Source organism: Micromonospora sp. NPDC049497 (assembly GCF_044465805.1).
GTDB lineage: Bacteria > Actinomycetota > Actinomycetes > Mycobacteriales > Micromonosporaceae > Micromonospora.
In genome coordinates, this window is sequence record NZ_JBITMC010000020.1 from 2,394 (window position 1) to 107,054 (window position 104,661).

A 104,661-nucleotide genomic window follows, 5' to 3' on the forward strand; every position below is an offset into this window, starting at 1 on the left:
GCGCGCTCCCCCCCCCGGCATCAGGGGCGGGCCGGGGGTTATCGCCACCCCCAAACCGGGTGGTTTAACGCCCCCCCCCCGGCCCCCGCGGGGGGGGGGGGGGCGCCCCCCCCCCGCCCCCCCCGCTTCTGCTTTCTGGGACGGCGATTGCGGGCATGGGTGAGCGCGGCCACCAACAAGGCCGAGGCATACAACGGGTTCTCCGCCTGGACCCCGCTTCGGCAACCAGGGCGATCGCCGAGAACGACCCGGCCGAGCAGGAAAGCCGGTCAAATGGAACTCGCTGCTGTGCAACCTGATCGCGTTCCACATCGCGATCGACATGATGGAGGTCATCCGGCAGCCGGTTGCCGAGGGGGTGGCAGGTGACCGCTGAGGATCTGGCCCAGCTCTCGCCCTACCTGACCTCCCACATCTTCCGGTTCGGGCCTACGCAACCGACGAACTCCACATCCCGCCGGACGTGTTCGACCCCGCGCTGGACGAGGTCGACTTTGGCGGCGAACGGCCCGCGGTCGCGTAGCAGGGCACGGTAACGCAGCAGAGGGTGGTTTAGCCCTCCCCTATGCGGGGCGACACTGGAGGGCCGAGAATCCTCCATAGCTCACGCCGCACGCGTAGCCAACGCAAATGTCCGCGGCCGGGCGCTCATCGACCGGGCCAGGCGACAGCAGGCCGCGACCCAGCTCGACGACCGCGAGCAACGGCGCCAAACCCGCGACAACGCCGACGACCTGCAGGAGCACCACGGCTGCGAAACTCCGGAGATGCGGAACCAGCAACCGTGCCGGGCGGTGTCTCGCGGTGGGGTCGATATTCGCCGGTGGTATGGACTGCTCGCTCGCCTCAGCATGGCCAGTGGCGGTCATCCCTCTGCCTCTCGTGGCCGACCTGACGAACTCGGGCGTAAGCGACCGTGCAGGAAAGCGAGAATCTCGCGGCGCGCGGGCCGGGCGGCCGGTACCAGGCGGGGGGTGCTGAGGAAGGTGTGGGTGGCGTTCGGATAGCAGGTCAGGCGGGCATCGGTGCCGTCTTCGCGGAGCCGTTCGACGTACCGGCGTCCGTGGTCCGCCACAGGGTCCAGCGCGGCGGTGACGACCAGTGCCGGTGGCAGGTCGGCGAGATTCTCGAACTTCACCGGAGACACGGTGCGCGGGTCGAGCGTCGAGGGCACGCTGAGTTTGCGGGCTGCGCGCAATCGCGACAGCGGCAGCGTGGGGTTGTCAGCGTTCTCGGCGATCGAGGGGTAGTCGACCATCGTCTCGGTCCAGTCCGTGGTCGGATAGTTGAGTACCTGGGCGCGGAGCGGCGGGCCGTCCTTGCGGGCACGCAATGCGACGAGCGCGGCGATCATGCCGCCGGCACTCTCGCCCATGACCGCGACGGCGGCAGGATCGATGCCCCAGCCGATAGGGTCGTCGACAATCCGGGCAAGCGTGTCGTAGCCGTCCTCGATCGGCTGAGGCAGCACGTACTCCGGGGCGAGGCGGTACTCCACCGCGACGACCACGGCCGGGCAGCGGGCCGCGAGGTGGCTGTTGAGCCAGTCGTTCTGCGCGGCGGTGCCCGCGATGAAGCCTCCACCGTGGAACGAGACAATCAGCGGCAGCTTCCGTTCTGCCTTCTTCGGGCGGTGTACTCGCAGCATCAGCCGACGGCCGGGAAGATCGATCATGGCGTGCTCGATGCGGGCGCGACGGTCCGGTAGACCGGTGACGATACGTCCGGCCACAGACGATGCCACGTGGTTGTCCTTCTCGCGCGCGGCGATCACCTGATCGTCGGTCATGGCCTCCCAGTCCCGGGCGTCCCTGAGAACTCGGGTGCCCAGTGGCGCTTTGCCTCTCACGTCGTCCTGGGCCCGGGCGTGTGCTCTGACATTGGCTGTCTCCTACCGTCTGTCAGGCGGTTCAGGGTTCACCGCCCGCTCGCAGGTCATGACTGTCAGCATCGCCAGCGCCTCGCTGGGTTGTCTTGGAGAAATGTTCCCGCTCTGAAGGTCAGCCCCAAGAGCGCCGCCTCACGTCACACCCTGGGCGCTTGCTCCTGAGCAGGCCACGCGATGTGGTCGACCGCGAGCCACGGCGCGATCGCCACGGCGGTGGGTGTCATCCCGGCAATGGCCATGACATCCCGACAGAGGTGGGACTGATCGACAAAGCCATTCTCTGCCGCCACACGGGCGGCGCTGTGCCCCGCGGCGAGGCGGTGCGCCACGTGGTCGAACCGGACGAGCGTCGCGGCGCGCTTAGGCGTAAGACCGACCTGGGATCGGAACCGGGACCACAGCCGCTTACGGCTCCATCCCACCTCGGCCGCCAGCCGCTCGACCCGAACCCGCCCCCGGCTCGTCACCATCTGCCCCCAGACGAAGGCGATCTCTGGATCCATCGCTGGGCCTGTCTCATGTCGTCGAGCGAGCGCGGCCTCCATGACCAAGAACCGGTCGTCCCACGACCCGGCAGCGCGCAGTTGCTCCTGGGTCCGTTCGGTGTCGCGCCGCCCCCAGAGATCCTCGAGGGTGACCACGGTCGCGCCCGGCTCAGCCGAGGCGCCCAGCACCGCGTGCGCGACCACCGGCGATAGCCGTACCTGCAGCACGTCGACATCGCGCCCGCATCCTCGAACGCTGCCCGCGGCCATGCCGACGACGGCGCTGCCTCGCTTCCGCTCTCCACTGATGTCATCGACGAGTTCCGCGTCGCCGAAATCGATGAACACCGTGAATGCCGGGTACGGGACCATCTCTAGATTGACCGGACTGTCCGTTCGACCACGGAACCCGGCCATGCTGATCCCCGCCATGCGACCCAACGCTGACGGGACTGCGACGTCCACCACAGCCCCAGCGACACGAACCAGTCCTCCAGGTCGCACGCTGTCATGTTACGAGCCACCCGAGCGGTGTCCGCGTTCCAGCCCACCGCCGCCATCCCACGGGTCTCTCGGCCAGGTTCAGACCACTGGGTCTTCCAGAAAGCGCCTGACCCCGTCCGCAGCTCGACGACGACCGTCTCGTGACACCTCGACGCCACGGTTCGCTGGAGTTGAAGTATCAGCGTGGGGGCCTCCGAGTGGATCGAGGATCTCAAGTGCCTGCTGCCAGCAGCGCTGCACCTCGTCAGGTTGGTCGGTGGCGTGGAAGGTGTCGCCGAGGGCGGCGAGGGTGAGTCCTTCGCAGCGTCGGTCATCGAATCTACGGAAGAGTTCCAGAGCCCGATGATGCTGTTGGAGGGCTTCGTCGAGTTGGCCGGTCTGCTGGTCTGCCAAGCCGAGGGGGTAGGAGCGCGTGCCGGATTGAGCTCGATGTCCACGACTCACCGGCGCGAAGGCCGGGCCGGCCTATTCGGCGACGCTGTTCGCCGATCCTTGCCCGGTCGGGCTCACGGGTGCGGTCATCGGCGGGCTGCTCCGCTGAGTAGGTCGGCGACCGCGGGTCCCAACTCTGGATGAGTGAACTGGAAGCCGGCATCGCGCAGCCGCTTCGGGATGCACCGACGGCCGGTTAATACCAATAGCGGATCGGCGCGCATGAACACCGATCCGACCCGGACCAGAGGCGCAGGGGTGGGAACACCGGCGGCACGACCCGTCGTCCGGCGGAGCGCGGCCATGAGATCGCTGTTGCGTACGGGGTTGGGGGAGGTTGCATGCACAATGCCCGACAGCGCGGGGTCGTCCACGCAGCGGCGCACGATCGCACACAGGTCGTCGATGTGCAGCCAACTGATCCACTGTCGACCGCTTCCCATCCGGCCACCGAGACCCCACCGCACGAATCCGGTCAGTCGATCGAAGGCCGGGGTGTCGCGGTCGAACACGATGCCGGTACGAAGCGTGACCTGGCGCGCCGCGGTGATTCCCGCCGCGGCGTCCTCCCACGCACGCGCGACACCGGCCATCTGCGGTGGATCGTCGGCGGGCGGGGCCGACTCGTCGAGCACCGCCTCGCCGGCGTCGCCGTAGATTGCCAGCGTGCTCATCTGTACGAGCAGTGGCAACGGCCGGTCCAGACCGGTGCAGGCGCGGGCGAGCGCCCGGGTAGGTTCCGTTCGTGAACGTGTCAGCAGCGCGATGTTGGCCGGCGTCGGCCGCCGGAACACCAGTTCACCGCAAAGGTTCACCAACGCCGCGTCGGACAGTTCAGCTGCCCAGGGGCCGACGGTTCGGCCGTCCCAGTGCACCTGCCGCCCCCACCGGACCCGCGTGGCCGAACGACTCAGTATCACCACGTCGTCGCCCCGACCGGTCAGGTCGTGGGCGATCCGTTGCCCGAGCGCTCCGGAACCGCCGGCGATGACGACCTTCATCGGCTGCAGGTGGTGACCGGGCCACCGATGGGTCGCACCGCCATCGGAGGCAGCGGATTCCACGTGGCTGGGACATTGCGCATGAGCAGCCCGCAGTCGGGTATCGCGGATCCCGGGGGGAACCGGGCCGGGTCGTCGAAGAACGTGGACCGTACCGAGGCCAGGTCCACCGGCGTGACCCGCCAGCCCTGGGTGAGCAACTCCATCCCGTCGAGGTGGCTCGGATCTGGCGTGGTCGAGAAGCCGGTGGCACCGCGCCGGAAAAACTCCGACGCCTGATCGACGTCATGGAAGAGATGGCTGCCCGAGAGGGTGGCTGCCGTGCGGACGTGGACGTCGACGCGTACCGCATCGACCGGATCGGTGAAGGCGATCCGCAGCTCGCTCGCGCTCTCTCTCACGTCGAAGCGGCTGAGGTGGTGCCGCCCGGGGAAGAGCCTGCCGCCGACCCAGGAGTTGAGCCGGGAACCGGTGTCACGGCGTGGGATGTAGACGCCGCGGGTGACGCCGTCGGGTGTGTCCCACTCAACCGCGATCCGGTGCGCGGCGTTTTCGCTACGCAGGCCGAACGGTGCGGGCACGGCTGGGAGCCGGACTCCGCTCAACCGGATCAGGCAGATGCCCGACACGGCCCATCCGTTGACGACCTGCGGTCGCAGTGGGGCGGGCAGCAGCCGTGCGGTGACCTCCGGTTCCGTGCGGTAGTTCACGAGGAGGCGGCGCTGGACGACGCTCACCAGTCGGGGGGCTCTCATATGGCCGCCTTCCCTATTCCGGCGCGCCGCTGGCATTGCCGGAGTAATACCTGCTCGGACAGAACGCGCCCCGCCAGGTTGAGCGATCGCTCAAACGGCAGCTTACGACGTTTTGAGTGAGCACTCAATCCGGCGGTCACCGTCGGCCGAGCATTGAATAAGAACTTCTGATAACGCGCCTTTGTAAACAAATTGGGCGCGCGCCTGTGTCGACAGGGAGGAACTGATGGGTTCTGCATCCTCTTCTGCCGCCAGGCGGACGCCGCCGTGGGTCACGAGGGGCCGGGCGGCGGGAGTATCGGCGCTGAGCGTTGCCATGGCCGCGAGGAGGACGTTGGTCGGCTACTGAGCGTCCCTCGTGTCACCCTTCCTGGCGTCCAAGCAGTATGCGAGCACGTCTGCAGCGTGAGGCAACAGGATCGGTGGGTCGGCCTGTCGCATGGCAAGAAGTGCCGGTATAGCTCCACGGCTCATAGCCGCATCTATCGCCTGCTGCGTGGTGGTCGGAAGCGACTCCCACGTCGTCTTGGCGGTGCAGTGTGAGCAGGGCACGCCAACTTGTCCTGGCAGATCGACCGAGCAGTGCCGACCGCAGCCTGGGCACAGGTAGTTGATCACGGCGCGATTGTCGGCCCTCACGTGTCTTCGCACCAGAATTTGACGTGGGCGGGGACTGGGTGTCTTGTACACATCTGCTCCTCCCCGAGGGCGTTCCGTGCCGCCGGGGATCCGGGGAGCGCGTTGGGAGCACCGCGGTGCGCTGAACGGCACCAAACTGCAGTGGACGGCACTCAGCCGCACTCAAGGACACCCGCGCCTACCTGCGGCTTCATGTTTTCCCAGGTCAGAGTCGATGCAGCGTCCCGCTTCACACCGGAGTGCTCCGCGGTTTTGCGCGGCAGTCGACAGCGTTCTATGTCTTCTGACAGGGGAGTATGCGCAGGTCACGGCGGTAAGGAGCTGCCGGATGGCCTGGCCTTGCAGGCGGGAGCAGATTGGGTGCAGGTTGACTAAGTAGTCACCGCGGCCGAAGTGTTCACCAACACTGGACAGGGTCGGGGCTCTGGCCCTGCAGTGATGTGGGCGAGCGGTCCAACGTGACCTCCCAGAGAACAGCGAAGTGGTCAGGGCTCGCTGCTCCCCGTCTGGCTGGTGCCGGCTGTCGACCCGCGGCATGCCGACGCCGATCACGAAGCCAGGCCGCATCGGTCTATGGCTCTGGGTGTGGTCATGGTGGCGTCGGTATGGATTCCGCGTGCTGAGACTGGAATCCCACTGGCGATCCTCTGAGCAGGGCTTCCTGAACGGTGACCTCTTCGGCGGCCCCGAAGAGGTCAAACTTCGGCAGTGGATGGGCCTCCGGTGATGGCTGCTGCGGTGTACGCCCAGCCCGGAGTGCAGGAGCAGAAGCCGACGTTCTTGCTCACCGGAAAGATCATCGACGTCTGCGCGAGAGGGCCCTGCCCCTGACGTGGTGACCCGGTCGCGCCAGCCAAACGTGGCCGGTCACCTTCGCGCCGCAAGTTCGGAGGGTGGCGTCACGCGCCGATACAGTGGTCCCGGTTATCCGCTCTGACAGCAGCTGAAGAGAGCTGTCCAGCCCGCAGGCCAGTACCAGGTCCACCCGGGCTCTCACGACGACGGCTTCCGGCTGCGCTGCCGGGCCAGCGCCCCGGTTCCGGTGATCGTGCGTATTCTCAACAGGCCGCCGGGGACGATGACCCGGCCGCCTCCGATCCCGGTGCCTCGCCCCGGGAGCTGCGACGGGGTGGTCCGGTGGCGGTGGGGCCATTCGCGCCCCTGGGAGCAGGGGAAGGCGGTCCACGTATGTTCAACACGGCGCGCCTGCAGGTCGTGCTGGAGATCGCCCGGCACGGGACCATCGTCGCCGCCGCCGAGCAGCTCCGGCTCAGCCCGTCCGCGGTCTCCCACCAGCTCGCGACCCTGGAGCAGGAAGCTGGCGTGGCGCTGGTGGACCGGGGGCCACGCAGCCTGCGGCTCACCGTGGCGGGCCAGCGCTTGGCCGACTTCGCCCAGCAGATCGCCGATCTGATGGCGGCCGCCCGCGACGAGCTCTCCGCCCACGGGGAAGGCCGGCGGGGTCTGCTGCGGATCGGCTTCTTCGCCACCGCCGGCGCGGAGCTGCTGCCGCGCGCCCTGTCGAGTTTCACCACCGAGCATCCCCAGGTCGAGTTGGCCTTGATCCTGGGGCAGCCACCCGAGCTGCTTCCCCGCCTCAACCAGGGTGAACTGGACCTCGTGGTGGTGTTCAACCATCCGTTGAGCCCCATCCGGGAGGCGTCCTTCGCGACGGTGTCCCCGCTGATGGCGGACCCGCAACTGGTGGTGCTGCCGGCACACCACCCGCTCGCAGGACGGCGGCGGCTGCGGCTCACCGACCTGGCCGACGAGCCGTGGATCACCACGCTCGGCGTGCAGGGGGAGGTGTCGGTGCTGGAACTGGCGGCGCGCGCGGAGGGGTTCCAGCCCCGGGTCCGCTGCCGCAGCGACCACTACGAGGTGGTGCTGGGCCTGGTCCGGGCCGGCGTCGGCGTCGCCTTGGTGCCGTCGTTGGGCCTGCGGAACCCCGGCGGAGTGGCGGTCCGGCCGCTCACTCACGCCAACCTGCACCGCGAGATCGGGGTGGCCCTGCGTCCCGGCAACCCGAATCCGGTCGTCGGCAGCTTCGTCGACCGGCTGACCGACGCCGCGGCGGGGCTCAGTCAGGAGTTGGCCGAGCGGTGGTCGCAGGCGCCGGTGAGCCGGTCGACCGCCGTACCCCATCGCCGAAGCTCCGCCACCGCGGCCCGCTCCGCCCCGGGACCGAACGCCGCGACCACGGCGTAGACGACGGTGTACGGGCCGACGACGATGCCGGCGTCGGCGCGTACACCGGTGTCGGTGCCGGTCTTGTTCGCCACCCGGACTCCGCCGGTCGACCACGGGTCATGCCGGATGGTGTCGGCGACGAGCGTGCGATCGGTATTGCGGTCGAGCCACCCGCGCAGCAGCTCCGACGCCCGCCGGCTCTGCCAGGTCCCGGTCGCCACGTCGGTGAGGAAGGTGCAGAGGTCGTGCGCGGTGCCGGTCGCGAAGGTCGGCGGTACCTCCGGGCCGCGTGTGGCCCGGATCCGGTCATGCACGGTGGTGGCGCGCAGGCCGCTCGTGCGGGCCAGTTGCTGAACGGCCTCCAGTGTCACCAACCGGAGCAGCGCGTTCGTGGCGGCGTTGTCGCTGACCCCCGCCACCGCGGTGGTGAGGTCGGCGACGGTCCACCGGCGCGGCGAGAGCAGGCCGAGCAGACCGGTTCCGCCGAGTGCCCGGTCGTCGTCGAGCAGGTCGACCGGCTGGTCAGGAGCGAGGGTCCCGGCGGCGATGCGGCGGGCCACCTCGCCGAGCAGCAGCATCTTGCCGACGCTGGCCAGCGGTAGGACCAGGTCCGGGTCGAGCGAGAGAGTGCGCCCGTCGTCGAGTCGCCGCACCATCGCCCCGATCCGCACGTGGGCAGCCGGGCCGCCGCCGTTCACGGCTGCCCCCACGGGGGGCGCTCACGGTCCGGTACGGCCAGCACCCGCCCTGGTCGGGCGTCGGTGACCCGGTCGCCGTCGACGACGACATGGCCGTCGACCACCACGCAGCGGATCCCGCGTGGCGGAGCCAGCGGGTCGTCGTAGGTCGCGCCGTCGGCGGCTTCTGCGGGGTCGAGGATCACCAGGTCTGCCGCGCACCCGTCGGCGAGCAGGCCCCGATCGTGCAGGCCGAAGCGCCGGGCGGGCATCCCGGTCATCTTGTGCACGGCCTCGGTCAGGCTCAGCAGGCCCACGTCGCGGACGTAGTGACCGAGCACCCGGACGAAGCTGCCCGCCCATCGGGGGTGGGGCCGGCCCGGCTTGGGCACGCCGTCGGAGCAGATCATCGCCAGTGGGCTGGCAAGCACCCGGCGGACGTCGTCCTCCCGCATCGAGTGGCTGAGGATGGTCACGTTGCCTGTCTCCGCGGCGAGCAGGTCGCAGACGTAGTCGATGGGGTCGACGCCGCGGGTGGCGGCGAGGTCGGCGATGCTGTGCCCCTCGACATCGGGGCTGGTGGGGGCGGACGCGACCCGGATCAGGTCCCAGCCGCCGTTGCCGACGGTGTTCTCCCAGCCTGGCAGGCCGGCGGACAGGTCGGCGCGGATGCGGTCACGGACGGTTGTCTCGGCGAGAGCGGCGAGCATCGCAGGCACGCCGTCGGCGATGACCCAGGGCGGGAGCATGGCGTGTAGCGCCGTGCTGCCGGCGGTGTACGGGTAGACGTCGCAGAGAACGTCCAGTCCATCGGCGCGCGCCCGTTCGAGTCGGGCCAGGGTGCGGACCGTGGCGCCCCAGGAGCGCCGGCCAGCCGTCTTGTGATGCGAGACCTGCAGCGCCGCGCCGGCCGAGGTGGCGATGTCGATCGCCTCCTCCAGCGCCGACTCCACCTGCGACATCTCGTCGCGCAGGTGCGTCACGTAAGGCTTTCTGTGCGCCGCGGCCACCCGGGCGAGCGCGATGACCTCGTCGGTGCTCGCGTTGACCCCCGGCGAGTAGATCAGGCCGGTGGACAGCCCGGCCGCGCCGGCGGCGAGCGCCTCGTCGAGCAGGTCGCACATCCGCTGGATCTCGTCGGGTCTGGCGCGCCGCTGCGCGAAGCCGACGACGGCGGCGCGGAGCGTGCCGTGGCCCACCAGGGCGGCGAGGTGGTTGCGCCGGCCCACGCCCTGCGCGGCGGCGAACTCCGCGAAGGATGGGTACGTCGCGGCGGGCGGGCCGAACGTCGCGGCGACCAGGTCTCGCACCGTCTCCGCGCGCAAGGTCGGGACCGGAAAGGGACTGATCCCGCAGTTGCCGCAGATCTCGGTGGTGACGCCCTGCCACAGCGGCGCGAGCCGCAGGATCTCCCGCTGCTCGTCGTCGCCGGCGAGCAGGTCGGAGTGGGTGTGCACGTCGATGAAGCCCGGGGTGACGACCAGGCCGCCGGCGTTTACCACCTCGGCCGCTGGGCTGCTGCTGCCGGGTGGCAGCAGCAGCAACCGGCCGTCGCGCACCCCCACGTCGACGGTACGGGCGGGCGAGCCGGTACCGTCGATGACGTTCCCGCCGGTGATCAGCAGGTCCAGCTGAGCCATCAGAGGACCTTGGACAGGAACGCGCGGGTCCGGTCGTGCCGTGGCGCGGTAAGGATCTCCCGCGGCGGGCCCTGTTCGATGATGAGGCCGTCGTCCATGAAGACGAGGTGGTCGCCGACCTCGCGGGCGAACCCCATCTCGTGGGTCACGACGACCATCGTCATGCCGCTGGCCGCGAGATCTTTCATCACCTCCAGCACCTCGCCGACCAGTTCGGGGTCGAGCGCCGAGGTCGGCTCGTCGAAGAGCATCAGCTTCGGCGACATCGCCAGGGACCGCGCGATGGCCACCCGCTGCTGTTGCCCGCCGGAGAGTTGCGCCGGGTAGTGGTGTGCCCGGTCGGCGAGCCCGACCCGGTCGAGCAGGCCACCGGCCTGCCTGCGGGCGTCGGCCGTCCCGACGCCCTTTACGGCGACCAGGCCCTCCATCACGTTCTCCACGGCGGTGCGATGCGGGAAGAGGTGGAACCGCTGGAACACCATGCCGATCGACTCGCGCTGCCGGCGCAGCCTGGCGTCCGGCAACGGTCGCAGCCGCCCGCTGCGCTCCTCGTATCCGATCAGTTCGCCGTCGACGTAGACCCGACCCGCCTGGGGCTCCTCGAGATGGTTGAGGCAGCGCAGCAGGGTGGACTTGCCGGAGCCGGAGGGGCCGACCACGCAGACCACCTGGCCGCGCTCGATGACCAGGTCGATGCCGCGCAGCACCTCGATGCGGCCGAAGCTCTTGCGCAACTGCCGGCACCGCACCATCGGGCCGGTCATCGTGGGCTCCCGGTGAACCGCAGGTTGCGCCCGATCCGTCCGCGCAGCGTGCTCGGGACGGTGGTGCCGAAGCCGCGGCTGAACCGGCGTTCCAGGTAGTACTGGCCGATGCTGGCGACGGTGGTGAGGACCAGGTACCAGATGGACGCGACGATGAGCAGGGCGATCACCTCGAAGTTGGTCAGGTAGAGCCGCTGGGCGACGGTGAGCAGGTCGGCGCCGGCGATCACCGAGACCAGCGAGGTGGTCTTGAGCATGGAGATGAACTGGTTGCCGGTGGGCGGGACGATGATCCGCATCGCCTGGGGCAGCACCACCCTCTTCATGATCTTCGGGCGGGACATGCCCAGTGCCGCCGCGGCCTCCTGCTGGCCGGGATCGACGGCCCGCAGTCCGGCCCGGACGATCTCGCTCATGTAGGCGCCCTCGTTGATGCTGAGCCCGAGCAGCGCCGCGACGAAGCCGGTGACAAGGGTGTTTGTCTCCCAGGTCACCAGCTTCGGGCCGCCCAACGGCACGCCGAGGCCGATCTCCGGGAAGATCAGCGCGATGTTGAACCAGAAGATCAGCTGCACCAGCAGTGGGGTTCCGCGGAAGAACCAGACGTAGGCCATCGCGCCGGTGCGCAGGATCCGGCTGTCGGAGACCTGCATCAGCGCCACGACCACGCCGAGCACCACGCCGATCAGCATCGACGCGACCGTGAGCTGAATGGTGACCCAGAGCCCTTCCAGGATGACTCGGTCGAACTGGTAGGCAACGACGATGTCCCAGTGCAGGTTGGGGTTGACGGCGATGGTCCAGCCCAGCCAGACCAGGACCAGGATGGTCAGGCCGGCGGCCAGCCACCGCCCGGGCCGTAGGGGGTGGCTGATCCGGTTCGGCGCTGTGTCGGGCCCGTCCGGCCCTGGGCCGCCCGCAGCGGAGGTTTCCTGCTCCTTCACCGTAGGGTCCACCGCCGCGCTCACTTCTGGTTGTTGACGGTGGCCGCCTGGATGCCGCTGCCCGTCACGCCCCACTTCTCCAGGATCTTGGTGTACTCACCGCTGTCGATGAGCTCCTGGAGTGCCCGCTGCACCGCGTCGCGCAACTGGCTGTCCTTCTTGTCGATCGCGATGCCCCACGGGCCGGCATCGTACTGCGCCTCCAGCACCTCGTACTTGCCGCTCTCCTTGGCGAGCATCTTGGCCACCGGGTAGTCGACGATGGTGGCGACGGCCCGCCCGGCGTCGATCTGCAGCAGGCCGGTCGGGGCGTCCTCGCTCTGCGAGATCGTCATCTTCTTCGCGCACTTGGCGTTCTGCCCCTCGCCGATGGCGAGGTTGGAGCTGCCCTTGGCAAGCACGACGGCCCGGCCGCACAGGTCGGCCAGGTCCTTGACGCCGGCGGGATTGCCCTTGGCCACCATGATCGCGCCCCCGGCCTGGAAGTAGTCGACGAAGTCGACGGCCTTGCGCCGCTCCTCGGTGTCGCTCATCGAGGACATCGCCAGGTCCCAGCGGTCGGCCTGCAGACCGGGAATGAGACCGGGGAAGCTGGCATTGGTCATCTCCAGCTTCAGGTCGAGCCGCCCGGCGATCGCAGCGGCCAGCTCCGGGTCGACGCCGATCAGCTCCTGTGTGCCCTCCTTGTACATCTCCATCGGCGGGTAGCCCTCGGCGGTGGCCACCCGCAGGACGCCCTTCTCCTTGAGGGCGGCGGGCACCAGGTCGGCCGCCTTGGCGTCGGCGGCGACGGAGGCCGCGCCGCCGGGCTGCGGTGTCTGCCCGCTCGTCGACCGGCCACAACCGGTTGCCGCGATCGACAGTGTGACCAGACCGATGACGACGTGGAGCGCACGCTTCCTGAGCACGGTAAACCTCCTGGGCTGGGCGACTGGCGGGACCCTATCCGGGATCAGCAAGCATGAACAGCCTGAATGCTCTGCATGGTGAGCATCGGTGAATTCGATGCTCAACGTGGGCACCCTCAGTGAAAGAAGCTTCCACGCACAAGACGCGCCGCGGACCGTTGCCGGCCGCCGAGCCACCAGCCGCTGCGCACCCTCGACAGGGACGGGCTCCTCACCGTGGGCCGGCCGACCAGGCTGCGGCGACATGCGGCTCCGCACCCGCGGCGCCATCAGCGGCCGGCATGCGTCGGCACCGGCCGGAGCTCGATCTGATCTGCCCGGCAGCCGCCGTGCGGGAACCGCTGCTGTGGCACCCCGGCGTGCCGATGGCCCTGCTTGCCGGTTCGCCGCGGTCTTCGAGGACGACGACGTGGACGCGGCGGTTGCCTGCGTGGACGCATCGCCGCTGCCCTCGGCTTGACTGCCTGCGCCACCGGCACTGGCACCGGCGCGGGCGAGAGAACGCCAACGGCTCCCAGCCCTGCGGTCAGCAGCCCCGCCGTTCAAAGCCCGCAGCCTGAGGCTCCAGCCGAGGTCGACGCCAAGGCCGTGCTCGCGAAGCTGACCGTCGCGAAGGTCGGGCTCACGCGCGGTGCCGTTCAGGACGAAGACACCGATCCGAACAACCTGCTCGGACGGCCGAACGGCTACACCTCACGGGCGTCAGCCGACCTGCCCGGCGGCGACACCACCAGCGACAAGTACGGCATTGACCGCGGCCTCGTGATCGAGGTCTTCCCCTCCGCCGCCGACGCGGATCGCCGCTCGACGTACATCCAGGGCCTGCTCAAGAACGCCCCGGTTCTCGGCACCGAGTACCACTACCGGACCGGCGACGGCACCGTGTTGGTGCGAGTCACCGGGAGGGTGAAGCCGACAGCGGCGAAGAAGATCGAGCAAGCGGTCACCCAGCTCTGATGCGGCTGGCTGGAGATCAGCCCTGCCATGCGAGTGCGGAGCCAGGGGAGTGGCTATCGCGCTTGGCGTTATCCCTGGTGGGTGGCGCCGGCGTAGCGGTACACCGGCGGCGGGTCGTTCTCCACCTGGTAGCGGACGTACCGGTGCTGGACTGGCTGCAGTGGGTGTTCCTGCGCGCCGAGGTGGAAGCCGGCTTGGTGGAGCACCGCCACCGGTGGCAGCGTTCCCGCCTTACCGACCTCGACCGGTGCGAGCCGCCCACTGACCGCCAACGGCGTCCATCAATGCTCCGGTCGGGGGATGATCACTATCCGGAAGGGGATCGTCCGGCATGGGCTCTACAGTGTCGGGCATGACAGAGATCGAAACAGATTGGCGGGTGGTCGATGGCGTTGCGACGGCATGGTTCGACGCACCTTCGCTGATCGAGGGGGCTGCGCTGGCCGGGCGCATCATGGAGCTGTCGGCCGAGATCGTGGTCGACCTGCGCGCGACAGGCATGCGCGTGCGCCTCGACTCGGACGGGCACGCCGAGGCGGTGTCGGCGGCCGCGCGGGATCTCGGGCTGGCCGCGAACCCTGCCGTGCTGCAGCACCTGAGCGTCGTGTTCGAATCCGCGAACCCGTCTGTGGTGAGGCGGTTCTGGCAGGGCGTGCTCGACTACGCGCCTGGGGATGACGGCGGTTTGGCGGATCCGCTGCGGCGCGACCCCGCGATACGCATCCGGCAGTCGACCGAGCCACGGCCGTTGCGGAACCGCATCCACCTCGACGTGGTGCGGCCGGCCGTGGCGGTCGAGCAGGCGGGTCTTGGTGAGGCATCGGGACCGTTCGGGGTCTGTCATGCCGACCCCGACGGCAACGAGGTCGACCTGGTGCCGGGCGATGCGTTCGGCGAGGGGATCGGGACAGCCGACTGGCAGGCGGTGTTCAGCGCGATGGCGTGCTACCGCACTACGTCGCCGACGCAGCAGCGTGACCTGGCCGTCGCCGCAGCGGCGCTGGCCGACGACAGGGGCTTCCCGTTGCTGGTCGACCTGCGCCCCGGGCTCGTGATCATCGACAGCGGCAAGGACCAGTGGGACGACGACGCCCACGGCCTCGAGCTCGACTTCACCGACCTCGCCAAGAACCTCCAGACAGCCGCGCGCGAGCTCGGGGCCACCGCGGATCCGGGGCTGCCGCGCTTCGCTCAGCTCTTCCTCGACGCCGCCGACGTCGCCGCGGTCCGCGCGTTCTGGGTCGCCGCACTCGGATACACCCACGACCGGCGAGCCGGGGTCAGCGACATCCACGACCCGCGGCGGCTCAACCCGGTGCTGGTGTTCCAGGAACTCGACGCTTCGGAGACGGAGCGGCGCCGGCAGCGCAACCGCATCCACGTCGAGCTCGCCGTGCCGTCGGACCTCGCGCAGACGCGCCTCGCCGCGACCGTCGCGGCCGGTGGCCGGCTCCTTGACGAGTCGGAGGATCGCTGGCGGGTCGCCGACCCCGAAGGCAACGAAATGGTGATCGTCAGTGGGGCATGAGCACGCACGCCACGATTGATCGCCAGGGACGACGCGCCGTACAACGACGGCGATGGTGCCTGCCGACGGCTCGGCCTCGGGCGCCGCTCGACGCGACCTCATGCGGCTCTGTGAAGTTAGCGGAGTCAGCCGGTTCTGCAGCTATCTGTCGCGGGCCTCGGTAACCGTCGTGGCGGACGTTGGCGTGATGGACCCGGGAGTGGCACGAGACCGTCGCTGATCAGGGCTCGCGGGCGCCGTACACGCGCAGGATGCTGTGGCGCAGCGCTGCCGCCGTCTGCGCGGTGGTCATGCGGCCGGCGGCGACCTCGCCGCCGGCCGCATGCCCGAGCGCGATGGTCGCGGAGACCAACCAGGCCGGGCTGAGGGTGCCGTCGAACTCGCCGGTGGCCTGGCCGCGCCTGATCAGCCGCTCCAGGCGCTCGATGACCGCGGCATGCTGACGGTCGGAGTCCGCCTGGTCAACGGCGGTCACCGAGGGGTGCAGGAGCAGCGGGTACCGGTCGAACAGCCGCCAGGTGACGTCCAGCCAGCGCAGCAGCGCGTCGGTGACGGTGCCGCTGTCAACATCGGCGGCGTCGAGGGCGGCGACGGCTTCGGCGGTGATGCGCTCGATGACCGCGGCCACCAGCAGCGGCCGGGACGGGTAGTGGGCGTAAACGGTTTGGCGGGTGACGCCAGCCGCGGCGGCGACCTGTTCCACCTTCGCGTCTGGATGCCGACCGAGCACCTGGACGGCGGCGTCGAGCACAGCGGCGGCGCTGCGCTCGGCGTCCGAACGCCGCCGGCGGCGCCGACCACCCGTTATCTCCGACACGTTGTCTAATCTACCGCCTGGCATTACCGTATACACGATGTCAAAGATAAGCTCAGTCAGGGAGATCACATGACGCCCCGTACCGATCTGGCCGGCTATCTGGTCCGCTATCCGCAGGAGGCAGGACTGGGCGACGAGGATCCGGCGACCGTGCTGGACCGCTACCACACGCCGGACTATGAGCTCGTCAACGACGGCGTGCTGCTGGACCGGAAGCGGCTGCTGGATCACATCCGTCCGGCCCGCAGACGGGCCGCTGGTCTCCGTGTCGAGGTGGAGCAGGCCCTGGTGGACGGCGACCAGGTCGCCGCCCGGTACCGGCTTATCGCGGAGATGCTCAAGGGCGGCACCATCACCACGGAGATCTACATGTTCGGGGAGTTGGCTGCCGACGGTCGACTGCGCCGCGCCATCCAAGCCACCCGGACGATCCCATCCGCATAGGTCCACAGGTACGCCAAGCGGCGCTTCGACGGTGATGCCCACCGTGAGGTTCGCGCCCGCCCGATTGGGGCTCTGGCTTGAAACGTCTGGTGCCTCGCTCGGCACCCGGTGGCGTGCCGGTGTGGTCCGGCACGCCACCATGCCTACCGACCGCTAGAAACGGTGGAGGGGATAGCTCGGGTAGACGTAGCCGGCTCCCCAGTACGGCGGGTATCCGTAGTAGCCGTACAGGGACTCGTAGTACTCCGACTCGTCGACGAGGTCGGGGTCGTAGCGCGGCGCGTCGGACGCCCGGTCCCGGGACTCACTCACCCATACGGTGTCGTCGGAGATGTTGGTGACGGCGTCGACCAGTATGAACGAGTGGGTGGCGCCCAAGCCGAGGATGCCGCCGTGTTCCACCCGCAGCATCCGCACCTTGTGCTGCTGGCCGTCGACGAGCAGGTCGTCGACCTTGCCAAGGTCGTTTCCGTCCCGGTCGCGGACCTTACGCCCGCGGATGTCCCGGGCCGGGTCGGCGAGGACCTGGCCGCTGTCGCTGAGTCTGGTCAGCGCGATGGGGCTCTGGCGGTTCATCGTGGTGTCCCTTCCCAATGCCGGTTGCCCGCAGGCTGTCCGGCTGCCATTACCGTGTTGGTGCGGCGGGCAAACGGCCGAGGCAGTCAGGCGAGGTCGATCGGTGCTCGTCGGGCGACGCCGGGCCAGTGGTTGACGTATCCGTCTCTGTCGAAGGAAATCGTGGCGTTGCCGGTTTCCGACTCGATGCGCACACCACCACCGGGCAGCGGTTGCCGCTGGCTGTCGACGACGACGACGGCCAGGGACGGCGGCACGACCAGGCCGACCCGGGCATTCGTCGGGGCCGTTGCGGCGCTGTGCCGCCGCGGCAGCGTGGCGAACAGCGGTGCGCGGGCGACGGCGATCTCGCCGACAGCGTCGAGGCGGTCGGTGTCGTCGATGCCGGCCAGTGGCGCTTCCGGCCGTCCGACACGGCGTAGTGCCGCATCGAGATCGCCGCTCTCGTGGGTGTCGACCCGCCACTGTGCGGCGTCGCGCTGCAGGTGTACCCGGCGGCGCCAGCCGGCGCCCTCGGCGCTCACCGACAGCGTGGTGCACCCGCCGTCGGGGTCTCGGCGCAGGCGGTAGTGCAGGCAGTACGGCAGGACGCCGCCGGTGACCGTGACGCCGTCAGCGGCATTGAGCTGCTGGTCGACGACTGCCAGGTCGGTCCCGACAACGTCGAGGCGTTGCCACAGCAGCGCACGGCCCAGGGCCGGATCGAGCAGGGCAACGTGCTCCTGCGCAGTGTCCCTGGTGAGGGTGAGGCCGAACATGTTCGTCTCCCTTCGTCGGTCGTGGCGGCTGGCTCTACCCGTCCCGGTCGCCTCCGACGCGCGGCCGTCCACGGTTTTCGTAGCGATCTGCCTTCGGACCAGCTCGGTGAAGACGGTGCGCCCTATGCCAGCTACCCAGGCGAGGAGTTTCTCGTCGCGGGCGGCACGCAACGGTCGCCCGGACCGTCGGCGACGCCGTTGCCGAGCAGCTGAGGCACCAGATGGCCGGAGGGCGTTCGTGGACCCCTCCGCCGAGTTGCGGGGGTGGACGACCGCCTCCTCGGCCTGCCGTTTTGTCGTTGCACGGCCTGATGACAAGTCCGTGACGATCTCCCAAAGACGGTTTCCGGCCGGGCGTCGAGGAGACTGCTGAGGTCGAGGCACCGGACGGCAGGCACCGTACCCAGCGCCCGAATGGCAGGGCCCGATTCGTCAGGAGCCCGTACCGGCGCCGCGACCGCCCGTGCGTGCGCGGCTCGCGGCGGCACGGTTCCGACGACTGCCGTCACCCCTCGACGACCACGGGAGCGACATGTCTTCGATCGATGCTGTCCTGGACACCAATGCCCCCGCCGACGTCGGCGTCGGCGGGACCGAGCGGCGGGAGCAGGCGACCGCCGCGGCGATCCGCCGGCTACGCGATCCGCGCTGCGCCGGGCAGGAGCGCGACCGCCTGCGGCAGTCCGTGGTGTGGTGGCACCTGCCGCTGGCCCGACGACTGGCCCGGGGCTACCAGCACCGCGGCGAGACCCTCGACGATCTGCAGCAGGTCGCGGCGCTGGCGCTGGTCAAGGCGGTGGACGGATACGACCCGGACCGGGCGAGCAGCTTCACCGGCTACGCCACCCCGACCGTCCTGGGCGAGCTGAAACGGCACTTTCGGGACCGGGTGTGGAGTGTGCACATGCCGAGGCGGCTGCAGGAGCGGTGCCTGGAGGTCACGCGCGTGCGCGACGAGATGACGCAGCGCCTGCACCGGCGGCCATCGACCGGCGAACTCGCCGCCGCCCTCGGAGCAAGTGAGGCGGAGGTGCGCGCGACCGAGGGCAGCATGTCGGCGTATCGGGCGGACTCCTTGAACCGGCCGACGGGGCTCGACGGCGGCTGCGAACAGCAGGACCTGCTCGGCGCGCGAGACGAGGCCCTGGAAGCGGTGTGCGACCGGGTGACGCTGCGCGCCGCCGTCGAGCGCCTGGCACCCCGGGCCCGCCACGTGGTGCGCCAATACTTCTTCGGCAACCGGACCCAGGCGCAGATCGCCGCCGAGCTGAACACCTCGCAGATGACGGTGTCGCGGGTACTCACCCAGGCCCTCGCCGAGTTGCGTGCGGTGCTGTCCGAACCGAAATCGGAACTGCTTCGCGTCGGGAGCGGCAGCGGGGACCTGGGCGTGCGGACGTACGACGCCGGTCGGGGTTGCGCCGTGGTGACGGTTGGCGATGTCGCGGACGCGGCCGCGGCAGCGCGCCTCCGGCAGCTGCTCATGGACGTGGCGCTCGCCCGGCGGCCCCGCATGCTCGTCGTCGACCTGCGTCACACCGGGCACCTGCCGATGGCAGCCGCCCGGGCCCTGCTCGACGCCCGCCACGCCTGCGGACACGTGCGATCCCGCATCTGCCTGGTCAACGTCACCGCCGAGGTGTACCGCACCCTCTGTCGCACAGGCCTCAACCGGTTGTTCGACGTCCGCCCCGTAACGGGGCCAACTACCGGTCGTACACCTGCTCCGCCGGCCACAGCCGGCGACCACACCGCAGATGCCCACCCGACCGGCGCGGTTCGGTACCGGGCCCTCGGCGCGTCCCGACCGCCCGCTCATGTGCCAATCGGAATCGGTCAGCGGACATCGGTCATCGCCCTCGGCGCCCTGCCGCCACCGCCTATCGCGATGGCAGGATCCTCGCCGTCCATCCCCGCCGCAGCCGCCCGTACCGCCCGGTTCACACGGCCTCCTCTGCACGCGACCAGACCCCGCCGCCTGCGACAGCAGCCAGCTCAGCACAGGACAACACCTTCCGCCGCTCGCCCCGGCAGCCAAAAGCAGACCAGTACCGAGGTGTGCCAGTCCGACCTGGCCTGTGGCGGTCCCGTTCGACGGAACACGTCGCTGCGGAACCAGCCATCGATCGCCTCGTTGCCGGCCGGAGCCGCGCGCCTGCTCGCCAGCCGGTCAGCCGCTGACCCACGGCGAGGTCGGCTGCAGGACCGCCTCCCGCAGGGCGAGCGTTCGCCACCGGGTGACCTCCTGGTACTCAGGGTCGGCCACCATCCGGCTGAAGGCCGTCCGGCTCGGGTACCGCACGAGCAGCACGGCGTCCCACGCCTGGCCCTCCTCGGCCACCAGGGCCGGGCCGCCGTCGCCGGCGTAGAGCACCTCACCCCCGTGGCGCGGCAGAAACGTCTCCCGCAGCGCGGCCGCGTACCGCTCATACGACGTCCGCCCGCCGTCGGCGAAGCGTAGGAGGTTGAGCATCACCACGGGCGCGTCGGGATCGGCGGCGAGAAACTCCTTGAGGTCACGACCGGTCGGGTCGACTGCCATCGTGGTGTCTCCTGTCGTCGAGGGTGGCGACATCAGACCACAGGTTCCCGGGATCGGGAACCACCAGGCGCCGACGGCGCACTCGCGTCCACGAAAGGCCTGACAGGGTGACAAGGAGTGCAACTTCAGGCCGTGCAGGTCCGCAGCGCCCGCTGAATCTGCCTGCGATCGCATCGGGCTTCAGGACCTGCACTCAGGCTAGGCGGGCGGCGCGCAGCGTGAGGTAGTCGCGTTCGGGACGGCTCGCGGTCATCCGCGCCGCACGCAGGTAGCTCTCCCGGGCCCCGGCCACGTCACCGGTCTGTTCGAGCAGGTGGGCGCGGACCGCCTCGATGCGATGGGTGTACGCCACGCGATGGTCGCCGTGGAGCGTGCCGAGGAGTGCCAGCCCGGCGCGAGGGCCGTGCACCATCGCCAGGGCGACGGCACGGCTCAGTGTGACCAGCGGGCCGGGCGCGACGTGGTCGAGGACGTCGTACAGGGCAAGGATCTGCGGCCAGTCAGTGTCGTGGTGGGTCGCCGCCTCGTCGTGCAGCGCGGCGATCGAGGCCTGAATCTGGTACGGCCCGATCGGCCCGGTCCCCAACGTCCGGTGCACGAGTGCGACACCCTCGGCGATCGCGGACGCGTCCCAGAGGTCGCGCCGTTGCTCGGCGAGAGGCACGATCGCGCCGGTGGCATCGGTGCGCGCGGCATCGCGGGCGTCGGTTAGCACCATCAACGCGAGGAGCCCGGCGACCTCGCCCTCGGCGGGCAGCAGCCGGTGCAGTAGCCGGGTCAGCCGGATCGCCTCGGCCGTGAGGTCGGTGCGATGCAGGACGGGTCCGGCGCGGGTGGTGTAGCCCTCGTTGAAGACCAGGTACAGCACGTGGAGGACGACATCGAGTCGCGCCCGCCGCTGGTCGGCAGCGGGCAGATCGAACCGGGCTCCGGACGCGCGGATGCGCTGCTTGGCCCGGACGATCCGCTTCGCCATCGCCGCCTCCGGCACCAGGAACGCGGCGGCGATCTCGGCGGTGGTGAGGCCGCCGACGGCCCGCAGCGTCAGGGCGAGCTGCGAGGAGGGTGACAGGTCGGGGTGGCAGCACAGGAACAGCAGGACGAGCGTGTCGTCGACGTCCGCCCCCTCCGAGACCCCGGCCGGCTCAAGCGCGGCGGCCGCTAGCTCTCGCCGCCGCCGGGCGCTGTCGCGGCGCCAGAAATCGACCAGCGTCCGGGTCGCGACGGTCAGCAGCCAGGCGTGCGGCTGCCCCGGCACGCCGTCGGCCGGCCAGCGCTGAGCCGCCGCCAGCAACGCCTCCTGCACCGCGTCCTCGCACGCGTCGAACTGCCCGTGCCGGCGCACCAGGGTGCCGAGGACCTGCGGCGCGAATTCGCGCAGCAGGTCCCCGACGCGCTGGTCACTCACCACTGGTTACGACGGGGGCGGCTGGTGGTCCATGAGGCGGCGGACCTCCATCGGAAACTCGATGTAGGCGACCGCCCGGGATGCGATCTCGAGGGCCCTTTCCTCGCTCACGTCGACGATCCAGAAGCCCGCGAGGGACTCCTTCACCTCGGCGAACGGCCCGTCCGTCGGTAGTGGCGCGCCGTTGTGGAAGCGCACCGTGGTCGCCTGTGCCGGGTCAGCGAGCGCGTCGCTCGCCACCAGCTCGCCGTTCTCCCGCAGCTCGCCGTCGATGTCCATCATGAGCTTCTGCATACCGCTGATCCACTCCGGCGAGCGCGTCGCGAGCGTCTCACCCAGTCCACCGAACATCATGATCATGTACTTCATGCCGCATCCTCTCCGTCCGGCGCCCTCACCCGGGGCGCGGCTCCTGGTCGGAGCCGACACCGGTGTTCTGGACGTCCCGGGCGGAACTATTCTCCGGCACTCTCCCCGGTCTGGTCGCGATAGCCAGGCCCACCCGAACCATGCTCACGAAATTGCCAGCTCCCCCGTGCGGCGAGCCACCGGCAGCTTGCGGTAGACGGCTTTGTCGAAGGCCGGTGGCCGCTGGCGGGCGCTGCCCTTGGTGGCCCGGCGGGCGACTTGGTCCGACCGTTCGGGGATGACGTGGCGGATTCCTCGCTGCCGCAGGGCTCGACGGATCGAGTCATGCGCATAACCCTTGTCGGCGATCAGCACGTCGGGGCGCTTGCGGGGCCAACCGGGTCCGGGCTCGTTGACCCGGATCGTGTCCAGCAGCGCCAGTAGTTGGGGTTGTCGCCGGCCTGGCCGGGGGTGAGCAGGATCGACAACGGTCGGCCCGCGTCCGTCGACGGCGAGGTGGATCTTCGTGCTCAGTCCGCCGCGTGATCGGCCGATGGCCTCGCCATCTTGCGCACCAGGCGTCGCCGGACTTGTCGGGGAGCCCCCGGTTTGCGGGCGTCAGCGGCATGCTGGTGCGCCCGCACGATCGACGAGTCGATGCTGATCGTCCACTGCACCGGCATCCCGTCGTCATGCACCTGCCCCGCGGCGAGGATCCGATCCCACGTCCCGTCGGCGCTCCGCCGGTGCAAGCGTTCGTGGCAGGTCTTCCACGGCCCGAAGCCGGCGGAACCGCACCGCCGCGTCCCACAACACCCGACGCGCACCACGGCGGCGCACGCACCTCCACGGGCTGCTCTCGCCGGCGGCGTGGGTCGCCGGTACCTCTCTGCTGCTACTCACCATCGCGCTCCCGTCTCCTGCCAGCGGCGGACGGGGCCGAAGCCCGCCGCAGTCGGGGCGCTACCCCGGATGGCCGCAGCGGACGTCGGCGGCACACTGCTGATTCCAGCCGGCACCGCCAACTCCGGTCGCCGTTCGACGTTTGCCGGCGCGGCGGGTGCGGGTAGCGGCGGCGGACACGACAACCGGAAGGAGGCCAGACATGCGGTCGGACGAGACTCCCTTGCTGGTCAGGCTCGGCGACACCGACCAGACCGTCGCCACCGACGAGCAGGACATCCGCGGTCGACACGTGACCGATGTCGAGGGCAACGAACTCGGCAAGGTCGACGACCTACTCATTGACCGGCAGGAGCACCGGGTGCGCCTGCTGCGGGTCAAGCACGGAGGCATCCTCGGCATCGGCTCCACCGCCATCTTCGTTCCCGTCGAGGCGGTCAGCGCCGTCACCGAGGACACCGTGCGCATCGACCTGTCCCGGGAGCAGGTGTCCCGGGCGCCGGTGTACGACCCCGAGATCGTCGACGGGGGCCACTACGCCGACCTGTACGGCTACTACGGGTACGCGCCGTTCTTCGCGCCCAGCGGCATCGCGCCCCCGTACCCCGTCCCACCCACCCGGCGGTGACCCACCGTCGCGCGGTCCGCTCCGGCAGCGGGGGAGCCTGCACGCTGCTGCCGGACCGGGCCCCGCCCACTTGTGAAAGGACAGCCATGGCTGAGGTGCCGTCCGTCCCGGAGGAGCCATCGTTCCGGCTCTTCCGCGAAGACCCCCGTCCCGGCTCGGCGGACACCCGTTTGCTCTGCGCCGTCGTGGCGAGGATGCAGCGGGATCCCCGCGTACGCGCCGAGCGCATCTGCATCGAGGTCCAGAACCGAGTGGTCATCCTTGCCGGCGTCGTCACCGCCCCGGACATCGTGCCCCTGGCCGGCGGCCACGCCTGGGGCACGCCAGGCGTCCATGACGTCAGCAACCAACTCCGGTGCCTCGACGAACCGTCCAGCGGACCGGCGTGAGCCACCGGCGGACGACAACCGGGGAGGGACCCATGACCGGCCACGGCGCGGCACCACCGGATGGCTCCGGGACACGACGGATTCCGGCCGTGGTGGTCGCCGCGACCCTCACCGTCGTCGTTGTGCTCACCACGGTGTGGGCATCGTGACGGTCGGCCTGACCCGGGTCGCCCTCGACGGACACCGGCCCGGAGACCTCGTCGGCGGTCCTGGCACGCCCGTGGCGAGCGCTCGTCCATCTCGCTGCGGCGTGGACGGGCACCCTCGCCGCGGTGGGGGTAGCGGGCTGGCTGGTCACCGTCGTGCTCGCCGGCTCGGGGCCAGCCAGGGCGGACCTGACCGTCGAGTGGATGGCTGCCCACCGGGCTTCGTTGCTCGACCCTGTCGCCACGGTGGGAAGCAGGCTTGGCAACAACCACTGGATTCTCGCCGGCACCCTCGCCGCCGCCACCCTTCTGCTGGCGCTGCGTGGACGCTGGTGGCCCGTGCTGTTCCTGGCCGTCGTCATGATCGGCGAGGTGACCCTGTTCATCACCTCGTCGATCCTCGTCGGTCGGCCCCGACCGGCCGTGCCTCACCTGGGCCCGGAGATTCCGCCGACGGCGAGCTTCCCGTCCGGCCACGTCGCCGCCACGATCTGCCTGTACGCCGCCGTGGCGATGCTGACCTCGCACCTGACGACACGCTGGTGGCGATGGGCCGGTGTCGCGCTCGCCGTCGTCCTGCCCAGCTGTGTCGCCGCCGCCCGTCTCTACTGGGGCGTGCACCATCCCCTCGACACCGTCGGCAGCGCTCTGCTCGCGGTCTGCTGGCTCACCGCCTGCTGGGCGGTGCTGTCCCCGCTCGACGACCCCCCACGGCAAAGCCCCACACGCGAACCGGCCTCGCTCAGTGCGTGACGCGGTAGCCGCGGAAGTCGTACTGATAAAGGCCGGCGGCGTCCGGGCCCGGACGGCCGGTGGTGGGGTCCTCCCGCAGCACGTACACCATCGCCCGTTGCGGCGCGGCGGTCCTCGTCGCGGACGAGGCGGTCATCGGTTCCTCCAGCGGTTCGACGTACACCGGTGGCAGCTCGATCTGGAGTCGACGGGTTCCGTCGAGCGGGCCGCCGTGGAACTCGGCGACGTCCTGTCGGTTCACGCGGCGCCCTCCGGTCTCGGTTGCTTCGTCCGTCGGTCGAGTCCTGCTGGTCAGGGACGTTCCCAGAAGTCGGGGCCGATGGGTTCCTGGTAGTCGGAGGAGGCGACGAAGAAGCCCTCGTCGTCGACCTCGATGGGGAGTTGGGGGAGACGCCGACTGGCGGGGCCGAAGATGGGTATGGCGTTGTCGGTGATCAGGAACTGCGACTGGTGGCAGGGACAGAGCAGGCGGTTGGTCTGCTGTTCGTAGAGGCTGGCGGGGCAGCCGGCGTGGGTGCAGATCTTGGAGTAGGCGATGTAGTTGCCCCACATCCAGTCCTGCTTGCCGACCTCCTGGTTGTTCTCACGCGCCTGCAAGGCGTCCAAGGGTCGTAGATGGATGAGCAGGGTGACGGAGTCGGCGTACTGGTTGCTGACGCCGTGTGGGATACCGGGGAAGACGGTGACCTGCGCTCCGGGGAGCAGGTCGGAGGGGCGTACCGGCCGGCCGTCCTCGCGGACCAGACGGACGCGGGTGATGGCGCCCTGCTCGTCAGCGGGAGCGAAGCCGGTACGGAACAGTTGGTTGTCCTTGTGGGGGTCGGAGATGAGGCCGCCGACCAGGGGCGCTGCGGCGACCGCCCCGACGGGAACGAGGCCCGCGAGCAGGGACACGCCCAGCAGGGGACGGCGTCTGACCCCGAGTTCGTCGGCCATGTGCAGCATGGTCTGGCCGGTGATGACCCGGTCGTCGGGGGAGACCGCCCCCTCGTGGCGGTCCTGGATGGACACCTCCTTGGGTAGCAGCTTCTTGCCCCACACGAGGATGCCGAACCCGACACCCAGCAGGGCGATGCCCATCGTCGTCCCCAGCAGGGGGGTGTAGTACTCCTCGATCTCACCGAGGAGGCGGTAGCGCCATGGCCACCAGATGAAGACGGCGAGGAAGGCCGTGCTGGCGAGGCCCGCGGTGAGGAAGAGCAACGTGACGGTGCGGACCAGCCGCCGTTCGGCCTTGGAACCGGCGGCGACCTGAGGCTCGTAGTGGACGATCTCGATGTCGTCGCGGCGGGCGCCCTCGCGGACCACCTCGAACCGGGACAGCGACCGATCGGTGACGTCGACCGGTTCGCGGCTCTGTTGCGTGCGGTGCTCGGTCATGACTTGCCCGCGATCCAGAGGCTGGCGAAGACCAGCGCGACGATGCCGACCAGGAAGATCGCCAGCCCCTCGGTGGAGGGGCCGTAGCGGCCGAGGTTGAAGCCGCCGGGATCGTGGTCGGTCTGGATGACCTGCTGGATGTAGGCGATGACGTCCGCCTTCTGCTCCGGCGTCAGGGTGTTGTCGCCGAAGATCGGCATGTTTTGCGGACCGCTGAGCATGGCGGCGTAGATGATCCGGTCACTCGCCGGGTAGAGGCTGGGAGCGTACTTGCCGGAGGACAGGGCCCCGCCCCCGCCACCGAAGGCGTGGCACTGCGAGCAGTTGACGCGGAACAACTCGCCGCCGCGGGCGAGGTTGGCGTCGTCGACCAGCGCGTCGACATTGTCCGGCACCACGGGTCCCACGCCGAGGGAGTCGATGTACGCGGCGAGTTGACGTACCTGCTCGTCGGTGTACAGCGGGGGTTTGCGTTGCGCCTGGGCCTCCTGGCGCGCCAGGGGCATCCGGCCGGTGCCGACCTGGAACTCCACCGACGCGCCACCGACGTTGATCAGACTGGGGCCGCGCCCCTCGACACCCCCGGCGCTGCGGCCGTGGCAGGTGATGCAGCCGACTTCGAACAACGCCTCGCCCTCGGCCGCGGCGGCGCTCAGCCGAGGCTCCTCCTGCGCCTGGGCGGCGGGCGTGAACAGGGTGTAGGCGCCACCGGCCAGCACCAGCGCGATGACCATCCGTACGACGCCGGCGGTCCGTCGTCGAAATTGGCTGAGGCGGGGCGGTCCCTCCGGTCGGATGGAACGGCGGCGTGAGATGCGCATGACGTCCTCTGTCTCGCAGGCGGGCGGCTCGGCGACCACTGCACGGTCTTATACCAAAATGCGGTATTCGCGCCAGTTATGCGGTCGCTTCGCCGCGCTACCCGTCTCCGGAGGCCCCTAACGCCCACCGACCCCGTTTTTTTCGGGCGGCGGCCGATGTCGCGACGGGCAATGCTCGGTCACCTGCGCCCCTGCGTGCCGGGCGGGCATCGTGGGTACGGCAGTGCGATGCTGCTGAAGAACCCGGCCGACCTGCTCCGGCTGGCGGTCGTCGCGCTGGTCGTCTATCCGGCGCTGGTAGTGATCCTGCGGCTGTCCGGTAAGCGGACCCTGTCCAAGCTCAACGCGTTCGACCTTGTGGTCACCGTCGCGTTGGGTTCCACCCTGGCCACGATCCTGCTGTCCCGCGACGTCTCCCTGGTGGAGGGGATCCTCGCGTTGACGCTGCTGGTGGCGCTGCAGTACGTCGTCGCTCTGCTCGGCGTGCGCTGGCCGCCGTCGCAGCGGCTGATCAAGGCACGACCGACCATGCTGCTGCGCGACGGGCGGATGCGGCACGCCACCATGCGCCGCCTCCGGGTCGCGGAGAGCGAGATCCGCCAGGCCGCGCGCAGCCAGGGCGTGGGCGACACCCGGAGCCTCGCGGCGGTGGTGTTGGAGACCGACGGAAGCCTGAGCATCCTCACACGGTCACGACTGGGCGATGGCAGCAGCCTGGCCGACGTCGTCGACCATGGCCGGTAGCGGCGCTCCTCGAAGAGGCCGCTGGCCGCCGTTGCGCTGGGCCTGGTCCGTCGGTCCGTTGGCTCTGGCCCTGCGCCACCTCTGCACGAACAGGCGCGCCGCGGTGCTGGCCACGGCCCTCGCGGCGGCTCTCGTCGCCGGAATCGTCCTGCTGTCACGCTGACGGTGGCAGCGCCGGGCCGTCGATCTGCGCCCAGACGGTTTTGCCATCGCCGAAGGCGAAGAAGCCCCAGTCGGTCGCCAGGGCATTGACGATGGGTAGGCCCCGGCCGCCTTCGGATAGCTGACCCGAATCCGTCACCGCGGCCGGGCGCGGAGTTCCGACCGCCCGGTCCCGGACGCTGATCCTCAGGGACCCCGACAGAGCCGTGGCCGTGATGTCGACCTCGGTTGCGGCATGCAGAACCGCGTTGCTGATCAGCTCCGAGGCGATCACCATCGCCCGGTCGGCTGTCGAGTGCATGCCCCAGGCCCGGCAGTGTGCGGCGACCAGGCGGCGAGCGGCGGCGGGCGACTGCCGGTCGGCGGGCAGGCTGAGGTGCGCCCGGCGGGGATCGACTGCTTCGTGCCGGGCGGGACCATGAACGGTGGCTGTCCTGAGCGTCGTCTGCCTGCCGAGGGTGGCGTGCAGCAGCCGGCCGGTGGGGGTCAGGGAGTTCACCGACAACACCAGTTCCGGTCCGTCCGTCCGGTTGGTCGCCCACCTGCTGAGGAACGCGGCGACGGTTGCCGCGTTCGAGGTCGGGATCGCATTCAGATCGAGGACGAGGGCCAGCGGAGCGTCGAGACCGCCCTCGAGCAGCAGATCGGCAAGCCGTGGTTCCTGGTCAGGGGTGAGGGTGCCCATGAGGGTGATCGTGGTGCTGCCGCCGTCGAGGTCGCGGAGGATCCGCCAGGTCATCGGAGTCACGAGCGCCGTCCGCGGGCCGACGAGCCGTAGATCGTGCCGGTCGTTCTAGTGGCGGGACGGCTGAGGGTGGCCGCGACGCCGGTGACGCGGAGCACCTCGGCGACGATGCCGGTGGCGTTGCGGAGGATCAGGACGCGTCCCTGCCGGGCGGCCAGCCGGTGGGCGTCGACCAGTTCCTTCACCGCGCTGGAATCGATCAGTGTGGTGTCTCGCAGATCAACGATCACCCACTGGGAGGCGGTCGCCGCCAGGGTCGACTCGACAGCGGCGCGTACGTGACCGGAGAAGGCCATGTCCATTTCTCCGGCCAGGAAGAGGGTCCTCGGCGTAGGGCCGTCGCCCGAGGTCCGGATGGTGAACACGAGGAGTGTCGTCGCCTTTCCCGATCCAGGTCGTCGCTGACGGATACCTGCACGGTTGCAGCTAATGCGGATCGGATGCAACCGTAACCTCCCTGGTCGTGAATGGGCGGGGAGGGGCCGCCCTCGCGGGCAGGGGCTCCGGCGGTGCGGCCCGGGAGCCTAGGGAATCTCGGCGGACTGCTCCCAGCGCTGCCACCACTGGTCCTCCGTGGGCTCGCCGGCCGCGATCACCAACGCGTTGATCAGCTCGGCGGCCGTCCGGTGCCCGGCGCCAACCGTCTGCACCAGGCGTCGGATCTCCTGGGTCCGGTGTCGCATGACGTCGCCCACCAGCGTCTTGCCGGCCTCGGTGAGGGTCAGCAGAGCCACCCGTCGGTCCGAGGGCCGCTGGTGCCGAGCCACCAGGTCCCGGCGTACCAGGCGGTCGCACGTCCTCGTCGCCGTGGACGGGTGCACGTGCAGCGCGGCCGCCAGGTCCACGGTGCGCAGCGGACCGCAGGAGGCGAGGACGACCAGGGTCCGGTACTGCGACAGGGTGACCTCGACGTTCAGGGTCGCCAGGGTTCGAGCGGTGATTCCCACCACGGTGCGGCTGAGGGCCGAGAGTCCGTCGACCAGTTCCTCGCCGCCGGCCGTCGACCGGACATCGCTCTCCGCGTAGAGTTCCACTGGAAGATGATTGCACGTGTACACGCAAAACGTTCGGGGTGGAGCCGTTCATGCAGACGAGCAACCACACGCTCCCGGTCGACCGCGCGACGAGGTGGGAACACCGCACGGCGCTGCCGCTGACGATCCTGTCGGTCGTCTTCCTGGTCGTCTACGCGGCACCCATCCTTCGGCCCGACCTGGACCGGCCGTGGCAGCGGACGTGCGAGGTCGCCACCGTCGTCATCTGGCTGGCGTTCTGGGCCGACTTCCTGGTGCGCCTGGCGCTGACCGACCGCCGGCGGCGGTTCCTTCGGCAGCACCTGTTCGACCTGGCCGTGCTGGTCCTGCCCGTCCTCCGGCCGCTGCGGGCACTACGGCTGATCACCGTGGTGCTGACCCTCAGCAGACGGACGGAAACGTGGGCCCGTGGTCGACTCGCCGTCTACGTCGGTGTGACCACCATGCTGCTGGTGCTGGTGTCCGCGCTCGCCGTGCTGGACGCCGAGCAGTCGTCCGCGGAGGCCAACATCGCCTCCTTCGACGACGCCCTGTGGTGGGCGACGGTCACCATCACCACCGTCGGCTACGGGGACCACTATCCGGTCACCGTCGCCGGGCGCTTCGTCGCTCTGGGGCTCATGGTCGGCGGCATCGGTCTGATCGGCTTCGTCACCGGTTCGCTGGCCACCTGGATCGTGGAGCGCGTCTCCGACAAGGGGCAGCCGCCCGCCGCCACGAGTGAGGACATCGCCGTCCTCCGCGCCGAGATCGCGTCCCTGCGTCGGCAACTCGCCCCGCCGGCGCCGCGGAGCGGCGACGACGAGCAGGAGTTGCGCACCGATGCGTCCCATCCCTCCCGCTGACCGTACCCAGGGCAGGGAGCCGGCTGCCGGTCAGCACACCGACGGTCGCGTCTCCAGTGGTTCCACCCGCTGGCGGGGGCTGCCCCTGGCCCTGGGGTTCATCGCGACGATCCTGCTGGTCGACGTCGTGGCCGGCACGCAGGCCGTACTCATCGGCTTTCTCAGCCTGGCTCCGCTGTTCGCCGCTGCCGTCGACACCCCCCGCCGCACCGCCGTGGTCTCGGCCGCCGCGACCTCGGCGGCGGTGGCCGCCGGACTGCCCAGCGGAATGCTCGGCGGCCTCGACCACCTGCTCCGGGTGGCGGTGGTGATCGCCGTCAGCCTGATGGCGGTCTACGTGGCACGGGCCCGCACCGGGCGAGAGGAACGGCTGCGCCGGATGACCGAGATCGTCCGGGCCACGCAGGCCGCGATCCTGCGCGAGCCGCCCCGGCGGGCGGCCGGAGTCCAGGTCTCCGCCCGGTACGTCTCCGCCCACGAGGAAGCCGGTGTGGGTGGCGACCTGTACGAGGTTGTCGCCGACCCGGAACAGCTGCGGATCATCGTCGGTGACGTCTGCGGCAAGGGGCTCGACGCGGTGCGGCTGGCCGCCGCGGTGACCGGGGCGTTCCGCCAGTCGGCGATCACCCGCTCGAACCTGACGCAGGTGGCGTGCGACCTGGACGACCTCGTCGGCCGGGAGCCGGTGCCGGCTCGGGGCACGACGTTCGTCACCGCGGTCCTGGTGGAGCTGCGCGGGGCCGAGATCCGCCTGGTCAACTGCGGTCATCCCGCGCCGATTCTCCGGCACCACTCGGGCGAGCTGGAGGAACTCGGTACGCGTCCGCCGGACCGTCCGCTGGGCCTCGGCGGATCCCGGTCGGCGGCGACAGTGCATCGCTGGGAGATCGGTGAGCGGCTGCTGCTGCACACCGACGGCCTGGTCGAGGCGCGTGACCGCGCCCGGACCTTCTTTCCGTTGGCCGCGCTTCGGACGTGCCTGGCGGGGCCGAGCGTGGACGCGTCCCTCGACGCGGTGTGGAACGCCCTGCGCCGGCATGTGGGCGGTGAGCCCCATGACGACATCGCCCTGCTGCTGGCCGAGCGCCTGCCCGCGAACGCGGCGACCGAGGGACCGGGGCCGTATGCCCGCAGCCTGGTCCGCGAGACCGGCGCCGGGTAACCTTGTCCCAGGGTTTCATGTATGGATGCAGGTATCCGGTGCCCCGGCCTGGACGGGAGAGCAGCGTGGAGTTGTCGACCGACACGATCCGCACCGGCTCTGCCGTACGGATCCGGCTCAGCGGCGAGATGGACGTCGCCACGAACGGCCTCGTGCACGACGCGGTCCTCGCGTCGTTGACCTCCGACTCGGTACGGCAGGTGGTCCTCGACCTCGCCGACCTGACCTTCATCGACTCCTCCGGGATGGGCACCCTCGTCGCCTGCCAGCGGGCCGTCGACGTGCGCGGCGGGACCCTCCGGCTGGCGAACCTCACACCCTTCGTCCGACGCCAGCTCTTCGCCGCCGGCCTGCTCGGCCTCCTCGGCGGAATGGAGAGCGACCCGGCCGGCGGAGCCTGACCAGCCTCGCGTCGGTGGCCGCCACCGACGCCCTGCAGGTCTTCAATGGTCGTCACCGCCCGGCGGTAGCCGGCGGCTGATCGCCGTCCGGTGTGCGGGAAGCGCGACGGTTGCCAGATCGCGGAGTACGGCGTCCAGCAGCCGCGCGACACGGGGCTGCTGACCGGAGACGAGTCGGATGTCGTCGACGATCATGGCCAGGAGAACGTCGTACGGGACCCCGTCAACCCGGACGCGGACCCGACCCTCGTCGTCGCGGACGACGTGAACCGGGTCGGGGCGCGCCGCGAGTCGGCGGAGGAGGTCGTGTGCCTCCTGCACGGCCCGTACGGCGGTGGTGACGTCGTTGACCGCCGGGGACAGCGCACGTTCGGCGATGTCGGCCAGCTGCCGGAAGCCGAAACCGACGTCCTGTCCGGGGGCGCGTTCCACGCCGATGGTCACGCCCTGGTCGACCCGTTCGGCGGGGACCGTGCGAGCCGTGCCGCCGGCAAGCTGGTGTACGCGCACCAGGGGTGAGCCCGCGACGACGAAGTCCCCCGGTGCGGGGACGACGGTGAAGGCGCAGTCGTACTCGCGTGCCAGTCGAGCGAGCAGCGCCAGATCGACAACGCTGACCATCCCGGATTCCGGAGCCGGCACGGTCTGGGTGACCGCGCCGGGCACCACCACCGCCCGCTCGTCCGGTGGGGGAAGATGCGCGATCGACCGTCGGGTCTGCGCCCCGATCGAGGCGATGATGTGCGACACCCGCATCACCGTGGTGATGTGGTGCAGGTAGTAGATGAAGGTGCCGCTGCTGGCCAGGACCAGCGACATGGCCACCGCGAGCGACAGGTCCGGGAACCGCTCCGACTCGCGATCCGGCAGCGCGGCGAGCACCACCATGGCGAACAGGAAGGTGGCGACGAACGTCCCCAGCGTCGCCTGGATGGCCCTATCCTGCAGAAAGGTCCGGAGCACCCGGGGGGAGTACTGGCTACTGGCCAACTGCAGGGCCACCACCGTGATGGAGAAGACCAGCGCGGTGAAGGAGATCATCGCCGTGATGATCGCCGACAGCAGCGACCGGGCCCCGTCGGGTCCGCTGGGCAGGATCCCCTCGACGGGAAGGTCCAGTTGAAGCTCCAGCACCGACAGGCCGACCGCCGTCGCCACCGCGCCCAGCGCGAAGACCGCCGGCACGAGCCAGAAGCTCTCCCGGACCGCGGCGAGCCCCGCGGACAGGGTACGGGGACGGCTCACCAGGTCCACTTCTTCGACGTCACCCGCTCATCGTGGCGCACTGCGTGCGAACGCGCGCCCCGTCCGTGGACGCTGCCGCCTGGCGTGGCCACCCTGATCGGCGCCTGCTCCCTGGCCTGCTCGACCCGGGTACAAACCCCCGGACGAGTGTGAAGCGGGCACGTGGGGGTAGCGGCCTCTGATGGATGCGCTGCACCTCAGCTACGCCCTGGTGGGGGTCCTCGGGGTGCTGATGGCCTTCTGGTCCAGCGCCATCCGTCGGGTGCCGCTCAGTGAGCCGCTGCTCGCGCTGATGGTGGGCGTACTGGCCGGTCCGGTTCTCGGGCTGATCGACCTGCGTCACGACGAGGCGTCCGTCCTGACGCTGGAGGCGAGCCGGCTGCTGCTGGCCATCTCGCTGATGGCGGTGGCGCTGCGGTTCCCGCTGGCGGACTACCGGTCGGTGATCCGTCCGGTGGGGGTGCTCCTCGCCGTCGCGATGGCCGGTATGGCGGTGGTCAGCGCCGGCCTGGCCTGGGCCGTCCTCGGTCTGCCGGTGGCCCTGGCGGTGTTGCTGGGTGCCTGTGTGACGCCGACGGACCCGGTCCTGGCCTCCAGCGTCGTGTCGGGTGGACCGGCCGAGCGGCAGTTGCCGGCTCGGCTGCGTCAGGTGATCAGCGGGGAGTCGGGCGCCAACGACGGGCTGGCGTTCGTCTTCGTCGTGCTCGCGCTGTCGGTCGTGACATCCGGGTCCTTCGGCGGTCACCTGCGGGAGGCGGTGTGGGGGGTGCTGGGGGCCGTGGTGGTCGGCGTGGCGGTCGGCTACGCGGCCGGCCGGGCCGTCATGGCGGCCGAGGCTCGGGAGGACGTCGACGAGGGCTCCCTGCTGATCTTCACAGTCGTACTCGCCGTCGCGGCCCTGGGAGTCGCCCGGGTGGCGCACACGGACGCGATTCTCGCGGTGTTCGTGGCCGGCCTGGCCTACAACGCGGTGATCGGGGAGGAATCGCGGGCGTCGGAGCAAAGGCTCGACGACGCGCTGACCCGCTATCTGGTGTTGCCGTTGTTCTTCCTGCTCGGTGTCGAGGTGCCGTGGCGTGACTGGCGCGACCTGGGCTGGCCGCTGGTGGCGTTCGTGGTCGCGGTGCTGGTGTTGCGCCGCCTGCCGGTGGTCGTGGCGCTGAAGCCCGTCCTGGCGTTGTCCTGGCGGAGTGTGGTGTTCCTGGGCTGGTTCGGGCCGATCGGCGTGTCGGCGCTCTTCTACCTCACCCACAGCCAGCAGGAGGGAGCCCGGGATCCCCGGCTGTGGGTCGCCGGGAGTCTGGTGGTGGTGGCGAGCACGGTGGTGCACGGCATCACGGCCACACCCGGTCGTCGGTGGTACGCCCGACGGTCGTCCTAGTCCGCCGGGGGAGAGGCGGCGACCGTCAGCGGTTGTCGGCGTGGACGGTGAGGGTTTGCGATGCCTGCGGTGGGTGGATGGTGATGTCCTGCGTGATCGACGCCACCCGTATGCCGCTCTCCGCGAAGCGGTCCAGCACCCGCCGGGTGACCTGGTCCTTGACCTGTCGGGCGGCCCGTACCGGCACCACGAACCGTGCCGACAACTCGACCCAGTTGGAGGTGGCGCGGACGAACACGCGGGGATCGACCTCCGCCTCGGCCACCGGGTAGCGGTGGCGCATCTGCTCGATGGCGCGTCGCGCCTCGACCGTCGAGGAGATGTTCTGCGCCTCCTCGCACAGGATGCGCTCCGCCAGGTGCCAGTCGGCCTCATAGGGGACGGGCAGGGTCAGTTCCTCCCACAGATGGTCCAGCACCATGCTGCTGTTGTAGACCGGTGTGTTGAACACGAGGCGGTTCGACAGGGACACCACCCGTCCCGTGTACTGACGGCCGCGAATCCAGGAATCCGGGTCGGAGGAGGAGCCGCTCTCCAGGATGCGGGTACGCAGCGGAGTGATGTCCAGGACGTCGCCGCGTACGCCGCACATCTGGATCCGGTCACCGACGCGGTACTGCCGGCCGGTGAGGATGCTGATCCACCCGGCGAACGCGCCGATGACTTCCTGCATGGCCAGTGCGAGCCCGGCGGCGAGCAGGCCGAAGACCACGCCGACCCGGCCGGCGAACGGTCGCCACAGCAGGGCCAGCGCGAACAGCAACGCCACGACGGTCAGGTAGTGCACCGCCTTGCGCAGGTAGTAGCGGTTGGTGGTGTCCTCCACCCGGCGGGTGGCCAGGCGTCCGGCCAGTACGGCGAGCACGATGGCCAGCACGATCAGCACGAGGCTGGTCACGAGGCGACCGCTCACGCTGCTCGTGTCCCAGACAGCCTCCAGGAACCGCTCCATGCTGATTGCCCATCGTCTTCGGCGGCGACCGGCGATGCGGGCCTGTCGCGTCGTTTCCACCATAGGCAGCCGCCAGCGGCGGAATCCCGGAAACGGCTTGGCGGGGAGCTAACCTCCGGAGCGACGACCGGCGCCGGTGGCGGCCAGGATGACGGTGAGGCTGGCGCAACCCGCCTGGGCGATGAAGCCGGGAAGGCCGAGACCGCGGACATCGACCCCGCTCAGCACGGCGACGACGGTGGCCAGTAGCGCTGCGGTGACGCCCAGGACCGGGGCCAACCAGCGCGGAATGGCATCGCGCGCCGGTACTGCCAGGTGACCGAGCGCGCCGGCGACCAGACCGACGACGATGGCGCCCAGCATTGCACTGACTGTCATTGCTCCTCCGGTGTAGGTGGCATCGGGTGGCTCACTCCCAGGTCCTCAGCGCCTGCGCGACGAGTGCGGGCCTGCCCTCGAAGGCCCGGTACGGGCCGGGCGGCCCGAGGGCGTAGCGGTCGGCGAGGCCACGGTGGGAGAACCGGATCACGGTGCCCTGCACGGTCACCAGCTGCGGCGGAGCCGGCGCGGACGGGCCCGCCGACAGCACGAGCAGGGTCCCGTCGGTCAGGTCCACGTCGCGTACGACGAAGGCCTTGTCGGCGATGACCCGGTCGACGGTGGCGGTCACGGTGAGCCGGTCGCCCACCTCCGCCCGGGCGATGGTCCCCAGTCGGGTGGTGGGCGCCGGCTCGGGGCTGGGCTGGGGGACCGCGGGCGGGTTCGTGCAGCCGGCGGTGAGCAGGATCACCGCCGAAAGCGCTGCCAGTGCCGGATGCATCGGGCCGGGCCACCTGTCCACCAGCGGTTCCTTCCCCTCGGTCGTGCCGCCTGTTCAAGGACTTCCCGCGCATGTGGCGACACGACCGCGAAACCATGACGGTTGCGTGACTATCTCGCCGGCGGTTCGGTCGCGGCACAGAGATGGTCCGGTGGCCGCGACATGAATCTGGCCGGTGCCCATCCCCGCGGGTAGCCTGACAGCCACACGGACTGCTGCATGCATACATGTTTCGTGGGCCGAGCACCGCGGACGGAAGACGGAGGTCCAGCAGGGTCGGGCCGGAGCCGTGGTGCTGCGCTTTCCGCCTCCCCTCCTTCCCAGCAACAGATCGGACTCCGACCGTGACTCCACACCCCGGTGCCCGTCGGTCGCCCTACCGCCTGGTGGTGCCCGTCCTGCGGCGCACCGCGACGGGTGCGTCGCGAGTCGTCCGTTCCCGGTGGTCCAAGCGGATCGTGGCCGCGGCGGCTCTGGTGACCGTCACCGTCGTCGGTGTCACCGTCGGCGTCCTGCTGGGTGCCCGGGGCGAGAGTGACGTAGGACCGTTCCGGGTGGCGTTCCACCTGACCCTCGGCACCGAGGGGGGCACCGAGGTCGCGGTGCCACCCCTGGGCTCACTCTTCGTCGACAGTCACGACGGCCCGGCCCAGCTGACCGTCCGCCTCGACTCGCTGGACCAACGACGCACCGAAGCGCTGATCAACGATCCCGCAGCCCTGGCGCAGGCCGGAGACACCGCGCCGCAGGACCTCCGCGACGCGCTGGTCCGCCTCGGGCTGCGTACGCTCGGAGCGTCGGTCCTGGTCTCGATGCTGCTGGCGGCCGTGACCCTCCGGTCCGTCCGCCGGGTCGCCTGGTCCGGCGGTCTTGCCCTGCTGATCACCGGCAGCACCCTCGGCGTGGCCGCCGGGACACTACGACCGCAGGCGTTGGCGGAGCCGCGCTACGAAGGGCTGCTGGCCAACGCCCCGGCGCTCATCGGTGACGCCCAGCGCATCGCCGACGACTACGGCCGCTACGCCGAGCAGCTGCAACGGCTGGTGGGCAACGTCGGAAAGCTGTACGCCACCGTGTCCAGCCTGCCGATCTACCAGGCATCCCCGGACACCACCCGGCTGCTGCACGTCTCGGATCTCCACCTCAACCCGGCCGCCTGGCCGGTGATCCAGACCGTCATCGAGCAGTACGACATCGACGCGGTGATCGACACCGGCGACATCACCGACTGGGGCAGCGAACCCGAGACGAACTACGTTTCCATGATCAGCCAACTCGACGTGCCCTACGTCTACATCCGCGGCAACCACGACTCGCCCCGCACCGCAGCTGCGGTGGCCAGCCAGCCGAACGCCGTCGTGCTGGACAACTCCGTCACGGTCGTCGCCGGGGTGACCATCGCCGGCATCGCGGATCCTCGCTTCACCCCCGACAAGCGGGACGCTGCCTCCGGTCCCTGGGACGAATCACCGACGACGGTCGAGGGCACCGGGGAGCTCCTGGCCACCACGATCCGCGCCCTGGACACACCCGTCGACATCGCGCTGGTGCACGACCCGGCGGCCGCGCCAGCGCTCAACGGCGCCGCGCCACTCGTGCTCGCCGGTCACACCCACCGCCGAGAGGTGACGGTACTGCCACCCACCGACGGGATGACCACGCGACTCGCGGTGCAGGGCTCCACAGGCGGGGCGGGTTTGCGCGGACTCGAAGGCGACGAGCCGACTCCGCTGGCCATGTCGGTGCTGTACCTCGGCCCGGACCAGCAGCTCCAGGCGTACGACGACATCCGGGTCGGCGGCACCGGCACGGCGCAGGTCAGCCTCGACCGGACGGTGACCGACGAGGCTCCGCCGATCAGTGCCGCCGTGCCGTCGACCGCGCCCACCCCGGTGGGTCGCCCCAGCGACCGATAGGTCCACCGGCTTAGGTCAGCGGCGCCAACCGCGCGGGGATGGGTCACCGCTGACGGCTGATGCGTGCGATCCTGCTGCGCAGCGCGCCGATGATCGCCGCGTGGACCGGGTGCATCGCCTCCTGCTCGTCCACCGACAGCAGGTTTCCGGCCGCCGCCCGGCGTAACGCCGCAGCGAGTGGCGCCCCGTCCGGCTTCGCCGCCAACTTGGCGAGGATCGGTTCGCAGGCCGTTCGCTCCCGCGGCCTGCCGGTGTAGGCGGCCGCCACCGCGGCGATCGCCGTCTCGTGGTCCGCGACCACCTGGTCCAGGCCGAACAACTCGGCTACCGGGATCCGGTATGCGGCTTGCACCGCATCGGCGACCGCCGCCGCCGCCCGGCGCGGGGTGCCGATCACCTGCGTGACAAGTTCCCTGAACCGTACGCCGGGCACCTCCTCCACCACGGCGACGATGCTGTCCAGGGTGGGAGTGGCCCGGGCGCCGTCCGGCTGGTACAGGTGCGGTGCCACGTACCGGACTGTCGCGTCGGCCGAGGCGTCCTGACCGTCCAGCCTGCAGACGACCGCCGAAGCGAGCAGATGCGACGCCTTGGCGGTCGGCGTCCTGGCCGGTCCGTCACCGATCGCGAAGTAGTAGTGCTCCAGGGCGATCAGTGGAAGGCTGACATCCTGGCTGTCCATCCCCTCGTACGCGTCGGCCAGCGCCTGCAGGCGCCACGGGGCCTCCGGCGCCAGCGATCTCGCGGCCCGGTCCAACGCCACGTCGAACCGCGCCCGAGTCTCCGCGTCCAGGTTGCCCGAGATCACCGCTCGCACCTCGTCGTACACCTCTGCGACCTCGGCGGTGCGTCGAAGAGGGATCAGCAGCGTGACCCGCTCCAGCATGTGCAGGGCGAGCTCGACGCGACTCGCGCCGCGCAGCTGCATGTCCGCCGCGAGATCGTCGTGGAAGTCGAGGGCCAACTCCCAGTCCCGCAGGGCCGCTGCGGCCAGCAGGCCGAGGGTCAGCAGCTGGTTTCGCACCGTGGACGGGTTCACCGGGTCGGTGCGGCTGGGTAGGTCCGGCTCGCCGCGCAACTCGTCCCGCAGCGGTGCCAGCTCCGCGAGGACCTCCTCCCAACGGCACAGGTCGTTGAGGAGCTGCAGCCGCCGCCCGAGGTCGAATCGCTGGCTCCACGGCCCGAATCCGGCCCGCCGGCGATGCGAGATGCCCTGATCGGCGTACGGCAGCGCCTCGGTGAATTGCCTGCGGACGCGCAGCAGGCCGCTGAGCTCCGCCGCCCGCAGACCCGCCCGTACGTGATCGTCAGCGTCCACCGCAGCGCGGTAGTCCGCCTCGGTAAGGGTCAACCGATCCTCCTCCGGGCAGCCCCGTACCTTGTCCCGCCACCGAATCGTCTCCAACACGCGGCGGATGACGGCGGCATCGGCGGGATGAAGCTCGGCGATCAGAGCGGCATCGTCCCGCTCGCCGCCGACAACCCGGCGGATCGCCGCGGCCAGCCCTCCCGCGTCGGTTCCCGGATTCATCCGCTGCAGGATCGCGGTGAGCTGGCGGTCCGCCTGCGCGTCACCCGCCGCCGCCATGGCGATCATCGACATCAGACCCTCCCAGCGCGGCAGGTTGCCGGTGAGGTCGAAGCCCTGCTCTTCGGCGGCACGCCGGACGTCAGCGAGCAGTCCACGGAACTGTTCCTCGGCCCGGCTTCGACACTGCTCCGACGCCTCGGCCCCCCGAAAGATGCGGTCCTGTTCCGCCGGATCGGCGGCGAGCAGCGCGTGGACCACCTCGCGGAAGCGTACGCCGTCGACCCGCTCGACCCGGGCCGCCAGCGTCGCGAGGTCGGCCGGCAGCCGGCTCTGCCCGTAGGTGTGCAGATCGGTGGCGACCGTGTGCAGGAACCGGGACAGCAGGGCCGACCCGGTGATCCGGGTCAACAGCGCGGCGGCCAGATGGTGGCCGAGCTGTCCGGCCGGATCGGTGCCGAGTTTCCCGAGATGGTTGCCGAGCAGTTGGTGTCCAGCGGCGAGGTCGGCGGCGAGCGGATGCCGGTAGCCCAGCCGCAGCGCGGTCTGTTCCAGGGCCACCGCCTCGGTCAGGTTGCCCTGCTTCGCGGCGAGCAGGGCCTGGGTGCCGATCACCCGGGACAGGCTCAGCTCCGCGCCGTGATCGTCGAAGACCCGCTGGCAGTACGTCAGCACCTTCCGGGCCTCGTCGAAACGACCAAGCTGGATCAGTGCGTTGGCGTCGTTGAACCAGAAGAACGCGACCTCCGCCTCGGCGGCACCCCGCCGCTGGACGCTGTCGAGGAGAAGCTGGTTGTGGTCGAGCGCGACCTGCCACAGTTCCAGGGTCAGGGCGGCACTCACCGCGAGGCTGAGGGCCGCCTGCCGAACGATCCAGGCCACTTCGCCCTGCGGCGGCCCGTCGGGCGCGGTCGGCTCCGTCGACAACGTACGCAGCTCGTCGAGGACCTTGGTCACCTCGGTCAGTGCCTGCCCGGCCTGGCCGCTCTCGTGCAGCACCTGCAGCCGCGTCACCCGGGCTCCGGCCCGTCTCCATGGACCCGCGCGCTGGACCAACTGCTCATGTCGCTCGGCCAGCTCCAACGCTTCGGCGAGCCGTCCCTGCTGGTGCAACTGGTTGGCCAAGGCGTTGGCGGCGACCGCTGCCGTCTCCTCATCAGGATCGGACAACGCCTGCCGCAGCAGCCGCTCCGCCTCGACCGGGTCCAGGGGTTGCAGCGCCTTGGCGACGACCAGGTCCCGTCCGGGTGTGGCGGGGTCCAGGGCAGCGGCGTAGGACAGGGCGATCCGCGCGGTCCGCGGACTGGTGTGGCGGACCAGCGCCGCGCCGAGGCATCCGGCCGCGCGGGCGAAGCGTGACTGCCGGAGCAGGTACGGCACCGCCGCGAGAAACGCGCCGACCACCACCGAGGTGCTTTCCCGGTCGCCGCGGTCTTCCTGCGCCTGGGCGATCTGGTGCCAGGCGTCGGCAAGAACGAGGTCCACCGCGCTGGCGACGTGCGCCGGCGTGTCGGCCCGTACCGTCGCAGCGACGGTCGGGTGCAGGTCGTACCGGATCACGTCGGTGGCACCTGTCACGTCGACACCTGCCGGCATCGAGGTGCCCACGAGTGTCCGCCGCTGGGTCAACGCCGCGGCGGCGAGCACGGACAGCATCGCGTCGGACGGTGGGGCCGCGCCCTGCCGACCCACCGTCTCCCAAACGTCCGCCCAGACAACGCGGAGGGTGCCGGGGAAACGGTGTGCCGGCTCGACCGCCGCGAGCATCTGCACCATCAGCAGCGCCGCCGGATCGAGCCGCCGCGTCGTTTCCCGGGTCCAGCCCGTCAGCGTGTCGCCGAGCCACTGCTCGCCGCCGGCCGGCTGGCCGGTCACCTGGAGCAGGCGCGCCAGCTCCGCCGGGTCGACCGCCGCGGCGTCGGCCAGCTCCAGCAGCTTCGGATGACCCTGCGCGGCGGCCAGCACGGCAGTCACCAGCGCCCTGTCCAGGCGGTGCGCCGATTCGTCCGCCGACGTGGACCCGGCCGAACCGGGTCGGCCGGCGGGATCGTCGATGTGCAGCAGCCGCCGAAGGTTGGGCAGTTGCCGGACCAGGACACGCGCCTCGCTGTCGGACAGCGGTTCGACGCTCATCTGGCGTACCCCGGCACCGGTGGGCGCGGCCGGCCGGATCCGGCTGGTAACCAGCAGCCGGGTCGGTCCCGAGCGGGCAGCGAGCACGGTGAGCAGGTCCGACCAACGTCGATCACGCCACTGCCCGCCCGCAGTCAGGAGCGACTCGGCATTGTCCAGCACGAGCAGGGTCCGGTGCCGGTCGCACCGGTCGAACAGATCGGCGGCCGCCTCCAGCCACCCCTGCTGATCGTCGGCCGCGACGAGCGGGGAGGCCACGGCGTCACCGACGTCACAACCCACGGCATCGACGAAGGCAGCCACCGTGTCCTGCTGGTCGGCGTCCCGCTCGGGAGCGGACCAGAACACCACCCTGTCGAAGTCGTCCCGATGCCGGTGCACGAGTTCCACCGCGCAGGCCGTCTTGCCCACCGCCGCCATCCCGGTCAGGACGATGACCCGGTTGCCGCTGTCCGGTCGCAGCCCGGCCCCCGCGACCGTCATCACCTGCTCCCGACCGACGAACCGGTCCGGCGCCGCGGGCATGGACCCGGTCGACGGTGAGGTGAAGCCCGCCAGCGGGTCGACGGCGACCGGCTCTGTGATTGCCGGCGCGACCAGCAGGTCCGCTCCGACCACGGTGACGTCGTCCGGACCGATCAGCACCGGCGCTGCCAGCGACAGCGCCGGCCGGGCCGCCGACACGCCCGCCGCAGCGACCTTCCGGACCGCCTGCGCCGCCGCCGTGCCGGCATCCGATCCGCCGTCGAACAAGGCGGTGTAGAAGGCGATGGCCACGTCGCCGGCGACATCGTCGGTCACCGGGTAGCGCATGGCCAACACTGTGCAATCCAGCTCCCGGGCCAGCCGCACCCCCAGACTGGCCGGCACAGCGGCGAGGTCCGTCACCTGAGTCCCGGGCTGGTCGAGATCCACCCAGCGCGGTGGCGCAGCCGCCGACTCGCACGCCGAGACGAATACCAGCCGCAGCCGGCCACCGCCCGGACGGAGCAGGTCCACCAGGGACGAGGCGTCGATCTCGTCCGGCGCACCGCCCGGACCTTCGAGCAGCAACCCGCTCTGCCGCCCGTGGCCGGACAGGTGCAGCACGTCGGGGCCACCGTCGCGTGCCATCCGGTCGGCCAGCACCTCGCGGGTCACGCCCCACTGAACGATCTCCACATCGACCGGGCGGTCCAGCTTGCGGATCAGGCTGGTCAGCTGCTGCCGCTCCGAGCGCAACCGCAACGCGGTCGTTCCGGTGGGCAGGCTGAACACCGCCAGGAGCCGTACACCGGTAGCCGATGGCATCGTCGTGGGGGCGCTGTCAGCGGTGACCGTGAACGACACCTGCACCCTTTCGCTCCGGGCCAGTGGGACGCCGTCCAGGTGGGCCAGCTCCAAGGGGAGCGCGGTCAGGAACGTCGCCTCAGCCACCCGAATCCGCAGGCGCACCGGAGTGTGTCCGCCAAGCTCCGCCATGACCCCCGGGCCGAGGACCTCCAGCGCGATGAACCCGCCGAGCCGAGCCACGACCTCGGCCGCACTCGCCACCCGCCGGTCCGGCTCCGCGCGCCAGCTCAGGTACGCGTGCAGGTCGGTGAAGGCAGCAACCTCCCAGCGCCGCCGGTCGAGTGTGACGGCGTGTTCGGCGAGCTGCCGTCCGGTGCCCGGATCGACCAGCACCCATCGCCAGTGCAGCGGATCGATCACGTCGACGGCGCAGAGGTCCAACCGTCGTACCGACGTCTGCGGGGCGGTGTCAACCATGGCGCTCTCCCATCGCTGAAAGGGCGGTTGTCGGGTGAACGGTGTGCCTCCACACTGGCACGGTGACCGAAGAGGAACCCAGCCGTGACTGGCCACCGGAACAGCCCGATCGGTGTCCCATCTGTCAGGTCCCGCCCGAGGCCAGACACCTCGACACCTGCCGGTTCACCGGTATCTGGCAGGAAAGACCCGACCGGCTTAGGTAGCGCGGCGGCACCCGGACGACCTGCCCGTACCGCCGCTGTGCAGAACAGCGGCGACCCGCCGGAGAATGCCCGGTCGGGTCAGCCAGCCGGCTGTGGTGTCGGATCACCGTCAGCGGCCCGACCGTCGCCGGGCGGATCCGCCGGCCCGGAACGCGAATGTTCGGGCCGGTCCGGATCCTGCGGAGGGACCGGGGGATCCGGCGGGGCGACCCAGCGGACCAACCGGTTGAGCCACCGCGCCGGGCGGCGGCGATCCGCGTCCGCGGCCCACCACCGTGCCCACCAACCAGGGCGACGCCAGGCGATCAGGATCGCCATGGTCTCCGCCACGCATCCCCACCCGAGTACGGCGATCGCTGCCCACCGCGTACCGGTCAAGTCCTGCGGATCAGCCGGCACCAGGAGAACTGCCGCGCCGATCAGCAGAAACAGGACCCCCAGGTTGTAGTGGCGGCGGGCACGGCCGATCCAGAACCGCCACGCGGCCTGGTGCCGTCGCAACTCCCACTGGACGACACGACGCCGCTGCAGGTCTGCGGCGTCCGGATACCAGGCGAGAGCTTCGCTCGGCGTCACCGAATAGCCACGAGCGCGGGCGTGCGACTGGACCGCCCGCAACAGCAGGATGATCGCCGCCCCGAACAGCAGCAGGGACAGGCTCGGCCACCTCAGGGCATTCTCGATCTGCAGCACCAGTCCGAGCAGCGTGACGGCTGCCGCCGCCAGCAGTGGTGCCGCTATCCCGCCCAACCCATCAGCAGACTGGTAGGCACCGTAGGGATTCGGAGGAGCCGCACCATGGCTGGCGAAATCCGTCGGTGGTCCATAGGGCTCTGTCGCCATCGGGCCATCGTGTCAACCGGCCGCCACAGGAGGGCCCTTCGAGTGGAGATGGCCTGATGATCGACCGCCCCGGCACCGAGGACGCCGCCGCGGGCAAGGCCGTGATCTTTCCTCGGGTGCGATGTCACATCTGCGGCCGAGCCGGTGTCTTTATGGCGCGACGACAGCAACCCGTCGGCGCAGTCAGCGACACAGGAGGAAACGTGGAGCACACGACCCGCATCCCTGCGGCGGAGATCACCGGCGTCAGGGGAAGGCTGATCAAGCGGATGATCGAGAAGAAGCTAGGCAAGGTGCCGACGGCGGTGGGCGTCTACTGGCACAACCCCAAGGTGCTGTTCGCCAGCTTCGGCTTGGGCGGCAAGCTGCAGAAGTGGGACGCCTGTGACGAGGGCTTGAAGTCGTTCGCCCACATGGCGGTCGCGTCGCTGGTCGGCTGCACGTGGTGCCTGGACTTCAACTATTTCGAGACCCGCAACAAGGGGCTCGACGTGGAGAAGGCGCGCGAGATCCCGCGGTGGCGGGAGGCGGACGTCTTCACTCCGTTGGAGCGTGACGTCCTGGAGTACGCCGAGGCGATGAGCCAGACACCGCCGACCGTGACCGACGAGTTGGTGGACCGGCTGCACGCCCAGCTGGGGCCTGCCGCCGTGGTCGAGCTCACCTCGGTGATCGCATTCGCGAACATGAGCACGCGTGGCAACGTGGCGCTCGGCATCGAGTCCGATGGCTTCGCCGCCGCATGCGGCTTGAAGCCGCTGGCCGAGCGACCGGCGGTACCGTCCGCGTCATGAGCGAGGACCCCTTCGTCGCCCACCGCAGCCTGCTGTTCACCGTCGCCTACGAGATGCTCGGCTCGGTCGCCGACGCCGAGGACGTGGTGCAGGAGACCTGGCTGCGGTGGGCAGCCTCGGTCGACGCCGAACGCTACGGGACCCCCGGGCGTACCTCGTGCGGACCGTGACCCGGCTCTGCCTCGACCGGCTGCGCGCGCTCGCGCAGCAAGCGCGAGGAGTACGTGGGCTAGTGGCTAGGGGCTGCCCGAGCCCTTGCTGACCAGCCCGGACATCGCCGAGGACATCGAGCTCGCGGAGAGTGCGGCCACGGACGGTGGGGCCCGCATGACCGGCGTAACGTGCGCAGGATGGCGCGGCGCGACGAGTCGCGCGGCGTTGACAGGTCAACACTGTTGAGACCTGCAGGCATGACACGGAAGGCATTGATATGCCGGCACTAATGGTCGACTACATCACCTCACTGGACGGGTACGGTGCGGCCGAGGGCTGGCCGGGCTTGTGGGGCCTGGGGGGTCCGGAGTACCTCGCGTGGCTCGGCGAGGACGCCAAGAGTGAATACACCCTGCTGATGGGGGCGAACACGTACCGCTTGTTCGCCGGCTTCGCCGAGTCCAGCCAGGAGGGGATCGAGCAGCTCGCGGCCATCCCGAAGGTCGTGTTCTCCCGCTCCTTGGCTGCCCCGCTGAGCTGGGCCAACACGAGGCTGGTGGATCAGGACGCGGTGGAGGTGGTCCGGTCGATGAAGCAGGACGGCCAGTTTCCGCTGCGCACCATCGGCAGCCCCGGCCTGTGCCGGTCACTGCTGAAAGCGGGGCTGGTTGACCGGTACCGGGTGGTGGTGTTCCCCGTCGTCAACGGGGTGACCGGCAGGGACCGGATCTACGACGGATGGCCTGACGTGGCACTGCAGATGGTCGACTCGCGCACCTTCGACGGCGCGCTCCAACTCTTGGAGTTCGTTCCCACCGTCCTGACCGATCCCCCGGAAATGTCGGCGACGGACTGACAAAAGCGCTGTCACGAATCCGCCAGGACCCACTACGCCAGCGCCTGGCCGCCGACGACACCCGCACCGAAGCCCTCCGCCGGCAGGCACCTCATTCCGGCCGGGGCCCGACATAGGAGAGATTCCGTGTCCATCAGACTCGACAACGTCGGCATCGCTGTCCGCGACCTGGAAGCCACGATCGCCTTCTTCACCGACCTCGGCCTGACGGTGCTCGGACGCGCCCGGATCAGCGGCGAGTGGGCTGACACCGCCGTGGGTCTGGACGGCAACACCGCGGACATCGCCGTGCTCCAGACACCCGACGGCAACGGTCGCATCGAGATGTTCCAGTACGTGCACCCGGACGCGATCGAAGCCGAGCCCGTCCAACCGAACACCATCGGCATGCACCGCGTCTGCTTCGCCGTGGACGACATCGACGCCGCCCTCGAGGTCGCCGCCAGGCACGGCTGTCACCCGCTCCGCGGCGTCGCCACGTACGACGATGTCTACAAGCTCACCTATCTCCGCGGGCCCAGCGGCATTCTCGTGATGTTCGCCGAGAAGCTTCAGAAGGCGGATTGAGGGGCCCTCACCCACCCGCTGTCGTCGTCAGGGTTGGTGCACACGTCATCGAGCTACGCCCAGTCGTAGAACCTCGGCCCCTTCGAGCCGGCGCCTGCGGAATGGCGCAGCTGCGCCGAACCGGGGAGGTCGGCGGCGGTGCGGTCGGCGCGAACTCCGGTCTTGGCGAGTTCTTCCGCCGCGCGCCGGCCCGCGGCCGCAGCACATCACGGACCGCAGCCGACGTGGACTGCCGCCGACGTCCGCACCTGGCCGAATTGGGTGCGGTCAGTGTGTTCGGGTCTCCCAGACCGGCTGCTGCGGCTCGTCGTTGTGCACGATGATGTCGACGTGATCGGTCGGGCGGACCGTAGCGAAGTAGAGCTGTTGGGAGGGGATGTAACGCTCGCGCCAGCGCCGTTCGACCTCGGCCCGGGATGACACCCGGCGCTCTCGGATCACGGCGCGATCCACGGTCTTCTCGAGCGCGGTCGACACGAAGATGCGCAGGTCCCACCGATCAATCAGTTCCGGGCGCATGAGGAAGACGCCGTCGAAGACCAGTACGGCGTTGGCGGGGGCAGTCCTGATCGGTGGGGACAGGGCGGCATCCGCGGTGCGGTCGTAGACCGCGTGTTGGAAGCGCCGATCTCCTGCCGGACCGAGCGGATCGAGCAGAACCCGGTTGAGCGCGTCGTAGTCGTGGGTGTCGAAGTAGCAGCCTTCGGCCGAGTACTCGCCGCGCGGATAGCGCTGTGCCCGGGGGAAGAGGAAATCGTCGATCGTCGCGCGGATGACGTTGCGGCCCTGTGTGCGCAAGACGACGGCCAGCTCGTCGGCGAGCGTGGTCTTGCCGGCGGCGGGCGGTCCGTCGATGGCAACCCGCGTCGGGTGTGCGACGGTGACGGATCCGACTGCCTCCGCCAGGCGGCCGAGCACCTCGTCGCGGGTGCCGTGGTCCATGTCCTGCCCCGTCCTGGTCTCGCGAAGGTCGCCGCGTCGAGCCGACCCTTGTGCCCGCCAGCCTTACGCACCCGTCACCTCCCAAGGGAACGAGATTGCCGCGTGCGAAAGGGGCTGTGGTCGCGGCGTAAGACGGACTGTCATGGCGGCGCTGGTCGCTCGGTATCGCGTTACCGGTCATGCCGCCGGCCGGGTGCCTGACCGGGTAGCGACAGCCGTCCCTCACGTTCTGACCTCCACGCTACGAGGAAAACCGCACGATGGCTCTCCGTTGGATGCACGGGTGAACTGTGAAATCCGCACGACTGACTGGTGACAACAGGAGGCTGGCCGTTGTGTGCCCAAGTCCGCAACCTGGATCCATGACAGAAACAGTGATCCACAAAGCCGCCTCCCCTGCTGTTGCCGTGCTGCGGAGCCCCGCGCTGTGGTTGGGCGTTGCGCTCGGGGCGATCGAGCTGACTGCCAGGGGCCCCTTCGACCCGTACAGCCCGACAACGTTCATCCCCCCTCTGCTCGCCCTCATCTACCTGATCTTCGCCACCTTCCGGCATGGTGCGGACCGGTCCGTCGCGATGCGGATCCAAGCCGTCGGGCTGGTCTGCTTCACCGCACTGTCGGTGGTTGCACTGGTCGTGGATCCGGCACTCGGCCGCCATGTGGTCGCGGCAGGCTGGCTGGCCCACGCCGCGTGGGACTTCGCCCACCGTGACGGCCGCGTCGTACCGAAATGGCTCGTACGGTTCTGCATGCCGTTCGACCTCCTAGTTGCCACCTCGCTCGTTGTTGGGACCTGGTCATGAAGCGAACGTCGGACTCGCCGGCATCCTGCGTACGTACGGGGGCGTCGCCGTGATGTATGCGACCGCGAGTAGCCTGCCTGGCGCCGTTCAAGGTTCGCTGTCCAGCTCGGTGTAGCCGTATGCGATCAGCACGGCAAGGAGTTCGTTCTGCCATGTCTTCTCATCGGCGTCGCGCCATCGGTGCCGCCGTTTGCATTGCCAGTTCGGCGGTTCCTGGGGGAGGAAACACCCGCCGAGCGCAAGCCTGCCGTCGGCGGCGGCATCTCTCGCTTCTGGTATCGGCAGGCCGGAGAGCAGAGGGGCTCCCTTCGCCTGGCACTCGGAATCACCTTGCCGCGGTGCCGAGCTTGCGATGACCCACTTGCCGGACGATCGGGCGTGGCAGTCACAAGGGTCGCTGTGGGCCGCGTGCGTCAGGTCAGTCGCCGCTGTACCCCACGAAGTAGATTGCGCGCGGCACGTCGCCGTCGTACCCGATCACGTAGCGGCCGTGCCATCGCTCAAGGCCAGTGAGGGTGCTGTTCTCGATCGCCTCGGCAACCGTGGTGGCAGCCGGTCGGCGTGTACCGAACAGCTCGTCCAGTTCCTCGGCTGGCACCGGTGCCACCATGTGCGGTGCCGATGTGGCCGAGACCCCGGTCATGTCGATGATCGAGTGGGTTCCGGAGAACGGCTGCGACGCCAACAGTGAATTCGAATCTGTCACCTCGATCTGCGCAGCGCGCCATGCCGCTCGGGACATGGTGTCGTCCGGTTCCCAACCGTCGTCGCCGAATGTCAGAACGTGGGTGACACGTCCGGCTAGATCGCCGCCGGAAGGATGGCAACGACTGCGGCCCCACGAGCCTTCGACCTCTCGCGCGTCAGCAGGCCACCTGACCTCACTGGCCCAAGGCCCCCCATTCGGGAGCGAGGACCGCCCAGAGTTGCTTGTCGTAGCGCACGCCCCCGTACGGCCATGCCTCGCGGCGTACCCCTTCCAGAGTCATCCCGAGCCGCTTGGCCACCGCGGAGCTGCGATCGTTGTCGGCCCGGCAATGCCACTCGGCCCGGTGCAGCCCTCGGGACGTGAACGCCCAGTCCAGCAACGCGCCACAGGCTTGTGTGACCAGGCCGTGGCCCTCGGCGGACGGCTCCAGCCAGCAACCGATCTCGCACGAGCCGACAGCGGCGTTGAAGTCGGTGAACATCACGCCGCCGACCAGCGCCCCGCACCGCCAGATGCCGTACAGACGGGCACCGTCGCCCGCCTGGCGTTCCGCATACCGCTGAAGTGTGGCCCGTGCCCCGCGCAGGTCATCGGTGACGAACGCAGGCCCGACCCACGGGCGAATGTGCTCACGCGCGCGGTCGAGGTGGTCGGCGAACTCTTCGGCGTGCCAGACCTCCAGCGGGCGGAGACAGGCGTCGTCGCGCAGCGGCAGCGAGAACATTGAGACTCCTCATTTGCATAACAGATGTTGTGGAAATGTACCGTGGTGGCATGCCACGTACCAAGGGAGATCACGAGGCACGCCGACGCGATGTCTCCGAAGCGGTCTGGCAGGTCATGGCCGCACGCGGCTTCACCGGCCTGACCCTGCGCGCCGTCGCCGCCGAACTCGACGCGACCACCGGCCTGCTCACGCACTACTTCCCCACCAAGCGCGCCCTGGTGGAGTACGCCCTCGACCTGCTCGAACAGCGCACGCTCTCCCGCCCTCGCCGCGACTCGGGCAGAGGTATGGCCGCCCTACGGGACGCGCTGTTGGACATGCTCCCGTTGACTTCCGAAGCCACCGACAGCAACCGGATCTGGGTGTCCTCCTGGGACGCCGCACTCTCCGACCCCGATTTGAGCGCCGACTACGGCCGCAAGTACGCCGCAAGTCGTGACAGGCTGAGCGAGCGGGTGGCCGCGGCCCAGGAGCTCGGCGAACTGCGCATCGGCGACCCTGGGGAGATCGCGGCCGGGGCTCAATCCTTCGTACTGGGTCTGGTGGTTCAGGCCCTGTTCGCCCCGGCAGCGTTCCCGCCACAGCGGCAGGTCCAGCTCCTCGACGACTACCTGGCCGCCCTGGTCGCCCCGGATCGCTCTGACGCCAGGCAGTCTGCGCAACGATGACGGCGAACCGCATGCGGTACGCACCCCGCAGATCGGTCGTGCTGCGGCGGGAACGGCCGTGATAGGGGTGCCGGCGTCGTAGGCGGTGACGGTGTGGGGCAGCCGGTCAGCCCAGCCGCGCCACGGCGGGGCGGTCCTCTCGCCCCGCCGTGGTCCTGTTCCGGGTGGTCGAGGTCAGTCGCCGGCAGGCGGCGCCGTCAGTTCGACGTGCCGCACCCTGTAATCCCCGCGAGTCACCGTGGCGAACGCAGCCGGCGCGAGGCATGTACCGACTCGGGCCGGGCCCCACTGGCCCGCCTCGTTCTGGTCGGCACTCGCCGACCAGGTGAAGCCGACCCGGTCGCGGCCGCGACCGCGGCCGCCGTCCTGCACGCTGAAACCGACCCGCTTGCCGAGGAACTCGCTGGCTTTCCCGTCGGCGCGGGTGACGATGCCCGTCAGGGTCGCATGACCGGGGCTGGTGATCATGCAGTCGACTGCCGCTTCGAACCGTACGGTGATGTCTTCTGTGGCCAGCCAGTGCGCGACCCGCACCGTGCCTGTCGCGTCCGCAGGCGATCCCTGCTCCCCGCCCGGAAGCGGGATCGGGCGGCTGTACGGCGCCGACCGGGCGTCGAAGGCGAACGAGCGCACGTCGCCGTCCTGCCCGTACGGCAGGACGAACTCCGCCGATCCGGTCACCCGCGCCGCTCCGCGGTCCGTAGCTCCGGCCGGAGCCGCGGGTGCCACCGTCATCATCATCGCCGCGGCGATGCCCCATCCGAGTGCTCTGCGCATGGTCGTCCTCCCGATCCGGCCGCGGGGCCGCGGCTCTGCGTGACCTTCACGGTCCGCGATGCGGGTAGGGGATCCATCCCTTCCGAGGGGGGAACCGCTCCCTCGCGTGCGGGAAAACGGACCCTGCCGGGATGGCTACCGGACACCGGCGCGGCGTGGGCGGGCCGGGCAGATGGCGGCCCACCGATCGGCGTTGCTCAGCCGACCGGTCCCGCTGTCGCGTGTGGTCGTACCGCCGGTTCGAGTAGTGACAACGTCCGCTGCTGCGCGTCGAGGCCGACGCGGATGCCGACCGGCATCGGCAGGTTCGGGCCGGCGTGTCCGAACTCGACGTTGCCCAGGACCGGGATGTCGCGGTCGCCGAGGACGTCGAGGACTATCTCGGCAAGGGTCGGGGACGCGTCGGGCGCCCCGAGCCCGTCGATCGCGTACGGGACTCCCACGACCATGCCGGAGATCCGATCGAGGATGCCGCAGTGCCGCAGCACCTGCAGATAGCTCCACACGTACGAAGCCTGGCCGCCCATCTCCTCCCAGAACAGCACCGCGCCGTCGAACCATTCGAGCGGCAGCGCGTAAGGCGTCGCCTGCGTCAGTACGATGCGATTGATCACCCCGCCGATCAGCGGGCCTTCGGCACGACCGGCACGCCAGCATTCCCACGACGGGCTGGCAGGCAGCGCACCGATCGCCTCCGTACCGGTCAGCAACGTCAAGTAGAGCTTCTCAAGTTCCGCTCGGCGCGCTGCGGGCGCAGCCTGCCACGCCCCGCCCAGCCCGGGCGTGGCCAGGTCGGCGTGAAAACCGACCAGACCCGTACGTGCATGGAGCACCAGATGCAGCAACGAGATGTCGCTGTAGCCGAGGATCGGCTTGGGGTCGGCAGCGATCGCCTCGACGTCGATCAGGTCGAGGTAGCCGAGCGCCGTCTGGCCGCCGTCATGCGCGATGATGGCGCGCACCTCAGGATCACGCAGAAGAGCGTTGAATTCCGTGGCGATCTCCGCCGGCGTGGCCGCGCTCCACCAATGGTGCCGTCCTGCCTGGAGCAGCGGTGCCCGACGCACCCGGAATCCCATCCGCTCGAGCACGACGACCGCCTGTTCGAGGTCGGACTCGTAAGCGGCATGGAGCGGCCCGGACAGCGAGGCGACAACGACGAGATCGCCGGACACCAAGGCACGAGGTCGAAGCGGTCGAGGCAGTGCAGCACCGGTCACCGACGCAGTGTCCCCACGTGCGCGACAACACGCCACGCACATCCCGATCGATCGCCCCAACCGAAGCCGTCAGCTACCGCTTCACCAGATTGCGCAGCGCGGCGAGCAGCGACCGGTGCCTGACCTCGGCGTAGATCTTCTTGTCCGGACCGAACAGGACGACGTACGGGCAGGCCTGGTCGTCGCCGCCCATGGCCTTGTCGAGCAGCTTCCGGCCGGTCGCCACCTCGTACACCCGAAGGCGGTAACTGGCCTTCAGCAGCGTCAACGTCTCCGGCTTCGGGTCGTCGTACGTGCACCGACGGATCGTCGCGCCGGTGCTGACCCGGTCCAGGCAGGCGACCATCTGCACGTCCTTCGGATCCTCCGACGCCCAGGTCTGTTCCACCCGCTTGGACAGGCCCTCGTCGTAGTAGTAGCCGTTGTCCTGACGGCGGTGGTCTCCCGGGCCGTCGCCGATGAGCAGTACCACCGGGTGCGGGGCCTTGCCGGTGCGCTTGGGCGACTGAGGGTAGAAGAGGATGCCGTCGCACACGTTGCTCAGATCGGAGATCTCGGCCGCGGGAAAGTCGCTGGGCCGCGGCCCCAGCGGCACCGGCTCCGCGCTCTCGGGTGCGCCAGGGCTCGGGGTCGAGCTACCGGCCGCGGCCGGCCGCCCGGTCTCGGTCGCCGGCCTGGCCACGTCGCGCTCCGTGGAGCGCAGGAGGAAGGCCCCACCGACCAGGCCCGAGCAGGCCACCAGCAGCAGTACGCTCAGCGTCACGACGGCGATGATCAGACCGCGGTGGCGGGATGGCGGCGGGTCGGCTGGCAGCGGCGTCCCGATCAGCGCGGTCGTGATGGACGGCGTGAACGGCTCACCTGCCGTGCGTGGCGCCTGCGGCGGTCGCGTGCCGTGGATGGGTGCCGGCTCGGGCGCCGCACCGGCTGGCGGCGGCATCCATGCCGCGTCCGGATGGCGCACCCCGTCCTCCGTCGATCCTGAATCAGATCCGGCCCCCGTGTCGGACATGTCCATCCCCTTGTCGATCCCGGCGAAGCGCGAAATCTATCAAGATCCCGCCCGGTGGGTGCCCGGACCGTACTAGCGGCCGGTCTCGATGCGGTGGACCGTCCGGGTGCCGACGGCGTGGAGCTTGTCGGGGTTGGCGACGTTGTGGATGCCCGCGATGCGGCCGTCCTCGTCGAGGTCGAGGGTGAGCGTGGCGATGACGCGGCCACCGCCGCTGAACACGATGCCCGCCCGGCCGTTCAGCTCGACCACCTCGACCGCCATGTCGGCGGGCGCGACGCCCTGGTAGGGGCGGGCGGCGATGCCCGCGAACCAGGCGGCGACCCGTTCCGCGCCGGTGACCGGCCGCATCGCCTGGCGGACCTTGCCGCCGCCGTCGGTCCACAGCGTCACGTCCGGTGCGAGCATCTGCATCAGCATGTTGATGTCGCCGCCGGTGGCGGCGCTGAGGAAGCGCTCGGTGACCTTCCGCTGCCGCGCCTGATCGGCCGGGAAGCGTGGCCGCCGGGCCTGCACGTGCCCGCGGGCACGGTGCGCGGCCTGGCGTACGGCGTCCTCCGAGCGGTCGACGGCCTCGGCGATCTCGGCGTAGCTGAAGCCGAAGGCCTCCCTCAGGACGAACACCGCGCGCTCCAGCGGGGTCAACGTCTCCAGCACCACGAGCAGGGCCATCGACACCGCGTCCGCCGCGGCCACGTCGTCGGCGGTGTCGGTGCTGGTCAGGATCGGCTCGGGAAGCCACGGGCCGACGTACGTCTCCCGCCGGACCTGGGCCGACCGCAGCCGGTCGAGCGCCAGGTTCGACACGATCCGCGCCAGGTATCCCTTGGGGTCGGCCACCCGCGACCGGTCGGCCGCCGACCATCGCAGCCAGGCGTCCTGGACCGCGTCCTCGGCGTCGGCCGCGGTGCCGAGGATGCGGTACGCCACGGAGAACAGCAGGTTCCGATGCTCGTCGAACACCTGCCCACGCCGGTCGAGGGTCATCGGGTGTACCGGCCGCCGCGACGCCACGCGAACAGGCCCGCGGACGGGAACCTCTTCAGCCGAACGAACGACGGCCACGGCGACGAGCTCACGGTCTCCTTGTACCAGACGGCGGGGCGGCCGGTCAGGCAGAACCTCCTGGGGCTGTCGTCGGGACGGGTGAACTGGACGACCGCGTCGTGCCGGCCCAGGCTGACCGGGGCGTGGAGGTACCCGAACCGGAACCGTCCGGGCTGTCGGCCGGTCAGCTCACGCGCGATCGACAGCGCGGCGTGCACACCGGTCGGCATGCCACCCTGGCAGGTGCCGTGCATGACCCCGTAGCCCTGCCGGATGGCGGCCGCGTCGCCGATCGCGTACACCTGGGGGTGCGACACCGACCGCAGCGTTCCGTCGGTGAGGATGCGGCCGCGCTCGTCGATCCGCAGGCCCCCCGCGGCCGCCAGCGGCGACACCCGCACCCCGCTGGTCCACAGCACCAGGTCGGCCGGGACGCTGTCGCCGCCGGCGAGATCCACCGCCTCGGGCCGCACCTTGACGATCTCGGCACCGCTCACGACGCGCACACCGAGCCGGGTGAGCGCGCTCTGCACGTACGCCTTCGCCTTGGGGCCCATCGTCGATCCCGGCTCCTGCCTGCCGATGAGCACCACGTCCAGGGCGGGGTGCCGTTCGGCGATCTCGGCCGCCGCCTCGACACCGGTCAGCCCGCTGCCACAGACGGCCAGGGTCCCGGTGCCCAGGTCGGCCAGCCGCCGCGCCAGGAGCTCGGCGTCGTGGGCGCTGTTCAGGGTGTACGCGTGGTCGTCGACACCGGGAACCGCGGCGGTGTCGGCGACCGAGCCGAGCGCGTAGACCAGCCGGTCGTACTCCAGCACCCGCTCGTCGTCGACGCAGACGGTACGCGCGGCAGCGTCCACGCCGGTGACCCAGCCGTGCACGAAGTCCACGCCGGTGCCGTCCAAGAGGTGCGGGATGCGCAGATCGGCCAACTGCTGCCCGGACGCGGTCTGGTGCAACCGGAGCCGCTCGGTGAACCGCTCGTCGGCGCTGACGACGGTGATACGTACGTCGTCGCGGCGCTTCGTGCGCGCGGCCAGGCTCACGGTCGCTGCCATGCCCGCGTACCCCGCGCCGAGGATCACGATCCTGTTCATGTGCCTGCTCCTTCTCGTGTTGAGGACAACCTCGAAACGAGAGGGCGAGGACCCGTCGTGAAGCGGAGTGACGGGGGTCACAAATGGGGGAGTCGGAATCGGGCGAGCGGCATATGTCGTTGCGCGGGCGCGGTGCCGAGACTTAGCTGAACGCCATGTCCGCACCCTCACCGATCTTCGTCGCGGGTACGGGTCGTTCGGGAACATCGCAGCTTGCGGACATCCTCGGTGAACATCCGCAGATCCACAGGATTCCGATCGAGACCCGGTTCATCGTCGATCCGGGTGGCCTGCGCGACCTGGCGGACGCACTCACGATCCGGTACGACCCGTACCTCGGGAACGACGCCCTCCGCAGGCTGAGCGACATCCTGACGGTGCGACTGGTCGGCAGGCGCGACAGGGATCGTGGCCATACCGTTCCCGTGGCCATCGGCGAGCGGCACTACTGGGACGCGGTGGGACGGCTGTGGTCGGAGCTCGTCGAGAGCACGTTCGGCGAGTCCGTGCCCGGGGCAGGGTTCCGGCATGCCACCTGGCCTGCCGGTCCGTTCGAGCCGCAGAGCTACCGGCGGGCGGTCCCGAGGTACTTCGGCGATCGGCGCGAACTGATCGAGATCCTTCGTCGCGCCGTCGACACGATGTTCGGCGGAGCAGCTGCCGACGCGGGAAAGCCGATCTGGTGCGAGAAGACACCGTTCAATCTTCTGTGCATGGACTTCCTCTGGGAGCTCGTCCCTGAGGCGACCATCGTCCACATCAAGCGCCATCCGGTCGCGGTGGTCGCCTCACACGTCGACCAGCCATGGGCGCCGCCCACGGTCGACGGCGCGCTCGCCTGGCTCAAACCGGTCTACGACCGATGGCTCGGCTGGAAGGGCACGGCCGACCTGACGAACAGGCGATACGTGGAGGTGAGGGCCGAGGACCTCGCGGCCGACTGGCCCGAGCAGCGCCGCGCCCTGTTCGAACTGCTCGGCGTCGACGACTTCGCGACCAGGTCGACGTTCCGGTCACACAGCCTGGAGAATCGCAATGACCAGTTCGACCCTGGAACCCGCGAGTTCGTCCGACGAGCACTTGACGGTGTCATCCCCGCCATGGGCTACGCGTGACCGGACTCAGTCGACACGCAGGCTCACCGACGGGCCGGTCAGCTCCTGTTCGGTGTACTGGCGGGGGTCCTGGTCGGCGACCATGACCAGGTAGGCGTCCTGCCCGGCCGGCACCCGAGGGGCGGAGAACGAGAATCGGCAGGTGCCGTCGGCGAGAGCCTGCGGATCGGTCAGCGTCCCGCCGGCGAACCCGCCCGTGGTCGTGATGAGCACCACGGCGCCGTCGACGACGTCGGCGTGGGCGCCGGTGCCGGCGCAGCCGCCGCGGTCGTCCCTGGTGAAGGATGTGCCGTCGCCGAGCACCACCGCGCCGGAGACCACGAAGGTTTCGGTGGCCGGCCGGCTCGCCGCGCTGGGGGTGTTCGGTGCGCGGGTGTTGAGGAACATGGTGAGGGCGAGCGCGAGCCCCGCGGCGGCACCGGCCCACGTCCAGACGGGGCGCCGTGAGGTCGGCTCCGGGTGCAACGGCTGCATGGGATCCCCTGGGGGTCGGCCGCCAGCGGTGCGGCGGGACGGTCAGGGGAGTGTGGTCGAAGATCTTTGATCTTCGCAACCCCGGATCGAAGGCTCACAAGGGCCGTTGCTCGCTGACCCTCGTCCTCCCACGGTTTCAGACCAGGAGACGCTCCCGCATCCTCGCGCCCAGATTGATCCCGCCTACCGTGCGAGGACTGGACGCGTCGTGTACGTCGAGGTTGTTGTTGCGGCGCATCAGCTCACGGACCGGAGGTGGCAGCCGGGGCGGGTCGTCCATCACCGCGAGGACCTGCCCGGCGCTCGAGATCAGTCGATCGGCCAAGGCGGCGGCGTCGGTGTCCAGGCGCACCCGGCCGTACTCCCAGCCGGCGGTGGTGAGGTCGAGCACCTCGAACACGCGGGTCAGGAGCGGGTTCGGGTCGGTCACCCGATGGAGCCGGGGCGCTTGGCCGCCGACCACCGCGACGGCGGCGGCCAGTTGCGCGTACGGGTGGAAACCGCATGGCAGCGCGAAGAGTGGCCACCGCAGCGCCGGGCCGGCCTCCTTCCACAACGGCCGGTAGTTCCGGCGGTGTACCAGGAGCCGCCGGCCCGTCCGTCGGTGCACGTCGTGAGCCTGTGCCTGGAGGTCCGCGTGGGCTTCGTCGGCGACCTGGCTCACGATCCGGGCCGCCACCACCAAGCCGTCATCGCCGTTGAGCAGGCCCGTGACCGCCTCCACCTGCTCGGGAAATCGGATCTGCACGCCGGCGCCGTACCGGTACTGCACGTCCCGTAGCAGCGCCTGCTGCCGCCCCGCATCGAGCCGAACCCGCCCGCTGCCCAGCAACCGCCGGAGCCATCGCATGTCGCCTCGTTTCAGCAGTCCGTCCCGAACGGCGGCCATGCTAGTGCGTCGGACGTCACTCCGATGGGGACGGGGTGGCGTCGCGTGCGGGATAGCCGAGGACCTCCACGAGATCTCCCGTCGCCGCGGTGAAGGCCTCGTAGATCTCGTCGTCGAAGTGATTACGCCAGTCGCCGGCCTTACCCTTGCGGTAGTGGGAGATCTGCCCCGGGATCCCTACGTCTTTCCGCATCTTCGAGAAACTGTAGCGGGCGAGGAGTGCCTCCAGTTCGGATGGTGGCAGCGCGATCCCGCAGTGCCGCATCATCTGGTCGACTTCATCCATCTGCCGTTCGCCGGTCAGGTCTTCGTACCGGAACAGGCGGAAGGTCTCGGAACTCGGAGCGACCGCCCACGACCGAAGCTGTTTGAAGAGGTATTTCTTGGAGAGGCGATCGATGACGTGCAGCAGCCCCTCCTTCATCGGCGTCTCCTGCAGGATTTTGCGCGCCTGCGGGATGTCACCCATCGGCGCGTGCGAGTTCCGCAGGGAGAAGTAGCTCGAAACGACGATGTCGCGCGGGTCCCGAATCACGAAGAACGCGCGGTGGTTGTCGGGTTTTGTGATTTGCTCGAAGCGCGGGTAGGAATGGAAGAGTGCCAGGGCTGCGCGGCCGGGCGGGACGACAGGCAGGGAGCGTCGCTTGTAGAAGCGCGGGTCGAAGGGCAGCAATCCGGAATAGCTGTAGACCACGGGATCACTGAACAGAGCCTTGATCCATTGGCTGCCCGTCTTGTGTACCGTGCAGTGATAGATGTTCTCGTACTCGCACCGGGCGATCACTGGAACCGTGAGCCGCATTTTGGTGTTGCGCGCTTCGAGTTGTGCTCGTCGCGCCACGATACGCATCGAATTGGGTGTGTGGTGCTTGGTGAACTTTACGGCGCGATTGATCATCTCTCTAGCCTAACCCGTGCCTGTGGAGCAGTGAGATTCGGAGTCTTGTCCAGGTAAAACGTGTCGGTGAGAACTCTCAGGCTTCGCCCGCTCCGTCCCGTACGCCGACATGCCGCTAGGAATATCGCCGACCGTCCTATTTATGTCAATCCCCTGCAGGCGGCAACTGGTTGATCACTCCCGGGCACGGCCGACGTGCCGGGACCTCGACGCACCTTCGCGAACGTTGGTAGGGGCAGCCGGCGCGATGACACGAGTTGGGCGACGGTAGCGATGATCAGCCGGGCTGCCCGGTCGAGGGTGTCCGGCTCGACGCGGTCGGGGGTCTCGGCCGGGGTCTGGTAGCCGGGCATACTGCTGCCTTCAACGGCACGTCGACCTGCCGACCGGCCGCGTCGAGCGCAGCCAGCAGCGGTCGTGCGGGACCACCGGCCTCGACATGGGCGGCGTCACCGAGTTGCGCGGCACCGTCGAGGTTGATGACGAACGTGCCCTCTTCGACGAACCGGGCGTGGTGCCCCGAGCCGTGCGCTCCGGTCTCCTCAGCGTCCAGCAGCGCCACCGCCAGACCGACCTCGGTCGGCAGGGTCAGGTGGAGAACTCGTGCGGCTTCGAGGCTCGCGGCAACTCCCGACGCGTTGTCGCACGCGGCCGGGAACCGCGCGTCCGGGTCGTCGCCGACGCCATCGAAATGGGCCGTCAGCAGGACGGCCAATGTGCCCGCCTGCGGCGGGCGGAACGTGGCGACGACGTTCGACCCGATGACGTCGACCGTGTGCAGCGGCATCGTCGCCGTCACCGTCGCACGTCCGACGGCACCACGCATCTGGTCGTGGATGTCTGACCTGACCGCAAGCACCGGAAGGTCCACGGCGGCCGGTCCGACGATCATCTTCGGCATCCAGCCTGCCGCGTCGGTGCCGCGGGGGACGAGCAGCCCGGCAGCTCCGGCTGCCGCAACGGCAGCCGCCCGCTCCGGCGACCACGCATCCTCCAGGACCCACGCGCCGGCCAGGTCGAGGTCGCCTACCGCGGCGAGCGGTCCGGTGCGCGACCGCGGTAGATCCGCCGAGGCCAGGTGCTCGCAGAACTCCCGCCGGAACACCAGCGACCGGGAATCGCCGTCGACGAACACCAGCTGCGGGGTCGCGTGCACCTCGCGGACCGCACCGGGCACCGCGAACTCGTCCAAGACGACCGTGGCCCCGGCCGCGCGCAGTTGCTCGGCGAGCCAGTGCGCCGCGGCGCGGCCTCCGGGGCTGCCGGTACGGCGCCCGGCGAAGTCGTCACCTGCCAGCCTGGTAACGATCGCCTGCATCCGCGAGACGTTCGGGCCGACGCCGGCCGGCGCCGGCCCGATGACGGGCGAGGTCACCCGCAGCACCCCGCACCCGACGCGACCGCCTGCTCCTTCGCGGCCGACCCGCAGCAGCTGCCCTCGGCCCTCGCCTCGGCGGCTGTGCCACAACACGTGCTGACCTGCGTCTGCTCGGCCGTGTCGGTCGTGGTGGCGGGGCTGCCGCAGCAGCCGCCCGCCGACGCGGGCGGGTTCAGCGCCTCGGCTGGATCGCCGAGGAAGCCGCCGGTCCGGTTGGTGTTCGTACTCATCTCGTGCTCCTTCGATTCGGGTCGTACTCCCGCGATGGATGTGGTGTCAGCGCAGCAGTCCGGTGGTGTGGAGCGCCTTGACCCGCATCCGGTCGACACGGGCCTGTGCACGGCACTCCACGGTGCAGACCTGGCCGCACCCCTCGCAGAACTCCACACCGCGCAGCTGCTCCCGGCGCTGCCGCAACCTGGTGAACATCGCTCACTCCTTGTCTAGATAGCTGTCGAATCAGCGGTCAGGAACACAGCTTGCACCTTGATTAGATATTCGTCAACCTAGAAGTACGTCGAAACAGGCCATGGGTCAGCCGTGGCCCGAGCAAGGAGCGAGCCGAGGCCGACTGTCGCGGCTGCGCCACATCCGTGTGGTCGCCGAGGCGAACCGCAGCACCCGCGGCGACATACAGCGCAGGCGGCGCGGGAGAGGATCAGGTCGGGTAGCCGGGGTCGGCGACGGACTCGGCGATGCGGGTCAGCCAGTGCAGGTCGTTGGCGCGCGATTCTGAACTGGCTTCCGAGCTGAGGATGCTGCGTAGGAATGCGGTGACGTCGTCGAGGTGTCGTTCGCTGCGGTAGTAGCTCAGCGACCAGCAGGCGCAGCTCGTGCCATATCCGGCGATCGTCGCGCCGCCCGGCAACCAGCATCGGGGCCAGGGTTTGAACGACAGCCACAGTGGCCTGTTGCACCACATCACACCGCAGGCGGCGGACCACATGGCAACCATGATCCGTTCCGGCGACGTGATGATCATGCAGCTCCGCTCCGTCGGCGCAGCGGTCAACGACGTCGCCCCTGACGCCACCGCCTACCCGCACCGGGAGCAGAACTTCTCGGTACTCGCCGCCACGGTTGCCGACCGCAGGCCCGGACTCGACAAGCTGTGGGCCGAGCTGTACCCGCACCTCGACGGCATGTACCTCAGCTTTGAGTCCGACACCGACCCGAAGCGACTGCTCGACGCCTGGCCCGAGCCCACCCTCAGCCGGCTGCGCGCCGTCAAGGCCACGTACGACCCGGACAACGTCTTCAACCGCAACTTCCCGATCCCCCCGGCGACGCCCGGTGGGGGAAGCGAAAGGAAGGCGGACGATGTGGTGTGAGATCGCCCCTGGTCATCTACACCACGCCGGACAGGTACTCCTGACGTCGCTGCGGGTCGAACTTCTCGATCGCGTACCGCAGCATGACCCGCGGCATGACCCGGGGGGCGAGAAACTCCTCCTCCGCAGCTCTGTCACGTCGACCAACCAGGGGCCGACGATGTACGGCGCGGACGAGTCCACCAGGTCCCAGTTGTCGATGTGGCCGGTGTGGGCGAGGACGAGGCTGAAGATCCGGCCCCGTTCCTCCTCGTCTGCCTTGGCGAACTTCCGCACCAGGATGAAGATCGACGTCAGCCGCTCCTCGTGCACGCTGCCGGTCAGCAGCTCGGCGGTCGTGGCCATGACTGTGCAACCTACCGGCGACGTGGCGTGATCGACCCCGACTCGTACGGCAGAATCTTGGGAGGTCAGATGGTGACGACCACCTTCGCCCGCGCGTGTTCACCCTCGAGGTACCGGATGGCTTCGGGCACCTCGTGGAGCGGATAGGTCCGGTCGATGACCGGGGTGAGGCGGCCGGCCTCGGCGTGGGTGCGGAGCGTGTCGAGGTGTTGCCGGCCGGGTGCCGCGGTGAGTGTGACGATGCGGTGGCGAACGAAGGGTGCCACCAGCCGCCCACGTGCGATGAGCCGGATCGGCCCGACGAGACTGCCGCCGCGGTACACGCCGCCGCCGGAGAGCACCAGCGTTCCGGTCGGGGTCAACGCCCGCCGGAGCGCGGTGAGCGAGCGGTTGCCGACCAGGTCGAACACGAGGTCGTGGCGGCGGGTGTCCCGGGTGAAGTCGTCGCGGGTGTAGTCGACGACGTGGTCGGCGCCGAGGGAGCGGACCAGGTCGACGTTGCGGGTGCTGCACACCCCGGTCACGGTCGCGCCGAGCACCTTGGCCAGTTGCACGGCCAGGGTGCCGACACCACCGGAGGCACCGTTGACGAGGACACGGTGGCCGGGCTCGACCTGCCCGACGTCGCGCAGTCCCAGGAGCGCGGTGACGCCGGCCAGCGGCAGGGCGGCGGCCTGCTGCGGCGTCAGGTTCGCCGGCTTCGGCGCGACCAGCGTCTCGGGCACGCACACGTACTCGGCGAACGCGCCGTTGGCGTCGCCGAGGTCGCCGAAGACGGCGTCGCCCGTGCGCACCGTACGAACGTGGGCGCCGACGGCCTCGACCCGGCCGGCGAAGTCGCGGCCACGGATGCGCGCCCGGGGTCGGGACGGCCCCATGGCCAACCGTCCCAGCCGGGGATCGCCCCGCATGACATGCCAGTCGTACGCGTTGAGCGCGGCGGCCTCGACCCGTACGAGCACCTCGTCGGCGGCCGGCACCGGCGCGTCGACGTCCGCAAGCGTGAGCGTCTCCGGCGGGCCGTATCGATCCTGGACGATCGCCTTCATGTCCACCTCCCCGTCGGTGTACGGCGTACACCTTGTGTGGGAACCGTAGGTGTACGCCGTACACCTGTCAAGGCGGATATGGTTTCCACCGCCGCCGGAAGACGAGGACCGAGATGGTTGAGCAGGCTGAGGCGCTGCGCCGGGCACCCCTGAGCAGGGACCGGATCCTGCGTGCCGCCGTCGCGCTCGTCGACGGGACCGGCATCGAGTCCCTCAGCATGCGCAACCTCGCCCAAGACCTGGGCGTCGTGCCGATGGCTCTCTACAAGCACGTGGCCAACAAGGACGAACTGCTCGACGGCATGATCGACGTGGTGGTCGCCGAGATCGATCCGCCGGTGCCCGACGCCGACTGGAAGGCCGCGGTCCGCAAGCGCATCCTTTCGGCACGCCAGGTGCTGCGGCGCCACCCCTGGGCGCCGCTCGCGATCGAGTCACGGACCATGCCGACGCCGGCCGTCCTCGGCTACCTCGACTCGATGGTCGGAACGTTCCGGGCCGGCGGGTTCTCCGCCGACCTCACCCACCACGTGATGCACGCGATGGGCAGCCGGATCCTGGGTTTCAGCCAGGAACTGTTCGACGCCTCCCGGCGCGCCGGCCGGTCGGGCACGACCGACCCGGACCCGCCGACGGCCCTACCGCCGGAGGTCGCGGCCCGCTTCCCGCACCTCGCGGAGGTCGCGGCGGCGGCGTCCCACGACGAGGCGTCGGTCGTGGGACAGGGCTGCGACGACCAGTTCGAGTTCGAGTTCTCGCTGGACCTGCTGCTGGACGGCATCGAACGGCTGCGACAGCAGGGCTGGACGTCGTCGCACCGATCCCGCTGAGACGGTCAGGTGCACGGCCGGTGGACGATGTGACAGTCGGCCGGAGGCAAGCGCCACACGCCCCTGATCAGGCGCGGAAGTGGCAGGACGAGTAGGAACTCCCTGCCACTCTCAAGGTATAGCGGACCGGGGGTCTTGCGGCAAGCCCCCCGTTGTGCCGCAGAATCTCCAGCCGTATCCAGAATCTGCGGATTCAGGGATTCGCGAAGTATGCGTGCTCGCGGGGGATGTGCCGGTGTGCGCTCCGCCGGACCGGGCACCAACGGGCCGAGGTGCGATGGGGGTTTCATGATCGACGTGATCGTTGCCGGTGGCGGACCGACCGGCCTGATGCTGGCCAGTGAACTGCGGCTGCACGGGGTGCACGTGCTCGTGCTGGAGAAGGAGGCCTCGCCGACCACGTACGTCCGCGCGCTCGGCCTGCACGTGCGCAGCATCGAGGTGATGGACCAGCGCGGCCTGCTGGAGCGGTTCCTCGCACACGGCCGGCGGTATCCGGTCGGCGGTTTCTTCGCCGGCATCGACAAGCCCTCACCGGACCGGCTGGACACCGCGCATCCCTACGTCCTCGGCATCCCGCAGACCACGACCGATCGCCTGCTGGCCGAGCGCGCCACCGAACTCGGCACCGAGATCCGGCGCGGCTGCGAGCTGGTCGGGCTGGACCAGGACGACCACGGGGTGACCGCCGAACTGGCCGACGGTACGCGGCTTCGCTCGCGCTACCTGGTCGGCTGCGACGGGGGCCGCAGCACCGTACGCAAGCTGCTCGGCATCGGCTTCCCCGGTCAGCCCAGCCGGGTCGAGACACTGCTGGGCGAAATGGAGGTGACGGCGCCACCGGAGACGGTGGCCGCGGTGGTGGCCGAGGTCCGCAGGACCCACAAGCGGTTCGGCCTCGGGCCGCTCGGGGACGGGGTGTACCGCGTCGTCGTGCCCGCCGAGGGGGTGGCCGAGGACCGGTCGGTCGCGCCGACCATCGAGGAGTTCCGGCAACAGCTGCGCCTGTTCGCCGGCACCGACTTCGGCGTGCACTCACCGCGCTGGCTGTCCCGCTTCGGTGACGCCACGCGGCTGGCCGAGCGCTACCGGTCCGGCCGGGTGCTGCTGGCCGGCGACGCGGCACACATCCACCCGCCGACCGGCGGGCAGGGGCTCAACCTCGGCATCCAGGACGCGTTCAACCTTGGTTGGAAACTGGCCGCCGAGGTCAACGGCCGGGCACCGGAGGGGCTGCTGGACAGTTACCACACCGAACGGCACCCGGTGGCCGCCGACGTGCTGGACCTCACCCGCGCGCAGTTCGAGCTGCTGTCGCCTGAGCCGGGCCCCCAGTCGGTGCGCCGGCTGGTGTCGGACCTGATGGACTTCGAGGACGTCAACCGGTACCTGACCGAAAAGATCACCGCGATCCAGATCCGCTACGACGCCGGCGAGGGGCACGACCTGCTCGGCCGGCGGATGCGGGACGTGGAGCTCGAGCGGGGGCGCCTCTACGAGCTGATGCACGGCGGTCGCGGGCTGCTGCTCGACCAGACCGGCCGGCTCTCGGTGGGGGGCTGGGCGGATCGGGTCGACCACGTCGTCGATGTCAGCGAGGAACTGGACGTCCCCGCCGTGCTGCTGCGGCCGGACGGCTATGTGGCCTGGGCCGGCGACGACCAGCACGATCTGCTCGCCCACCTGCCGCGGTGGTTCGGCGCCGCCGTCGGCTGAATGCGTGCAGGCGCCTCGGGCGAAAAGAGCCGCGGGTCGGGACCCGATGTCCGGGTACCCGGCCCGCGGCCGTGTCGCCTCCCGAGCGTCAGCTGGAATAGCCCTTCTGGGCGATCCAGTCGGCCGCCTTGTCGTCGCTCATCCAGTAGTGCTTGGTCGGGTCGTACGGGTCGGCGATCTTCAGCACTTCACCACCGTCGCGATATCCCACGATGGTCATGTAGTGCCCGCCCGGGAAGGAGTGCTTCTCGCCGCTGGTGTCGACTGCGGTGCCCATCGTGTTGGCCACGACGCCGCGCTTGGCGTCAACGGCCTCGATCACGTCGGTGCGCAACCTGTCCACCTGCTCCGGCTCGGCGGTGGCTCCCTCGATCTTGGTGGTCTCGTACCCACCGCCGGTCAGGTCGTTGAGCACCCGGGTGGTGTCGTCAACCGAGTCGGTGCCGTCGGTGGTGGTGCCGAGCTTCTCGGCGACCTCACGCTGGCTCACGACCTTGCCCTGGGTGGACAGGGCGATCCGGGTCGCGGCCGGGGCACAGTAGTACTCGTTCGGCTGTCTCTGGTAGTCGTGCGGCAGTACCCGTTTGCCCTCGTCACCAGGGGGCGGGGGCTGGGGCGGCGCCGCGGGTGCCGGTGCGCTCTCTGCCGGGGTCGGCGGGGTGGGCGGGGCGCCGTTTGCCGGACCGGCGACTGCCGGGGTGGCGATCGCCGGACCGGCGACGGCGCCGCCGGTGACCATGAGACCAGCAACAGACAGCGCGCTCTTACGCAGAATCGTGTTCATCGTGAAGCTCCCATCGGGGTTGGCTTCCCGGGCTGTCGTACGCCGGTTACCCGAGGCGGGTCCGCGATAACGCGGCACCCTACTCCGGTAGCGGGGGAGGCGGAGCCACTTTCGCGTAATCCCTCACCCGGTTGGGCGTTCGCCGGGTCGGTCGCGACTGGGGAAGGTGTCGTCGATGTCGGGTTGATGTCGGGTCATGCCAACTGTCATCCGAACATGCAGGCCTACCTACGCGCGGGGAGGACGCAGCCCGGCCAGGGTGACGGCGACAAGTCGGTCGACTGCGGCTTCGGATGGCAGGTCGCCGGCTGCGGTGAGGGCGTGGAGGCAGTAACTCGCCAGTTCGTGAGGCGCGAGGTCGTCGCGTAGGTCGCCGGTGGCGGCGACCTCGGTCAGCAGGTCTCGGAACAGGTCCACGAGCTGCTGCTGAGCGAGCGCGACCCGCTCACCCCGGTGCAGGAGTGCCGCCAGTTCCGCGGTCCCGTGTCGTTGCCGGTGGTGACAGATGAGGGCGTAATGCTCCAGGACTGCCCGGAGCCGCTCGGCCGCCGTGCCGGGTTCGTTGCGAAGTTCGGTGAGATGCGCAAGGTGGCTGGCCACGTGACGTTCGTGATGGGCGGCGAGGATCGCCTCGACGTCCGGGAAGTACTTGTACAACGTGGCGCGACCGATGCCGGCCTTCTCGGCGATCTGCGTCATCGTCACCGACCTCAGGCCGTGCTCTCTCACCAGCGCCCAGGTGGTTTCCAGGATCGCGTCGTGCACCGTCTGCCGGTGCGCCGCAATCGTCGTGTTCCACAGCTTCGGCACCGCCTAAGCGTACGGGACGCCTACCGACGAGACAGTATGCCTTGATAGAGTCACGGCGTCTCGCAAATTCCCGCAGAAGGAAATACCCATGAGTGACCCGCTACGTCCCCGCGAGGCTGGTGAGGGTGCCTCCATCGGCCCCGAGCCGGCGGCGCCCCGCAACGAACCACCCCGGGCGCCGCGGTGGGTACGGGTGTCCGCGATCATCGCCGGCTTCCTGATCCTGCTTGTCGTCATCGTGATGCTCACCGGCGTCGGTGGCGGTCACGGTCCTGGCCGGCACATCGGTGCCACCGGCGCCTCGCCGGCCGGCCTCGACGACAGCCACGCGACCGTCGGCATGGGCACCAATGACGCGGGGGACCGCAGCGGCCAATGAGCATGCCGCCCCGCTTGCGCAAGGTGGTGCTCACCTCCCACGTCGTCACCTCGGTCGGCTGGCCTGGCGCGGTCCTCGCCTATCTCGCCCTCGACATCACCGCTGTCACGAGCGAAAACGTCCAGACCGTACGCGGCGCTTACCTCGCCATGGACGTGATCGTCCGGTACGCCATCGTCCCGCTGGCCCTCGCGTCGCTGCTCGTCGGGACGGTCAACGCGCTCGGCACTCCGTGGGGCCTGTTCCGGCACTACTGGGTGCTGGTGAAACTCCTGCTCACGGTCTTCGCGGCCGCCGTTCTGCTGATGGAGGTGCAGACCGTGAGCCACCTGTCGCAGGCAGCGGCGTCCAGCGCCGACCCCCGTACGCTGCCCGGAACACTGCTCCACTCCGTCGGCGGGCTGGTGGTGCTGCTCCTCACCGTGGTGCTCTCGGTGTTCAAACCTCCGGGCGTGACCCGGTACCGGTGGCGTAAGCAGAACGAGCAACAGCGCACCAGGTCCACGCGGCCCACGGCGGCGACCCCTCGCGCGGCTGCGCCGCCGGCTGCCGGCTGAGCCCGCAGAACCGGCGGCGCATGCCCCGTACCCCGTCCGTTGGGGTATGAGGTCAGATCCGGCGGGCGGTGAGCCACCGGTCCGGCCAGTAGCCGATGCCGTCCAGCAGAGGCGCGCCGGAGAGGTCGCCCATGGTCGGACCGTCGGTCTGGGACCGGCTGGAGATGAACCGGTGGTGCCCGCCGTCGTCGAGGCCGAGGTAGATGCCGGAGTGGTCGATCTGGCGGTTCGGCACCGGCTGGGCGTTGAAGAACACCAGGTCGCCGGGGAGCAGGCGGTCGATTCGTCGGGCCCGTTGTCCGGTGTTGGGCATCAACTGCACGCCCGGGCCGAACTCCGCCATGGCGAACGCCCGGCGGGGAAGCCCCTCGCCGGGGGTGTTCGTGCCGCGCAGCGGAAAACCGAGCCGGTGACCGTAGACCATCCGCAGATACCCGGAACAGTCCAGGGCCAGCTCGCGCTCCGGTGACGGCATCTCGCTCTTGCCGTCCGGGAACGACCACGGCAGGCCGAGATAGTCGTAGAAGTCGGAGCGTTCCTGACGGCCGTCGGGATCTGCGGGGTCCGGCGGACCGAACGAGGCGTTACCCGAGTACTGCTGTCCCTGGTTGTCCTTCTTCGGGGGAGCCTCGGCAACGTACTCGAAGGAGATCGCCAGCACGTCGGGGGAGCGGTCCCGGCGAGCTGCGGCGAGCCAGTCGACGAACCACTTCTCCTGCTCGGCGCCGGCCCGCCACGGCTGGGGAGCGAGCCGGACCCAGGTGTGGGTCTCGATCTTCGCATCGGTGAAGCTCGGCTCCTCGAACGTTCTGAGCGGGCCGTGGATGTTCGCGGTCCGCGCGCCGTCGGTCATGATCGCGACCGGCTGCCCGGAGGAGTCCATGATCTCCGTCCGGTCCGGATCCGACGAGCGCTGGTAGGTGTAGCCCGAAGCGCCGCGCGCCTGGCCGCCCGACGCCGTTGCCCCGCCCAGGGTCAGCACCGACTGGTCCGCCGGCGACGGTCGTGCCACCACGTACGTGAGCGTGCTGACGACGACCAGCAGTACGAACCCGGCGATGTTCAACAGGACGAAGCGTCTACGGAAGTACGCCCAGTACCTCATGCACACCTCTCCTCTCGGAACCGGTTCTGGGTGTGTCGGGCAGGTCGGTGGCACGAAGGCGACGGCCAGCGCAGCCGTCGTACGGTCAACCTCGATCATCGGAGTTGTCGGGGTGACGCTCCCTCACCCCGATGAGGTGATCCGGGAGTGCGTCGGGTTGCAACCGGTACCCGGGTACAGGCTTACCGTCGTAAGCATGAGCATCGACCAGGGATGGGTGCCGCAGGCGTGCACCCTGCCGACCCGAGAGCAGCCGCTACGACTCGCGCAGTTCGACGAACTGTTCGCCACCGCCCTGCACGAACAGCGGAGGTTGGCACCCACCGTGCTGCGATGGCGCCTCGATCCGTCGGCCGAGGACGCCGCGCGGGACCTGACCGCCCGGGAGAGCGGCTGCTGCTCCTTCTTCACCTTCGCGGTGACCCGGAGCGGCGACTCGGTGGAGGTGGAGGTCCGGGTCCCGGACTCCCACATCGCGGTCCTCGACGCGCTGGTCGCCCGCGCCGCGGCGCGGCTGCCGACATGAGCGGCCTGCGCAGCAGCCAGGTCGCCGCGGCAGCCGGGGTGAACCCACAGACCCTGCGCTACTACGAACGCCGAGGACTGCTCGCCGCACCGCGACGCACCCTCGGCGGGCATCGCCTGTACCCCGCCGAGACCGTCGCCGTGCTACGGATGATCAAGGGCGCCCAGCGGCTTGGCTTCACCCTGGACGAGGTGGCCGACCTGCTCGACACCGCCCGGCACCAGGGCCGCCGTCGCGCCGATGCCGGCCTGCGGACCCGTACGCGGGCCAAGCTCGCCGACGTGGAGGCGAGGATCGCCGACCTACGGGAGATCGCCGGGACGCTGCGTGCCGCGCTGGACGCCGGCTGCGACGACCTTGCCACCTGTGCGGACAGTCCGTGCTGCCCGATTCCCTTCGCCGTCCTCAGCGAGGGCGCGCCCGATGTCGACCCTCCCTGAGGAGGCCACGATGTCGGTCGGCGCCCCCTGCGGTATGGGCTGTCGGCCGGAGGCCGTCAACCCTCTGGGGACCGCGCTCTCATGAGAAGCGCCTGCCGGGCCTCTTGGCGGAGGTCGGCTTGGTGGTCAGGGCATCTCTGCGCCTGCGTCGCACCATGATCACGGTCGCCTTCTTCTTCAACCCCTTGAGAATTCTGTCCCTCATCTCAGGCATCCCTTCTCGCGTACGTCCGACGCCGGGGCGTCTTCGGCCTGGCCTCCTCGCGTACCCGACGAGGCAGCCGCCATGCGCCCCGTCGTCCCGGCGACCGGGACTTATCTGATCGTTAAGTAACGGCCCCGCCGGTTCACCCGGTGTGCCACCGTGTGCAGACTGAGGCAATGCCCGCTGCCGCCACACCGGACCGCCGCCGCCGCCGACTGTTCGTCGGGGTGGTCGCCGCGCTGGCCGTGGCGGCCACGGCCGGCGCCTGGTCGCTGCAGGACCGGGTCGGTGGCGACGGCGGTGCGCGCGGGTCGGCCACCGTCGGCGTGCCGCCCCACGCCGGGCCGGTGGGCGACCCCACCTGCGCCGGCCAGCCGGCTCGGGCGACCCGCGAGCTGCGGGGCATGTGGATCACGACGGTGAACAACATCGACTGGCCGAGCCGGCGCGGGCTGCCGGCGGAGGCGGCGCGGGCGGAGTTCCGGGGCTGGCTGGACCTGGCCGTGCGGCACAACCACAACGCGGTCTTCGTGCACGTGCGGCCGAGCGGGGACGCGCTCTGGCCGTCGGAGTACGCGCCGTGGTCGGAGTGGCTGACCGGGCGCCGCGACGGACGCGACCCGGGCTGGGACCCGATGGAGTTCATGGTCGCCGAGGCGCACGCGCGCAACCTGGAGTTCCACGCCTGGTTCAACCCGTACCGTGGCGGGCAGCCGGCCACGGTGGGCGGACCCGGCCCCCGGCTGGACCGCCTGGCGCCGACCCATCCGCTCCGGCGGCACCCCGAATGGGTGGTGACCTATCCCAGCGCGGACCGGCCCGGCAGCCGCCTCTACTTCAACCCCGGCATCCCGGAGGCGCGCACCTTCGTCGAGGACTCGATGCTGGAGGCGGTCCGGCGGTACGACGTCGACGGGGTGCACTTCGACGACTTCTTCTACCCCTATCCGGAGGCCGGGCAGGACTTCCCGGACGACGCGGCGTTCGCCCGGTACGGCCGGGGCTTCCCGGACAAGGACGCCTGGCGCCGGGACAACGTCAACACGTTGGTCCGCGAGATGAGCGAGCGCATCAAGGCGATCAAGCCATGGGTGAAGTTCGGCATCAGCCCGTTCGGCATCTGGCGCAACGGGCGCACGGATCCGACCGGGTCGGCCACCGCGGGGCTGCAGAGCTACGACGACATCCACGCCGACACCCGACTGTGGGTACGCCGGGAGTGGTTGGACTACGTGGTGCCACAGCTCTACTGGCACATCGGGTTCGGTAAGGCCGACTACGCGAAGCTGCTGCCGTGGTGGGCGTCCACGGTCGAGGGCACCCGGGTGCAGCTCTACGTCGGCCAGGCCGACTACCGGGTGGGGGAGCGCGGCGCCTGGAGCGATCCGGCCGAGCTGGACCGTCAGCTCGCGCTCAACCGCCGGCACGCCGTGAGCGGAAGCGTGCACTTCAGCGCCCGTCAGGTGCGCGCCGACAAGCTCGGGGCCGTCACCCGCTACAGCCGGGCGCACTACGCCGCGCCGGCGCTCGTACCCGTGATGACCCAGCTACCGGCGACGCCGCCGGCGGCCCCCGTGGTCCTGGACGGGCGGCGGGAGGACGGCGGCGTGCGGCTGACCTGGCGCCGCGACGGTGCCGCGAGCTACGCCGTCTACCGCGTCGACGGCGACGAGGCCCGCCTCGTCGGCACCACCCGGGGTGACGGCTGGGTCGATCGCACCGCGCCGGCCGACCGCGCGCTCTCCTACTGCGTGTCCGGACTGGACCGCAGCGCGAACGAGGGCCCACTCGGCGCGGCCGTGTCCGTGACGGCCGCCCCTGCCGCCGGCTGAGCCGCATTTCCGCTGGTCCGCCTCGACACCACACCCGCCGATCACGCCGACGTTCCCGGGCAGCGCCCGGCACCTGTGCAACGATCGGCGTGCGTTCCGCCGGTCCGGCCGCCCGCCGGTCGCCGGCAGGCATGCGAGAAGGCGTCACACCTCGTCCCCCTGGAGAGCACGATGTCCCCCTCCCCGGCCCGGATCCTGGCCGCGCTGAACGCGGTGCGACCCCTCGACCGGGCGTCCCCGGTCCTGGGCAGGGCCGTCGTGATCGGTGGCAGCGTCGCCGGGATGCTGGCCGCCCGCGTGTTGTCCGACCACGCGGAGAGCGTCGTCATCATCGACCGGGACGACCTGCACCGGCCCGGCCAGCGGCCCGGCGTGCCGCAGGGGACGCAACTGCACGCGCTCCTGCCCGGCGGCTTCCTCCAGCTCGAGCGCCTGTTCCCGGGATTCCGCGAGGAGGCCCTGGCCCACGGGGCGGTCGAGGCTCCGCCCGCCTCCCGCCGGGCCTACCTCGACGGTCGCCTGAAGGTCGTCGTCCCGGACGACGCCGACAGCCTGGCCGGCAGTCGGCCCCTCCTGGAAGGGCTGATCCGCCAGCAGGTGCTCCGGCTTCCGAACGTCAAGACGGTCGCCGCCCGCGCCACCGGCCTCGTGGTCGACGCAGGCGTGACCACCGGGGTCCGCTGCGACGTCGGCGGGCTTCCCGGCGTCGAGAGCGGCGACCTCGTGGTGGACGCCATGGGGCGGTCGAGCAGGCTGTCGGAGTGGCTGGAGCAGGCCGGCTGGGACCGGCCCGTCACGCGCCGGATGACCGTGCACCTCAACTACGCGACGGCCCTGTTCCGGCGTCGCGAGGCCCACCCGGAGCGCACCGTCGTCATGGCGCTGCACAGCCCGAGAGTGTCCTCGGAGGTCGCCGGCGCCGCGTTCTTCGCCATCGAGGACGGTCGGTGGATGGCCATGATGGCCGGTTACGGAGACAACCGTCCGGGACACACCGCCGAGGACTTCGTCCGTCGGCTGCGGGACCAGTTCCCACCGGAGTTCGGCGAGGTCGCCGGAAACGAGATGCTCGGCGACGTGCTGACCTACCGCCACGCCGACAGCCGGCGGCGGGACTTCCACGCGCTGAGGCGGTTCCCGGCGGGGCTGGTCAGCGTCGGCGACGCGGTCGCGTCGTTCAACCCCGTGTACGGGCAGGGGATGACCTCGGCCGCTCTGCACGCGGCCTGCCTGTCGACGTACCTGCGGGAGCGCCCGGATCTGCGGGTGCCCGCCCGCCGGTTCCTCGCCTTGCAGAAGGTCGTGGTCGACGCCGCGTGGTCGGTGTCGACCTCCGCCGACCTGGCCCTGCCGCACGTCGACGGGCCCTACCCGCGCGGCTACCGGTTCTCCAGTTGGGCCAGCGGGCAGATCGTCACGGCGACCGTCACGGACGTGACGATCGCCCGGCGGTTCAACGACGTCGTCTCCATGCGCCGACACCCGCGATCGCTGGCCACACCCGGCGTGCTCCTGGGCGCCCTGCGCGCCAACCGCCGCGCACGCTGACCCGTCAGCGACGAGCCGCGTCGGACCGGCCGGCGACCGGCCCGCCCACGGTCAGGCACAACCACGACGCGAGGTCCCGGAGTTCCTCGTGCACCGCCTCGGTCATCTCCGCGGTGAACGGGACGTCCTCGTGGATCACGTCCACGCGGAGCGTGCCGCCTTTGCGGTCCGCCGTGACGTCCACCTTCCCGACGAGACGGTTGTGGTGCAGGATCGGCAGCGCGAAGTAACCCCAGCGGCGCTTCGCCCGCGGCTTGTACATCTCCAGCACGTACTCGAACGCGAACAGGTCCAGGACTCGGGTCCGGTCGTACACCAGGCGGTCGAACGGCGACAACAGGGCGGTACGGCCGGTGAAGGGCTGCCCGAGCGCCGTCGGATCGACGCGCCACGTCCCGGGGACGCCCTCGACGGTCGCCCGCTCACCGACCTGCCCCACCGACCCCGGTTCGCCGGGCGAGGCGGGAGCCGTCTCCCGGACGATGCCCAGGGACCGCAGCCGGCGCTCGGCGCGGAGCCGGCGCGCCTCGTCCAACGGGACGGCGGGTGCGTCCGTCGGATAGACCCGCTCCGGTACGTCCCACAGCCGCTGCCGCCCACGGCGGCCGGCGATCGCCACCTCGCCGCGCATCAGCAGGAACTCGAGCATCTGGGTGACGTTGCGGTTGTTGGTCCACCCGGTCGACGCCCACGCCACCTGGCTGGTGTCCGGGATGTCCCGCGACGGCAGCGGTCCGGAGGCGCCGAGCAGCGCGAGGACGTCGCGGCGGAACCGGTCGTTGAGCCGCAGCCACTCCCGCTGCCGGTCCCCGCCGGTCCAGGCCGCCATGTCCGCCAGGTAGAGCGGCAGGTCACCCATCGGCCGCACCATCGCGTGGTGCTCGAAGAGCGTCCGATCCCGCTCCAACGCCTCCTGCACCTGCGACGGCCGGTACGACGACCCGAGGCGGCTCCAGGCGACCAGGTCCACGTTCGGCGCGACGGCCGCGGTCGGGTCGATCTGCAGCAGGGTCAGCTGCCGTACGACCGCCAGCAGATCGGTCGGCCGCGGCGCGTCGAGCAACTGCGCGCGTACGGCGATCCGCCGCGCCTCCGCGAGATCGAGCCGGTGCACTGCCATCGGGCGAGACTACTGGGGCGACCGGGACCTGTGTGCACCCTCATCCGACGGACCCGGACGCTCGACGCGGGTGGGGCTGCCGCGTACCAGCTCGTCGTGGATGCGCCACCGCTCGGTGACGGCGGCCCGCTGCGCGGCCTCGTCCTCGTGTGCGATGCGCCGACGGAGCAGCCGCAGGGCGATGCGCCGGTTGAGGCTGAACTGGCGTTCGGTGTCGACCACCACGACGATCCCGGAGGGACGGTGGGTCGCCCGCACGGCGGTGCTGGCCTTGTTCCGGTGCTGACCGCCGGGTCCACCGGTACGGCAGGCGACGACGTCGACGTCGGCCTCCGCGAACGTCGTGGCGAAGGTGTCGAGCTGGCACGGTCGGGCGATGACATACCAGTTCTTCCGCCCGGTGCTCGCCCGGTAGGGGCTGGGGGCCTGCCAGCACAGTGTTCCGGTCCACGAGGCGGCGAACGTCTCGACGTCGCTGCCGGAGACCCGGACCAGGACCGACCGGTAGGTGCCGGGTCGCTCAGCCGGCACGGTCCGGACCCGGTGCGTCGTCAGGCGCTGCCGGTCGGCGTCGACCTCCAAACGGTGCAGCAGCCGGGCGAGCGCCCAATTGCACTCCTGCGGGCCGCGTCCGGCGGACAGGAGCAGGTGGACGGTCACGGTCGGCCCCGCCCGCGGCGGTTGTCCCGGCGGTCCGGCCGGGGCGTGGACCCGAGGTCGGGCGTCTTGTAGGTGACCAGGGGGACGGTGGTGGCCACCGGTGTGGCGAGGTCGTGGTCGACGAGATCGGCGATGACACGCTCGATGCGCTTGTACGCGGTGGGTGCCTCCTCGAAGAGCAGTTGACGGTCGCCGCACACCACCACCGACCCCACCGGGGTGCGGCGCAACTCCTCGACGGTGTGCTTGGCCCGGCCCCGGCGCAGGGCGTCGGCGCGGGACATCTTGCGGCCCGCGCCGTGCGCCACGGAGTGGTTGGCGTCCGGGCCGGCGTGGGCGGCCACGAGGTAGGAGGGGGTGCCGCGCGTACCGGCGACGAGCACGTCACGGCCGTCACCCGGCGCCGCGCCCTTGCGGTGCAGGTAGAGCCCGTCGCGGACCTCGACCAGGTTGTGGCACTGGTCGACGATCGGCGCGGTGGGCTCGGCCCCGAGGGCGTGGGCGACCCGCGCGGCCAGCAGCCGCCGGTTGAGCGAGCCCCACCGTACGGCGTCGTCGTGTGCCGCCAGGTAGGCGGCGGCGTCGGGAGCGGGGCCCGCGCCGTGGACCTCGGTGTGCGCCCGCAGGATCCGCTCGCCCAGGCCCCGCGACCCACTGTGGACGACGAGGACGAGGTCACCGGCGTCGAGCCCGAGACGCCCGGCGTGGCCCGGATCGAGGACGCTGCCGATCCGCGCCAGTTCAACGAAGTGGTTGCCCCGGCCGACCGTGCCGAGGCCGTCGACGTGACCGGCGGGAATGCCGCCCTCCACCACGGCCCAGGCCGGGTCGTCGGCGTCCCGCACGGGGTCCAGGGCGCGGTCGAGGTCGGGAAACCGGGCGGCCAGCCGCTCGGGTACGGGGCGCTTGAGCGCGATCGGCAACACGGCGATGCCGCAGCCGATGTCGGAGCCCACCAGGAACGGGTACAGCACGGTCGACGCCATCGCGGCGCCGATGGGCGCACCCTTGCCGGGGTGCAGGTCCGGCATGGCGGCGACGTGGACCATGCCGTCGAGGGCGGCCACCTGGTGACACTGCGCCAGGGCGGCGGACTCGATCCAGCTGGTGGGGGAGGCGAACACGGCGACGGTGGCCGACGTGGACCGTGGCAGGGACTCCTGCCGGGAGGGGTGCGGAGACAACGACGCTCACTTCTCGTGAAGGGCACGGACGGACGGCACGACGGCACCGGGCGGTGCCGTGGGCCTGGAAGAGCAACGGGGTGCTGTCCGTCAGAACGTCATGGGAACCACCATCCCCGAGCGCAGTGCGGTGCGGCAAGCGGGTTTCCGCCCACCGCACCGCACCCGCCCCTACCGGGGAGTGGCGCCGGGTTCGAAGAGGACCCGGGCCCGCACCTGCCGGAACCCGGTTCGCTCCAGTTCCGCCACCACCGCCACGCGGTGGGCCCGCACGTCGGCCAGCACCTCGCGGGCGCCACCGGCCATCAGGACCCGGACCGCCTCGGCCAGCAGTTCAGCGCGGACGGCCTCGTCGAGCAGACCGAGGTAGACGATCAGCGGATAACAGGCGTCCCCGGCGGTGCCGACCAGGCCGACCGCCTCGCCCGCGTCCGACGCCACGCGCCAACCGTCGACCGGGCCGGTGAACCAGGCCAGCGGATCGGCGGCGAGGTCCACGCCGCCGACCGCCTGCGCTGTCTCCACGCCGGTCAGGACGTCCGGCTCCGCGATGCGGGAGACCAGGGCGTTGATCTCCGCTGCATCGACGGCCGGACGGAAGGTGTACCGCCCGGAGGGCGCCGGCAGGGGCGTACCGGTCCAGGAGAATCTCAGCCGCTCACCGCGCTCGACCAGCCCGGCGAGGCGCGCGGCGCTCATCGGCGCCTCGACCACGGCGAGGACCTCCGGCCTGCGTCGCCAGTGCGCCGGCAGGGCGGCGTAGTACGGACCGGGTCCGCCGAGTGCCTCGTGTGCGGCGTGCAGGAGGGCGGCACCCACCTCCGGCTCGGCGTCCAGGTCGAACCGTTCCAACCAGAGGACGGTGGCGGCGCCGGGCGGCTGGAGCCAGGCGGCCCGGCCGACGACGCGGCCGGCGCGGAGGGCGACCCACGTGTGCTCGGGCCGGTAGCCGCCACCGGCGAGGCCGTCGGCGTAACTGACCTGACGCAGCTGGGGCAGCGGATCGGGCATGGAATCGAACAGACTCTCTTCGCCCGCGACGAGCGGACGGATGACCACATCGGACATGGCAGGAACCTCCGGGAAAGCTGACGCCCCGGGTCAGCTCCGCGAGGACGCCGGAACGCGGAGGGGGCGCAGAACATCGGACATTGTTCTGACCTCCTTCCGGCTCGACGGCGTGCCCGAAAACGTAGTCGACGCACCTACTCGTGGCAACCCTGCCGTACGCTGCCGCGCATGAGCGCGCCGACCCGCATCCTGGTCTACGGGGTGTACGGCTCCGGCAAGTCCACCCTCGCGGCGAGACTGGCCGATCGCCTCGGGTTGCCGTGGTACCCGGTCGACGACCTGCTGTGGAATCCGGGCTGGGTCGAGGTGCCGGTGGCGCAGCAGCGCAGCCGGATCGAGGCGATCTGCCGACGCGACCGTTGGATCGTCGACGGGGCCTACCACGGGTGGCGGGATGTGCCACTGGCCCGCGCCGACCTGGTCGTCGGCCTGGACTACCCGCGCTGGCGCTCCTTCTGGCGCCTGCTGCGCCGGACCGCGGGCCGGTTGCTGACGCGGGAGGAGATCTGCAACGGCAACCGCGAGTCGCTGGGCAGCGTGCTGTCCCGGGACTCGATCCTGGTGTGGCACGTCACCGCGTTCGGTCGGGCGCGGCGGCGGATGCGGGCCTGGCAGGCGGATCCGTCCGGGCCGCCGGTGGTGCTGTTCCGGTCCCCGGCAGCCCTGGACCGCTGGCTGGACGACCTGCCGCACCGGTGAGGGAGGACGGAAGCGGGGCGGCGACGGTGTCCGTCGCCGCCCCGGATCGTCTCGACGGGGTCAGGAGGCGGTGCAGGAGCGCACCTGGGGACGGGTCCAGGTGCCGTTGGTCATGGTGGTGAAACCGAAGACGTTCCCGCTGCCGTTCGACCTCATGGTCATGACGTACCCGCTGCTGTCCCAGCTGGGGCTGCCGTTCCAGGTGGCGGAGATCCTCTGCGGTGGTGTCACGGCGACCACGACCGTCCAGTTGGTCGCGCCGCTGACCGTCACCTCGCTGTTGAACCGGTCGCCCCACCTGGTCGCGTCGCGGAGGGTCGCGGTGCAGCTGCCACCGCCCGGCGGCGGCGTCGTCGGTCCGGTGGTCGGTCCGGTCGTCGGCGGGTTGGAGGGCGGGGTCGAGCCGCCGTTGAGTGCGGCGAGGACCGCGTCGTACGCCGGCTTCTTCGCGCCGCTGCTCGTGAAGAGCAGCGGGTTCTGCGACGCCCGCCACGAGTCGCTGTCCCGGATGCCCCAGACGGTGATGCCGGTGCAGCGGGCCACGGCGAGGCAGTCCTCGACCACACTGCGGTACGTGGCGGCGGACGCGCCCTCGATGTCCAGCTCGGTGATCTGCACGTCGACGCCGAGCGCGGCGAAGCTGGACAGCGTGGTGCGGTAGTTGCTCGGGTACGGCGAGCCGCTGTTGAAGTGCGACTGGAGGCCGACACAGTCGATCGGCACACCACGCTGCTTGAAGTCCCGGACCAGGTTGTAGACGGCCTGGGTCTTGGCGTGGGTCCAGTTGTCGGTGTTGTAGTCGTTGTAGCAGAGCTTGGCGCCGGGATCGGCGGCCCGGGCGGCCCGGAACGCCGCCTCGATCCAGTCGTTGCCGGTCCGTTGGAGGTTGGAGTCGCGGCGGGCGCCGCTGCTTCCGTCCTGGAACGCCTCGTTCACCACGTCCCACGCGACGACCTGCCCCCGGAAGTGGGTGGCCACCTGGGTGACGTGGTTGAGCATCGCCTGGCGCAGTGCGCTGCCGCTCATGTTCTGCATCCAGCCGGGCTGCTGGGAGTGCCAGGCCAGGGTGTGGCCGCGCACCTGCATCCCACGGCTGCGGGCGTGGCTGACGATCTGGTCCGCCGCGCCGTAGCTGAACTGGCCCTGCTGCGGCTCGGTGGCGTCGATCTTCATCTCGTTCTCGGGCGTCACCGAGTTGAACTCGCGGTTCAGGATCGTCGCGTAGGTGCTGTCGCTGAGCTTGTTCGCGGCCACCGCGGCACCGAAGTACCGGCCCCGCTCGGCCGCGGACGCGCCCAGCGTCGTCCCGGCGCTGGCCGCACCGGGCAGGAACGCGGCACCGGTCGCGGCGAGCAGGCCGGCGGCGGCGAGGGCGATCGCCGTACGCATGCGGGGACGCGGTGGTGGACGGTCGTTCCCGGGGTTTGTCTCCAACATGTCTTTCCCTTCCGTGGGAACCGGACCGGGCTGTCGGGGCGCCGGTCCGGGGTGGCGGGGGTGGGCGGGGTCGAGACCGCTCGCGCGAGCGCACCGGAGGGGCGCGGATCCTCGGTCATCGACCTGCATGGATGTGGAGTATCGCAGCGGCCGTCATCGGAAGGCAACAATTACCGGAAAACTTCCGAGAGTAGTTGGAGGGCGTCAGACCTGACCGGCCGGAGAATATTCGCTTTGAGCTGCGGCGATTTCCAAAGGACTCTCGTGGGAGGCAACCCTGACCGGAGGAATCTAAAGATCCGTCGGAAGGATGTTCCGGAAGGATTGCGATACGTCGCCGGGCCGACGTGTCAGTCGGGCTGCCCGATCGTGTCCAGCTTGCGGCGCAGACGGTCGCGCTCGGGGGCGGTGCCGGCCAGGTCGAGCGCCTCCCGGTACGCCGCCAGGGCCTCATCGAGCCGGCCGAGCCGGTGCAGCAGTTCGGCGCGGGCGGCCGGGTACGGGTGGTACCCGCGCAGCTGCGGCTCGCCGGCCAACTCGTCGAGCAGCGCCAGGCCGGCCGCCGGGCCGTCCCGCATGGCCACCGCCACCGCCCGGTTCAGCGCGACCACCGGGGACGGCGTCAGCGCGAGCACCACCTCGTACAGCGCCACGATCTGCGGCCAGTCGGTGCTGGCCAAATCCGGCGCCTCGGCGTGCAGCGCGGCGATCGCGGCCTGCACCCCGTACGGACCGGCCGGCCCGCCGGTCAGCGCGACCTCGACCAGCTGGCGGCCCTCGTCGATCATCGGGCGGTCCCACCGGCCGCGGTCCTGGTCCTCCAGCGGGACCACCGCGCCGTCCGGGCCGGTGCGGGAGTCCCGCCGGGCGTGGATCAGCAGCATCAGCCCGAGCAGGCCGGACACCTCCCGCTCGGCGGGCAGCAGGCGGCGCAGGATCCGGGCCAGCCGGATCGCCTCCTCGGACAGGTCCGGCCGCTGCACGCGCGGGCCCGAACTGGCCGCGTAACCCTCGGTGAAGACCGAGTAGACGACCTGGAGCACGCCGGGCAGGCGCTCGGGCACCTCGCTCGCGGTCGGCACCCGGAACGGGATGCGGGCCTCGCGGATCTTCTTCTTCGCCCGCGTGATCCGCTTGGCCATCGTCTCGACCGGGACCAGGAAGGCGCGCGCCACCTCGGGTGTGGTCAGTCCGGCGAGGCACCGCAGGGTCAGCGCCACCCGGTCCTCGGCGGGGAGGGCCGGGTGGGCGCAGGTGAAGAACATCCGGAGACGCTCGTCCGGGAGGTCGCCCTCGACGTCCCCGGTCGGGCCGGCCTCGGTCCGGTCGGCCTCCACCTGCAGCAGCGCGAGGCGCGCCGCGTATGCCCGGTCCCGCCGCAGCCGGTCGACCGCCCGGCGGCGGGCCGTGGTCATCAGCCACGCCCCCGGTTTCGGCGGAACCCCGTCGACCGGCCAGCGCGCCACCGCCGCCTCGATCGCGTCGGAGGCCACCTCCTCGGCGAGGTCGAGGTCGCCGAAGCGACGGACGAGGGCCGCCAGCAGCCGGCCGTGCTCCTCGCGGAACACTGCCTCCACCGCCGCCAGCGGAGCCCCGCGCGTCGCACCGGCGTCGTCCACCTCAGCCTCCGAAGTCGGCGACCGGCCGCACCACGACCGACCCGCTCCCACGCGAGCCGGGGCAGCGGGCCGCCCAGTCCAGTGCCGCGTCCAGGTCCGGCACGTCGATCACGTAGAAGCCGCCGAGGACCTCCCGGCTCTCGGCGAAGGGCCCGTCGGTCACGAGCCGCCGGCCGTCCGGACCGGTCCGGACCGTGGTGGCGGTGACCAGGTCCGCCAGCGACTCCCCGGAGACGAAGATGCCGGCCTCGTGGACCTCCTTGTCGTACGCCATCCAGTCCGCGACGGTGCACTCGGCGGCCCCGCCCTCCGCGCCGACCGCGCCCGCGTTGATCAACAGCATGTACTTCATGTCGCACTCCTCGGTGTCCGGCGCGGCACCGTCGCCGCGCACCATCACCACGGACGGGACCCCGCCGGATGGACACGCCCCCGGAGATTTTTTCCCCGGCCCCGGGAATTGTCCCCCGGCGGTGCGGCCGGGGAGCCGGCCGGCGTCCCCGGGGCCGGGCCGTGCGCGCGTCTGTCATCCTTGGGACGGTGACGCTCGGCCACCCACCCCGGCACCGCATCCCCCGCCGCACCCCCGCCCCCGCGCCCAACCGCACCCGTACCCGTACCCGGATCGTCCGTACCGTGCTCGCGCTCGGCGCGGTCGCGGCCCTCGTCGCCCTCGCCGTGGTCGTCGTGCCGATGCTGCGCCCGCCGGGTCCGCGTCCGCTCTTCCAGATGCCGGTCGGGTGCGGCGAGACGTGGCAGCTCGGCACCTACCCCGGCCACGACGACTACGACGTCGACTTCTTTCCCACCGAGGGCGAGGCGTGGGGCCGTCCGGTGCTCGCCTCCCACGCCGGCACGGTCACCGTGGCGGGCATCAACGGCTCCCTGGGCGGTCGCACCCCGGAGAACCCGAACGGCCCCCGGGGCCGTGGCGGCGGGTACTGGGTGAAGATCGACCACGGGGGCAGGTGGGAGACCCAGTACCTCCACCTGCTCGAACCGCCGCTGGTCCGGGAGGGTCAGCGGGTCGCCCAGGGCGAGCAGATCGGGCGGGTCGGCAGCACCGGCAACTCCGGCGCACCGCACCTGCACTACGAGCAGCGCCGGGGCTGGGACAAGGTCGAGACGTACTTCGACGGGTCACCCTCCGGCATCACCACCGACGACCGCGAGTACACGGTGCGGCTGACGAGCAACAACTGCGCCTAGGGCCTGTCCTGCCGATCATGTAGTTTCATCGCGTCCACAGCAGCGCATGGCCGCAGGGTTCAGGTTCCGGCGTCGCGATCGGCCCGGCGATGCAGTGCGTTGGCTCCGCCTCCGGTGTGACGTTGACCATGTGCAAGGGCTGATTCTCCGAGGTGCTAGGCCGCGTCTGGAGTCGTGATCACCTAGGCGAAGGCTGTGTTCGAGCCTTGGGGACCGCTTGTTTGGCCGCAGCCTGCCCTTGCCTTTGAGCGATCAGAAGGTCCCCGGCGCAGGGCCCGCGGTCAGTACCGCGGCGGCGGCCGTCAACGGCGCGCCGATACCCTCGGCACATGACCGTGATCTCCCCGACCCCGGCCCTGACCGTCCCTGCCGATCCGCGCGCGGACGTCGCCGGGTATCTGGGCCGGCTCGGGCTTGAGCGGCCCGCGCGCCCCGACGCGGCGTGGCTGTTCGCCGCTCACCGTGCGCACCGGGAGTGCATCCCCTACGACACCCTCGAGATCCATCTGGAACGGCCGACCACCGTGGAACCGGTCGAGTCGATCGCCCGGATCGTCGGTGGTGGCGGCGGGTACTGCTTCCATCTCAACGGCGCATTCGGCACGCTGCTGGCCTGCCTCGGGTACGAGGTGACCCGGCATATCGGCGACGTGCGCGGGCCCGGCCCCGACGAGGACGCACCCGGGTTGGATATCAACCATCAGGTGCTGGTGGTGCGCTGCGAGGGCGAGACCTGGTTCGTGGACCCGGGCCTGGTCGACGCGCCGCACGAGCCGATGCCGCTGCGTGCAGGGGTGAGCCAGCAGGGCCCGTTCACCTATCGGCTCGAGCCGTGGGTGACGCGGGCGGGAGGCTGGCGGTTCGTCCACGACGTGCGCGGAGTGTTCTCGTCGATGGTGTTCGCGCCGGAACCGGTGAGCATCGAGGCGTTCGCCGCCGCACACCGGCACCTGTCGACCTCGCCCGATTCCGGGTTCGTGCGGAAGCTGACATTTGGGCGCCAGGACGAGCGCGGCGTCGACATGCTGCGCGGGCGGGTGCTCGAGCGAATCGACGCGGCCGGGCGGACCCCGAGGATCCTCGACAGCCAGGGCGAGTGGTTCGCTGTGCTCGCGGACGTTTTTGGGCTGCGGCTACCGGACGTGGACCGGGACGCGCGCGCCCGGCTGTGGGCCCGGGTGAGCGCCGCGCACGAGCAGTGGCTGGCCGCTCAGACAGATCAAGTTGCTCAGGCCTATCCTGTCGATCATGGAAGCCAGATGATGGCGGCGATCAGGACGAGGCTGGCCCGGTAGAGGGATGCGCGTTTGGCGTAGCGGGTGGCCAGGTCGCGCCACTGCTTGAGCCGGTTGAAGCAGCGCTCTACGACGTTGCGCTTCTTGTAGATCACCTTGTCGAACGCTGGTGGTCGTCCGCCGGCGCTGCCCTTGGCGGCGCGGCGGGTGACCTGGTCACTGCGTTCGGGGATGACGTGCCGGATGCCTCGTTGCCGCAGGGCTCGGCGGGTCGAGTCGTGGGCGTAGCCCTTGTCGGCGATCAGCACCTCGGGCGTTTACGGGGTCGGCCGGGGCCGGGCTCGTTGACGCGGATCGCGTCGAGCAGCGCCAGTAGTTGAGGGTTGTCGCCAGCCTGGCCCGGGGTGAGCAGGATCGACAGCGGCCGTCCGCGTCCGTCGACGGCGAGGTGGATCTTCGTGCTTAACCCGCCTCGGGACCGGCCGATGGCCTCGCCATCTTCCGCACCAGGCGTCGCCGGACTTGTTGGGGAGCCCCTTTTTGCGGGCGCCAGCGGAATGCTGGTGCTCCCGCACGATCGACGAGTCGATGCTGATCGTCCACTGCACCGGTATGCCATCGTCATGCACCTGCGCCGCCGCGAGGATCCGATCCCAGGTGCCGTCGCCGGTCCACCGGCGCAGGCGTTCGTGGCAGGTCTTCCACAGCCCGAAGCGTTCCGGCAGGTCACGCCACGGCGCACCCGTACGCAGCCTCCACAGAATCCCGTTGATGACCTGACGGTGATCCCGCCACGGCCCCCGCGCACCACCCGGCTCAGGAAGCAGCGGCGCGATCACGGCCCACGCCTCATCAGTCAGTTCACCACGACGCACCACCGACACATCGTCAACGATCAACCACTACAAGATCGGCAGGGCACGCCCTAGGCGAGGCCCTTGCGCATCTGCTGCGTGACCACCTGGAAGCCCGCCGTGGAGTAGAGACCGATGGCCGCGGGGTTGTCCCCGAAGACGTTCAGTTCCAGGTGCGTCGCCCCGTGGTCCCGGGCCGTCGCCTCGGCGGCGGCCAGCAGGGCCCGTCCGAGGCCCCTGCCCCGGAACTCCGGGTCCACCTGGATGTCGTACAGGAAGGCGCAGCCGGCGACGCCCCGCGGATGGGTGAGCCCGATCCACAGGCGTCCGATCGGCGTCCCGTCGGCCAGGACACCCCGGAGCAGGATCATCTGACGGGTGTCGAGTCCGTCGGGCAGCAGGGTCCGGTTGCCCTCCAGGGCGCGGTCGAGCGCCTCCTCCTCGGGCCAGACCCCGGCGGCCACCTGGGCGTCGGCGAACTGCCGCGCGACGGCCTGCTGCCAGCTGTCGAACTCGGACTGCTCCATGGGGCGGGTGGTCACATCGGTCACGGCAGCGATGCTCGCACCCACGACGACCCCCGACAACCCGGTTCCGGGGCGGGTGCCGGGATCACCGGGTGCGGATCAGGCCGGGGCCGGCGGCTATGCCGACGCCGGCGTCGTTCGGTCGCCGTCGACGGGACACGGCGGCGGCGCACGCCAGGCAGAGGGACCCGGCCACGACCAGCGTCGGACGGGCTCCGAGGTGGACGGCTGCCGAGCCGAGGGGTATCGCCAGGACGACGGGCCCGAACATCGCGGTGTTGGCGGTCGCCGCGACCCGACCGAGCACCGCCGCCGGGGTGTGTCGCTGGACGGCGGTCACCGCGGCGACCAGTGCCCAGGGCAGGCCGAAGCCGGCCAGCACCGACGCCGCGACCGTGGCGGGCCACCAGGGCAGGCAGCGGACGAGGCAGCCGACCCCGAACAGTGTCGTGCCGGCGACGCCCACGGTGACCGGGCCCCACCGGCCGAGGAGCCGGCCCACGACGAGGCCCCCGACGACGGACCCGGCGCCCTGGGCGCTGAGGACGACGCCGAGGAACGTCGCCGGCAGGGCCAGTTCGGTGGTGACCATCGCGTAGGTGGCGGCGGTCGTGAAGCCGGACATGGCGATCGACAGGGCGGCGAGGGCGACGGCGATGCGGAGCGCCGGCTGTCCGAGCAGGACGGCGAGGCCGGCGCGGAGACCGCCCGGCCGGTCCGCCGGCAGGTCGGGAGGCGTCCGTACGAGCCGCACGGCCGCGTACAGCAGGGCGACGAGGACCGGCATCGCCGCGCTGAGGACGACGACCGCGTGGCCGCCGTGCCACGCGTACAGGCCCGCGCCGGCCACCGGAGCGACCAGCTTCATGCCCTCCTGGGCGCTGGAGCGCGCGCCGTTGACGTGGCCGAGCTGCGCCGGTGACAGGGCGGACGGCAGCAGCGCCGTCTCGCCGGCGTCGATCAGCACGTAGCTGAGGCCGTAGGCGCAGGACACGACGAAGATGAGCCAGGTCCGGTCCGGTCCCCGGACGGTCAGCAGAGTGAGCAGGACGGTGGCCAACGCCAGGTTGACACCGACGACCAGCGGTCGCCGGGGCACCCGGTCGAGCAGGGCGCCCAGCCAGGGGCCGGCGAGGACGGGCGCGTACACGCACAGCCCGGCCAGGGCCGCGAGGCCGGTGGAGCCGGTGAGGTCGAGGATCCAGATCCCCGCCACCAGCGACATGGCGCTGCTGCCGAAGCCCGACAGCAGGGAGATCGCCACGAACAGTCCGGCGTTACGGCGCATGAGCCCTCCAAGCGTGAGCCGGGACGACTCACAGCCTGGTTCTTGAGTGGCTCACAGGCAAGACGGCGAGCTGCTGTCAACGATCCGTTGACAGAAGCGTCGCCAGCGTCGCGCCCGCCGACCGCACCGGCCCCGGCAGGCGCTCGGGATCCGTGCCGGCCAGGTCGGCGGCGACGTGCGAGGCCAGTGCGTGCAGGGAGCCCGGGTCGGCGTCGAGGGCGTTCTCCACTGTCGCGCGCACCAGCGCCGCCCGACGGAACCGCCCGTCCCACCGCCGGTCCGCGTCTATCCACCGCGCCAGCTCGGCGACCGCGCCCCGCAGGGCCGCGACCCGCGACGAGTACGCCTGGTCGAGGCTCTGCCGCCGCGACCGCCGGGCGGCCACCAGGCGTTGGCGGCGCTGCTCGGCGGCCTGCCGGCTGCCCAGGCCCAGGGCGGCGGCCACCTGCGCCCACGTCGCTCCGGCGTGGCGGGCCCGGTCGATGAGCTCCAACTCCCGCTCGTCCAGTCGCGCGCGGGCGGCGGCCACCTCGGCCAACCGGGCCAGATCGGGCGTCATGCGTCAACGTTACATTGACACGCGTTCCGACCGTCACGCCGACGGACGGCCCGCCGCCCGGGCCGCCACGTCGGCGGCCCGGCGGCGGTGCACGGCGGCGTCACGGTCCAGGCCCAGGGCGGCGGCGAGGTCGGCGAGGTGACCGGCGACGGGCCCGAGGGTGAGGATCCCGCTCCCCGCCCCGGCCAGCTCGCCGGCGGCGGGCAGCAGTTCGGCGTACGCGTACCGCATGGTGGTGTGGTCGTCCAGGGCGAGCGCGGCGCGGGCGGCGAGGCAGAGTCGCGCCTCGCGGAGCAGGTCGTGCGGTGACGCCGGGAGGGCGCGCAGCGCGGCGGCGGCCTCCGGGCGACGGTCCTCGGCGAGCAGGAGCAGCGGCCGGACCCAGGGCTCGTACGGGCCCCAGGACCGGCTGTGCCCGTCGGGGTCGGGGACCAGCGGACCCGGGCCGCCCAGCCGCAGGGACAGCAGGGCGAGCGGCAGCAGACCGTCCTCCAAGCCCGGCATCGCGGCGGCGGGCAGGCGAGTGTGGGCGGCCCGGTACGCGACCTCGGCGCCGTCCGTGTCCCCCCGGATCGCCCGGCGCAGGGCGGCGTACCAGCGGGTGAACACCTCCACCAGCGGAAGGTCGTACCGGCCGGCGAGGCGGTCGGCGGCGGCGGCGTGGGCGTCGGCCGTGGTCAGGTCGGCGAGGGCGCTGTGCGCCTGGACGAGGATGAGGTGACCGAGCACCTCGAACGTCACCAGGTCGTGCCGTCCGGCGAGATCGACCAGTTCCGCGCCGATGCGGGCCCGCTCCGGGGCCAGGCCGGTGCGGGCGAAGGTGTGCATGAAGCGTGCGTTGAGGGCGAACGCCAGCAGCGGCGGGTCGTCCAGGCGCCGGGCGGCGGCCTCGGCGTCGACGGCCGCCCGGTGTCCCCGGCCGTTCGTGGCGCCGCGCAGCTCCAGGGCGAGGGTGCTCGACAGGCGGCTGCGTCGGGCGTCCTCGTCGTGGCTGAGGGAGGCGAGGGCCCGCTCGGCGGCCTGCGCGATGCGGCGGGAGAGATGCTCGTCGTCGTTGCGGGTCCAGACGGCGGGGACCTCGAAGGAGGTCAGGACGTCGGCGACCAGGCGGGGATCGCCCAGCAGTTCGGCGGTGGTGAGCGCCTCCGCGCGGTGGCGGCGGGCCTGGTCCAGGTGACCGGTGACGGCCAGGGCACGGCCCAGTCCCATGAGCGCCCGCAACTGTCCCCGGGGGTCGTCGTCGGCCCTCCGGTGGGCGGCGACCGCCTGCTGCCACAGGCGGCCGGCGAGGTGCGGCTGGGACCGGCGTTCGGCCTGCTCCGCGGCGGCGGTGGCGTAGCGGACGGCACGCGGTGCGGCGGCGCGTGTTCCGACGCGGGTGAAGTGGTGCGCGAGCGCGGCCAGGTCGTCGGGACGCAGCCGTTCGAGGGCGTCACCGGCGGCGGCGTGCCAGTGGGCCCGGCGCGGCGGCGACAGGTCCCCGTACAGCGTGTCCCGGACCAGGACGTGCGCGAACCGCAGCCGGCCCTCCGTGCCCCGCTCGGTCAGGAATCCGCCGTGCACCGCGGCGTCCAGCGCGTCGAGTACGGTCGCGTCGTCGCCGACCATGGCGGCGAGCGCTTCCGCGTCGACGTGCCGGCCGAGCACGGCCGCCGACTCCAGCACCCGCCGCACACCGTCGGGAAGGTACGCCAGGCGGTGCCGGATGACGTCCCGCACGCCCGCCGGCACGGTCTCCAGCGCCGCTGGTCCCTCGGCGGCGAGCAGCCGTGCCAGTTCCCGGACGAAGAACGGGTTGCCGCCGCTGCGGCGGTGCAGCAGACGTACGGTCGGCGGGTCCAGTTCCCCGCCCGTGACGGAGCGGGCGAGCGCGCCGGTCGCGGGCTCGTCCAGCCCCTCGACGTAGATCCGCGTGGGTTCCACCCGGGCGAGGCGGGCCAGGGCGGCGGTCAGCGCGCCGGTGATGTCGGTGGCGCGGTAGAGGCCGACGACGAGCACCGGACCGGTGACCGGGCGGGACTCCGCGACCAGGGCGGTCAGCAGGTCCAGCGTGTCCTCGTCGGCCCGGTGCAGGTCGTCGAGGACCAGCAGCACGGGCCCCCGGGCGGCCACCGACGTGAGGAGGGCGGCGGCGGCACGGTGCCGGTGGAACCGGGCCACCGCCGGGTCCCCACCCGGGGCCGGGGCCCGCACCGGGGGGTCACCGGGGGTCAGCGCCCCGACGACCTGCGACCACGGCGGGTCCACGGGAGCGCCCTCGTACTCCGGGCTGCGCCCCCACGCGGTGGTCCACCCGTCGGCGGCCAGTCGCCGGGTGAGCGCCTCCGCCAGTGCCGTCTTGCCGGCTCCCGCCCCTCCGGACACCAGGGCGACCACCGGCCGGCGCTCGCGGGCGGCCCGCTCGGCCGCCGCACGGAGCCGGTCCTGCTCCTCGTCGCGGCCCACCAGCGGGCGCGGTCCCTCCGGCGGCACCCCGGCCGTGCCGGGCGACGCCGGGTGGCCGGTGCCGGTCACCGGTGTCCGGTTCGCCGTGTCGCCGGGCGGGTGCAGGTGCGCCGCCTGGGCGAGGATGTCGGTCTCCAGCCGACGCAGCCGGGGGCCGGGGTCGAGGCCGAGTTCCGCCACGACCGTGTCGCGCAGACGGCGCAGGGCGGCCAGGGCGTCGCCCTGCCGGCCTGACCGGTACAGGGCCTCGGCCCACAACCGCCAGGCGTCCTCCCGCAGGGGATGGGCCGCGGCGTGCGCCTCCAACTCGACGCTCGCCTCGGCGGCCCGGCCCAGTGCCAGGAGCGCCTCGCCCCGGCGTTCCGTGGCGATCGCCCGCAGCTCGTCCAGCCGGATGATCTCGGCCCGCGCCCAGCCCGCGTCGGCGAACTCCGCGTACGCCGGGCCCCGCCACAGAGCCAGGGCGTCGGTCAGGCCGGGCAGCGCCTCGGCGGCCCGATCCTCCGCCAGCAGGCGGCCGGCGTCGGCGACCGCCGCCTCGAACCGCCACGCGTCGACCGCCTCGGGCTCGGCGTGGAGCGCGTAGCCGGGCGGGGCCGTCACCAGCAGCCGGGCCGGTCGGCGCGGCGCACGCTCGGGCTCCAGCGCCCGGCGCAGGTCCGCCACGAAGGTGCGGATCGCCGCCACCGCGCCGTCCGACGGCGTCTCCCAGAGATCGTCGACGAGCCGGTCCACGGGCACGACCCGCCCCCGGGCGACCACCAGGCGGGCCAGCACGGCGCGGTGGCGCGGGCCGCCCAGCGGTACGGGACCCCGGTCACCGACCGCCTCCACCGGACCCAGCACACCGAAGGTCACCGCCGGTGCCCCCGCCCGCCAGGTCATGGCACCACTCTAGGCAGCGCGCCGGCGCTCATCCGGCGCTGATCCGTTGCTCATCGCCCCCGGGCAGGCTCGACCTCGAACACCCCACGACGAGCAGGAAGGTTCCCCGTGAACCCCACGATCAACGGATTCGACCACCACCGGATCACCGTCGCCGACGGCGTCACGCTGAACGCGGCCGTCGCCGGCTCGGGCAGCCCCGTGGTGCTGCTGCACGGCTTCCCGCAGACCCACCTCATGTGGCGGCACGTCGCCGCCGACCTCGCCGCCGACCACACCGTCATCTGTCCGGACCTGCGCGGCTACGGCGACAGCGACAAGCCCGTCGACGTCGACGGCACCGCGTACGCGAAGCGGACCATGGCCGCCGACGTGGTGGCGCTCGCCCGCGCCCTGGGTCACGAGCGCTTCGCCCTCGCCGGCCACGACCGCGGTGCCCTGGTCGCCGTCCGCGCGGGCCTGGACCACCCCGGCACGGTCACCCACCTCGCCTCGCTCGACGTCCTGCCCACCCTCGACATGTGGGACGTCCTGCACGGCACCTCGGCGGCCGTCGCCTTCCACCTCTACCTGATGGCCCAGCCGGCCGGCCTGCCCGAGCAGCTCATCGCCGCCAGCCCGGACGCCTTCTTCGGCTACTTCCTCGACCTCTGGACCCGGGACCCGGACGCCATCCCCGCCGACGTGCGGGCGGCGTACCTGGCGGCGTCCCGGAACGCGGTCCCGTCCATCGTCGCGGACTACCGCGCGTCCGCCGGCATCGACGTGGCGCACGACCGCGCCGACCGCGCCGCCGGTAACCAGTTGCGCATGCCGGTGACCGTCCTGCAGCAGGACTGGGGAGCCGCTCTCGGCTTCGACGCCGCCGCCCTCTGGCGGGCGTGGGCACCGGACCTGCGGCACACCACCGTCTCCTGCGGTCACTTCATGGCCGAGGAGGCGCCCGCCGAGGTCGTCAAGGCGCTGCGTGACCTCCTGACCCGATGAGCGGTCGGGCGGCTCCGGCCCCGGAGCCGCCCGGCGCCCGTCGGTGGTCAGCGGGCCGGGAAGCGCAGGATCCGGTCGTCGCCGTCGCGGACGTCCCCACGGCCGTCGGTGTTGGAGGTGGTCACCCACAGTGCGCCGTCCGGTGCGACCTGCACCGTCCGCAGCCGGCCGTAGCGGTCGGTGAGCTGGGCCGACGGCTCACCCAGGCGGTCACCGTCCAGCGGGATCGTCCACAGCCGCTCACCGCGCAGCGCTGCCACGTAGACGGTGTCACCGGCGATGGCCATGCCCGACGGCGAGGCGTCGCGGGTCTTCCAGGTGACGAGCGGATTGGTGTACCGCCCGCCGTCGGTGTCGCCCTCTCCCTCGACCCCGGGCCAGCCGTAGTTGCGCCCCGGCTCGATGCGGTTCACCTCGTCGAGCTCGTTCTGCCCGAACTCGGTGGCGAAAAGCCGGCCCGCCGAGTCCCAGGCCAGGCCCTGCACGTTGCGGTGGCCGAGGCTGTAGACCGGCGAGCCCGCGCGCGGGTTGCCGGGTGCCGGCTGCCCGCCCGGGGTCAGGCGCAGGATCTTGCCGTTCGGGCTCGCCGGATCCTGCGACAGCCGCGTCTCACCGGCGTCGCCGGTGCCGACGTACAACAGGCCGTCGGGACCGAACGCGATGCGCCCGCCGTTGTGGATGCCGGCCTTGGCGATGCCGTCGAAGATCACCTCCGGGTCCCCGCCGTCCAGCGGGAACCGGACGATGCGGTTGTCCCGCTCCGCGGTGAGGTACGCGTAGACCAGGTTGTCCTGCGCGAAGCCGGGCGAGACCGCGAGGCCCAGCAGGCCGCCCTCACCCTGCGCCGCCACCCCCGGCACCTCGTACACCTGCCGGGCCGCGCCGCCGCCCGGCGTCAACCGCAGCACCCGACCGCTGTCCCGTTCGGCGACCAGGGCGTCGCCACCGGGCAGGAACGCCAGGCCCCACGGCACGTCGACGCCCTGCGCCATCTCCTCGGCGGCCCCCAGGTCCGGCGTACCGGTCGGGGCGCTGGCGGCGGCACTCGTGGCCACGGCCTGCGACGGCCGCGCGGCGCCCTCCTCGCGCCCGTCGCCGCCACCGCACCCGGCGGTGGCGGCGACCGCGATCAGTGCGACGTACGCCCGACGCCGCCGGGTGCCTGCCGTGACTCGTGCCATGCCGCTCCTCGATGGGTCGTGGGGACGCCCGTCCGGCCGCCTCCGGGTGCCGGTGGACAACTGGCGATCACAGGGGACCGAAATAGCGGGGAAAGCCCGACGGTAGATCGGCGGACGCCGGGTGGCAACGGCACTACAGGAGGCGGGCGTCGTGTGCCGCCACGACGTGCGTCACGTCGGGCCGGGGCCGGGGCGCGGCGCGGCCGGGCCGTGAGAGCCTGACGGCGACAGCATCGCCACGCGCCGCCCGCTCCGTCCCGGACCGGCCTCGGCCGGGTATCCGCAGGTCAGCGGCCCTACCGCTGGGCGGGCCCTCGCTGCCGGAAGAGGAGCGGATGAGTACGCACGACGTCGCGGTCGCCGCGCCGCCGGACCGGACGAACCGGGGGAGCGGTCTGCTGCCGTCGCTGGTGCTGGCCGCGCTCGCCTTCGCCTTCGTCACCGGTGAGACGCTGCCCGTCGGGCTGCTCGGGGACATGGCCACCGGGCTGGACACCTCGCCCGGCGTCGTCGGGCTGTCGGTGACCGTGTACGCGGCGATCGCCGCGCTGACCGCCGTACCGGTGACCCGGCTGCTCGCGCGCTGGCCCCGCCGGCGGGTCCTGGTCGTCGCGGCCGGCGCGTTCGCCGCCGGGCACGTGCTCGTCGCCGCCGCGCCGACGGTCGGGTTCCTGATGGCCGGGCGTGCGCGGTCCGGCCTTCTCCGTGGTGCTCTTCGTCTTCGGCGTCGCCTCGGTGGCGGGCAGCGCGATCGGCGGCCGGCTCGCCGACGCCCGGCCGGTCGCCAGTACGCGGGCGGCGACCGCGCTGTTCATGGTCGTGCCGGCGGCCCTCTGGGCCAGCGGCGTCGTCGGGGCGCCGCTGCTGGGGGCGGCGCTGCTCGCCCTGTCCGGGGCGTCGTTCTCGGTGCTCGCGGTCCTCACCGCGCTGGCCGTCCTGCGGCGGGTCGACGACGCCCACGCCGAGACCGGCAACGCGCTGCACAGCATCACGTTCCAGGTCGGCATCCTCGGCGGGTCGGCGGTCGGGTCGCTCTGCTACCGGCTGGGGCAGCTCGACCTGATCCCGGTCGTCACCGCGGTGTCCGGGGCGGTGGCGCTGCTGATCGCCCTGGCCGTGGGGCGCGCGTTCGGGCCGCGCTCCGGGGACCCCGTCGCTCAGGACCCGCCCGGCGCGGCGGCCACCTCGCGGAGGAAGTAGCCGCGCAGCGGCTCACCGGCCGCGTGCAGGTCGGCGATCGCCCGCCGGCAGCGTCGGACCAGGTCCGGGTCGGTGTGACGGTACGCCCCGTCGAGTGTGCCGTCGCCGTCGTAGCGCAACTCGTACGCGACCGAGGTCCCCACCGTGACCAGTTCCGGCAGCGGCCCGGCCGCCTCCCGCGCCGCCAGGGTCCCGGCGCCGACGACCCGTGCGTCGGTGCCGCACTGCTGCCGCACGCGCAGCACGTGCAGGTTCCACCGCACGTACGCGCTGATCGGCCGCTCGACCACGCGCACCCAGGACAGCGTGACGCCCCGCTGCCGCATCCGCCGGTGCTCGGCGGCGATCTGCGCACGGCCGACCTCCAGCAGCCGGAGCGACCCGGCCCAGTCACCCCGGTCGAACGCCTCCCAGACGTCGTAGCCGGGTTCCCGGAAGTGCTGCCCGCGTTCCAGCTTCCAGACCCCGGCACCGCCGGCCGTCCAGAACCGGTCCCAGAAGTCGACCAGGTAGTCGGCGCGGGTCATCGGCTCGCCGGCGGTCCCGTCGAGAAGGTCACGCACCGGACACCTCCCTGTCGTCGGTGCCGGCCCGGGCGTTGTGCCCGGGCCGGCGAGGTGCGTCGGGTCAGCCCGACGGGTTGCTGCTCAGAGCCGTCGTCTCGATCTTGTCGAGTTTCCGGATCTCGATCGTGTCGAGCTTGCCGGTCCGGGTCTTCTCGACCTTCTGATTCTCGGTCTTCTTCACGCCGTCCACCTCCCTCCGAGTCGGTGCCGCGTACGGCTGATCGCCTGTCGGACCCGCGACCCGTGGCGTCGCCACCAGGCACGGGTCCACAGGACGGTGAAGAGGGCGCCGGCGCCGAGCACCGCACCCGCGTCGAGGACCTCCCGGGTCGACCCGCCCCCGACGGCACCGTGGAGGGCCGCGGTGAGCACCGCGACGCTCACCGGCAGGGTGACCAGGGCGGCCACCGCCAGGCACGCGGCGGTCCCGGCGAGCAGCACGACGGTGTACGCGCGGACGGCGGCGCGTTCCCGCGCGCCCAGCCGCCGGCTCGGGTCCCCCGGCGGCACGCCACGGCGGAGCAGCCGGTGACGCAGCCGCGCGCCCAGGTGCCGGGCGTACGCCGAGCCGTCGGCGTACAGGTTGGCGCAGCCGGCCAGGTCCTGGATCACGAAGTACACGTCGGTCCGCATGAAGACCAGGAACTGGACCGGGACCAGGGTCAGCGAGAGCAGGCCGACTGCCGCGACCACCGCGCCGGCGCGACCGTCGACGCCGCCCACGCCGCGCACGAGGACGGCGACCGCCCACACCACGAGGTTCGTCGCGATACCGGCCAGGTAGACGGTCAGCCGCGCGCGGCGCGGCGCGGCCCACACCCCACTGACGTCGGTCTGGGCGACCAGGAACTGCAGGCGCGTGCCGAGGCTCATCCGGCCGGGCGCGCCGGCGGCCCGCGCGGCGAGCAGGTGCGCCAGCTCGTGCAGAAGTATCAGCGCCCACACCAGGGCCAGGTTGCCGAGGACGACGGCGCCGCCGCTGCCGCTCCACAGCAGGTCGCGGTGGCGGGGCGCCAGCGTCGGATCGCGCAGGGCCGCCACGACGGCCACGCCGACCACGGCCCCGGCTGCCACGGCGACCGCCGGGTGGAGCAGCCACCGTAGGTGGTGGGGCCGCAGCCACGGGAACATCGACGCGGCCGGCGGTGCCGACTCCAGCCGGTGACCGTCGATCTCCGCCACGAAGCCCACGTCGACGAGGGCGGACACGAAGGCCGCCACGTCCACGTCGCCCCCGGTCTCGTCACGCAGCCGGGCGCGGACGTCGTCGACGGTGCCCCGGGACAGCAGGGTGATGGCACGGTGCCCGACCGGCGGCACGGCGATGAAGTCGCCGGTGTCGACACGGCCGACGACCCAGGAGTCGCCGTCGGCGCGGACGTGCAGCGGGTGCAGGCGCACCACGCTCGACCCGTCGACCGCCGCCGCCCCTGCTCCACTCATGCCAACGTCCCGCAGGCGGGGCAGTCCGGCCGGCGCGCGTCCCGGCGGACGAACGTGGCGTCCGGGGCCAGCAGGTTCACCGCGTCGACCCGCCCCGGTGGCAGCGCCGGCACGCCGGTGACCAGAGAGATCACGTGATGGGCCGCCAGATGGCCGGAGATGCCCGCCGAGGGGGCCGCCACGGCGTTGGCCACCGCCTCGTCGCGCCGCCGGGTGTCCTCGTACCGGACGCCGGCCACGCGGTGCCGCTCGTCGTCCGTCGCGCGTACGCACTCCCAGCAGGGCCCGGTGCCCGGCACGTACGTGCCGACCTGGACCAGCGGGCCGTGGTAGCCGGCGTCCACCCAGGGTGTGCCGGTGGCGAGGCAGGCCCGGTTGGTCCAGCGCCGGAGGGCCGGTGGCCGGTCCGCGGAGAGCACCAGCACGTCGCACTCCGCGGCGAGGCCGACCACGTCGTCGACGCCCGTGACGCGCCGCCGGACACCGCTGACCTCGACCGTGGAGTTCAGCGCGCGGAGCCGGTCCACCGCCACATCGACCTTCGGCCGGCCGATGTCCCGCTCGGTGTAGAGCACCTGGCGGTTCAGGTTGGACAGCTCCACCACATCGGGGTCGACGCACACCAGCCGGCCGACGCCGCTGGCCGCCAGCGCCGTCGCCGCGACCCCACCGGTGCCGCCCAGCCCGACCAGGGTGACCCGGGCCCGGCCCAGCGCGACCTGCGGCTCCCAGGTGCTCGCGCGGGGCGTGAGGTCCAGCCACCGGAAGTACGCCCGGCCGCGGTCGTACCGTCGCTTGTCCTGCTCGGTCAGCTCCGGGGGATCCGGCGCGCCCGCGTCCTCGACGTACCCGGACTCGACGAAGCGGCGCAGCGCCGCCCGGACCCCGTCGGTCGACTCGGTGGGATGCGCCGCCACGACCCGCCGCACGATCTGGTCCGTGTCGCGGCTGCCGTCCATGCTCTCCAGCAGCGTCCACACCGCACCGCTGGGATCCGTCACCTCGGCGGCGACACCGTACGTGGGCCCGCCGATCCGGACGCGGCCGTCCGCGACCCGACAGGGGGCGTGCTCCGGCTTGATGCGTGGACGCTCCATGGCTCTCCCCGTGTGCCACTGCGCGTGCGACGTCGTGCCGGTAGCCAGCCTTCCCCCGCCGCTGATCCTTGTCAATCAACAAATGCCACGGTGCGGTGCCGGCCGGGCGTGATCCGTAGGATCGGGCGCATGGCGTTGCTGCACCGGGCCGAGATCCGCCCCACCAAGCTCGAACTCCTCGCGGCCTGGCTGCCCGGGCAGCCCTGGTTCGGGGGCGGGACCGGCGCCGAGGTGGAGCGCGTGGCGGCGTACCGCTTCGACGACCCGGCCGGCGAGGTCGGCATCGAGACGTTGCTCGTCCGCGTCGGGGACGGGCCGGTCCACCAGGTGCCGCTCACGTACCGGGACGCGCCCCTGGCCGGGGCCGACGACCGCCTGGTCGGCACCACCCACCACTCGGTGCTCGGCGAGCGCTGGGTGTACGACGGCTGCGGGGACCCGGTCTACGCCGCCGCGCTGGCCGACGCCATCCTCGCCGGCACCGGGCAGGCGGAGGAGTTCTTCGAGGTCGACGGCCGGCGCGAGGTCCGCCCGCCGAACATGACCGTCGCCGTCGACGGCACCGCCGCAGCCGGCGGGCCCGGCGACGGGGGAGAGCGGATCGCCACCGACACCGCCGACCTGGCCGTCCTGCGCCGGCCCGCGGAGGACGCCGCGCTGACCGGGCGGGTGCTCACCGGGACCTGGCCCGACCAGCTGACCCCGTTGCCGCTCGCGTACGCCTGGCCACGCCGCTGACCTCGTCCGCGAGACGCGCTCCCCGGCGTACGCTGCTTCCGTGGATCAAGAAGACCGGATCGCCCTGTTCCTCGACTACGAGAACCTCGCACTGGGGGCACGGGACCATCTCGGCGGCGTGGCCTTCGACCTCCGGCCCGTCGCCGACGCTCTCGCCGAGCGAGGGCGGGTGGTGGTGCGGCGCGCGTACGCCGACTGGTCGTACTTCGACGAGGACCGCCGGATGCTGACCCGGTCCCACGTCGAGCTCATCGAGATACCGCAGCGCATGGGCGCCTCGCGCAAGAACGCCGCCGACATCAAGATGGCCGTCGACGCGATCGAGCTTGCCTTCGAGCGGGACTACATCTCGACGTTCGTGATCTGCACCGGTGACAGCGACTTCACCCCGCTGGTGCACAAGCTGCGGGAGCTCAACAAGCAGGTGATCGGCGTCGGCGTCGAGAACTCCACCTCGGCGCTGCTCCCGCCGGCGTGCGACGAGTTCCTCTACTACGACCGGTTGGAGGGCGTCGACCTCCCGCCGTCACGCGGCCGGCGCGGCCGTCCGACCCGGGCGATCCGGCCGGAACCGCAGCACGTCGAGCCCGTGGAGCAGGTCGAGCCGGAGCCGCAGCCCGCGGTCGAGGAGCCGGCCCGGGACGTCGAGACGCTCGCCGTCCTGGTGGCCCAGACGGTGGCCGGCCTCCAGGGCAGCTCCGGTGGCGAGGTGACCGCGTCCCGGCTCAAGCGCACCCTGCTGCGCAAGGACCCGACCTTCAGCGAGTCCGACTACGGCTTCCGCACCTTCGGCGAACTTCTGCGCCACCTCGCCGCGCACAACGTGATCGAGCTGGCCGAGGGCCCGGCCAAGGGTGACCCGGAGGTCTCCCTGCCCGAGCACGGCGACCGGGAGGTGGCCTTCGCCCTGTTGCGCTCCGTGGTGCAGGACCTCTCCGGCCGCAACGGCGAGGTGGCCCTGTCCGGGCTGAAGAACCAGCTGCGCCGGGCCCGGCCGGACTTCAGCGAGAAGAAGCTCGGCTACCGGAGCTTCCTCCAGTTCTGCAAGGCCGCCGCCACCGCCCGCGCGGTCGACCTGCACTGGAGCGCCGAGGCCGACGACTACCTGCTCACCGCCCCGCCCTCCTGAGCACGGCGTCGCCGGACGTGTCCGGTGTCGGGGTGTCGCTTCGACGTACCGGTGGAGAACCACCGCCGTCGAAGGAGCCCGTCATGACCGTCGAGACCGACCGAACCCCGCACCGACTCCGGCGCCTGCGCTGGATCCCGCAGGTGGTGCTTGCCCTGGTGATGCTCGCGGCGGGGGCCGCGAAGCTGGGCGGGGAGCCGGCCATGGTGGACATGTTCGACGACATCGGCGCCGGGCGGTGGTTCCGGTACCTCGTCGGCGCCCTGGAGGTCGCTGGTGCGGTCGGGCTGCTGGTGCCCCGGATGGCCCGGTACGCCGCGCTGGGTCTCACGCTGCTGCTCACCGGCGCGGTGATCACCAACCTGGCCGTCCTGCGGACCTCACCGTGGAGCGCGCTGGCCCTCCTGGCCCTCGCCGCCGGCACCGCCGCCCTTCTTCGCGTCGATCACGACGGTACGGGGAGGACCGTGCCCTCGGCGGAGGAGCGGTGAGCCAGCTCGATCAGCGCGACCGTGTCCACCGCGTCGCGCGGGTCGACCGGTAGTGGAGCCCCGTCCCGCAGGGCCGCCGCCACCTGGGCGTAGAAGCTCTGGTAGCGCCCCGGTTCCGTCCGCACCGGCCGCAGGTCGTCGTCGGAGCCGAGCCGCCCGTACCGCTCGGGCGCGACCGCACCCCAGCCCGGCGTGCCCGGCCGGCCGCCGTCGCGCAGCGCGGCCTCCTGCGGATCCAGGCCCCACGAGGTGTACGCGGCGCGGTCGCCGAGGATCCGCAGGCGCGGCCCGAGCTGAGCGGCGACCGCGCTCATCCAGAGGTGCGAGCGGACCCCGCCGATGTGGGTCAGTGCCACGAACGCGTCGTCGTCGACCTGGGCGCTCGGCCGGCGGCGGTCCACCTCGGCGTACACGGACGACACGGGCCCGAAGAGCTGCACCGCCTGGTCGACGAGGTGCGCGCCGAGGTCGTAGAGGACCCCGCCGGCCTCGTCCGGTGTGCCGCTCTCGCGCCAGCCGGGCTTGATCGCCGGACGCCACCGCTCGAAGCGGGACTCGAAGCGGTTGACGGTGCCCAGCGCTCCCTCGCCGACGAGCCGACGGGCGGTGAGGAAGTCCCCGTCCCAGCGGCGGTTCTGGAAGACGGTCAGCGGCACGCCCCGCCGGGCCGCCTCGGCGACCAGCTCGCGACCCTCGGCGGCGGTGGCGGACAGCGGCTTGTCCACGACCACCGGGATGCCGGCGGCCACCGCGGCGCGGGCGGCGGGAACGTGGTGCCGGTTGGGGGTGGCCACCACGACCAGGTCGAGGGCCTCGGGGGAGCGCCACAGCAGCTCAGGGTCGTCCACCAGCCGCGCGTCGGGGTGTTCCCTCCGCACCTGCAGGCGGCGCTCCGGATCCCGGGTCACCACGGCGTGCAACCGCAGGCCGGGCGTCGCGGCGATCAGCGGGGCGTGGAACACCCGACCGGCCACGCCGTACCCCAGAAGCCCCACCCGCAGCGGCCCCCGCGCCGTCTCGGCCATGCGACCCCCATCTCGTGATCACGTCCAACCTACGCCGTCGACCGGTGACGCCTCCCCGGTGACACGGACGGCGTGTCGTACCGGGGAGGCGTCACCGATCGGGGCGGTGGCTCGCTCGCTACCGCCTCGGCGACGGCACCTCGGCCTGGTTCAGCAGGGTCTCGTCGAGGTAGCACCACGCCCACTCCTCGCCCGGTTCCACCGACGCGGCGATCGGGTGGTCCGTCTCCTGGAAGTGCCGCGAGGCGTGCCGTTGCGGCGAGGAGTCGCAGCAGCCCACGTGCCCGCAGGACAGGCAGATCCGCAGGTGCACCCAGGTGGTGCCCTCGAGGAGGCACTCCTGGCAGCCCGGCGCACTGGGCAGCACCGGGACGATCGTGCCGGTGTGCGGGCAGGGCGTCTCCGGGTCCGGCCGCCAGGTGACGATGGAGTGCACGTCCACCCGGGTCGGACCGCGCCGGGGGCCGGCCAGGCCGCCGAGGACCGCCTCGGTCAGGGCGGTGTGGCCGGCGCGGGTGGCGTCCACGAGCCGGTCGGCGCCGGCCGTCGCCAGCGCGTCCAGGTCGGCCGGCTCGTCGAGGCGGACGACGATGCTGGCGCCGGGGGCGACGGTGCGGACCACGGACGCGATCCGCTGGGCGGTCTCCGGGTCGTCCTCGGGGATCACCACCATCCGGGCCTCCGCCAGCCCGGCCCGGTCCAGGATGTGCTGCCGGGTCGAGTCGCCGCGCAGCACCTCGTGCCCGTCGCTCTCGGCCTCCGCCGCGCCGTCCGGGTTGAGGGTCACGATCACCAGGGGTACGCCGGCCGTGGCCAGGTCGGACGCGAGGGAACGGGTGGCGGCGCCGTACCCGCTGATGATGACGTGGCCGCCGGCCCCGCCGCCGGCCGCGGCGCTCGCGGCGGTGTCCTCCGTCGGTGTCCCCAGCCGGCGGCCCCGCCGCTCGAGCGCGCCACCCAGGCCGCGGCCGGCGCTGCCCAGCCACGGGGTGGCCACCATCAGCAGCACGGTGGCCGCGATGAACGCCTGCACCCCGTCCTCGCCGAGACCGGCGGGGGAGAGCCCGTATTCGCGGCCGACCCGTTCCAGCACGAACGAGAACTCGCCGACCTGCACGATCAGCAGCGACAGGCCGGCCACCACCGCCGGCCGTACCCGCAGCACGGCCGCCGACGCGGCCGTCGCGACGCTCTTCACCAGCAGGACGCCGCCGACGGCGGCCAGCACCAGCGGCAGGTTGGCGACCAGGAAGCCCAGGTCGAGGAGCATGCCGACGGAGACGAAGAAGGTCGCCGAGAACAGGATCTGCAACGGCAGGATCTCGCCCAGCGCGTGCTCGGAGTGGCGGCTCTCGCTCACCACCATGCCGGCGAGGAACGCGCCCAGCGACACGCTCACCCCGAAGAGGCTGGTCAGGTACGCGGTGCCGAAGCAGATCGCGATCACCGTCAGCAGGAACACCTCGGGCGAACACGCCCGCGCCACCACCTCCAGCAGGCGCGGCATGATCCACCGGGCCACGCCCAGCACGACCGCCACGATGCCGATCGCCGTGCCGAGCGCCGCCGCGACGTCCAGCGCCGACCCGCCCGAGCCGCCCAGCATCGGTACGAGCAGCACCATCACCACGATGGCCAGGTCCTGGAAGATCAGGTACGCCAGCGCGGTGCGCCCGGTGTCGGTCTGCGTCTCGCCCCGGCTGGCCAGCAGCCGCAGCACGATGGCCGTCGACGACAGCGACACGAGGAAGCCGGTGAAGACGCCGATCTGCCAGGACACCCCGAACAGCGCCAGCGCGGCGGTGGCGACGCCCACGGTCAGCGCGACCTGGAGACCGCCGCCGATCACGATCAGGCGCCACATGGCCGCGAGCCGGCTCAGCGAGAACTCGATGCCGATGGTGAACAGCAGCAGGATCACACCGACCTCGGCGGCCACGTCGACGGCCTCCTGGCTGCGCACCAGGCCCAACGCGTGCGGGCCGATCGCCACACCGGCGAGCAGGAAGCCGACGATCGGCACGATCCGGATCCGGGTGGACAGGTAGCCGATCACCGCTGCGGCCAGCATCAACGCGACGATCTCGGCGAGGAACGCGGGTGGGCCTTCGGCGGCCGCGAGGACCATGGGCAGCTGCACGCGGCGAATGCTATCCGGTGGGCGGGCTCAACTCTCCGACCGTGAGGAACGGCTCCAGGGCGGCGAGGGTGGCCCACGGCTGTTCGAGTTCCAGGTTCGAGCGCGCCCCGGGAATCCGGACCACCGGCACGGCCAGGTTGACCCGCTCCAGCCGCTCCCGCACCGACGGTCGGATCTGCGTCTCCTGCTCGCCCCACAGCATCAGGCCGGGCACCGGCAGGTCGCGCAGCAGCGGCGCCAGGTCGTAGCGGAGGTCACCGGAGAGGAAGGGCAGCGCGGCGTACGCGGCGTTCGGCTGGCGTGCCGAGAACACGCCCGCGTCGACCACCTCGGCCGGCACCGCCGCCGGGTCGCGGAAGCCCTGCCGGCGGAACCACCCCTCGATCGCCGAGCGCCGGTGGAACAGCACCCGGTACGCGGCCGGACCGAGCCGCGGGGACCGGGCCAGCGGGCTCAGCGTGAGCCGGGCGACGGGGCCGAAGGCGTCCTCGCCGAAGTCCCGCCCACCGGTCGGCGCGAGCATCGCGAGCCGGCGGACCGACGCGCCCGCCCGGACCGCCGCGATGGTGAACCCGACCGCGAGCGACTGTGCCACCACGGCCGGGGCCGGGTCGGTGAGGGCGGTCAGCGCGCGGACCTGGGCGACGTAGTCGTCGAACAGCAGCGGTCGGTCCGGGTGCTCCGAGCAGCCGAAACCGACCCAGTCGGGGGCGAGCACCCGCCGGGTGCGGGCCAGCTCGGGCCCGATGCGGTGCCAGTAGTACGAGGACGCGCCGCCGCCCACGCCGTGCAGCAGCAGAACCGGGTCGCCGGTGCCCGCCTCGTACACCGCGACACGGCCGGCGGGGGTGTCCACGTCCCGCCGCGCGAAGCCGTGCCGGGTCAGGTCAACGGTCGGCGTGCCGTCCAGGTCCGGCGTCCGCGCCACCCACGCCGCCGCCGCGCCGACCGCACCCACCACCCCGGCCGCCCCGACCGCCCCGGCCACCAGCGCCGCCCGCCCACCCCTGCCACTCCGCCCACCAGCCACGCCCCGACGCTAATCCCGCACCAGCCCCCCGCGCAGCCAATCCCCACCCCCCCGGGTCCCCCACCCCTCATCGCCGCGATCTGTGAGTGGGGGTTGTCAAGGGGTTCGGTGGTGGGTGGTGATGGTGCGGTAGAGCTGTCGGGCGATGTAGCGCTTGAGGCAGCGGGT

104 protein-coding genes and 4 pseudogenes are annotated in these 104,661 nt (G+C 71.4%); 39 read left to right on the top strand and 69 right to left on the bottom strand.

Translation table 11 applies throughout. The features are described from left to right. Nucleotides 1-865: 865 nt before the first annotated feature. From ACIBR0_RS23575 to ACIBR0_RS23595, 5 genes are all read right to left on the bottom strand, one after another. Complete coding sequence (locus ACIBR0_RS23575) at nucleotides 866-1,789, bottom strand: alpha/beta hydrolase (protein ID WP_396719065.1); 924 nt, start codon at nucleotides 1,787-1,789, stop codon at nucleotides 866-868. Nucleotides 1,790-2,025: 236 nt separating this feature from the next. Next, nucleotides 2,026-2,805 (bottom strand): helix-turn-helix domain-containing protein, encoded by a 780-nt coding sequence (locus tag ACIBR0_RS23580; protein ID WP_396719067.1) that lies wholly within the window; start codon nucleotides 2,803-2,805, stop codon nucleotides 2,026-2,028. Between the two features lie 150 nt (nucleotides 2,806-2,955). Next, nucleotides 2,956-3,321 carry a tetratricopeptide repeat protein gene (locus tag ACIBR0_RS23585; RefSeq protein WP_396719069.1) on the bottom strand — a complete coding sequence of 122 codons (366 nt, stop codon included), beginning with the start codon at nucleotides 3,319-3,321 and terminating at the stop codon, nucleotides 2,956-2,958. A 74-nt stretch (nucleotides 3,322-3,395) separates the two neighbouring features. Next, nucleotides 3,396-4,310 carry a TIGR01777 family oxidoreductase gene (locus ACIBR0_RS23590; RefSeq protein WP_396719071.1) on the bottom strand — a complete coding sequence of 305 codons (915 nt, stop codon included), beginning with the start codon at nucleotides 4,308-4,310 and terminating at the stop codon, nucleotides 3,396-3,398. Beyond that, complete coding sequence (locus tag ACIBR0_RS23595) at nucleotides 4,307-5,065, bottom strand: DUF2071 domain-containing protein (protein WP_396719073.1); 759 nt, start codon at nucleotides 5,063-5,065, stop codon at nucleotides 4,307-4,309. Before ACIBR0_RS23595 ends, ACIBR0_RS23590 begins: the two co-directional genes overlap by 4 nt. A 1,827-nt stretch (nucleotides 5,066-6,892) precedes the next feature. Here ACIBR0_RS23595 and ACIBR0_RS23600 point away from each other — a divergent pair. After that, complete coding sequence (locus ACIBR0_RS23600) at nucleotides 6,893-7,912, top strand: LysR family transcriptional regulator (RefSeq protein WP_396719075.1); 1,020 nt, start codon at nucleotides 6,893-6,895, stop codon at nucleotides 7,910-7,912. Between the two features lie 47 nt (nucleotides 7,913-7,959). Here the strand turns inward: ACIBR0_RS23600 and ACIBR0_RS23605 are convergent. The 5 genes and pseudogenes from ACIBR0_RS23605 to ACIBR0_RS23625 all read right to left on the bottom strand — a co-directional run. Further along, nucleotides 7,960-8,550, bottom strand: a pseudogene (locus ACIBR0_RS23605) (serine hydrolase); the annotation flags it as partial. 38 nt (nucleotides 8,551-8,588) lie between these two features. Then, nucleotides 8,589-10,211 carry an amidohydrolase family protein gene (locus ACIBR0_RS23610; RefSeq protein ID WP_396719077.1) on the bottom strand — a complete coding sequence of 541 codons (1,623 nt, stop codon included), beginning with the start codon at nucleotides 10,209-10,211 and terminating at the stop codon, nucleotides 8,589-8,591. Continuing rightward, nucleotides 10,211-10,975, bottom strand: a complete 765-nt coding sequence (locus tag ACIBR0_RS23615) for an amino acid ABC transporter ATP-binding protein (RefSeq protein ID WP_396719079.1) — start codon at nucleotides 10,973-10,975, stop codon at nucleotides 10,211-10,213. The genes ACIBR0_RS23610 and ACIBR0_RS23615 overlap by 1 nt, the downstream gene beginning before the upstream one ends. After that, complete coding sequence (locus ACIBR0_RS23620; protein WP_396719081.1) at nucleotides 10,972-11,919, bottom strand: amino acid ABC transporter permease; 948 nt, start codon at nucleotides 11,917-11,919, stop codon at nucleotides 10,972-10,974. The genes ACIBR0_RS23615 and ACIBR0_RS23620 overlap by 4 nt, the downstream gene beginning before the upstream one ends. Before the next feature lie 20 nt (nucleotides 11,920-11,939). Further along, entirely contained in the window at nucleotides 11,940-12,827 is an 888-nt protein-coding gene (locus ACIBR0_RS23625; RefSeq protein WP_396719083.1) for an ABC transporter substrate-binding protein, read from the bottom strand. Nucleotides 12,828-13,415: 588 nt separating this feature from the next. Between ACIBR0_RS23625 and ACIBR0_RS23630 the strand changes: the two genes are divergently transcribed. Next, entirely contained in the window at nucleotides 13,416-13,784 is a 369-nt protein-coding gene (locus ACIBR0_RS23630; protein ID WP_396719085.1) for a hypothetical protein, read from the top strand. Nucleotides 13,785-13,852: 68 nt separating this feature from the next. Here ACIBR0_RS23630 and ACIBR0_RS23635 read toward each other — a convergent pair whose 3' ends face one another. Next, on the bottom strand, nucleotides 13,853-13,996 hold the full coding sequence (locus ACIBR0_RS23635; protein ID WP_396719087.1) for a hypothetical protein: 144 nt from the start codon (nucleotides 13,994-13,996) through the stop codon (nucleotides 13,853-13,855). A gap of 140 nt (nucleotides 13,997-14,136) precedes the next feature. Between ACIBR0_RS23635 and ACIBR0_RS23640 the strand changes: the two genes are divergently transcribed. Next, nucleotides 14,137-15,312 carry a VOC family protein gene (locus ACIBR0_RS23640; protein WP_396719089.1) on the top strand — a complete coding sequence of 392 codons (1,176 nt, stop codon included), beginning with the start codon at nucleotides 14,137-14,139 and terminating at the stop codon, nucleotides 15,310-15,312. A gap of 220 nt (nucleotides 15,313-15,532) precedes the next feature. On the opposite strand, the gene ACIBR0_RS23645 is transcribed toward ACIBR0_RS23640, so the two are convergent. After that, the gene (locus ACIBR0_RS23645) at nucleotides 15,533-16,129 is read right to left on the bottom strand and encodes a TetR/AcrR family transcriptional regulator (RefSeq protein ID WP_396719091.1); all 597 of its coding nucleotides are present in this window, start codon (nucleotides 16,127-16,129) and stop codon (nucleotides 15,533-15,535) included. A gap of 69 nt (nucleotides 16,130-16,198) precedes the next feature. Here ACIBR0_RS23645 and ACIBR0_RS23650 point away from each other — a divergent pair, with 69 nt between their 5' ends. Beyond that, complete coding sequence (locus tag ACIBR0_RS23650) at nucleotides 16,199-16,573, top strand: nuclear transport factor 2 family protein (RefSeq protein ID WP_396719093.1); 375 nt, start codon at nucleotides 16,199-16,201, stop codon at nucleotides 16,571-16,573. Between the two features lie 153 nt (nucleotides 16,574-16,726). Here the strand turns inward: ACIBR0_RS23650 and ACIBR0_RS23655 are convergent, their stop codons facing one another. Both ACIBR0_RS23655 and ACIBR0_RS23660 read right to left on the bottom strand, forming a co-directional pair. Next, nucleotides 16,727-17,149, bottom strand: coding sequence for a PRC-barrel domain-containing protein (locus ACIBR0_RS23655; RefSeq protein ID WP_396719095.1), 423 nt, complete (start codon nucleotides 17,147-17,149; stop codon nucleotides 16,727-16,729). Between the two features lie 86 nt (nucleotides 17,150-17,235). After that, the gene (locus tag ACIBR0_RS23660) at nucleotides 17,236-17,907 is read right to left on the bottom strand and encodes a putative glycolipid-binding domain-containing protein (protein WP_396719097.1); all 672 of its coding nucleotides are present in this window, start codon (nucleotides 17,905-17,907) and stop codon (nucleotides 17,236-17,238) included. A 532-nt stretch (nucleotides 17,908-18,439) separates the two neighbouring features. Between ACIBR0_RS23660 and ACIBR0_RS23665 the strand changes: the two are divergent. Beyond that, nucleotides 18,440-19,540, top strand: a pseudogene (locus ACIBR0_RS23665) (sigma-70 family RNA polymerase sigma factor); the annotation flags it as partial. A gap of 537 nt (nucleotides 19,541-20,077) precedes the next feature. Here the strand turns inward: ACIBR0_RS23665 and ACIBR0_RS23670 are convergent. The 4 genes from ACIBR0_RS23670 to ACIBR0_RS23685 form a co-directional block, all read right to left on the bottom strand. Next, entirely contained in the window at nucleotides 20,078-20,449 is a 372-nt protein-coding gene (locus ACIBR0_RS23670) for a DUF1330 domain-containing protein (RefSeq protein ID WP_396719258.1), read from the bottom strand. 193 nt (nucleotides 20,450-20,642) lie between these two features. Continuing rightward, nucleotides 20,643-21,857, bottom strand: a complete 1,215-nt coding sequence (locus ACIBR0_RS23675; protein ID WP_396719099.1) for an RNA polymerase sigma factor — start codon at nucleotides 21,855-21,857, stop codon at nucleotides 20,643-20,645. Nucleotides 21,858-21,863: 6 nt separating this feature from the next. Further along, nucleotides 21,864-22,226: a YciI family protein gene (locus ACIBR0_RS23680; protein WP_396719101.1), complete on the bottom strand. Its 363-nt coding sequence runs from the start codon at nucleotides 22,224-22,226 to the stop codon at nucleotides 21,864-21,866. A gap of 144 nt (nucleotides 22,227-22,370) precedes the next feature. After that, on the bottom strand, nucleotides 22,371-22,760 hold the full coding sequence (locus ACIBR0_RS23685) for a transposase (protein WP_396719260.1): 390 nt from the start codon (nucleotides 22,758-22,760) through the stop codon (nucleotides 22,371-22,373). Nucleotides 22,761-23,310: 550 nt separating this feature from the next. Between ACIBR0_RS23685 and ACIBR0_RS23690 the strand changes: the two genes are divergently transcribed. The 3 genes from ACIBR0_RS23690 (at nucleotide 23,311) to ACIBR0_RS23700 (ending at nucleotide 25,024) form a co-directional block, all read left to right on the top strand. After that, nucleotides 23,311-23,736 (top strand): PRC-barrel domain-containing protein, encoded by a 426-nt coding sequence (locus ACIBR0_RS23690; RefSeq protein WP_396719103.1) that lies wholly within the window; start codon nucleotides 23,311-23,313, stop codon nucleotides 23,734-23,736. 86 nt (nucleotides 23,737-23,822) lie between these two features. Continuing rightward, nucleotides 23,823-24,125, top strand: coding sequence for a BON domain-containing protein (locus ACIBR0_RS23695; RefSeq protein ID WP_396719105.1), 303 nt, complete (start codon nucleotides 23,823-23,825; stop codon nucleotides 24,123-24,125). A 272-nt stretch (nucleotides 24,126-24,397) separates the two neighbouring features. Next, a complete protein-coding gene (locus ACIBR0_RS23700) occupies nucleotides 24,398-25,024 on the top strand; it encodes a phosphatase PAP2 family protein (RefSeq protein WP_396719107.1) in 627 nt (208 codons plus the stop codon). On the opposite strand, the gene ACIBR0_RS23705 is transcribed toward ACIBR0_RS23700, so the two are convergent. The 3 genes from ACIBR0_RS23705 to ACIBR0_RS23715 are packed head-to-tail and all read right to left on the bottom strand — an operon-like array spanning nucleotide 25,014 to nucleotide 27,225. Beyond that, on the bottom strand, nucleotides 25,014-25,265 hold the full coding sequence (locus ACIBR0_RS23705) for a hypothetical protein (protein WP_396719109.1): 252 nt from the start codon (nucleotides 25,263-25,265) through the stop codon (nucleotides 25,014-25,016). The genes ACIBR0_RS23700 and ACIBR0_RS23705 overlap by 11 nt on opposite strands. A 50-nt stretch (nucleotides 25,266-25,315) precedes the next feature. Then, nucleotides 25,316-26,404 carry a ubiquinol-cytochrome c reductase iron-sulfur subunit gene (locus ACIBR0_RS23710; protein WP_396719111.1) on the bottom strand — a complete coding sequence of 363 codons (1,089 nt, stop codon included), beginning with the start codon at nucleotides 26,402-26,404 and terminating at the stop codon, nucleotides 25,316-25,318. Next, the gene (locus tag ACIBR0_RS23715; RefSeq protein WP_396719113.1) at nucleotides 26,401-27,225 is read right to left on the bottom strand and encodes a c-type cytochrome; all 825 of its coding nucleotides are present in this window, start codon (nucleotides 27,223-27,225) and stop codon (nucleotides 26,401-26,403) included. Before ACIBR0_RS23715 ends, ACIBR0_RS23710 begins: the two co-directional genes overlap by 4 nt. 228 nt (nucleotides 27,226-27,453) lie before the next feature. Here ACIBR0_RS23715 and ACIBR0_RS23720 point away from each other — a divergent pair, with 228 nt between their 5' ends. Next, nucleotides 27,454-27,969: a DUF421 domain-containing protein gene (locus ACIBR0_RS23720; RefSeq protein WP_396719115.1), complete on the top strand. Its 516-nt coding sequence runs from the start codon at nucleotides 27,454-27,456 to the stop codon at nucleotides 27,967-27,969. Nucleotides 27,970-28,123: 154 nt separating this feature from the next. Here ACIBR0_RS23720 and ACIBR0_RS23725 read toward each other — a convergent pair whose 3' ends face one another. From ACIBR0_RS23725 to ACIBR0_RS23735, 3 genes are all read right to left on the bottom strand, one after another. Then, nucleotides 28,124-28,816, bottom strand: coding sequence for an ATP-binding protein (locus ACIBR0_RS23725; RefSeq protein ID WP_396719117.1), 693 nt, complete (start codon nucleotides 28,814-28,816; stop codon nucleotides 28,124-28,126). Between the two features lie 59 nt (nucleotides 28,817-28,875). After that, on the bottom strand, nucleotides 28,876-29,241 hold the full coding sequence (locus tag ACIBR0_RS23730) for an STAS domain-containing protein (protein WP_396719118.1): 366 nt from the start codon (nucleotides 29,239-29,241) through the stop codon (nucleotides 28,876-28,878). Nucleotides 29,242-29,400: 159 nt separating this feature from the next. Beyond that, the gene (locus ACIBR0_RS23735; protein ID WP_396719120.1) at nucleotides 29,401-29,910 is read right to left on the bottom strand and encodes a MarR family winged helix-turn-helix transcriptional regulator; all 510 of its coding nucleotides are present in this window, start codon (nucleotides 29,908-29,910) and stop codon (nucleotides 29,401-29,403) included. 50 nt (nucleotides 29,911-29,960) lie between these two features. Between ACIBR0_RS23735 and ACIBR0_RS23740 the strand changes: the two genes are divergently transcribed. The 3 genes from ACIBR0_RS23740 (at nucleotide 29,961) to ACIBR0_RS23750 (ending at nucleotide 32,318) form a co-directional block, all read left to right on the top strand. Beyond that, nucleotides 29,961-30,755: a potassium channel family protein gene (locus tag ACIBR0_RS23740; protein ID WP_396719122.1), complete on the top strand. Its 795-nt coding sequence runs from the start codon at nucleotides 29,961-29,963 to the stop codon at nucleotides 30,753-30,755. Further along, complete coding sequence (locus ACIBR0_RS23745) at nucleotides 30,733-31,917, top strand: PP2C family protein-serine/threonine phosphatase (RefSeq protein ID WP_396719124.1); 1,185 nt, start codon at nucleotides 30,733-30,735, stop codon at nucleotides 31,915-31,917. Before ACIBR0_RS23740 ends, ACIBR0_RS23745 begins: the two co-directional genes overlap by 23 nt. A 65-nt stretch (nucleotides 31,918-31,982) precedes the next feature. Further along, nucleotides 31,983-32,318 carry an STAS domain-containing protein gene (locus ACIBR0_RS23750; RefSeq protein WP_357027488.1) on the top strand — a complete coding sequence of 112 codons (336 nt, stop codon included), beginning with the start codon at nucleotides 31,983-31,985 and terminating at the stop codon, nucleotides 32,316-32,318. A 42-nt stretch (nucleotides 32,319-32,360) separates the two neighbouring features. Here the strand turns inward: ACIBR0_RS23750 and ACIBR0_RS23755 are convergent, their stop codons facing one another. After that, the gene (locus ACIBR0_RS23755; RefSeq protein WP_396719127.1) at nucleotides 32,361-33,563 is read right to left on the bottom strand and encodes a DUF2254 domain-containing protein; all 1,203 of its coding nucleotides are present in this window, start codon (nucleotides 33,561-33,563) and stop codon (nucleotides 32,361-32,363) included. A gap of 181 nt (nucleotides 33,564-33,744) precedes the next feature. Here ACIBR0_RS23755 and ACIBR0_RS23760 point away from each other — a divergent pair, with 181 nt between their 5' ends. Continuing rightward, complete coding sequence (locus ACIBR0_RS23760; RefSeq protein WP_396719129.1) at nucleotides 33,745-34,944, top strand: cation:proton antiporter; 1,200 nt, start codon at nucleotides 33,745-33,747, stop codon at nucleotides 34,942-34,944. A gap of 25 nt (nucleotides 34,945-34,969) precedes the next feature. Here ACIBR0_RS23760 and ACIBR0_RS23765 read toward each other — a convergent pair whose 3' ends face one another. From ACIBR0_RS23765 to ACIBR0_RS23775, 3 genes are all read right to left on the bottom strand, one after another. Next, nucleotides 34,970-35,896, bottom strand: a complete 927-nt coding sequence (locus tag ACIBR0_RS23765; protein WP_396719131.1) for a mechanosensitive ion channel domain-containing protein — start codon at nucleotides 35,894-35,896, stop codon at nucleotides 34,970-34,972. Between the two features lie 108 nt (nucleotides 35,897-36,004). After that, on the bottom strand, nucleotides 36,005-36,274 hold the full coding sequence (locus ACIBR0_RS23770; protein ID WP_396719133.1) for a GlsB/YeaQ/YmgE family stress response membrane protein: 270 nt from the start codon (nucleotides 36,272-36,274) through the stop codon (nucleotides 36,005-36,007). A 31-nt stretch (nucleotides 36,275-36,305) separates the two neighbouring features. After that, the gene (locus ACIBR0_RS23775) at nucleotides 36,306-36,737 is read right to left on the bottom strand and encodes a hypothetical protein (protein ID WP_396719135.1); all 432 of its coding nucleotides are present in this window, start codon (nucleotides 36,735-36,737) and stop codon (nucleotides 36,306-36,308) included. A gap of 368 nt (nucleotides 36,738-37,105) precedes the next feature. Here ACIBR0_RS23775 and ACIBR0_RS23780 point away from each other — a divergent pair, with 368 nt between their 5' ends. Beyond that, nucleotides 37,106-38,632, top strand: coding sequence for a metallophosphoesterase (locus ACIBR0_RS23780; RefSeq protein WP_396719137.1), 1,527 nt, complete (start codon nucleotides 37,106-37,108; stop codon nucleotides 38,630-38,632). Between the two features lie 43 nt (nucleotides 38,633-38,675). Here ACIBR0_RS23780 and ACIBR0_RS23785 read toward each other — a convergent pair whose 3' ends face one another. After that, nucleotides 38,676-44,042, bottom strand: coding sequence for a hypothetical protein (locus tag ACIBR0_RS23785; protein ID WP_396719139.1), 5,367 nt, complete (start codon nucleotides 44,040-44,042; stop codon nucleotides 38,676-38,678). 284 nt (nucleotides 44,043-44,326) lie between these two features. After that, nucleotides 44,327-45,091: a hypothetical protein gene (locus ACIBR0_RS23790; protein ID WP_396719141.1), complete on the bottom strand. Its 765-nt coding sequence runs from the start codon at nucleotides 45,089-45,091 to the stop codon at nucleotides 44,327-44,329. Between the two features lie 56 nt (nucleotides 45,092-45,147). On the opposite strand from ACIBR0_RS23790, the gene ACIBR0_RS23795 reads away from it, so the two are divergent. The 4 genes from ACIBR0_RS23795 (at nucleotide 45,148) to ACIBR0_RS23810 (ending at nucleotide 47,461) form a co-directional block, all read left to right on the top strand. After that, on the top strand, nucleotides 45,148-45,885 hold the full coding sequence (locus ACIBR0_RS23795) for a carboxymuconolactone decarboxylase family protein (RefSeq protein ID WP_396719143.1): 738 nt from the start codon (nucleotides 45,148-45,150) through the stop codon (nucleotides 45,883-45,885). Further along, complete coding sequence (locus ACIBR0_RS23800; protein WP_396719145.1) at nucleotides 45,882-46,055, top strand: sigma factor; 174 nt, start codon at nucleotides 45,882-45,884, stop codon at nucleotides 46,053-46,055. The genes ACIBR0_RS23795 and ACIBR0_RS23800 overlap by 4 nt, the downstream gene beginning before the upstream one ends. Before the next feature lie 272 nt (nucleotides 46,056-46,327). Next, nucleotides 46,328-46,894: a dihydrofolate reductase family protein gene (locus tag ACIBR0_RS23805; protein ID WP_396719147.1), complete on the top strand. Its 567-nt coding sequence runs from the start codon at nucleotides 46,328-46,330 to the stop codon at nucleotides 46,892-46,894. Between the two features lie 126 nt (nucleotides 46,895-47,020). Next, nucleotides 47,021-47,461 (top strand): VOC family protein, encoded by a 441-nt coding sequence (locus ACIBR0_RS23810; protein ID WP_396719149.1) that lies wholly within the window; start codon nucleotides 47,021-47,023, stop codon nucleotides 47,459-47,461. 267 nt (nucleotides 47,462-47,728) lie between these two features. Here the strand turns inward: ACIBR0_RS23810 and ACIBR0_RS23815 are convergent, their stop codons facing one another. Then, nucleotides 47,729-48,403, bottom strand: a complete 675-nt coding sequence (locus tag ACIBR0_RS23815; RefSeq protein WP_396719151.1) for a cytidylate kinase family protein — start codon at nucleotides 48,401-48,403, stop codon at nucleotides 47,729-47,731. Between the two features lie 362 nt (nucleotides 48,404-48,765). Here ACIBR0_RS23815 and ACIBR0_RS23820 point away from each other — a divergent pair, with 362 nt between their 5' ends. Beyond that, complete coding sequence (locus ACIBR0_RS23820; RefSeq protein WP_396719153.1) at nucleotides 48,766-49,206, top strand: hypothetical protein; 441 nt, start codon at nucleotides 48,766-48,768, stop codon at nucleotides 49,204-49,206. Nucleotides 49,207-49,624: 418 nt separating this feature from the next. Here ACIBR0_RS23820 and ACIBR0_RS23825 read toward each other — a convergent pair whose 3' ends face one another. Together ACIBR0_RS23825 and ACIBR0_RS23830 are read right to left on the bottom strand one after the other, a co-directional pair. Beyond that, nucleotides 49,625-49,948, bottom strand: a complete 324-nt coding sequence (locus ACIBR0_RS23825; protein ID WP_396719154.1) for a hypothetical protein — start codon at nucleotides 49,946-49,948, stop codon at nucleotides 49,625-49,627. A 139-nt stretch (nucleotides 49,949-50,087) separates the two neighbouring features. Continuing rightward, nucleotides 50,088-50,639 carry a GNAT family N-acetyltransferase gene (locus tag ACIBR0_RS23830; RefSeq protein WP_396719156.1) on the bottom strand — a complete coding sequence of 184 codons (552 nt, stop codon included), beginning with the start codon at nucleotides 50,637-50,639 and terminating at the stop codon, nucleotides 50,088-50,090. 50 nt (nucleotides 50,640-50,689) lie between these two features. On the opposite strand from ACIBR0_RS23830, the gene ACIBR0_RS23835 reads away from it, so the two are divergent. Then, complete coding sequence (locus tag ACIBR0_RS23835; protein WP_396719158.1) at nucleotides 50,690-51,310, top strand: TetR/AcrR family transcriptional regulator; 621 nt, start codon at nucleotides 50,690-50,692, stop codon at nucleotides 51,308-51,310. Nucleotides 51,311-51,484: 174 nt separating this feature from the next. Here the strand turns inward: ACIBR0_RS23835 and ACIBR0_RS23840 are convergent, their stop codons facing one another. The 5 genes from ACIBR0_RS23840 to ACIBR0_RS23860 all read right to left on the bottom strand — a co-directional run bounded on the left by ACIBR0_RS23840 (nucleotide 51,485) and on the right by ACIBR0_RS23860 (nucleotide 56,463). Next, on the bottom strand, nucleotides 51,485-52,087 hold the full coding sequence (locus tag ACIBR0_RS23840) for a hypothetical protein (protein WP_396719160.1): 603 nt from the start codon (nucleotides 52,085-52,087) through the stop codon (nucleotides 51,485-51,487). A gap of 197 nt (nucleotides 52,088-52,284) precedes the next feature. Then, a complete protein-coding gene (locus ACIBR0_RS23845) occupies nucleotides 52,285-53,262 on the bottom strand; it encodes an LD-carboxypeptidase (protein ID WP_396719162.1) in 978 nt (325 codons plus the stop codon). 118 nt (nucleotides 53,263-53,380) lie between these two features. Further along, nucleotides 53,381-54,070 carry a hypothetical protein gene (locus tag ACIBR0_RS23850; protein ID WP_396719164.1) on the bottom strand — a complete coding sequence of 230 codons (690 nt, stop codon included), beginning with the start codon at nucleotides 54,068-54,070 and terminating at the stop codon, nucleotides 53,381-53,383. 321 nt (nucleotides 54,071-54,391) lie between these two features. Next, on the bottom strand, nucleotides 54,392-55,306 hold the full coding sequence (locus tag ACIBR0_RS23855) for an RNA polymerase sigma-70 factor (RefSeq protein ID WP_396719166.1): 915 nt from the start codon (nucleotides 55,304-55,306) through the stop codon (nucleotides 54,392-54,394). After that, entirely contained in the window at nucleotides 55,303-56,463 is a 1,161-nt protein-coding gene (locus ACIBR0_RS23860; protein ID WP_396719168.1) for an NAD(P)/FAD-dependent oxidoreductase, read from the bottom strand. Before ACIBR0_RS23860 ends, ACIBR0_RS23855 begins: the two co-directional genes overlap by 4 nt. A 155-nt stretch (nucleotides 56,464-56,618) precedes the next feature. On the opposite strand from ACIBR0_RS23860, the gene ACIBR0_RS23865 reads away from it, so the two are divergent. Beyond that, nucleotides 56,619-57,578 (top strand): sulfotransferase family protein, encoded by a 960-nt coding sequence (locus ACIBR0_RS23865; protein WP_396719169.1) that lies wholly within the window; start codon nucleotides 56,619-56,621, stop codon nucleotides 57,576-57,578. Between the two features lie 6 nt (nucleotides 57,579-57,584). Here ACIBR0_RS23865 and ACIBR0_RS23870 read toward each other — a convergent pair whose 3' ends face one another. From ACIBR0_RS23870 to ACIBR0_RS23900, 7 genes are all read right to left on the bottom strand, one after another. Further along, nucleotides 57,585-58,052 carry a hypothetical protein gene (locus ACIBR0_RS23870; protein WP_396719171.1) on the bottom strand — a complete coding sequence of 156 codons (468 nt, stop codon included), beginning with the start codon at nucleotides 58,050-58,052 and terminating at the stop codon, nucleotides 57,585-57,587. A gap of 136 nt (nucleotides 58,053-58,188) precedes the next feature. Next, complete coding sequence (locus ACIBR0_RS23875; RefSeq protein ID WP_396719173.1) at nucleotides 58,189-58,902, bottom strand: hypothetical protein; 714 nt, start codon at nucleotides 58,900-58,902, stop codon at nucleotides 58,189-58,191. Between the two features lie 55 nt (nucleotides 58,903-58,957). Continuing rightward, a complete protein-coding gene (locus ACIBR0_RS23880) occupies nucleotides 58,958-59,839 on the bottom strand; it encodes a sulfotransferase domain-containing protein (protein WP_396719175.1) in 882 nt (293 codons plus the stop codon). A gap of 277 nt (nucleotides 59,840-60,116) precedes the next feature. Further along, nucleotides 60,117-61,214 carry a M28 family peptidase gene (locus ACIBR0_RS23885; protein ID WP_396719177.1) on the bottom strand — a complete coding sequence of 366 codons (1,098 nt, stop codon included), beginning with the start codon at nucleotides 61,212-61,214 and terminating at the stop codon, nucleotides 60,117-60,119. Then, on the bottom strand, nucleotides 61,211-61,447 hold the full coding sequence (locus ACIBR0_RS23890; RefSeq protein WP_396719179.1) for a hypothetical protein: 237 nt from the start codon (nucleotides 61,445-61,447) through the stop codon (nucleotides 61,211-61,213). Before ACIBR0_RS23890 ends, ACIBR0_RS23885 begins: the two co-directional genes overlap by 4 nt. Nucleotides 61,448-61,493: 46 nt before the next feature. Beyond that, nucleotides 61,494-61,646, bottom strand: coding sequence for a hypothetical protein (locus ACIBR0_RS23895; RefSeq protein ID WP_396719181.1), 153 nt, complete (start codon nucleotides 61,644-61,646; stop codon nucleotides 61,494-61,496). A gap of 229 nt (nucleotides 61,647-61,875) precedes the next feature. Next, entirely contained in the window at nucleotides 61,876-62,199 is a 324-nt protein-coding gene (locus tag ACIBR0_RS23900; protein WP_396719183.1) for a hypothetical protein, read from the bottom strand. On the opposite strand from ACIBR0_RS23900, the gene ACIBR0_RS23905 reads away from it, so the two are divergent. Then, on the top strand, nucleotides 62,198-62,548 hold the full coding sequence (locus tag ACIBR0_RS23905; RefSeq protein WP_396719185.1) for a BBE domain-containing protein: 351 nt from the start codon (nucleotides 62,198-62,200) through the stop codon (nucleotides 62,546-62,548). The genes ACIBR0_RS23900 and ACIBR0_RS23905 overlap by 2 nt on opposite strands. A 12-nt stretch (nucleotides 62,549-62,560) precedes the next feature. Here ACIBR0_RS23905 and ACIBR0_RS23910 read toward each other — a convergent pair whose 3' ends face one another. Beyond that, nucleotides 62,561-62,893, bottom strand: coding sequence for a DNA alkylation repair protein (locus ACIBR0_RS23910; protein WP_396719187.1), 333 nt, complete (start codon nucleotides 62,891-62,893; stop codon nucleotides 62,561-62,563). Between the two features lie 65 nt (nucleotides 62,894-62,958). Beyond that, a complete protein-coding gene (locus tag ACIBR0_RS23915) occupies nucleotides 62,959-63,942 on the bottom strand; it encodes an NAD(P)-dependent alcohol dehydrogenase (RefSeq protein ID WP_396719189.1) in 984 nt (327 codons plus the stop codon). 113 nt (nucleotides 63,943-64,055) lie between these two features. On the opposite strand from ACIBR0_RS23915, the gene ACIBR0_RS23920 reads away from it, so the two are divergent. Together ACIBR0_RS23920 and rox are read left to right on the top strand one after the other, a co-directional pair. Further along, nucleotides 64,056-64,772, top strand: coding sequence for a TetR/AcrR family transcriptional regulator (locus ACIBR0_RS23920; protein ID WP_396719191.1), 717 nt, complete (start codon nucleotides 64,056-64,058; stop codon nucleotides 64,770-64,772). A gap of 288 nt (nucleotides 64,773-65,060) precedes the next feature. Beyond that, on the top strand, nucleotides 65,061-66,488 hold the full coding sequence (gene rox, locus ACIBR0_RS23925) for a rifampin monooxygenase (protein ID WP_396719193.1): 1,428 nt from the start codon (nucleotides 65,061-65,063) through the stop codon (nucleotides 66,486-66,488). A gap of 88 nt (nucleotides 66,489-66,576) precedes the next feature. On the opposite strand, the gene ACIBR0_RS23930 is transcribed toward rox, so the two are convergent. Beyond that, on the bottom strand, nucleotides 66,577-67,272 hold the full coding sequence (locus tag ACIBR0_RS23930) for a C39 family peptidase (RefSeq protein ID WP_396719194.1): 696 nt from the start codon (nucleotides 67,270-67,272) through the stop codon (nucleotides 66,577-66,579). Nucleotides 67,273-67,500: 228 nt separating this feature from the next. Then, nucleotides 67,501-68,082, bottom strand: coding sequence for a TetR/AcrR family transcriptional regulator (locus ACIBR0_RS23935; RefSeq protein WP_396719196.1), 582 nt, complete (start codon nucleotides 68,080-68,082; stop codon nucleotides 67,501-67,503). An 88-nt stretch (nucleotides 68,083-68,170) separates the two neighbouring features. On the opposite strand from ACIBR0_RS23935, the gene ACIBR0_RS23940 reads away from it, so the two are divergent. Together ACIBR0_RS23940 and ACIBR0_RS23945 are read left to right on the top strand one after the other, a co-directional pair. Next, a complete protein-coding gene (locus ACIBR0_RS23940; RefSeq protein ID WP_396719198.1) occupies nucleotides 68,171-68,461 on the top strand; it encodes a hypothetical protein in 291 nt (96 codons plus the stop codon). Continuing rightward, complete coding sequence (locus tag ACIBR0_RS23945) at nucleotides 68,458-69,018, top strand: DUF2269 domain-containing protein (protein WP_396719200.1); 561 nt, start codon at nucleotides 68,458-68,460, stop codon at nucleotides 69,016-69,018. Before ACIBR0_RS23940 ends, ACIBR0_RS23945 begins: the two co-directional genes overlap by 4 nt. Nucleotides 69,019-69,070: 52 nt before the next feature. On the opposite strand, the gene ACIBR0_RS23950 is transcribed toward ACIBR0_RS23945, so the two are convergent. Continuing rightward, nucleotides 69,071-70,123, bottom strand: coding sequence for an NlpC/P60 family protein (locus tag ACIBR0_RS23950; RefSeq protein ID WP_396719202.1), 1,053 nt, complete (start codon nucleotides 70,121-70,123; stop codon nucleotides 69,071-69,073). Nucleotides 70,124-70,319: 196 nt separating this feature from the next. Here ACIBR0_RS23950 and ACIBR0_RS23955 point away from each other — a divergent pair, with 196 nt between their 5' ends. The 4 genes from ACIBR0_RS23955 (at nucleotide 70,320) to ACIBR0_RS23970 (ending at nucleotide 74,674) form a co-directional block, all read left to right on the top strand. Then, nucleotides 70,320-70,649, top strand: coding sequence for a hypothetical protein (locus tag ACIBR0_RS23955; protein ID WP_396719204.1), 330 nt, complete (start codon nucleotides 70,320-70,322; stop codon nucleotides 70,647-70,649). Then, nucleotides 70,646-71,089, top strand: a complete 444-nt coding sequence (locus ACIBR0_RS23960) for a MerR family transcriptional regulator (protein ID WP_396719206.1) — start codon at nucleotides 70,646-70,648, stop codon at nucleotides 71,087-71,089. The genes ACIBR0_RS23955 and ACIBR0_RS23960 overlap by 4 nt, the downstream gene beginning before the upstream one ends. A gap of 381 nt (nucleotides 71,090-71,470) precedes the next feature. Then, complete coding sequence (locus ACIBR0_RS23965) at nucleotides 71,471-73,126, top strand: family 10 glycosylhydrolase (protein WP_396719208.1); 1,656 nt, start codon at nucleotides 71,471-71,473, stop codon at nucleotides 73,124-73,126. A 171-nt stretch (nucleotides 73,127-73,297) separates the two neighbouring features. After that, nucleotides 73,298-74,674, top strand: coding sequence for an FAD-dependent oxidoreductase (locus tag ACIBR0_RS23970; RefSeq protein ID WP_396719209.1), 1,377 nt, complete (start codon nucleotides 73,298-73,300; stop codon nucleotides 74,672-74,674). Between the two features lie 4 nt (nucleotides 74,675-74,678). Here ACIBR0_RS23970 and ACIBR0_RS23975 read toward each other — a convergent pair whose 3' ends face one another. From ACIBR0_RS23975 to ACIBR0_RS23990, 4 genes are all read right to left on the bottom strand, one after another. After that, nucleotides 74,679-75,794, bottom strand: a complete 1,116-nt coding sequence (locus ACIBR0_RS23975) for a DNA glycosylase AlkZ-like family protein (RefSeq protein WP_396719211.1) — start codon at nucleotides 75,792-75,794, stop codon at nucleotides 74,679-74,681. A 9-nt stretch (nucleotides 75,795-75,803) separates the two neighbouring features. Then, nucleotides 75,804-76,454: a peptide chain release factor H gene (prfH, locus tag ACIBR0_RS23980; RefSeq protein ID WP_396719213.1), complete on the bottom strand. Its 651-nt coding sequence runs from the start codon at nucleotides 76,452-76,454 to the stop codon at nucleotides 75,804-75,806. Next, complete coding sequence (locus ACIBR0_RS23985; protein WP_396719215.1) at nucleotides 76,451-77,638, bottom strand: RNA ligase RtcB family protein; 1,188 nt, start codon at nucleotides 77,636-77,638, stop codon at nucleotides 76,451-76,453. The genes prfH and ACIBR0_RS23985 overlap by 4 nt, the downstream gene beginning before the upstream one ends. A gap of 171 nt (nucleotides 77,639-77,809) precedes the next feature. Then, complete coding sequence (locus tag ACIBR0_RS23990; RefSeq protein WP_396719217.1) at nucleotides 77,810-78,706, bottom strand: acetyltransferase; 897 nt, start codon at nucleotides 78,704-78,706, stop codon at nucleotides 77,810-77,812. Nucleotides 78,707-78,877: 171 nt separating this feature from the next. On the opposite strand from ACIBR0_RS23990, the gene ACIBR0_RS23995 reads away from it, so the two are divergent. Next, a complete protein-coding gene (locus tag ACIBR0_RS23995) occupies nucleotides 78,878-79,408 on the top strand; it encodes an adenylate kinase (protein WP_396719219.1) in 531 nt (176 codons plus the stop codon). Between the two features lie 60 nt (nucleotides 79,409-79,468). Here ACIBR0_RS23995 and ACIBR0_RS24000 read toward each other — a convergent pair whose 3' ends face one another. From ACIBR0_RS24000 to ACIBR0_RS24010, 3 genes are all read right to left on the bottom strand, one after another. Beyond that, nucleotides 79,469-80,797: an endo-1,4-beta-xylanase gene (locus ACIBR0_RS24000; protein WP_396719221.1), complete on the bottom strand. Its 1,329-nt coding sequence runs from the start codon at nucleotides 80,795-80,797 to the stop codon at nucleotides 79,469-79,471. Between the two features lie 398 nt (nucleotides 80,798-81,195). Further along, on the bottom strand, nucleotides 81,196-82,464 hold the full coding sequence (locus ACIBR0_RS24005) for an RNA polymerase sigma factor (protein WP_396719223.1): 1,269 nt from the start codon (nucleotides 82,462-82,464) through the stop codon (nucleotides 81,196-81,198). Between the two features lies 1 nt (nucleotide 82,465). Further along, complete coding sequence (locus ACIBR0_RS24010; RefSeq protein WP_396719262.1) at nucleotides 82,466-82,861, bottom strand: YciI family protein; 396 nt, start codon at nucleotides 82,859-82,861, stop codon at nucleotides 82,466-82,468. 143 nt (nucleotides 82,862-83,004) lie between these two features. On the opposite strand from ACIBR0_RS24010, the gene ACIBR0_RS24015 reads away from it, so the two are divergent. Then, a complete protein-coding gene (locus ACIBR0_RS24015; RefSeq protein WP_396719224.1) occupies nucleotides 83,005-83,673 on the top strand; it encodes a M23 family metallopeptidase in 669 nt (222 codons plus the stop codon). Nucleotides 83,674-84,002: 329 nt separating this feature from the next. Further along, on the top strand, nucleotides 84,003-84,968 hold the full coding sequence (locus ACIBR0_RS24020; RefSeq protein ID WP_396719226.1) for an arylamine N-acetyltransferase: 966 nt from the start codon (nucleotides 84,003-84,005) through the stop codon (nucleotides 84,966-84,968). Here the strand turns inward: ACIBR0_RS24020 and ACIBR0_RS24025 are convergent. From ACIBR0_RS24025 to ACIBR0_RS24045, 5 genes and pseudogenes are all read right to left on the bottom strand, one after another. Then, nucleotides 84,920-85,783: pseudogene (locus ACIBR0_RS24025) on the bottom strand (IS5 family transposase). The gene ACIBR0_RS24020 and the pseudogene ACIBR0_RS24025 sit on opposite strands and share 49 nt — an antisense overlap. A 50-nt stretch (nucleotides 85,784-85,833) precedes the next feature. Then, nucleotides 85,834-86,313, bottom strand: a complete 480-nt coding sequence (locus tag ACIBR0_RS24030) for a GNAT family N-acetyltransferase (RefSeq protein WP_396719228.1) — start codon at nucleotides 86,311-86,313, stop codon at nucleotides 85,834-85,836. 61 nt (nucleotides 86,314-86,374) lie between these two features. Continuing rightward, nucleotides 86,375-87,577, bottom strand: a complete 1,203-nt coding sequence (locus ACIBR0_RS24035; protein WP_396719230.1) for an MFS transporter — start codon at nucleotides 87,575-87,577, stop codon at nucleotides 86,375-86,377. A 76-nt stretch (nucleotides 87,578-87,653) separates the two neighbouring features. After that, the gene (locus ACIBR0_RS24040; protein WP_396719232.1) at nucleotides 87,654-88,136 is read right to left on the bottom strand and encodes a hypothetical protein; all 483 of its coding nucleotides are present in this window, start codon (nucleotides 88,134-88,136) and stop codon (nucleotides 87,654-87,656) included. Nucleotides 88,137-88,169: 33 nt separating this feature from the next. Further along, the gene (locus ACIBR0_RS24045) at nucleotides 88,170-91,466 is read right to left on the bottom strand and encodes a BTAD domain-containing putative transcriptional regulator (protein ID WP_396719233.1); all 3,297 of its coding nucleotides are present in this window, start codon (nucleotides 91,464-91,466) and stop codon (nucleotides 88,170-88,172) included. 108 nt (nucleotides 91,467-91,574) lie between these two features. On the opposite strand from ACIBR0_RS24045, the gene ACIBR0_RS24050 reads away from it, so the two are divergent. Then, the gene (locus ACIBR0_RS24050) at nucleotides 91,575-92,453 is read left to right on the top strand and encodes an alpha/beta fold hydrolase (RefSeq protein WP_396719235.1); all 879 of its coding nucleotides are present in this window, start codon (nucleotides 91,575-91,577) and stop codon (nucleotides 92,451-92,453) included. 47 nt (nucleotides 92,454-92,500) lie between these two features. Here ACIBR0_RS24050 and ACIBR0_RS24055 read toward each other — a convergent pair whose 3' ends face one another. After that, nucleotides 92,501-93,634, bottom strand: a complete 1,134-nt coding sequence (locus ACIBR0_RS24055; RefSeq protein ID WP_396719237.1) for a PQQ-dependent sugar dehydrogenase — start codon at nucleotides 93,632-93,634, stop codon at nucleotides 92,501-92,503. 476 nt (nucleotides 93,635-94,110) lie between these two features. Here ACIBR0_RS24055 and ACIBR0_RS24060 point away from each other — a divergent pair. Further along, nucleotides 94,111-94,287: pseudogene (locus tag ACIBR0_RS24060) on the top strand (MFS transporter); the annotation flags it as partial. Nucleotides 94,288-94,318: 31 nt separating this feature from the next. Further along, nucleotides 94,319-94,834 (top strand): hypothetical protein, encoded by a 516-nt coding sequence (locus ACIBR0_RS24065; RefSeq protein WP_396719239.1) that lies wholly within the window; start codon nucleotides 94,319-94,321, stop codon nucleotides 94,832-94,834. Here the strand turns inward: ACIBR0_RS24065 and ACIBR0_RS24070 are convergent. The 3 genes from ACIBR0_RS24070 to ACIBR0_RS24080 form a co-directional block, all read right to left on the bottom strand. Then, nucleotides 94,792-95,397 (bottom strand): DUF6879 family protein, encoded by a 606-nt coding sequence (locus tag ACIBR0_RS24070; protein ID WP_396719241.1) that lies wholly within the window; start codon nucleotides 95,395-95,397, stop codon nucleotides 94,792-94,794. The genes ACIBR0_RS24065 and ACIBR0_RS24070 overlap by 43 nt on opposite strands. 180 nt (nucleotides 95,398-95,577) lie before the next feature. After that, the gene (locus ACIBR0_RS24075) at nucleotides 95,578-96,843 is read right to left on the bottom strand and encodes a hypothetical protein (protein WP_396719243.1); all 1,266 of its coding nucleotides are present in this window, start codon (nucleotides 96,841-96,843) and stop codon (nucleotides 95,578-95,580) included. Beyond that, on the bottom strand, nucleotides 96,840-97,940 hold the full coding sequence (locus ACIBR0_RS24080; protein ID WP_396719245.1) for a HesA/MoeB/ThiF family protein: 1,101 nt from the start codon (nucleotides 97,938-97,940) through the stop codon (nucleotides 96,840-96,842). Before ACIBR0_RS24080 ends, ACIBR0_RS24075 begins: the two co-directional genes overlap by 4 nt. 129 nt (nucleotides 97,941-98,069) lie before the next feature. Between ACIBR0_RS24080 and ACIBR0_RS24085 the strand changes: the two genes are divergently transcribed. From ACIBR0_RS24085 to ACIBR0_RS24095, 3 genes are all read left to right on the top strand, one after another. After that, the gene (locus tag ACIBR0_RS24085) at nucleotides 98,070-98,678 is read left to right on the top strand and encodes a hypothetical protein (protein ID WP_396719247.1); all 609 of its coding nucleotides are present in this window, start codon (nucleotides 98,070-98,072) and stop codon (nucleotides 98,676-98,678) included. 40 nt (nucleotides 98,679-98,718) lie between these two features. Beyond that, complete coding sequence (locus ACIBR0_RS24090; protein WP_396719249.1) at nucleotides 98,719-99,807, top strand: NYN domain-containing protein; 1,089 nt, start codon at nucleotides 98,719-98,721, stop codon at nucleotides 99,805-99,807. Between the two features lie 83 nt (nucleotides 99,808-99,890). Further along, complete coding sequence (locus ACIBR0_RS24095; RefSeq protein WP_396719251.1) at nucleotides 99,891-100,298, top strand: DoxX family protein; 408 nt, start codon at nucleotides 99,891-99,893, stop codon at nucleotides 100,296-100,298. Here the strand turns inward: ACIBR0_RS24095 and ACIBR0_RS24100 are convergent. From ACIBR0_RS24100 to ACIBR0_RS24110, 3 genes are all read right to left on the bottom strand, one after another. Next, nucleotides 100,253-101,323, bottom strand: a complete 1,071-nt coding sequence (locus ACIBR0_RS24100) for a Gfo/Idh/MocA family oxidoreductase (protein ID WP_396719252.1) — start codon at nucleotides 101,321-101,323, stop codon at nucleotides 100,253-100,255. The two genes, ACIBR0_RS24095 and ACIBR0_RS24100, sit on opposite strands and share 46 nt — an antisense overlap. A 118-nt stretch (nucleotides 101,324-101,441) precedes the next feature. Beyond that, nucleotides 101,442-103,463, bottom strand: a complete 2,022-nt coding sequence (locus tag ACIBR0_RS24105; RefSeq protein ID WP_396719254.1) for a cation:proton antiporter — start codon at nucleotides 103,461-103,463, stop codon at nucleotides 101,442-101,444. A gap of 10 nt (nucleotides 103,464-103,473) precedes the next feature. Further along, the gene (locus ACIBR0_RS24110) at nucleotides 103,474-104,493 is read right to left on the bottom strand and encodes an alpha/beta fold hydrolase (RefSeq protein ID WP_396719256.1); all 1,020 of its coding nucleotides are present in this window, start codon (nucleotides 104,491-104,493) and stop codon (nucleotides 103,474-103,476) included. Nucleotides 104,494-104,661 lie beyond the last annotated feature (168 nt).

Excerpts from the sequence above, each read along its gene's own strand:
- ACIBR0_RS23575 (WP_396719065.1), bottom strand. The coding sequence starts at position 1,789 with ATGACCGACGATCAGGTGATCGCCGCGCGCGAGAAGGACAACCACGTG.
- ACIBR0_RS23580 (WP_396719067.1), bottom strand. The coding sequence starts at position 2,805 with ATGGCGGGGATCAGCATGGCCGGGTTCCGTGGTCGAACGGACAGTCCG.
- ACIBR0_RS23590 (WP_396719071.1), bottom strand. The coding sequence starts at position 4,310 with ATGAAGGTCGTCATCGCCGGCGGTTCCGGAGCGCTCGGGCAACGGATC.
- ACIBR0_RS23595 (WP_396719073.1), bottom strand. The coding sequence starts at position 5,065 with ATGAGAGCCCCCCGACTGGTGAGCGTCGTCCAGCGCCGCCTCCTCGTG.
- ACIBR0_RS23600 (WP_396719075.1), top strand. The coding sequence starts at position 6,893 with ATGTTCAACACGGCGCGCCTGCAGGTCGTGCTGGAGATCGCCCGGCAC.
- ACIBR0_RS23610 (WP_396719077.1), bottom strand. The coding sequence starts at position 10,211 with ATGGCTCAGCTGGACCTGCTGATCACCGGCGGGAACGTCATCGACGGT.
- ACIBR0_RS23615 (WP_396719079.1), bottom strand. The coding sequence starts at position 10,975 with ATGACCGGCCCGATGGTGCGGTGCCGGCAGTTGCGCAAGAGCTTCGGC.
- ACIBR0_RS23640 (WP_396719089.1), top strand. The coding sequence starts at position 14,137 with ATGACAGAGATCGAAACAGATTGGCGGGTGGTCGATGGCGTTGCGACG.
- ACIBR0_RS23650 (WP_396719093.1), top strand. The coding sequence starts at position 16,199 with ATGACGCCCCGTACCGATCTGGCCGGCTATCTGGTCCGCTATCCGCAG.
- ACIBR0_RS23655 (WP_396719095.1), bottom strand. The coding sequence starts at position 17,149 with ATGAACCGCCAGAGCCCCATCGCGCTGACCAGACTCAGCGACAGCGGC.
- ACIBR0_RS23660 (WP_396719097.1), bottom strand. The coding sequence starts at position 17,907 with ATGTTCGGCCTCACCCTCACCAGGGACACTGCGCAGGAGCACGTTGCC.
- ACIBR0_RS23670 (WP_396719258.1), bottom strand. The coding sequence starts at position 20,449 with ATGGCAGTCGACCCGACCGGTCGTGACCTCAAGGAGTTTCTCGCCGCC.
- ACIBR0_RS23680 (WP_396719101.1), bottom strand. The coding sequence starts at position 22,226 with ATGAAGTACATGATCATGATGTTCGGTGGACTGGGTGAGACGCTCGCG.
- ACIBR0_RS23690 (WP_396719103.1), top strand. The coding sequence starts at position 23,311 with ATGCGGTCGGACGAGACTCCCTTGCTGGTCAGGCTCGGCGACACCGAC.
- ACIBR0_RS23695 (WP_396719105.1), top strand. The coding sequence starts at position 23,823 with ATGGCTGAGGTGCCGTCCGTCCCGGAGGAGCCATCGTTCCGGCTCTTC.
- ACIBR0_RS23710 (WP_396719111.1), bottom strand. The coding sequence starts at position 26,404 with ATGACCGAGCACCGCACGCAACAGAGCCGCGAACCGGTCGACGTCACC.
- ACIBR0_RS23715 (WP_396719113.1), bottom strand. The coding sequence starts at position 27,225 with ATGCGCATCTCACGCCGCCGTTCCATCCGACCGGAGGGACCGCCCCGC.
- ACIBR0_RS23720 (WP_396719115.1), top strand. The coding sequence starts at position 27,454 with ATGCTGCTGAAGAACCCGGCCGACCTGCTCCGGCTGGCGGTCGTCGCG.
- ACIBR0_RS23725 (WP_396719117.1), bottom strand. The coding sequence starts at position 28,816 with ATGGGCACCCTCACCCCTGACCAGGAACCACGGCTTGCCGATCTGCTG.
- ACIBR0_RS23740 (WP_396719122.1), top strand. The coding sequence starts at position 29,961 with ATGCAGACGAGCAACCACACGCTCCCGGTCGACCGCGCGACGAGGTGG.
- ACIBR0_RS23745 (WP_396719124.1), top strand. The coding sequence starts at position 30,733 with ATGCGTCCCATCCCTCCCGCTGACCGTACCCAGGGCAGGGAGCCGGCT.
- ACIBR0_RS23760 (WP_396719129.1), top strand. The coding sequence starts at position 33,745 with ATGGATGCGCTGCACCTCAGCTACGCCCTGGTGGGGGTCCTCGGGGTG.
- ACIBR0_RS23765 (WP_396719131.1), bottom strand. The coding sequence starts at position 35,896 with ATGGAGCGGTTCCTGGAGGCTGTCTGGGACACGAGCAGCGTGAGCGGT.
- ACIBR0_RS23770 (WP_396719133.1), bottom strand. The coding sequence starts at position 36,274 with ATGACAGTCAGTGCAATGCTGGGCGCCATCGTCGTCGGTCTGGTCGCC.
- ACIBR0_RS23785 (WP_396719139.1), bottom strand. The coding sequence starts at position 44,042 with ATGGTTGACACCGCCCCGCAGACGTCGGTACGACGGTTGGACCTCTGC.
- ACIBR0_RS23790 (WP_396719141.1), bottom strand. The coding sequence starts at position 45,091 with ATGGCGACAGAGCCCTATGGACCACCGACGGATTTCGCCAGCCATGGT.
- ACIBR0_RS23795 (WP_396719143.1), top strand. The coding sequence starts at position 45,148 with ATGATCGACCGCCCCGGCACCGAGGACGCCGCCGCGGGCAAGGCCGTG.
- ACIBR0_RS23800 (WP_396719145.1), top strand. The coding sequence starts at position 45,882 with ATGAGCGAGGACCCCTTCGTCGCCCACCGCAGCCTGCTGTTCACCGTC.
- ACIBR0_RS23805 (WP_396719147.1), top strand. The coding sequence starts at position 46,328 with ATGGTCGACTACATCACCTCACTGGACGGGTACGGTGCGGCCGAGGGC.
- ACIBR0_RS23815 (WP_396719151.1), bottom strand. The coding sequence starts at position 48,403 with ATGGACCACGGCACCCGCGACGAGGTGCTCGGCCGCCTGGCGGAGGCA.
- ACIBR0_RS23820 (WP_396719153.1), top strand. The coding sequence starts at position 48,766 with ATGACAGAAACAGTGATCCACAAAGCCGCCTCCCCTGCTGTTGCCGTG.
- ACIBR0_RS23825 (WP_396719154.1), bottom strand. The coding sequence starts at position 49,948 with ATGTCCCGAGCGGCATGGCGCGCTGCGCAGATCGAGGTGACAGATTCG.
- ACIBR0_RS23830 (WP_396719156.1), bottom strand. The coding sequence starts at position 50,639 with ATGTTCTCGCTGCCGCTGCGCGACGACGCCTGTCTCCGCCCGCTGGAG.
- ACIBR0_RS23835 (WP_396719158.1), top strand. The coding sequence starts at position 50,690 with ATGCCACGTACCAAGGGAGATCACGAGGCACGCCGACGCGATGTCTCC.
- ACIBR0_RS23840 (WP_396719160.1), bottom strand. The coding sequence starts at position 52,087 with ATGCGCAGAGCACTCGGATGGGGCATCGCCGCGGCGATGATGATGACG.
- ACIBR0_RS23855 (WP_396719166.1), bottom strand. The coding sequence starts at position 55,306 with ATGACCCTCGACCGGCGTGGGCAGGTGTTCGACGAGCATCGGAACCTG.
- ACIBR0_RS23860 (WP_396719168.1), bottom strand. The coding sequence starts at position 56,463 with ATGAACAGGATCGTGATCCTCGGCGCGGGGTACGCGGGCATGGCAGCG.
- ACIBR0_RS23865 (WP_396719169.1), top strand. The coding sequence starts at position 56,619 with ATGTCCGCACCCTCACCGATCTTCGTCGCGGGTACGGGTCGTTCGGGA.
- ACIBR0_RS23870 (WP_396719171.1), bottom strand. The coding sequence starts at position 58,052 with ATGCAGCCGTTGCACCCGGAGCCGACCTCACGGCGCCCCGTCTGGACG.
- ACIBR0_RS23875 (WP_396719173.1), bottom strand. The coding sequence starts at position 58,902 with ATGCGATGGCTCCGGCGGTTGCTGGGCAGCGGGCGGGTTCGGCTCGAT.
- ACIBR0_RS23880 (WP_396719175.1), bottom strand. The coding sequence starts at position 59,839 with ATGATCAATCGCGCCGTAAAGTTCACCAAGCACCACACACCCAATTCG.
- ACIBR0_RS23890 (WP_396719179.1), bottom strand. The coding sequence starts at position 61,447 with ATGAGTACGAACACCAACCGGACCGGCGGCTTCCTCGGCGATCCAGCC.
- ACIBR0_RS23895 (WP_396719181.1), bottom strand. The coding sequence starts at position 61,646 with ATGTTCACCAGGTTGCGGCAGCGCCGGGAGCAGCTGCGCGGTGTGGAG.
- ACIBR0_RS23905 (WP_396719185.1), top strand. The coding sequence starts at position 62,198 with ATGCAGCTCCGCTCCGTCGGCGCAGCGGTCAACGACGTCGCCCCTGAC.
- ACIBR0_RS23900 (WP_396719183.1), bottom strand. The coding sequence starts at position 62,199 with ATGATCATCACGTCGCCGGAACGGATCATGGTTGCCATGTGGTCCGCC.
- ACIBR0_RS23910 (WP_396719187.1), bottom strand. The coding sequence starts at position 62,893 with ATGGCCACGACCGCCGAGCTGCTGACCGGCAGCGTGCACGAGGAGCGG.
- ACIBR0_RS23915 (WP_396719189.1), bottom strand. The coding sequence starts at position 63,942 with ATGAAGGCGATCGTCCAGGATCGATACGGCCCGCCGGAGACGCTCACG.
- ACIBR0_RS23920 (WP_396719191.1), top strand. The coding sequence starts at position 64,056 with ATGGTTGAGCAGGCTGAGGCGCTGCGCCGGGCACCCCTGAGCAGGGAC.
- rox (WP_396719193.1), top strand. The coding sequence starts at position 65,061 with ATGATCGACGTGATCGTTGCCGGTGGCGGACCGACCGGCCTGATGCTG.
- ACIBR0_RS23930 (WP_396719194.1), bottom strand. The coding sequence starts at position 67,272 with ATGAACACGATTCTGCGTAAGAGCGCGCTGTCTGTTGCTGGTCTCATG.
- ACIBR0_RS23940 (WP_396719198.1), top strand. The coding sequence starts at position 68,171 with ATGAGTGACCCGCTACGTCCCCGCGAGGCTGGTGAGGGTGCCTCCATC.
- ACIBR0_RS23945 (WP_396719200.1), top strand. The coding sequence starts at position 68,458 with ATGAGCATGCCGCCCCGCTTGCGCAAGGTGGTGCTCACCTCCCACGTC.
- ACIBR0_RS23950 (WP_396719202.1), bottom strand. The coding sequence starts at position 70,123 with ATGAGGTACTGGGCGTACTTCCGTAGACGCTTCGTCCTGTTGAACATC.
- ACIBR0_RS23955 (WP_396719204.1), top strand. The coding sequence starts at position 70,320 with ATGAGCATCGACCAGGGATGGGTGCCGCAGGCGTGCACCCTGCCGACC.
- ACIBR0_RS23960 (WP_396719206.1), top strand. The coding sequence starts at position 70,646 with ATGAGCGGCCTGCGCAGCAGCCAGGTCGCCGCGGCAGCCGGGGTGAAC.
- ACIBR0_RS23965 (WP_396719208.1), top strand. The coding sequence starts at position 71,471 with ATGCCCGCTGCCGCCACACCGGACCGCCGCCGCCGCCGACTGTTCGTC.
- ACIBR0_RS23970 (WP_396719209.1), top strand. The coding sequence starts at position 73,298 with ATGTCCCCCTCCCCGGCCCGGATCCTGGCCGCGCTGAACGCGGTGCGA.
- ACIBR0_RS23975 (WP_396719211.1), bottom strand. The coding sequence starts at position 75,794 with ATGGCAGTGCACCGGCTCGATCTCGCGGAGGCGCGGCGGATCGCCGTA.
- ACIBR0_RS23990 (WP_396719217.1), bottom strand. The coding sequence starts at position 78,706 with ATGTCCGATGTGGTCATCCGTCCGCTCGTCGCGGGCGAAGAGAGTCTG.
- ACIBR0_RS23995 (WP_396719219.1), top strand. The coding sequence starts at position 78,878 with ATGAGCGCGCCGACCCGCATCCTGGTCTACGGGGTGTACGGCTCCGGC.
- ACIBR0_RS24000 (WP_396719221.1), bottom strand. The coding sequence starts at position 80,797 with ATGCGTACGGCGATCGCCCTCGCCGCCGCCGGCCTGCTCGCCGCGACC.
- ACIBR0_RS24010 (WP_396719262.1), bottom strand. The coding sequence starts at position 82,861 with ATGGTGCGCGGCGACGGTGCCGCGCCGGACACCGAGGAGTGCGACATG.
- ACIBR0_RS24020 (WP_396719226.1), top strand. The coding sequence starts at position 84,003 with ATGACCGTGATCTCCCCGACCCCGGCCCTGACCGTCCCTGCCGATCCG.
- ACIBR0_RS24035 (WP_396719230.1), bottom strand. The coding sequence starts at position 87,577 with ATGCGCCGTAACGCCGGACTGTTCGTGGCGATCTCCCTGCTGTCGGGC.
- ACIBR0_RS24040 (WP_396719232.1), bottom strand. The coding sequence starts at position 88,136 with ATGACGCCCGATCTGGCCCGGTTGGCCGAGGTGGCCGCCGCCCGCGCG.
- ACIBR0_RS24045 (WP_396719233.1), bottom strand. The coding sequence starts at position 91,466 with ATGACCTGGCGGGCGGGGGCACCGGCGGTGACCTTCGGTGTGCTGGGT.
- ACIBR0_RS24055 (WP_396719237.1), bottom strand. The coding sequence starts at position 93,634 with ATGGCACGAGTCACGGCAGGCACCCGGCGGCGTCGGGCGTACGTCGCA.
- ACIBR0_RS24075 (WP_396719243.1), bottom strand. The coding sequence starts at position 96,843 with ATGAGTGGAGCAGGGGCGGCGGCGGTCGACGGGTCGAGCGTGGTGCGC.
- ACIBR0_RS24080 (WP_396719245.1), bottom strand. The coding sequence starts at position 97,940 with ATGGAGCGTCCACGCATCAAGCCGGAGCACGCCCCCTGTCGGGTCGCG.
- ACIBR0_RS24085 (WP_396719247.1), top strand. The coding sequence starts at position 98,070 with ATGGCGTTGCTGCACCGGGCCGAGATCCGCCCCACCAAGCTCGAACTC.
- ACIBR0_RS24095 (WP_396719251.1), top strand. The coding sequence starts at position 99,891 with ATGACCGTCGAGACCGACCGAACCCCGCACCGACTCCGGCGCCTGCGC.
- ACIBR0_RS24100 (WP_396719252.1), bottom strand. The coding sequence starts at position 101,323 with ATGGCCGAGACGGCGCGGGGGCCGCTGCGGGTGGGGCTTCTGGGGTAC.